At 71.2% G+C, this 112,976-nt stretch carries 104 protein-coding genes and 1 pseudogene (2 of these 105 running past the window's edge); 64 read left to right on the top strand and 41 right to left on the bottom strand.

What is annotated here, in order from left to right; translation table 11 throughout:
• Positions 1-314: the 3' portion of a DUF6986 family protein gene (locus IF04_RS0104565; RefSeq protein WP_030251242.1), read on the top strand. Its footprint begins 970 nt before the window's first position; the window shows 314 of its 1,284 coding nt (coding positions 971-1,284); the start codon falls outside the window, past its left edge; its stop codon occupies positions 312-314.
• A 26-nt stretch (positions 315-340) separates the two neighbouring features.
• Here the strand turns inward: IF04_RS0104565 and IF04_RS0104560 are convergent, their stop codons facing one another.
• The 4 genes from IF04_RS0104560 to IF04_RS0104545 all read right to left on the bottom strand — a co-directional run bounded on the left by IF04_RS0104560 (position 341) and on the right by IF04_RS0104545 (position 4,290).
• Positions 341-907, bottom strand: a complete 567-nt coding sequence (locus IF04_RS0104560) for a rhodanese-like domain-containing protein (RefSeq protein WP_030251238.1) — start codon at positions 905-907, stop codon at positions 341-343.
• Between the two features lie 63 nt (positions 908-970).
• Positions 971-1,726: a sulfite exporter TauE/SafE family protein gene (locus IF04_RS0104555; protein ID WP_030251235.1), complete on the bottom strand. Its 756-nt coding sequence runs from the start codon at positions 1,724-1,726 to the stop codon at positions 971-973.
• Complete coding sequence (locus tag IF04_RS0104550; protein WP_030251232.1) at positions 1,723-3,117, bottom strand: MBL fold metallo-hydrolase; 1,395 nt, start codon at positions 3,115-3,117, stop codon at positions 1,723-1,725. Before IF04_RS0104550 ends, IF04_RS0104555 begins: the two co-directional genes overlap by 4 nt.
• Positions 3,118-3,258: 141 nt before the next feature.
• Positions 3,259-4,290 carry a LacI family DNA-binding transcriptional regulator gene (locus IF04_RS0104545; protein WP_030251229.1) on the bottom strand — a complete coding sequence of 344 codons (1,032 nt, stop codon included), beginning with the start codon at positions 4,288-4,290 and terminating at the stop codon, positions 3,259-3,261.
• Positions 4,291-4,512: 222 nt separating this feature from the next.
• Here IF04_RS0104545 and IF04_RS0104540 point away from each other — a divergent pair, with 222 nt between their 5' ends.
• The 3 genes from IF04_RS0104540 to IF04_RS0104530 all read left to right on the top strand — a co-directional run bounded on the left by IF04_RS0104540 (position 4,513) and on the right by IF04_RS0104530 (position 7,116).
• Positions 4,513-5,469: an ROK family protein gene (locus tag IF04_RS0104540; RefSeq protein WP_030251226.1), complete on the top strand. Its 957-nt coding sequence runs from the start codon at positions 4,513-4,515 to the stop codon at positions 5,467-5,469.
• A gap of 169 nt (positions 5,470-5,638) precedes the next feature.
• Positions 5,639-5,932, top strand: coding sequence for a hypothetical protein (locus tag IF04_RS0104535; protein WP_157847607.1), 294 nt, complete (start codon positions 5,639-5,641; stop codon positions 5,930-5,932).
• Positions 5,933-6,069: 137 nt separating this feature from the next.
• Positions 6,070-7,116, top strand: a complete 1,047-nt coding sequence (locus IF04_RS0104530) for an NUDIX hydrolase (protein ID WP_030251222.1) — start codon at positions 6,070-6,072, stop codon at positions 7,114-7,116.
• A gap of 45 nt (positions 7,117-7,161) precedes the next feature.
• Here the strand turns inward: IF04_RS0104530 and IF04_RS0104525 are convergent, their stop codons facing one another.
• Positions 7,162-8,529, bottom strand: coding sequence for a dipeptidase (locus tag IF04_RS0104525; protein ID WP_030251218.1), 1,368 nt, complete (start codon positions 8,527-8,529; stop codon positions 7,162-7,164).
• Positions 8,530-8,808: 279 nt separating this feature from the next.
• Between IF04_RS0104525 and IF04_RS0104520 the strand changes: the two genes are divergently transcribed.
• The 3 genes from IF04_RS0104520 (at position 8,809) to IF04_RS0104510 (ending at position 12,137) form a co-directional block, all read left to right on the top strand.
• Positions 8,809-10,011 (top strand): geranylgeranyl reductase family protein, encoded by a 1,203-nt coding sequence (locus IF04_RS0104520; RefSeq protein ID WP_030251216.1) that lies wholly within the window; start codon positions 8,809-8,811, stop codon positions 10,009-10,011.
• 128 nt (positions 10,012-10,139) lie between these two features.
• Positions 10,140-11,456: a sensor histidine kinase gene (locus IF04_RS0104515; RefSeq protein WP_078599841.1), complete on the top strand. Its 1,317-nt coding sequence runs from the start codon at positions 10,140-10,142 to the stop codon at positions 11,454-11,456.
• 15 nt (positions 11,457-11,471) lie between these two features.
• Complete coding sequence (locus tag IF04_RS0104510) at positions 11,472-12,137, top strand: response regulator transcription factor (RefSeq protein WP_030251209.1); 666 nt, start codon at positions 11,472-11,474, stop codon at positions 12,135-12,137.
• Here the strand turns inward: IF04_RS0104510 and IF04_RS38590 are convergent.
• The gene (locus IF04_RS38590) at positions 12,098-12,364 is read right to left on the bottom strand and encodes a DUF6332 family protein (RefSeq protein WP_030251206.1); all 267 of its coding nucleotides are present in this window, start codon (positions 12,362-12,364) and stop codon (positions 12,098-12,100) included. The genes IF04_RS0104510 and IF04_RS38590 overlap by 40 nt on opposite strands.
• Positions 12,365-12,542: 178 nt before the next feature.
• On the opposite strand from IF04_RS38590, the gene IF04_RS0104500 reads away from it, so the two are divergent.
• On the top strand, positions 12,543-13,421 hold the full coding sequence (locus IF04_RS0104500) for an SMP-30/gluconolactonase/LRE family protein (protein WP_030251203.1): 879 nt from the start codon (positions 12,543-12,545) through the stop codon (positions 13,419-13,421).
• Between the two features lie 65 nt (positions 13,422-13,486).
• Here the strand turns inward: IF04_RS0104500 and IF04_RS0104495 are convergent, their stop codons facing one another.
• A complete protein-coding gene (locus tag IF04_RS0104495) occupies positions 13,487-14,296 on the bottom strand; it encodes a maleylpyruvate isomerase family mycothiol-dependent enzyme (protein WP_030251201.1) in 810 nt (269 codons plus the stop codon).
• Positions 14,283-14,714 carry an SCO4225 family membrane protein gene (locus IF04_RS0104490; protein ID WP_051830690.1) on the bottom strand — a complete coding sequence of 144 codons (432 nt, stop codon included), beginning with the start codon at positions 14,712-14,714 and terminating at the stop codon, positions 14,283-14,285. The genes IF04_RS0104495 and IF04_RS0104490 overlap by 14 nt, the downstream gene beginning before the upstream one ends.
• Before the next feature lie 324 nt (positions 14,715-15,038).
• Here IF04_RS0104490 and IF04_RS0104485 point away from each other — a divergent pair, with 324 nt between their 5' ends.
• Positions 15,039-16,271, top strand: a complete 1,233-nt coding sequence (locus IF04_RS0104485) for an ROK family protein (RefSeq protein ID WP_030251195.1) — start codon at positions 15,039-15,041, stop codon at positions 16,269-16,271.
• A gap of 23 nt (positions 16,272-16,294) precedes the next feature.
• Here IF04_RS0104485 and IF04_RS0104480 read toward each other — a convergent pair whose 3' ends face one another.
• Positions 16,295-17,248 carry a phosphotriesterase family protein gene (locus tag IF04_RS0104480; RefSeq protein ID WP_051830688.1) on the bottom strand — a complete coding sequence of 318 codons (954 nt, stop codon included), beginning with the start codon at positions 17,246-17,248 and terminating at the stop codon, positions 16,295-16,297.
• 170 nt (positions 17,249-17,418) lie between these two features.
• Between IF04_RS0104480 and IF04_RS0104475 the strand changes: the two genes are divergently transcribed.
• Positions 17,419-17,724: an SHOCT domain-containing protein gene (locus tag IF04_RS0104475; protein ID WP_030251190.1), complete on the top strand. Its 306-nt coding sequence runs from the start codon at positions 17,419-17,421 to the stop codon at positions 17,722-17,724.
• Positions 17,725-17,953: 229 nt separating this feature from the next.
• Here the strand turns inward: IF04_RS0104475 and IF04_RS0104470 are convergent, their stop codons facing one another.
• Positions 17,954-18,463: an ATP-binding protein gene (locus IF04_RS0104470; RefSeq protein WP_078599839.1), complete on the bottom strand. Its 510-nt coding sequence runs from the start codon at positions 18,461-18,463 to the stop codon at positions 17,954-17,956.
• A gap of 308 nt (positions 18,464-18,771) precedes the next feature.
• Positions 18,772-19,056 (bottom strand): hypothetical protein, encoded by a 285-nt coding sequence (locus IF04_RS0104465; protein WP_030251186.1) that lies wholly within the window; start codon positions 19,054-19,056, stop codon positions 18,772-18,774.
• A 242-nt stretch (positions 19,057-19,298) separates the two neighbouring features.
• Between IF04_RS0104465 and IF04_RS0104460 the strand changes: the two genes are divergently transcribed.
• Positions 19,299-20,492 carry a PLP-dependent cysteine synthase family protein gene (locus IF04_RS0104460; RefSeq protein ID WP_425428363.1) on the top strand — a complete coding sequence of 398 codons (1,194 nt, stop codon included), beginning with the start codon at positions 19,299-19,301 and terminating at the stop codon, positions 20,490-20,492.
• Between the two features lie 87 nt (positions 20,493-20,579).
• Here IF04_RS0104460 and IF04_RS0104455 read toward each other — a convergent pair whose 3' ends face one another.
• Together IF04_RS0104455 and IF04_RS0104450 are read right to left on the bottom strand one after the other, a co-directional pair.
• Positions 20,580-21,053 carry an SRPBCC family protein gene (locus tag IF04_RS0104455; protein ID WP_030251181.1) on the bottom strand — a complete coding sequence of 158 codons (474 nt, stop codon included), beginning with the start codon at positions 21,051-21,053 and terminating at the stop codon, positions 20,580-20,582.
• Positions 21,054-21,137: 84 nt separating this feature from the next.
• Entirely contained in the window at positions 21,138-21,980 is an 843-nt protein-coding gene (locus tag IF04_RS0104450; RefSeq protein WP_030251177.1) for a DeoR/GlpR family DNA-binding transcription regulator, read from the bottom strand.
• A 114-nt stretch (positions 21,981-22,094) separates the two neighbouring features.
• Between IF04_RS0104450 and IF04_RS0104445 the strand changes: the two genes are divergently transcribed.
• A complete protein-coding gene (locus IF04_RS0104445) occupies positions 22,095-24,617 on the top strand; it encodes a hypothetical protein (RefSeq protein WP_425428362.1) in 2,523 nt (840 codons plus the stop codon).
• On the opposite strand, the gene IF04_RS0104440 is transcribed toward IF04_RS0104445, so the two are convergent.
• The 6 genes from IF04_RS0104440 to IF04_RS0104415 form a co-directional block, all read right to left on the bottom strand.
• Positions 24,587-27,028 (bottom strand): right-handed parallel beta-helix repeat-containing protein, encoded by a 2,442-nt coding sequence (locus IF04_RS0104440; RefSeq protein ID WP_030251171.1) that lies wholly within the window; start codon positions 27,026-27,028, stop codon positions 24,587-24,589. The two genes, IF04_RS0104445 and IF04_RS0104440, sit on opposite strands and share 31 nt — an antisense overlap.
• Positions 27,029-27,227: 199 nt before the next feature.
• A complete protein-coding gene (locus tag IF04_RS0104435; protein WP_078599837.1) occupies positions 27,228-27,821 on the bottom strand; it encodes an Rv1733c family protein in 594 nt (197 codons plus the stop codon).
• A 260-nt stretch (positions 27,822-28,081) separates the two neighbouring features.
• Positions 28,082-28,522 (bottom strand): ATP-binding protein, encoded by a 441-nt coding sequence (locus IF04_RS0104430; RefSeq protein ID WP_030251166.1) that lies wholly within the window; start codon positions 28,520-28,522, stop codon positions 28,082-28,084.
• Entirely contained in the window at positions 28,516-29,412 is an 897-nt protein-coding gene (locus IF04_RS0104425) for an MEDS domain-containing protein (protein ID WP_245654269.1), read from the bottom strand. The genes IF04_RS0104430 and IF04_RS0104425 overlap by 7 nt, the downstream gene beginning before the upstream one ends.
• Positions 29,413-29,578: 166 nt before the next feature.
• Positions 29,579-30,403, bottom strand: coding sequence for an MOSC domain-containing protein (locus IF04_RS0104420; protein ID WP_030251161.1), 825 nt, complete (start codon positions 30,401-30,403; stop codon positions 29,579-29,581).
• 66 nt (positions 30,404-30,469) lie between these two features.
• Positions 30,470-30,904 carry a DUF6643 family protein gene (locus IF04_RS0104415; RefSeq protein ID WP_030251157.1) on the bottom strand — a complete coding sequence of 145 codons (435 nt, stop codon included), beginning with the start codon at positions 30,902-30,904 and terminating at the stop codon, positions 30,470-30,472.
• A gap of 260 nt (positions 30,905-31,164) precedes the next feature.
• Here IF04_RS0104415 and IF04_RS0104410 point away from each other — a divergent pair, with 260 nt between their 5' ends.
• Entirely contained in the window at positions 31,165-32,505 is a 1,341-nt protein-coding gene (locus IF04_RS0104410; RefSeq protein WP_030251152.1) for a TerD family protein, read from the top strand.
• Between the two features lie 15 nt (positions 32,506-32,520).
• Here IF04_RS0104410 and IF04_RS0104405 read toward each other — a convergent pair whose 3' ends face one another.
• Positions 32,521-33,768 (bottom strand): glycosyltransferase, encoded by a 1,248-nt coding sequence (locus tag IF04_RS0104405; RefSeq protein WP_037958266.1) that lies wholly within the window; start codon positions 33,766-33,768, stop codon positions 32,521-32,523.
• 95 nt (positions 33,769-33,863) lie between these two features.
• Between IF04_RS0104405 and IF04_RS0104400 the strand changes: the two genes are divergently transcribed.
• From IF04_RS0104400 to IF04_RS0104390, 3 genes are all read left to right on the top strand, one after another.
• Positions 33,864-34,679, top strand: coding sequence for a glutamate racemase (locus IF04_RS0104400; RefSeq protein WP_030251147.1), 816 nt, complete (start codon positions 33,864-33,866; stop codon positions 34,677-34,679).
• A gap of 164 nt (positions 34,680-34,843) precedes the next feature.
• Positions 34,844-35,503 carry a hypothetical protein gene (locus tag IF04_RS35505; protein WP_030251144.1) on the top strand — a complete coding sequence of 220 codons (660 nt, stop codon included), beginning with the start codon at positions 34,844-34,846 and terminating at the stop codon, positions 35,501-35,503.
• Between the two features lie 223 nt (positions 35,504-35,726).
• Positions 35,727-36,206, top strand: coding sequence for an NUDIX hydrolase (locus IF04_RS0104390; RefSeq protein WP_030251141.1), 480 nt, complete (start codon positions 35,727-35,729; stop codon positions 36,204-36,206).
• 56 nt (positions 36,207-36,262) lie between these two features.
• Here IF04_RS0104390 and IF04_RS39495 read toward each other — a convergent pair whose 3' ends face one another.
• Positions 36,263-36,772 carry a tyrosine-type recombinase/integrase gene (locus IF04_RS39495; protein WP_245654300.1) on the bottom strand — a complete coding sequence of 170 codons (510 nt, stop codon included), beginning with the start codon at positions 36,770-36,772 and terminating at the stop codon, positions 36,263-36,265.
• On the opposite strand from IF04_RS39495, the gene IF04_RS40215 reads away from it, so the two are divergent.
• Together IF04_RS40215 and IF04_RS0104380 are read left to right on the top strand one after the other, a co-directional pair.
• On the top strand, positions 36,654-37,103 hold the full coding sequence (locus tag IF04_RS40215) for a helix-turn-helix domain-containing protein (protein ID WP_342668114.1): 450 nt from the start codon (positions 36,654-36,656) through the stop codon (positions 37,101-37,103). The two genes, IF04_RS39495 and IF04_RS40215, sit on opposite strands and share 119 nt — an antisense overlap.
• A 265-nt stretch (positions 37,104-37,368) precedes the next feature.
• Complete coding sequence (locus tag IF04_RS0104380) at positions 37,369-37,926, top strand: transposase (protein WP_106975536.1); 558 nt, start codon at positions 37,369-37,371, stop codon at positions 37,924-37,926.
• A gap of 302 nt (positions 37,927-38,228) precedes the next feature.
• Here IF04_RS0104380 and IF04_RS0104375 read toward each other — a convergent pair whose 3' ends face one another.
• A complete protein-coding gene (locus IF04_RS0104375; protein ID WP_157847605.1) occupies positions 38,229-39,362 on the bottom strand; it encodes a helix-turn-helix transcriptional regulator in 1,134 nt (377 codons plus the stop codon).
• 250 nt (positions 39,363-39,612) lie between these two features.
• On the opposite strand from IF04_RS0104375, the gene IF04_RS37100 reads away from it, so the two are divergent.
• The 12 genes and pseudogenes from IF04_RS37100 to IF04_RS0104325 form a co-directional block, all read left to right on the top strand.
• Positions 39,613-40,383 carry an alpha/beta fold hydrolase gene (locus IF04_RS37100; protein WP_078599831.1) on the top strand — a complete coding sequence of 257 codons (771 nt, stop codon included), beginning with the start codon at positions 39,613-39,615 and terminating at the stop codon, positions 40,381-40,383.
• 70 nt (positions 40,384-40,453) lie between these two features.
• On the top strand, positions 40,454-41,164 hold the full coding sequence (locus IF04_RS0104360; RefSeq protein WP_030251125.1) for a thioesterase II family protein: 711 nt from the start codon (positions 40,454-40,456) through the stop codon (positions 41,162-41,164).
• Positions 41,165-41,169: 5 nt separating this feature from the next.
• On the top strand, positions 41,170-41,994 hold the full coding sequence (locus tag IF04_RS0104355; protein ID WP_030251123.1) for a mycofactocin-coupled SDR family oxidoreductase: 825 nt from the start codon (positions 41,170-41,172) through the stop codon (positions 41,992-41,994).
• A gap of 178 nt (positions 41,995-42,172) precedes the next feature.
• Entirely contained in the window at positions 42,173-45,049 is a 2,877-nt protein-coding gene (locus tag IF04_RS0104350; protein WP_425428361.1) for an amino acid adenylation domain-containing protein, read from the top strand.
• Positions 45,046-48,813: a non-ribosomal peptide synthetase gene (locus IF04_RS0104345; protein ID WP_051830679.1), complete on the top strand. Its 3,768-nt coding sequence runs from the start codon at positions 45,046-45,048 to the stop codon at positions 48,811-48,813. Before IF04_RS0104350 ends, IF04_RS0104345 begins: the two co-directional genes overlap by 4 nt.
• 20 nt (positions 48,814-48,833) lie before the next feature.
• Positions 48,834-54,134, top strand: coding sequence for a non-ribosomal peptide synthetase (locus IF04_RS36460; protein ID WP_051830678.1), 5,301 nt, complete (start codon positions 48,834-48,836; stop codon positions 54,132-54,134).
• A gap of 106 nt (positions 54,135-54,240) precedes the next feature.
• Positions 54,241-55,056 carry an AzlC family ABC transporter permease gene (locus tag IF04_RS0104335; protein WP_078599829.1) on the top strand — a complete coding sequence of 272 codons (816 nt, stop codon included), beginning with the start codon at positions 54,241-54,243 and terminating at the stop codon, positions 55,054-55,056.
• Positions 55,057-55,058: 2 nt separating this feature from the next.
• Complete coding sequence (locus IF04_RS0104330; RefSeq protein ID WP_245654299.1) at positions 55,059-55,373, top strand: AzlD domain-containing protein; 315 nt, start codon at positions 55,059-55,061, stop codon at positions 55,371-55,373.
• Between the two features lie 44 nt (positions 55,374-55,417).
• Positions 55,418-56,296, top strand: a complete 879-nt coding sequence (locus IF04_RS37095; protein ID WP_157847604.1) for a carbon-nitrogen hydrolase family protein — start codon at positions 55,418-55,420, stop codon at positions 56,294-56,296.
• Between the two features lie 50 nt (positions 56,297-56,346).
• Complete coding sequence (locus IF04_RS37090) at positions 56,347-57,096, top strand: 4'-phosphopantetheinyl transferase family protein (protein WP_157847603.1); 750 nt, start codon at positions 56,347-56,349, stop codon at positions 57,094-57,096.
• A 195-nt stretch (positions 57,097-57,291) separates the two neighbouring features.
• Positions 57,292-58,026: a winged helix-turn-helix domain-containing protein gene (locus tag IF04_RS40315; RefSeq protein ID WP_106975535.1), complete on the top strand. Its 735-nt coding sequence runs from the start codon at positions 57,292-57,294 to the stop codon at positions 58,024-58,026.
• A 459-nt stretch (positions 58,027-58,485) separates the two neighbouring features.
• Positions 58,486-58,689, top strand: a pseudogene (locus tag IF04_RS0104325) (NUDIX hydrolase); the annotation flags it as partial.
• 36 nt (positions 58,690-58,725) lie between these two features.
• Here IF04_RS0104325 and IF04_RS0104320 read toward each other — a convergent pair.
• Together IF04_RS0104320 and IF04_RS0104315 are read right to left on the bottom strand one after the other, a co-directional pair.
• The gene (locus IF04_RS0104320; RefSeq protein WP_030251102.1) at positions 58,726-59,949 is read right to left on the bottom strand and encodes a DUF418 domain-containing protein; all 1,224 of its coding nucleotides are present in this window, start codon (positions 59,947-59,949) and stop codon (positions 58,726-58,728) included.
• Positions 59,950-60,026: 77 nt separating this feature from the next.
• Entirely contained in the window at positions 60,027-61,373 is a 1,347-nt protein-coding gene (locus IF04_RS0104315) for an MFS transporter (protein ID WP_030251099.1), read from the bottom strand.
• Between the two features lie 136 nt (positions 61,374-61,509).
• Here IF04_RS0104315 and IF04_RS0104310 point away from each other — a divergent pair, with 136 nt between their 5' ends.
• Positions 61,510-61,869 carry an ArsR/SmtB family transcription factor gene (locus IF04_RS0104310; RefSeq protein ID WP_030251097.1) on the top strand — a complete coding sequence of 120 codons (360 nt, stop codon included), beginning with the start codon at positions 61,510-61,512 and terminating at the stop codon, positions 61,867-61,869.
• A 43-nt stretch (positions 61,870-61,912) separates the two neighbouring features.
• Here the strand turns inward: IF04_RS0104310 and IF04_RS0104305 are convergent, their stop codons facing one another.
• Positions 61,913-62,497 (bottom strand): carbonic anhydrase, encoded by a 585-nt coding sequence (locus IF04_RS0104305; RefSeq protein WP_030251094.1) that lies wholly within the window; start codon positions 62,495-62,497, stop codon positions 61,913-61,915.
• Positions 62,498-62,996: 499 nt separating this feature from the next.
• On the opposite strand from IF04_RS0104305, the gene IF04_RS0104300 reads away from it, so the two are divergent.
• Positions 62,997-63,386: a BlaI/MecI/CopY family transcriptional regulator gene (locus tag IF04_RS0104300; RefSeq protein WP_030251091.1), complete on the top strand. Its 390-nt coding sequence runs from the start codon at positions 62,997-62,999 to the stop codon at positions 63,384-63,386.
• Positions 63,387-63,395: 9 nt separating this feature from the next.
• Positions 63,396-64,361 carry a M56 family metallopeptidase gene (locus IF04_RS0104295; protein ID WP_157847602.1) on the top strand — a complete coding sequence of 322 codons (966 nt, stop codon included), beginning with the start codon at positions 63,396-63,398 and terminating at the stop codon, positions 64,359-64,361.
• Positions 64,362-64,389: 28 nt separating this feature from the next.
• Here IF04_RS0104295 and IF04_RS35490 read toward each other — a convergent pair whose 3' ends face one another.
• The 7 genes from IF04_RS35490 to IF04_RS0104260 all read right to left on the bottom strand — a co-directional run bounded on the left by IF04_RS35490 (position 64,390) and on the right by IF04_RS0104260 (position 71,455).
• A complete protein-coding gene (locus IF04_RS35490; protein ID WP_051830674.1) occupies positions 64,390-64,995 on the bottom strand; it encodes a dienelactone hydrolase family protein in 606 nt (201 codons plus the stop codon).
• Positions 64,996-65,029: 34 nt separating this feature from the next.
• Entirely contained in the window at positions 65,030-66,319 is a 1,290-nt protein-coding gene (locus IF04_RS0104285) for an MFS transporter (RefSeq protein ID WP_037958261.1), read from the bottom strand.
• Between the two features lie 68 nt (positions 66,320-66,387).
• Positions 66,388-67,164: an SDR family oxidoreductase gene (locus IF04_RS0104280; RefSeq protein ID WP_030251080.1), complete on the bottom strand. Its 777-nt coding sequence runs from the start codon at positions 67,162-67,164 to the stop codon at positions 66,388-66,390.
• A 59-nt stretch (positions 67,165-67,223) separates the two neighbouring features.
• Positions 67,224-68,012 carry a glucose 1-dehydrogenase gene (locus IF04_RS0104275; RefSeq protein ID WP_030251078.1) on the bottom strand — a complete coding sequence of 263 codons (789 nt, stop codon included), beginning with the start codon at positions 68,010-68,012 and terminating at the stop codon, positions 67,224-67,226.
• 49 nt (positions 68,013-68,061) lie between these two features.
• A complete protein-coding gene (locus IF04_RS0104270) occupies positions 68,062-69,579 on the bottom strand; it encodes an FGGY family carbohydrate kinase (RefSeq protein ID WP_051830672.1) in 1,518 nt (505 codons plus the stop codon).
• Positions 69,576-70,562, bottom strand: a complete 987-nt coding sequence (locus IF04_RS0104265; RefSeq protein WP_030251072.1) for a transketolase family protein — start codon at positions 70,560-70,562, stop codon at positions 69,576-69,578. Before IF04_RS0104265 ends, IF04_RS0104270 begins: the two co-directional genes overlap by 4 nt.
• A complete protein-coding gene (locus IF04_RS0104260; protein WP_030251069.1) occupies positions 70,559-71,455 on the bottom strand; it encodes a transketolase in 897 nt (298 codons plus the stop codon). The genes IF04_RS0104265 and IF04_RS0104260 overlap by 4 nt, the downstream gene beginning before the upstream one ends.
• Positions 71,456-71,608: 153 nt before the next feature.
• On the opposite strand from IF04_RS0104260, the gene IF04_RS0104255 reads away from it, so the two are divergent.
• On the top strand, positions 71,609-72,583 hold the full coding sequence (locus IF04_RS0104255; RefSeq protein WP_030251066.1) for a sugar-binding transcriptional regulator: 975 nt from the start codon (positions 71,609-71,611) through the stop codon (positions 72,581-72,583).
• Positions 72,584-72,605: 22 nt separating this feature from the next.
• Here the strand turns inward: IF04_RS0104255 and IF04_RS0104250 are convergent, their stop codons facing one another.
• Together IF04_RS0104250 and IF04_RS0104245 are read right to left on the bottom strand one after the other, a co-directional pair.
• Positions 72,606-72,995 carry a VOC family protein gene (locus IF04_RS0104250; RefSeq protein WP_030251064.1) on the bottom strand — a complete coding sequence of 130 codons (390 nt, stop codon included), beginning with the start codon at positions 72,993-72,995 and terminating at the stop codon, positions 72,606-72,608.
• A gap of 61 nt (positions 72,996-73,056) precedes the next feature.
• Positions 73,057-73,641: a helix-turn-helix domain-containing protein gene (locus IF04_RS0104245; protein WP_030251062.1), complete on the bottom strand. Its 585-nt coding sequence runs from the start codon at positions 73,639-73,641 to the stop codon at positions 73,057-73,059.
• 133 nt (positions 73,642-73,774) lie between these two features.
• Between IF04_RS0104245 and IF04_RS0104240 the strand changes: the two genes are divergently transcribed.
• From IF04_RS0104240 to crcB (IF04_RS0104190), 11 genes are all read left to right on the top strand, one after another.
• Complete coding sequence (locus IF04_RS0104240) at positions 73,775-74,611, top strand: DMT family transporter (RefSeq protein ID WP_030251059.1); 837 nt, start codon at positions 73,775-73,777, stop codon at positions 74,609-74,611.
• 86 nt (positions 74,612-74,697) lie between these two features.
• On the top strand, positions 74,698-75,345 hold the full coding sequence (locus tag IF04_RS0104235; protein ID WP_030251056.1) for an FMN-binding negative transcriptional regulator: 648 nt from the start codon (positions 74,698-74,700) through the stop codon (positions 75,343-75,345).
• 42 nt (positions 75,346-75,387) lie between these two features.
• Entirely contained in the window at positions 75,388-76,095 is a 708-nt protein-coding gene (locus IF04_RS0104230; RefSeq protein ID WP_030251053.1) for a B3/B4 domain-containing protein, read from the top strand.
• Between the two features lie 119 nt (positions 76,096-76,214).
• Complete coding sequence (locus tag IF04_RS0104225; protein ID WP_245654266.1) at positions 76,215-79,697, top strand: phosphodiester glycosidase family protein; 3,483 nt, start codon at positions 76,215-76,217, stop codon at positions 79,695-79,697.
• A gap of 106 nt (positions 79,698-79,803) precedes the next feature.
• Positions 79,804-80,973, top strand: a complete 1,170-nt coding sequence (locus tag IF04_RS0104220) for a YihY/virulence factor BrkB family protein (protein WP_078599823.1) — start codon at positions 79,804-79,806, stop codon at positions 80,971-80,973.
• A gap of 61 nt (positions 80,974-81,034) precedes the next feature.
• Entirely contained in the window at positions 81,035-81,517 is a 483-nt protein-coding gene (locus tag IF04_RS0104215) for a phage holin family protein (RefSeq protein WP_425428359.1), read from the top strand.
• On the top strand, positions 81,514-81,927 hold the full coding sequence (locus tag IF04_RS36455; RefSeq protein ID WP_051830669.1) for a DUF3618 domain-containing protein: 414 nt from the start codon (positions 81,514-81,516) through the stop codon (positions 81,925-81,927). The genes IF04_RS0104215 and IF04_RS36455 overlap by 4 nt, the downstream gene beginning before the upstream one ends.
• On the top strand, positions 81,924-82,190 hold the full coding sequence (locus IF04_RS0104205; RefSeq protein ID WP_030251036.1) for a DUF4235 domain-containing protein: 267 nt from the start codon (positions 81,924-81,926) through the stop codon (positions 82,188-82,190). The genes IF04_RS36455 and IF04_RS0104205 overlap by 4 nt, the downstream gene beginning before the upstream one ends.
• A 129-nt stretch (positions 82,191-82,319) precedes the next feature.
• Complete coding sequence (locus IF04_RS0104200; protein ID WP_030251033.1) at positions 82,320-82,511, top strand: DUF6381 family protein; 192 nt, start codon at positions 82,320-82,322, stop codon at positions 82,509-82,511.
• 101 nt (positions 82,512-82,612) lie between these two features.
• A complete protein-coding gene (gene crcB / locus IF04_RS0104195; RefSeq protein WP_030251030.1) occupies positions 82,613-83,098 on the top strand; it encodes a fluoride efflux transporter CrcB in 486 nt (161 codons plus the stop codon).
• On the top strand, positions 83,095-83,469 hold the full coding sequence (crcB, locus tag IF04_RS0104190) for a fluoride efflux transporter CrcB (protein WP_030251027.1): 375 nt from the start codon (positions 83,095-83,097) through the stop codon (positions 83,467-83,469). The genes crcB (IF04_RS0104195) and crcB (IF04_RS0104190) overlap by 4 nt, the downstream gene beginning before the upstream one ends.
• 27 nt (positions 83,470-83,496) lie before the next feature.
• On the opposite strand, the gene IF04_RS0104185 is transcribed toward crcB (IF04_RS0104190), so the two are convergent.
• Entirely contained in the window at positions 83,497-85,554 is a 2,058-nt protein-coding gene (locus IF04_RS0104185; protein WP_030251024.1) for a phosphocholine-specific phospholipase C, read from the bottom strand.
• A 256-nt stretch (positions 85,555-85,810) separates the two neighbouring features.
• Between IF04_RS0104185 and ctaD the strand changes: the two genes are divergently transcribed.
• Positions 85,811-87,520 (top strand): aa3-type cytochrome oxidase subunit I, encoded by a 1,710-nt coding sequence (gene ctaD, locus IF04_RS0104180; protein ID WP_030251021.1) that lies wholly within the window; start codon positions 85,811-85,813, stop codon positions 87,518-87,520.
• Positions 87,517-87,900: an aa3-type cytochrome oxidase subunit IV gene (gene ctaF / locus IF04_RS0104175; RefSeq protein ID WP_030251017.1), complete on the top strand. Its 384-nt coding sequence runs from the start codon at positions 87,517-87,519 to the stop codon at positions 87,898-87,900. The genes ctaD and ctaF overlap by 4 nt, the downstream gene beginning before the upstream one ends.
• A gap of 7 nt (positions 87,901-87,907) precedes the next feature.
• Here ctaF and qcrB read toward each other — a convergent pair whose 3' ends face one another.
• A complete protein-coding gene (gene qcrB, locus IF04_RS0104170) occupies positions 87,908-89,557 on the bottom strand; it encodes a cytochrome bc1 complex cytochrome b subunit (protein ID WP_245654265.1) in 1,650 nt (549 codons plus the stop codon).
• A gap of 275 nt (positions 89,558-89,832) precedes the next feature.
• Positions 89,833-90,174 (bottom strand): DUF6479 family protein, encoded by a 342-nt coding sequence (locus IF04_RS0104165; RefSeq protein WP_030251011.1) that lies wholly within the window; start codon positions 90,172-90,174, stop codon positions 89,833-89,835.
• Positions 90,175-90,537: 363 nt separating this feature from the next.
• On the opposite strand from IF04_RS0104165, the gene IF04_RS0104160 reads away from it, so the two are divergent.
• The 4 genes from IF04_RS0104160 to IF04_RS0104145 all read left to right on the top strand — a co-directional run bounded on the left by IF04_RS0104160 (position 90,538) and on the right by IF04_RS0104145 (position 93,320).
• Positions 90,538-91,326, top strand: a complete 789-nt coding sequence (locus tag IF04_RS0104160) for a SigB/SigF/SigG family RNA polymerase sigma factor (protein ID WP_051830668.1) — start codon at positions 90,538-90,540, stop codon at positions 91,324-91,326.
• A 68-nt stretch (positions 91,327-91,394) separates the two neighbouring features.
• Complete coding sequence (locus IF04_RS0104155; RefSeq protein WP_030251006.1) at positions 91,395-92,408, top strand: iron-containing redox enzyme family protein; 1,014 nt, start codon at positions 91,395-91,397, stop codon at positions 92,406-92,408.
• Positions 92,409-92,467: 59 nt separating this feature from the next.
• Positions 92,468-93,121: a HemK2/MTQ2 family protein methyltransferase gene (locus IF04_RS0104150; RefSeq protein ID WP_030251002.1), complete on the top strand. Its 654-nt coding sequence runs from the start codon at positions 92,468-92,470 to the stop codon at positions 93,119-93,121.
• A complete protein-coding gene (locus tag IF04_RS0104145; RefSeq protein WP_030250999.1) occupies positions 93,102-93,320 on the top strand; it encodes a CDGSH iron-sulfur domain-containing protein in 219 nt (72 codons plus the stop codon). Before IF04_RS0104150 ends, IF04_RS0104145 begins: the two co-directional genes overlap by 20 nt.
• 83 nt (positions 93,321-93,403) lie before the next feature.
• On the opposite strand, the gene IF04_RS0104140 is transcribed toward IF04_RS0104145, so the two are convergent.
• Positions 93,404-95,500 (bottom strand): catalase, encoded by a 2,097-nt coding sequence (locus IF04_RS0104140; protein WP_078599903.1) that lies wholly within the window; start codon positions 95,498-95,500, stop codon positions 93,404-93,406.
• 393 nt (positions 95,501-95,893) lie between these two features.
• On the opposite strand from IF04_RS0104140, the gene IF04_RS0104130 reads away from it, so the two are divergent.
• The 4 genes from IF04_RS0104130 (at position 95,894) to IF04_RS0104115 (ending at position 100,060) form a co-directional block, all read left to right on the top strand.
• Entirely contained in the window at positions 95,894-97,030 is a 1,137-nt protein-coding gene (locus IF04_RS0104130; protein ID WP_030250989.1) for a baeRF2 domain-containing protein, read from the top strand.
• A gap of 487 nt (positions 97,031-97,517) precedes the next feature.
• Positions 97,518-98,522, top strand: a complete 1,005-nt coding sequence (locus tag IF04_RS0104125) for an SDR family oxidoreductase (RefSeq protein WP_030250986.1) — start codon at positions 97,518-97,520, stop codon at positions 98,520-98,522.
• A 12-nt stretch (positions 98,523-98,534) separates the two neighbouring features.
• On the top strand, positions 98,535-99,491 hold the full coding sequence (locus IF04_RS0104120) for a TIGR03557 family F420-dependent LLM class oxidoreductase (RefSeq protein ID WP_030250983.1): 957 nt from the start codon (positions 98,535-98,537) through the stop codon (positions 99,489-99,491).
• Positions 99,492-99,715: 224 nt separating this feature from the next.
• Positions 99,716-100,060 (top strand): STAS domain-containing protein, encoded by a 345-nt coding sequence (locus IF04_RS0104115; protein WP_157847601.1) that lies wholly within the window; start codon positions 99,716-99,718, stop codon positions 100,058-100,060.
• Positions 100,061-100,129: 69 nt separating this feature from the next.
• On the opposite strand, the gene IF04_RS0104110 is transcribed toward IF04_RS0104115, so the two are convergent.
• A complete protein-coding gene (locus IF04_RS0104110; RefSeq protein ID WP_037958254.1) occupies positions 100,130-101,002 on the bottom strand; it encodes a polysaccharide deacetylase family protein in 873 nt (290 codons plus the stop codon).
• Positions 101,003-101,369: 367 nt separating this feature from the next.
• Here IF04_RS0104110 and IF04_RS0104105 point away from each other — a divergent pair, with 367 nt between their 5' ends.
• From IF04_RS0104105 to IF04_RS0104090, 4 genes are all read left to right on the top strand, one after another.
• Positions 101,370-102,905 carry a putative glycoside hydrolase gene (locus IF04_RS0104105; RefSeq protein WP_030250973.1) on the top strand — a complete coding sequence of 512 codons (1,536 nt, stop codon included), beginning with the start codon at positions 101,370-101,372 and terminating at the stop codon, positions 102,903-102,905.
• Positions 102,906-103,263: 358 nt separating this feature from the next.
• Entirely contained in the window at positions 103,264-104,349 is a 1,086-nt protein-coding gene (locus tag IF04_RS0104100) for a FecCD family ABC transporter permease (protein ID WP_030250970.1), read from the top strand.
• Positions 104,349-105,134, top strand: a complete 786-nt coding sequence (locus IF04_RS0104095) for an ABC transporter ATP-binding protein (protein WP_030250968.1) — start codon at positions 104,349-104,351, stop codon at positions 105,132-105,134. Before IF04_RS0104100 ends, IF04_RS0104095 begins: the two co-directional genes overlap by 1 nt.
• A 2-nt stretch (positions 105,135-105,136) precedes the next feature.
• Positions 105,137-106,135, top strand: a complete 999-nt coding sequence (locus IF04_RS0104090) for an ABC transporter substrate-binding protein (RefSeq protein WP_030250965.1) — start codon at positions 105,137-105,139, stop codon at positions 106,133-106,135.
• Between the two features lie 60 nt (positions 106,136-106,195).
• Here IF04_RS0104090 and uriT read toward each other — a convergent pair whose 3' ends face one another.
• A complete protein-coding gene (uriT, locus tag IF04_RS0104085) occupies positions 106,196-107,638 on the bottom strand; it encodes a uridine transporter UriT (RefSeq protein ID WP_030250962.1) in 1,443 nt (480 codons plus the stop codon).
• Positions 107,635-108,621 (bottom strand): uridine-preferring nucleoside hydrolase UriH, encoded by a 987-nt coding sequence (uriH, locus tag IF04_RS0104080; protein WP_037958250.1) that lies wholly within the window; start codon positions 108,619-108,621, stop codon positions 107,635-107,637. The genes uriT and uriH overlap by 4 nt, the downstream gene beginning before the upstream one ends.
• A gap of 225 nt (positions 108,622-108,846) precedes the next feature.
• Here uriH and IF04_RS0104075 point away from each other — a divergent pair, with 225 nt between their 5' ends.
• From IF04_RS0104075 to IF04_RS0104055, 5 genes are all read left to right on the top strand, one after another.
• The gene (locus IF04_RS0104075) at positions 108,847-109,845 is read left to right on the top strand and encodes a LacI family DNA-binding transcriptional regulator (RefSeq protein ID WP_030250956.1); all 999 of its coding nucleotides are present in this window, start codon (positions 108,847-108,849) and stop codon (positions 109,843-109,845) included.
• A gap of 117 nt (positions 109,846-109,962) precedes the next feature.
• Entirely contained in the window at positions 109,963-110,349 is a 387-nt protein-coding gene (locus IF04_RS0104070; RefSeq protein WP_157847600.1) for a DUF6907 domain-containing protein, read from the top strand.
• 460 nt (positions 110,350-110,809) lie between these two features.
• Entirely contained in the window at positions 110,810-111,037 is a 228-nt protein-coding gene (locus tag IF04_RS0104065) for a hypothetical protein (RefSeq protein WP_030250951.1), read from the top strand.
• Between the two features lie 321 nt (positions 111,038-111,358).
• Positions 111,359-112,165: an HlyD family efflux transporter periplasmic adaptor subunit gene (locus IF04_RS0104060; protein ID WP_030250947.1), complete on the top strand. Its 807-nt coding sequence runs from the start codon at positions 111,359-111,361 to the stop codon at positions 112,163-112,165.
• Between the two features lie 158 nt (positions 112,166-112,323).
• Positions 112,324-112,976 carry the beginning of an NHLP family bacteriocin export ABC transporter peptidase/permease/ATPase subunit gene (locus tag IF04_RS0104055; RefSeq protein WP_051830747.1) on the top strand. Its footprint extends 1,465 nt past the window's final position, so only the first 653 of its 2,118 coding nucleotides appear in the window; it begins with the start codon at positions 112,324-112,326; its stop codon lies beyond the right edge, outside the window.

Genomic DNA, 112,976 nt, shown 5'->3' with positions numbered 1-112,976 from the left:
TCGTACGCCGCTCCCTGGCCCGCGCGTACTACCAGGGCTGGGACATGCACCCGGCGCATCTGCCGACCCGGTACGCGGCCGTGTACGCCTTCTACCGCGAGGGCCTCGAAAAGGCCGCGGCACGCCTCGCCGCGTACGTCGCCAAGGCCGGCGGCGCCGTGATGGACGAGCCCGCCACGGCCAAGGCCCTCAGCGGCTACCTGCTGCGCGGCCTGGACTGCGGCGCCGTCGACATCGCCGAGGTCGCCCGGCTCACCGGCCTCACCCGCGCGGACCTGGACGGCCTGGCGGGCCGGCCGACGCAGGCGGGCTGACCCGGCCGGGCCTCGGGCGCAGGCTCTCAGCCCTTCAGGGCGGCCAGCGTGGCGGAGAGGTCCGTGGCACCGGCCCGGTTGTACGGCAGCTTCGCCAGCACCCGGGCCATGCCGCAGGTGTCGGTGAGCGCCGAGTAGACCAGCCCGCCGGCGATACCGGCCGACAGCAGCCGGGCGGCGGGCCACCGCCGCCCGGCGAGCAGTCCGGTCAGCACCAGCGACCCGGCGGCCAGCCGCACCTGACGCTCCATGGCCCAGACCGGACGCGCACCTTCGGTACCTTCCGGACGGCGCACCTCGAGGCCGTGCTGCACCCAGCCGTTGGTGCCGCCGGTCAGGGTGGCGGCGGCTATGCCCTGCTCGGCGAGGGCGGCGCAGGCCTGCGCCGAGCGGTTGCCGGAGGCGCAGACCATGAGCAGGCCGGCCCGCGCCGCCGCGTCCCGCAGTGCGGGCACGGCCTCGCCGAGGCGGTCCAGGGGGATGTTGTGCGCGCCGGGCAGATGCCCGGTGGCGTACTCCCCGGGCGTCCGTACGTCGATCACGGTCAGCTCGTCGAGCCGCGCGGCGGCCTCATCGGTGGTGAGGGCGGTCATGAGTTCCCTGCCTTTCATTTGCTCTGTGGCTTTTGGTCATGGGGTTATTGGGTGGTCGCCCGGTCACGTCACCGCGTCGACGACCATGAACGCCGCGACCGCCAGCAGCACGCCCGCGAACGCGCGTTGCAGCAGCGGCCCCGACGCCTTCGCGGCCAGGCGTTTGCCGTCCCACGCGCCCAGGACCGCCGTGGCGGTGAACGGGGCGATGACCGCCCAGTCCAGCCCGCCCATGGTCGTACCGCGCGTGGCCAGGGAGGCCAGTGAGTTGGCCGAGATGACCAGCAGGCTGGTGCCGACGGCAGCCGACATGTCGAAGGCCAGCACGGTGACCAGCGCGGGCACGGCGAGGAAGCCCCCGCCGACGCCCAGCAGCCCCGTCAGCGCGCCCAGTCCGGCGCCGCTGCCCGCCGCCCTGGCCGGCCGTACCGACGGGGTTTCCCGTTCGGCGGCGTCCGGCCGCGTGCCGCGCAGCATACGCAGGGCCGCCAACGCGGCGACGGCGGCGAAGGCGACCGTCAGCAGCCACTGCGGCAGATGGGCCGCCGCCGCGCCGGCCAGCGCCGCCGGTACCAGTCCGGCGGCCGCGAACAGCGCCCCCGCCTTCCATCGCACATGGCCCGCGCGGGCATGGGCGTACAGGGCGGTGAGCGAGGTGACGGTGACGATCAGGAGGCTCGCGGTCGTCGCCGCTGCCGGGGTGAAGCCGAGGAGGTAGATCAGCGCGGGCACGGCGAGCACGCTGCCCCCGCCGCCGAGTGCGCCGAGCGCCAGGCCGACCACCGCGCCGGCGGCCAGGGCCAGAATCATTCCCGTCATCGAGCCGTATCGGTCCCCGGCTCGGGGAGCACGAGCCGGAGCCCGGCCGGCGCGGCCGCGTCGAACCGGTCGTCGACGGCGACGACGTCCCGCCCGGCCGCGTCCAGCAGGGACGCGGCGATCGCCGCCCGCATCCCGCCCGCGCAGTGCACCCACACCGCGCCCGCCGGCAACTCGCCGACGCGGCCGTGCAGCTCGTGGATCGGGATGTGCAGCGAGCCCTCGACGTACCCGCCCGCGCGCTCGGAGTCGCGCCTCACGTCCAGTACGACCAGGTCCTGACCGGCCGCGGCGCGGGCGAGGTCGGCGAAGGTGGCCCGCGGGAAGGAGCGCAGCTTCTCGCCCTCGCGCAGCCAGCTCTCCGGCGCGCCCGTGGCGGCGGCCGCCGGCCGGTCGATGCCCACCCGCGCCAGCTCCCGCTGCGCGTCGGCTATCTGCCCCGGCGTCTCGGCCAGCAGCGTGACCGGCTTGCCCCACGGGATCAGCCAGGCCAGGTACGTGGCGAGCTTGCCCTCGCCCTCGAAGTTGAAGGAACCGGCGAGGTGGCCTTCGGCGTACGCGACCCGGTTGCGCAGGTCCACCACCCACTCACCGGCCGCCAGCCGCCGCGCGAGCTGCTCGGCGTCGGCGGGCTCCGGTGGGGTGAGGTCGACGGGCGCGGGCCCTGCCGCGTTGGCCGGGCCCATGTGCGCGTAGTACGCCGGTACGTCCTCCAGACCGGCCAGCAGCTCCGCGACGAAGGTGTCCACGTCCTGGGTGAACGCGGCGTTGTTCCGCCGCTCCGCGCCGATCGTCGTGGTGTCCCCCTCGGCCTGCGCCGACGAACAGAAGCTGCCGAAGCCGTGCGTCGGCAGCACCGGCACCTCGTCGGCCAGCTCGTCGGCGAGGCGGTGCGCGGAGGCGTACTGGGCGCGGGCCAGCCGCTCGGTCAGCCGCGGCTCTACGAGGTCGGGTCGCCCGACCGTGCCGATCAACAGCGAGCCGCCGGTGAACGCGGCCACGCCGCTGCCCGCGTCCTCCAGTACGTAGGAGGTGTGGTGCGGGGTGTGCCCGGGGGTCGCCACCGCCCGCAGGACCAGGGCGTCGTCTCCCTCGTCCACCGTGACGGTGTCGCCGTCGGCGATCGGCGTGCGTGCGAAGGAGACCGCCGCTCCGGCCGGGACCAGGTAGCGGGCGCCGGATATTCGGGCCAGTTCCAGCCCGCCGGTGACGTAGTCGTTGTGCACGTGGGTCTCCGCGACATAGGCGATCCGGACCCCGCGCCGGGTGGCGGCCGCGAGGACCTGGTCGATGTCGCGTGGCGGGTCGATCACCACCGCGGCCGAGCGTCCGCCGGCCAGGTAGCTGCGGTTGCCCAGTCCCTCGAATTCCAGGGTGTCGACGAAAAACACGGCAGCGCCCCTTCCTTCCGTATCGAGAATGTATACCCCTGTGCATTTACCCCCGGGGGTATCGGTACCACCATAACAGGAGGTACCCCCGGGGGTATTTCGAACGGTGTGAAGGGCGAGGGTGGTGGTGACGGGAATCGGCTAGGCGGGCGGCAGTTCGCCCGAGCCGCGGGGGATCAGACGGGTGGGGAGGACGCGCTGCTGCGGCGGCTCGTCGGCGCCGTCCAGGCGGCGGAAGAGGAGGGCCGCCGCGGTGCGGCCGAGGCGGGCGGCGTCCTGCGCGACGACGGTGATGCCGGGGTTGATCAGATCGGCCAGTTCGAAGTCGTCGAACCCGACCAGGGCGACCGGGCGCGAGCGGTCCGCCAGGACGCGTACGACGGTGACGGTGACGCGATTGTTGCCCGAGAACAGCGCGGTGACCGGCGCCGGCCCGGCGAGCATCGCCTCGGCCGCCGACCGCACCCGCTCCGGCGCCGTCGACCCCAGCGCCACCCACGACTCGTCGACCGGCAGCCCCGCCTCGTCCATCGCCGCCCGGTAGCCGCGCAGCCGCTCTATGGCCGTGTGGATGCGTGGCTGGTCGCCGATGAAGCCGATGCGGCGGTGGCCGTGCGCGATGAGGTGTGCCACCGCGTCCCGCGCGCCGCCGAAGCTGTCGGAGAGTACGACGTCCGCGTCGATCTCCCCGGCCGGCCGGTCCACGAAGACCGTGGCGACGCCGGCCGCTATCTCCGGCTCCAGGTAACGGTGGTCGGTGCCGGCCGGGATGATCACCAGGCCGTCCACCCGGCGGGCGCACAGCGCGAGCACCAGTTCCTGCTCGCGGGCGGGGTCCTCGGCGCTGGAGCCGTTGATCAGCAGGGCCCCGTGGTCGCGCGCGACCTCCTCGACGGCGCGGCTCAGCGGCCCGTAGAAGGGGTCCGCGAGATCTTCCAGTACCAGCCCGATGCTGGCCGTGCGGCCCTTGCGCAGCACGCGCGCCGAGTCGTTGCGGCGGAAGCCGAGCGCGGTGATCGCCTCCTGTACCCGCCGCTCGGTGTCGGGCGTCACGCCCGGCTCGCCGTTGACCACGCGGGAGACCGTCTTGAGGCCGACGCCGGCGCGCGCCGCGACGTCCTTCATCGTGGGCCGGGTGCCGTAGCGGGTGGTGCTGCGGGCGGTGTCGGTCACGGTGCGGCGGTCCTGTTCCCTGGGGTGGCGGCTGCCCGTTCCGATGCGGAGCCGGGCAGGTCTGGGCGTGGCGTCGAGGTCGGTGGGGTGTCGGTATCCGGACTGTCTGGGCGTGGCGTCGAGCATAACGTCTGGACAACGTTGTCAATTCTGGCGAGACTGGCGTTCTGCACGCCGGGGCGTCCGCCCCGGGCCGCCCGCCGACCAGGAGATTCCACGCCGATGCAGACCGACCTCAACGCAGCCCTGGACATCGGCGGTACGAAGATCGCCGGGGCGCTGGTCGACGACCGGGGCCGGATGCTCGTACGGGCCACCCGCCCCACCCCCGCCCAGGAGGACGGCGCCGCCGTGATGCGCGCGGTCCACGCGGTGCTCGACGAGCTGACCGCGGCGCCCGAGTGGTCCCGCACGTCCGTCGTCGGCATCGGCAGCGCCGGGCCGGTCGACGCGCAGACCGGCACCGTGAGCCCGGTCAACATCCCCGGCTGGCGTGACTTCCCGCTGGTCGCGGGCGTCCGCGAGCGGACCGGCGAGCTCCCCGTCGTACTGGTCGGCGACGGCGTGGCCATGACCGCGGCCGAACACTGGCAGGGCGCCGCGCGCGGCCACGACAACGCGCTGTGCATGGTGGTCTCCACCGGCGTCGGCGGGGGCCTCATCCTCAACGGCCGCCCGCATCCTGGCCCCACTGGCAACGCGGGCCACATCGGCCACATCAGCGTCGACCTCGACGGCGACCCCTGCCCCTGCGGCGGGCGCGGCTGCGTCGAGCGCATCGCCAGCGGCCCGAACATCGCCCGCCGCGCCCTCGCGGAGGGCTGGCAGCCGGGCCCGGACGGCGACACGACCGCCGTCGGGGTGGCCGCGGCCGCCCGCGCCGGGGACGCCGTGGCGATCCGCTCGTTCGACCGCGCGGCCCAGGCCCTGGCAGCCGGCATCGCGGCCACCGCCACCCTGGTCGAGATCGAGATCGTGGTGATCGGCGGGGGAGTGTCCGGCGCCGGCGAGGTCCTCTTCGCACCGCTCCGCCGCGCCCTGAAGGAGTACGCCACCCTCTCCTTCGTCCGCGGCATCAAGGTCGTACCGGCCCAGATGGGTACGGACGCGGGCGTGGTCGGCGCGGCGGCGGCCGCTCAGCAGTACCGGGCGGGCGCTTTGGCGGCTACGTCGGGCTGAGGGGCCGGTGCGGGGCGAGTCCGGCCGGGGCTGCGCCTGACGCCCGCCGTTACCGGAATGCCGCCGTCGTTACGGGACCGAGGCCGCAGGCCCCCTTGCCGCACCCCTCGCCCGCCACGACGCTCCCCTCCAGCGAGCACATCCTGAATCGTGCGAGAGGCGGCGTCCCGTGACGAACGCGCAGATGTGGGCCCTGATCATCGGATTCGTCTCCCCCCTCCTGATATCGGTCGTCAACCGGCCCCAGTGGAGCAGCGCCGCCCGTTCGTCCGTGCAAATGGCCGTCTCGGTCCTCGTCGGCCTCGGCAGCGCCTATTTCGCCGGCGACTTCGCGGGCAAGGACGTCATCAGCAGCATCCTCATCGCTTCCGTATCCGCCATCAGCGCCTACAAGGGCATCTTCAAGCCCACCGGCGCCTCTCCCACCCTCGAACGCCTCACCTCACCGACTCCCCGTCCCTGAGCGCGCCGGGCGGTGACCTCCGGCGCGAGGGGTTGACAGCGGCGCGGGCCGGCCGTGCGGGAGCGGCCGTTCCGTGGCGCGTTTCCGTGGCAGGGTGTTGCGGGCAACTCACAGGGGTCTAGGGATGAGGGGGAACCGTGATCGTCTGGCTGAACGGCGCATTCGGTGCGGGCAAGTCCACAGCGGCACAGGAACTCTTGGACCTGCTCCCCGGAAGCACGCTCTACGATCCCGAACTGGTCGGCCGTGGGCTGAAGGAGATGCTTCCGGCCAAGCGGCTGGACGATGTCGACGACTACCAGGACCTGCCGTCCTGGCGCAGACTCGTCGTCGACGCGGCCGCCGCGCTGCTCACGGAGGTACCGGGTCCGCTGATCACGCCGATGACGCTGCTGCGGCAGGAGTACCGGGACGAGATCTTCGGCGCGCTGGCCGCGCGCCGTATCCCCGTGCGGCACATGCTGCTGCATGCGGAGGAAACGATCCTCCGGGAGCGGATCGCGCTCCGGGACGAGCCCGTACGGGAGGAGTCCTCACAGGAAGGGCCCGAAGAGCCGATACGTGAGCGGAGTCTGGCGCAGTTGGAGCCCTACCAGCAGGCGCTGGACTGGCTCCGCGGCGACGCGCACGTCATCGACATCTCGGACCTGGGGCCGCGGCAGACGGCCGAGCGCATCGCCGAGGCCGTACGGACCGGCGGCGGCGCCTGCGACATCGTCCAGACGCCGGAACCGACCGCCGAGACCCTGGCCGCCGGCGTACTGCTCTTCGATGAGGAGGACCGGGTACTGCTGGTGGACCCGACCTACAAACCCGGCTGGGAATTTCCCGGTGGGGTCGTGGAACCGGGCGAGCCGCCGGCCCGGGCCGGGGTACGGGAAGTGGCCGAGGAACTGGACATCCGGCTCCCCACGATGCCGCGCCTCCTGGTGCTCGACTGGGAGGCACCGGTGCCGCCCGGATTCGGCGGGCTGCGGCTGCTGTTCGACGGCGGGCGGCTGCCCGACGAGCAGATACGGGACCTGCTGCTGCCGGGCTCGGAGCTGCGCGACTGGCGGTTCGTCACCGAGGACGAGGCCGAGTCGATGCTGCCGCCCGTGCGCTGGAACCGCCTGCGGTGGGCCCTGCGCGCCCGCGCACAGGGACGCCCGCTCTATCTGGAGGCGGGCGTTCCTGTGGGGTGACCCCCAAGGGGGGGCCGGTGCCGGCCCACCCCCACCCGTACGCTCCTACGCCCCCGCCTTGCTCCCCGCGTACCGCTGCAGGAACAGCGCCTCCGCCAGCGACAGCCGCTCCAGCTCCTCCGGGGACACGCTCTCGTTCACCGCGTGGATCTGCGCCTCCGGCTCGCTCAGCCCGATGAGCAGGATCTCCGCCTCCGGGTACAGCGCGCCGAGCGTGTTGCACAGCGGGATGGAGCCGCCCATGCCGGCGGACTGCATCTCGGTACCGTCGTACGCCTCGCGCAGCGCCGCCGCCATCGACTCGTACGCCGGGCTGCTGAGGTCGGCGCTGAACGGCTGGCCCTGGCCGACCTGCTCGACCGTGACGCGGGCGCCCCAGGGCGCGGCCGACTCCAGGTGCGCGGTGAGCAGCTTGGTGGCCTCGGCGGCGTCCTGGCCCGGCGGCACCCGCAGGCTCATCTGCGCCCGCGCGCTCGCCTGTACCGACGGGGTGGCGCCGACGACCGGCGGGCAGTCGATGCCGATGACGGTGACGGCCGGGCGGGCCCAGATGCGGTCGGCAATGCTGCCGGAGCCGATCAGTTCCACGCCGTCCAGCACCTTGGCGTCCTTGCGGAACTCCGCCTCGTCGTACTGGAGGCCCTGCCACGTACCGTCCGCCGCCAGCCCCTCGACCGTTGTGGCACCGTCCTCGGCACGCAGTGAGTCCAGGATGCGGATCAGCGCGGCGAGCGCGTCGGGCGCGGCGCCGCCGAACTGCCCCGAGTGCAGATTGCCCGCCAGCGTGTCCACCTGTACGCGCAGCATCGTCATGCCGCGCAGCGAGGCGGTGACCGTGGGCAGGCCGGCGCGGAAGTTCCCGGTGTCGCCGATGACGATGGCGTCGGCGGTGAGCAGGTCGGGGTGGGCCTCCGCGTACCGCTCCAGGCCGCCCGTGCCCTGCTCCTCCGAGCCCTCGACGATCACCTTGACGTTGACCGGCACACCACCGTGCTCCTTGAGCGCGCGCAGCGCCGTCAGGTGCATGATCAGGCCGCCCTTGCAGTCGGCGGTGCCGCGGCCGTACCAGCGGCCGTCGCGCTCGGTCAGCTCGAAGGGCGGGCTCAGCCAGGCGCTGTCGTCCAGCGGCGGCTGCACGTCGTAGTGCGCGTACAGCAGGACGGTGGGGGCGCCGGCCGGGCCGGGCAGGAAGCCGTAGACGGACTCGGTGCCGTCCGGGGTCTCCAGGATCTCCACGTTCTCGAAGCCCTCGGCCCGCAGCGCACCCGTTATCCACCGGGCCGCGGCCTCGCACTCGCTCTTCGGGAACTGCGCGGGGTCGGCGACCGACTTGAAGGCCACCAGCTCGGTCAGTTCGGCCCGGGCGCGGGACTGCAGCGCGGCGACGGTGGTGGCGAGCGGGCTGTCAGGCATGGGAACGCTCCTTGTGGGCGCGACGTTGTCCTGTCGGGACGGTGTCCGCGGGGGCCCGGGGCGGCGCGGATTCCGTCCGGTGAGCATGCGTACGTGACGCGTCCTGCGTAGGGGATGGTGCCTCCGATCTTCCCACAGGCACCTCCGCGATCAGCGAGCCGTAGGATGCGGGCGGTACGCGCACGGCACGGGCGGTACGCGCAATGGTGCGGGCGGTACGGCAGCCAGGGATCCATGCCAGGGATTCGTACCAGGGATCGATCGGGAGTAGCAGCACAGGTGAGCAGCGAGAGCGCAGCCCAGGACGGCCGTTTCGTGTGGGACGTGGTGGTGGTCGGCGCGGGGCCTGCGGGCGCCTCGGCGGCCTATGCCGCGGCCTGTACGGGACGCCGCGTACTCATCCTGGAGAAGGCCGAACTTCCCCGGTACAAGACCTGCGGCGGTGGCATCATCGGCCCCTCGCGCGACGCGCTGCCGCCCGGCTTCGAGCTGCCGCTGCAGGACCGCGTGCATGCCGTGACGTTTTCCCTGAACGGCAAGCTGACGCGAACGCGCCGCTCCCGGCAGATGCTCTTCGGACTCATCAACCGCCCCGAGTTCGACGCCCAGCTCGTCGAGTCCGCGCAGAAGGCGGGCGCCGAGCTGCGTACGGGCGTCACGGTCAGCCGCGTCGAGCAGCACGGCAGCGCCGTTCCCGACCGCCGTACCGTCGCGGTCGTGCTGAGCGGCGGCGAGACGGTGCTCGCGCGGGCTGTGGTCGGCGCGGACGGCAGCGCGAGCCGGATAGGCGCGCACGTCGGGGTCAAGCTCGACCAGGTGGACCTCGGTCTGGAGGCGGAGATCCCGGTGCCGCCGACGGTCGCCGAGGACTGGGCGGGGCGGGTGCTCATCGACTGGGGGCCGATCCCGGGCAGTTACGGGTGGGTCTTCCCCAAGGGCGACACGCTGACCGTCGGTGTGATCTCCGCGCGCGGCGAAGGTGCGGCCACCAAGCGGTACCTGGAGGACTTCATCGCGCGGCTGGGGCTCGCGGGCTTCGAGCCGTCGATCTCGTCCGGGCATCTGACGCGCTGCCGCGCCGAGGACTCGCCGCTGTCGCGGGGCCGGGTGATGGTCTGCGGCGACGCGGCCGGGCTGCTGGAGCCGTGGACGCGCGAGGGCATCTCCTTCGCCCTGCGGTCGGGCCGGCTCGCGGGGGAGTGGGCGGTACGGGTGGCCGAGGCGCACGACGCGGTGGACGCGCGCCGCCAGGCGCTCAACTACGCCTTTGCGATCAAGGCTGGGCTGGGCGTCGAGATGGGCGTGGGCCGCCGGATGCTCGCGGTCTTCTCCCGCCGTCCGGGCCTCCTGCACGCCACGATCACGGGCTTCCGCCCGGCATGGAACGCCTTCACGAAGATCACCCGCGGCACGACCACCCTGGCAGAGCTCGTCCGCACCCATCCGCTGGCCCACCGGGCGCTGTCGGCGTTGGATCGGTGAGTTCGGATCGGTGAGGGGGCGGGGCTGTTCCCCCGCTCCTCTGCCCCTCTCCGTACTCCCCACGGAGTACCGGCCGGCACCGCGCCAGGGGGACGCCCCGGGCGCATGGGGCGGGCTAGCGTGGCGGCATGGACAGCGGCGTGGACAAGGGGCGGCCGTCGTGGGTGCGGGACCGCCTAGGACGGCTCGGGCCCGCGCGCGGGCGCCGGTCCGTGACTCCGGGCGGTGAGCGGTCGCCGGACTCGTGGCCCGACGACGGCACCGCGCGGCGCCTGCCCTGGCGTTCGACCCTGCTGATCGCCGTGTTCGTACAGGTCGGTACGCGCTTCGCCGCGCACGGGCAGCCGGACCGGGCGCCCCTGGACGGTCTTGCGGAGTTTCTGCTGCTCGCGGGCTCCCTCCTGCTGCTCGTACGGCATCGTTTTCCGCGCGTCGTCGCGTTCGGCACCGCGGCCGCCGCGCTGCTCTACCTCGGTGGCGGGTATCCGTACGGTCCGGCCTTCCTGTTCGTGGCGGTCGGGTGCGTCGCCGCTGTCGTGGCGGGGCGGCGCGTCGCGGCCTGGAGCGCGGTGGGGCTGCTGTGGGCCGGGCATCTGCTCGTCGGGCACTGGCTGTACCGATGGCTGCCGCCGGCCGCCGACGGTGCCGCGCCGTGGGGGCAGGAGCTGATCGTCGCCGCCTGGGTGGTGGCGATCGTCGCCGCGTCCGAGCTGGGCCGCGTACGCCGCGAACAGCTCGCGCACGCCCGGGCCGAACGCGCGGCGGCGGAGCGGCGCCGGGCCGACGAGGAACGTCTGCGGATCGCGCGGGAGCTGCACGACGTCCTCGCACACAGCCTCTCCGTCATCAACGTCCAGGCCGGCGTCGGGCTCGCCCTGCTCGACGACGACCCCGAACAGGCGCGTACGGCCCTGACGACGATCAAGGGAGCCAGCAAGGAGGCGCTCGGCGAGGTCCGGCAGGTGCTCGACACGCTGCGCGCGCAGGGGCGGGCGCCCAGGTCACCGGCGCCCGGACTGGCCCGGCTGCCCGAACTGACCGAGCAGGCGAAGAGCGCGGGGCTCGACGTGGCCGTGTCGGTCGAGGGCCGGGTGTCCGGGCTGCCGCCGGGCGCGGACCTCGCGGCCTTCCGTATCGTCCAGGAGGCGCTGACGAACATCGTCCGGCACTCCGGGGCCCGCAGCGCACGTGTGCACCTGGCACGGGCGGCGGACGCCCTGCGTCTTCGCGTCGACGACGACGGGCCGGCCACGGGCGAGGGACCGCCCGGTGGCGGAAACGGCCTGGTCGGCATGCGCGAACGCGCCGCCGCGCTCGGCGGCGAGGTCCAGGCGGGCCCGCGCCCGGACGGCGGCTTCACCGTGCGCGCCACGCTCCCGCTGCGGGGGGAGCAGTGGTACTGGTGCGGAGGACGGCGAGACGGCGGCCCGCGCGGCGGGCGATGATGACGAGGAGAGCGCGTGATCCGGGTACTGCTCGCTGACGATCAGGTGCTGGTACGCGCCGGCTTCCGGGCGTTGCTGGACGCGCAGCCGGACATCGAGGTGGTCGGTGAGGCGGCCGATGGCGAGGAGGCGCTGACGGCCGTACGGGAGCGGCGGCCCGATGTCGTCCTCATGGACATCCGGATGCCGGTCGTGGACGGGCTGGCCGCCACCCGGCGGATCACCGGGGACGAGCGGCTGGCCGGAGTGAAGGTGGTCATGCTGACCACCTTCGAGCTGGATGAGTACGTGTTCGAGGCGATCCGCTCGGGCGCCTCCGGGTTCCTCGTGAAGGACACCGAGCCGGACGAACTGCTGCGTGCCGTACGCGCCGTGGTCGCCGGTGATGCGCTGCTGTCCCCGGGGGTGACCCGGCGGCTGATCGCAGAGTTCGCCGCCCGTTCGAAGGAGCCTGCCGCGGCGGCAGGGCTGGACCGACTGACCGAGCGGGAGCGGGAGGTGATGGCGCTGGTCGGCATCGGGCTGTCCAACGAGGAGATCGCGCGGCGGCTCGTCGTCAGCCCGCTCACGGCCAAGACGCACGTCAGCCGCACGATGGTGAAGCTCGGGGCCCGGGACCGGGCCCAACTGGTCGTGCTGGCCTACGAGTCGGGGCTCGTGCGCCCCGGCTGGCTGGGCTGACGCCACCGCCACAGGACCCGCACCACCCGGTGGACGAAGGCCACGCCGCCGACCAGCGCCGCGCCCACGAGCCAGGAGCCGCGCCAGGAGGCGGGCAGCACGTCCCAGAGGGCGGGCGCCGCGCAGATCAGGAAGGCGAGGGCGCCGACGAGCGCACCGGTCACCACGGCGAAGACGATCTCGACGGTGACGGCGTCTCGTTGGGCCTGCGAGAGGGTCGGAGACACGGCACGAGTCTGTCATGCGCACGGGATTGCCGCTGCCCTCCGGCCGCTCATAGGCTGAGCGCTTCCGGCCGGTCACCGGCCGGAACCAGCGCATGCACGGCAGTGGCGCACGCCTCGTGCCGCAGCTACTCGCGCCGGGAGAGCCGGAAGAACTGGTGCCGGGAGAAGGCGAGCGGTCATGAGGCAGTGGGACGTTGCGGTGCGGTCGGGCGCGCGGCTCGGTGAGGGGCCGACGTGGGACGCCGCGCACGCGCGGCTGATCTGGGTGGACATCCTCACCTGTCGGGTGCACACGTACGACCCCGCCACCGGGCGCCGCACCGTCATGGTCACCGAACAGCACGTGGGCGCCGCGAAGCCGCGCGCAGCAGGCGGTCTGGTCGTCAACCTCCGGGACGGAGTGGGCCTCTACGACGCGGCCGGGAAGTTCTCCTGGCTCTCCTACGAAGCGGTGCCGGGGCGGCGTGGCAATGACGCGGCCGTGGCGCCCGACGGCGCGCTGTGGGCCGGGACCATGTCGTACGACGAGACGCCGGGCGGCGGCACGCTGTCCCGCGTCGCGCCGGACGGCTGCACCGTGCGGGTGCTCTCGGACGTCACGGTCAGCAACGGCATCGGCTGGAGCCCGGACGGCCGGCTGATGTACTACATCGACACCCCGACCCGGCGGATCGACGTCTTCGACGTGGCTGCCGGAGACGCGGGCGCCGAAGACGGGGGCGCCGCGGGGCAGTTCGCGCACGGCCGGCGTCCCTACGTGGAGATCGAGCAGGGCGCCGGCTTCCCGGACGGGCTGTGCGTGGACGCGGAGGGCTGCGTCTGGGTGGCGCTGTGGGACGGCGGGCAGGTGCGCCGCTACACACCCGACGGCGCCCTCGACCGTACGGTCGAACTGCCCGTCCGGCGCCCGACCGCCTGCGCCTTCGGCGGCCGTGACCTCACCGACCTCTACATCACCACGGCTCAGGAGGACACGCCGCGGCATCCGCTGGAGGGCTCGGTGCTCGTCGTCCCGGGCGCGGGCAAGGGGCTCGACCAGCCGGCCTTCGCGGGCTGAGGACCGCGGCCGTCCGTGCCCCGCACGGGGCCCGCGGGCCGGTCGCCGGCGGGCCACGGCCGCGATCAGATCGCGAACAGCTCCTGCCAGAGCCGGGGGAAGGAGCCGTCGCCGGCGAGCGTCACCGTCACCGCCTCCGAGCTCTGCCACGGCAGGCGGTTCCACAACATCGCGTAGAGGTCCGCCGCGGGGCCTTCGAGCACACAGTCCGGCGCGGAGCCGGTCGCCGGGCCCGCCGCGCCGTCCTCGTCGCCGGTCGCCGTCTCCCGCTCCGTACGAGGCGGCGTGTCCGAAAGGCGCACCCGCCAGGCGGCGTTGCCCGTGCCGGCGGCGCCGGGCGCGTCCGTGGTGCGTATATACAACTCCTTGTCGGGCGCCGTGCGCGCGCGGGCGCGGTCACTGGCGAGGAAGCCCGTCAGCAGCTCGTCGATGCCGTCCGCGGCGAACGCGGGATCGACGGCGGAGAAGCCGGCACCGAGCGCCGCCTCGGCGTCGATGCGGTGTATCGCCGTCTCATGAGCCTGCCGGCGGGCCCAGAACGCCAGCGGCGAAGAAGCGGGCAGGAAGGTCCAGCAAGCCAGGTCGGCCGGGGCCGCCGCCAGCGCCGCGACCAGCGCGGCATGGCCCTCGCGCACCCACTCCACCAGCGCCGTGCCGTCCAGGTCGGGCGCCTCGGGCGGCCGCACGCGCCCGTCCGTCGCGCCCGTGACATATCCCGTCGCCCAGCGGTGGACGCGGCCGATGTGCACGAGCAGGTCGCGGACCTGCCAGTCGGGACAGGACGGGACCGAGGCGTCGGGGCCGGCCTTGTCCGCGGCGTCCGCCAGCAACTGGCCGTCCCGGCGGAGCATTTCGACAAATTCAGTGATCTCCATACCACCGAGTGTCCCAGCCGCCACTGACAACGGCCTTGGGCGCGGCCGGCCGGCTGCGCAGAGCGCGGTGGACCAGACCCAGCAGCAGCGCGTTGACCAGCGCCGCGAGGCCGATGGTGGCCATCGAGTACCAGGCGGGAGCGCCCGCGTCGCTCCACATCGCATCCCCCGCGAACCACAGCGGGAAAAGTGTCGGGGAGGTGAGCAGCGCGGCCCAGACGCCGGACATCGAGGCGTCCGGATGGTCGACGAAGAGCGAGTCGACGACGGCGAAGACCACCGCCGCGGCGACCAGGGTCAGGTAGATGCAGGAGACGGGATTGCCGAACGTCAGCCGCGCCGCGTCGCGCAGGCGGGGAGCAGGGTGCGCCCGCTGCCGGGGCGTCTCGGGGTCGCGGTGCCGGAGTATCGCCTTCATGTGTCCCCCCAGGGGCGGTCCATGTGCAGTTGCAGAGGTACGTGTCCAGTCGTACGTGCTCCGGGCGGGACGGACATCCGTGTTCGTACTCACATGCGGGCGTCCGTACTCAAGTATCGAGCCGGAACCGTGGGCTGTCAGTGCGTGATTCCGGCCGCATGGGCGCCGGGCCGGCCGCGGCCCCCCTCGGGGCGAGCGGACGGGTGGCCGTACACGGTGCGGGCGCGGGGGTAGCGTCTCGGTGTGCGGCGCGCGACCGGCGGATTTCCGGGAGGCGGCGGGCCGTGTTTTGTTCATACCGGATACAAAGTCAGAATGGACGGCGTGACCCACACACGGACGACCAGGCTGGAGCGGGGCCGTGGCGCGCTCGGGCCCGCGCTGGAGCTCGTACACACCGGGCGCGCGCCGACGCGTGCCGTACTGACCTCCGAACTCGGCGTGACGCGCGCGACGGCCGGTGCGGTGGCCGCCGAGCTGGAAGCGCTCGGCCTCATCACCGTCGACGCGCACCCGACCGCCGCCGCCGGCACCCAGGGGCGCCCCTCGCACCGGCTGTTCATCGCCGACCAGGGGCCCGTAGTGCTGGCCGTGCAGATCCACGCCGACGGCTACCGGGTCGCCCTGGTGGGTCTCGGTGGCCGGATTGTGGCCACCACGTCCGGCTGCGGCACCATCCCCGCCGACCCGGCGCACATCCTGGCCGAGGCCGTACGCGCCGGTTCCGGGCTGCTGCGCGACTCCGGGCGGCAGTGCCTGGGCGCCGGGCTCGCCGTGCCCTCCGCGGTCGCCGAGCCCGACGGGGAGGCGCTCAACCCGCTGCACCTCGCCTGGCCCGCCGGCGCCCCCGTACGGGCGCTGTTCCTCCAGGCGCTGGCCGACGCCAAGGTGCCGGGCGTCACCGAGCACGTCGGCTTCAGCGGCAACGACGTCAACCTCACGGCCCTCGCCGAACACCGCCACGGCGCCGGGCGCGGCGCCCGCGACCTGCTGTGCGTGGCCTCCGGCCACCGCGGCGTCGGCGGCGCGCTGGTACTGGACGGCCGCCTGCACAGCGGAAGTTCCGGCCTGGCCCTGGAGGTCGGGCACCTCACCGTCAACCCGGAGGGCGCCCCCTGCCACTGCGGCAGCCGCGGCTGTCTCGACGTCGAGGCGGACCCGCTCGCCTTCCTCGGCGCCGCGGGCCGCACCCCGGGCCCCGAGGGCTCGCTGCTCAAGCAGGCGACGGATCTGCTGCGCGAGGAGTACGCGGACGCCTCCGTACGGGCCGCCGGCGAGCTGCTGATCGACCGGCTCGGCCTCGGCATCGCGGGACTGGTCAACATCCTGAACCCCGACCGCATCATCCTCGGGGGGCTGCACCGCGCGCTTCTGGAGGCCGACCCGGAGCGGCTGCGGGCAGTAGTGGCGGACCGCAGCCTCTGGGGGCGCAGCGGCGGCGTACCGATACTGCCCTGCACCCTGGACCACAACGCCCTGGTGGGCGCGGCCGAGCTGGCCTGGCAGCCGGTGCTGGACGACCCGCTGGTCGTCCTCGAGAGCGAGCGCGCCGGCTGACGCATCCGGGTGTGCGTCGCGGCTCAGGCCCGCCACTCCGTGGCGAAGGCGCGCGCCGGATTGGCCGTCAGCATGAGCTCCACGGCGTCCTTCTCCAGGGTGAGTTCGAGGCGGCGGCGCAGCCCGAGTACGACGTACGGCATTCCCGGCCCGCCGTCGACCGAACGGGCCCCGGCCGTGGTCGTGTCGCCGCCCAGCAGGACGTGGTCGCCGAACCCCGCGTCGACCAGCGCGGCCAGCGCCTCCGGGAGCCGCCAGTCCGTCGCGTGGTGCGCCCGCGAGGGGCCGTCGAAGGCCAGATAGGCGCCGGCCTCGGCGGCCGCGCGGTGGACGGCCGCGTCGGGGGAGCGGTTGAGGTGGCCGAGTATCACGTGCTGCGGCGGTACTCCCGCCCTGTTGCACAGCAGGTCGAGCACCTCGAGTGCGCCGGTGCCCAGCTCCAGGTGGACGCCGATGGCCGCCCCCGTGGCGTGGTGCGCCTCGGCCGCGGCGGACAGCGCGTGCCGGGCGTGCGCGTCCAAGCCGTGGAAGCCGCCCGCCACCTTGATGAGGCCGGCCCGTGGGCTGCCGGGCCCGCCGATGCCCTCCGTCAGCTCAGCCACGAACAGCCCTGCCAGGTCCTTACGGACCTGTTCGAGCGTCTCCGGTGCGTAGTGCGCCGCCTGATGCAGCCCGGTGGCCGCCACGATCCGTACGCCCGACTCCCGGGAAAGGCGCTCCAGTTCGGATGCGTGGCGCCCCATCCCGTACGGCGTCCACTGCGCCACTGTGCCGCCGCCCGCCTCCCGGAAGGCGCGCAGCTCGGCGGCCGCGGCCCCGGTGTCCGCCAGTTCCTGGCCGGGCAGCTGGGGCGTGGCGAGAAAGAGGTGGTCGTGCGCGTCGAACAGACCGCGCAGCGCCTTCGGGGGCAGGTCGCCCAGCACAGTACGGAGGGCAGGGGCGGTGACGGCCCCGATGGGGCGCTGACGTGTGGCCATGAAGGCACTTTACATACCAGTAGTTACAGTCCGGCGCCGCCGCCCTCGTTGCCGGGCGTACTCCCCAAGAGGTAGGCCCGGTGCCGCTGTCCGTACGACGACGGGAGGCGTCCGGCGGATCAGGCTCGAAGAGACGCGGAAGCAGCGTGACCTTCGAGGAGCTGATCATCATGGATGTCCTGGCAACACCCTGGTCCGGCGGCGGTCCCGGCCCCTGGATCCTGTTCTTCCCGCTGCTGTGGGCGCTCGCCGTCATCGGCGTGGTCACCCTGCTGCGGCGCACCGTATGGCGCGGGCGGGGCCCCTGGCAGCGGTCCGCCGCGGCCGGTCACACGGATGCCGGCCCCTCGCCCCTCTCCGTACTCGGCCACCGGTTCGCCTCCGGTGAGATCGACGAGGACGAGTACTGGCGGCGGCTCTCCGTACTGGACGAACAGTTCGGGACGCACGGCAAGGGCCAGGAAGGCGCGAGGTGAGCGTCGCACGCCGGCGTTCGGCGACCGGCGTACGTTCACCGTGCGCGCCGTCTACGGCGAGAACGGGCTCGCGGGCGACTGCGTGGTCAGCCGCGCGGCCTGGGAGCCGCATCGCGTCCAGGACGCCGGCACGGTCGTGGCCGTCACCCTGAAGGACGGGGCATCCCCCGATGCGCGGCTCGTGTCCGTACGGATGGCTGAGCGCCCTGCCCCTCGGGGGACCGGGCGCTCAGCCCACTCGTGCGCCGCGTGCGGGTGTGCGTACTCCGCCGCTCGCTTCGGCGTGCTCCGTCTCGGGCGGTTCCGGCAGACACTTGAGCGCGTGGCCCGGCTCCTCGCGGCCACGGGTGAGCGCCGGGAGCGTGAACCACACGACCTTGCCGGTGTCCTCCGGGCGGGCGCCCCAGCTCTCGCTCAGCTCCGCGATCAGGGTCAGCCCGCGGCCCCCGGTGTCCAGCGGCCCGGCCACCGCGGGCTGTGGCAGCCGGGGATCGAGATCGCGTACCGACACCGTCAACTGGTCCAGCAGGACAGACAGTTCCACCGTGCACTGCTTGCTGGGCAGGGCGTGCTGGTGGACGTTGGCCAGCAGCTCCGTCACCCCGAGCGTCGCGGGATCGATCAAGGCGTCGAGACGCCAGTAACGTAGCTGTGCCGATACGATTCTGCGCATCTGGCCGATGCGTGCCGGCAGGGCTTGGAGCTCCACCGCGCAGTGCCTGCTGGGCTGCCTGATCACGACCGCGACTCCCCTGATGAGGCCGGGCGCGCCCGCCGCTACGGAAACGCGAGGACCGGGTCCGGCGATGTCCCGTTCACCTGGAGTCACCGATGGCGAACTCCTGGTGATGCGAGTCAGTCCAGGGTCGGCCCGCTCCCGTACTCCCGCAACCGCAGAGGGGCCGCAACCGCAGCGCGTCCCACCGGTCTTCACCCGAATGCAGTCGCCGTGCCGCCGGTCGTGAACCCGTACGCTCCCCGCGCCCGCTTCCGCGGTCCGTAGGCGCGGTCCTCCGGGTGTCTCCGTCCGGCGCTCCGGTACGAGCGTCAGGTGCGGGCGCCGGCGGCCCGTACGGCGTCCAGGAAGCGCTCGGGGGCGCCCATGGTCAGGGAGTAGCGATGGCCGTTGATCGTGGCGAACGCGCGGTCCCGGGCCAGCAGCCGCGGCCGGTGGGCCTGGACCGACGTCAGCGGTGCGCTGTCGATCTCCGTGCCGTAGCTCGTCAGCAGTGCCAGCCTGCCGTCCCTGATGATGACCTGACCCGCTCGGGTCAGCGACCGCAGCCAGCGCTCGATGCGCACACCGGTCGCGTTGAACTCCGGCTCCCTCATGGAGCACCGCCTCCTCACGCACATGGCGACGGGAAAAGGCCCGCGCCCTTCATGAAGTCTGCCCGGATCGCGGCCCGGGCACCAGTTCCCCTGGTCGTGAGCCTGCGAACACCAGTACCCCGAGGGCTCCTTGGGGCTCCTCAAAGGGGTGTTTATGCAGGTGAGCAGCGTGTGGAGGATGGTTATGATCGAGCTGGGCCCGGTGGTCACGGCGGGCCGGGACGACCGCGAGGAGCACGTCGATGAGTACCGCACAGCACACGGACGGGCGGGACGACGGCCTCGCGGGTGCCCGCGACGGGTCCTGCGACCTCCCGGCGGCACCCGAAGGCGCGCCCCTGCCGACCCTGGACGTCGACCGCACCGACTCCGATTACCGCGGCTGGCTCAAGGAAGCCGTGCGCAAGGTCCAGGCGGACGCCAACCGCAGCGCCGACACCCACCTGCTGCGTTTCCCGCTGCCCGAGCAGTGGGGCATCGACCTGTACCTGAAGGACGAGTCGACGCACCCCACCGGCAGCCTGAAGCACCGCCTCGCCCGCTCCCTCTTCCTCTACGGGCTGTGCAACGGCTGGATCCGCCCCGGCAAGCCGGTCATCGAGGCGTCCAGCGGCTCCACGGCCGTCTCCGAGGCGTACTTCGCGAAGCTCATCGGGGTGCCGTTCATCGCGGTGATGCCCGCGACGACCAGCCGCGAGAAGACCCGTCTGATCGAGTTCCACGGCGGCACCTGCCACCTGGTCGCCGACCCGCGGACCGTGTACGACGTCTCCGCCCGGCTCGCGGCCGAGACCGGCGGGCACTACATGGACCAGTTCACCTACGCCGAGCGGGCCACGGACTGGCGCGGCAACAACAACATCGCCGAATCGATCTTCCAGCAGCTGCGCCTGGAGCGGTACCCGGACCCGACGTGGATCGTGGCCACCGCGGGCACCGGTGGTACCTCGGCGACCATCGCCCGCTACGTGCACTACATGCAGCGCGACACCCGTGTGTGCGTCGCCGACCCGGAGAACAGCTGTTTCTTCGACGGCTGGCTGAACGGCGACGCCGAGACGGACTGCCGCACCGCCTCCCGCATCGAGGGCATCGGGCGGCCGCGGATGGAGCCCAGCTTCGTGCCCGGCGCGATCGACCGGATGATGAAGGTGCCGGACGCGGCGAGCGTGGCGGCCGTACGGGCGCTGGAGACCGCCATCGGGCGCAAGGCGGGCGGCTCGACGGGCACGGGGCTGTGGAGCGCGCTGAAGATCGTCTCCGAGATGGTCGCCGCGGGCCGTACGGGCTCGGTGGTCACCCTTCTGTGCGACCCCGGTGACCGCTACCTCGACAAGTACTACTCCGACGCCTGGCTGGCCGAGCAGGGGCTGGACATCGCGCCGTACGCCCGGACCCTGCAGACCTTCCTCGCCGAGGGCACCTGGCCGGCGTGAGGGGTCCGCTGCGGGGCTCGTCGGAGGCCGGGCCGCCCGCGCCCCGACGCATCGCTCACACGCGCTCAGGCGCCGCCGAGGCGCCCTTCACACGCCGACGAGGCGCCGGTCCAGCTGCCGCATCGAGTCGCGGAACGCGCGGCCCAGCATCGGACGGCTCAGCTGCATCATCGAGCGGAACGGCGCGGGGCCGTCGGCGGCGAACGTCCACCGCACGAGCGTGCCGCCGGGCGCCGGGGTGAGCCGCCAGTCCTCCAGCAGGGCGCGCAGGCCCGGCACGTTGGTCTCGTCGACGCGGTAGGCGTAGTGCTCGGGGCGCTCGGTGGCCAGGATGCTCTCGAGGAAGCGGGTGCCGCCCGTCAGCCGGACCGAGCGGCCCTTGCCGCCGTCGGTCGGGGTGATCCGCGAGACCCCGGTGAACCACGCGCACCAGGAGCCGACATCGTCCGCGAGCGCGGTGTACACCGCTTCGGGGGGCGCGGAGAGCTCGGCTGCGAAGACCATCCGCAGCGGCGCGGACTCGGCGAAGTCGAGCCCGACAGGGCTCAGTCGGTGCGTCATGGGACGAGCACCCCCTACACACGGTGATGAGGTCAGGACCGAACGTCGAACAATCCGGCGTCGCACACCATAGCTGGGGCCTCGTCAGATGTCTGCGTCGTCTTCCGGCTCACCGGCCACCACCAGCCGCGGGGGCAACTCCGCGAACTCCGCCCGGGCGTGCGCCGGCAGACCGGGATCGGTGACCAGCACGTCCACCTGGTCCAGCGAGGCGAACGAACTCAGGCCCACCGTGCCCCACTTCGTGTGGTCAGCGACCACCACGACCCGGCGCGCCGATCGCACGAAGTGGCGGTTGGTCTCCGCCTCGGCGAGATTCGGCGTCGACAGCCCGGCCTCGACGGATATGCCGTGCACCCCGAGGAAGAGCGCGTCGAAGTGCAGCGAGCGGATCGCGGCATCGGCCACCGGGCCGACCAGCGTGTCCGACGGCGTCCGCACGCCCCCGGTCAGCACGACCGTGGCCGCTCCGGGACGCGGGCCACCGGCGCCCGCCGCCGCCCGCTGCGCGGCGTAGAACACATCGGCCACCCGGACCGAATTCGTCACCACCGTCAGGTCCGGCACGTCCAGCAGCTGATGGGCCAGTGCGAACGCCGTCGTGCCGCCCGCCAGCGCGATCGCGCTGCCCGGCGCCGCCATCTGGGCCGCCGCCTCGGCGATGGCCTCCTTCGCCGACAGCTCCAGAGAGGACTTCGCCTCGAACCCCGGTTCGTGCGCGCTCGGCTCGCTCACGGGGACGGCGCCGCCGTGCACCTTCTCCACGACGCCCTGGCGGGCCAGCGCGTCCAGGTCCCGACGGACCGTCATGTCCGAGACGCTCAGCTTGCGGGTCAGCTCATTGACGCGGACGCCGCCGCGCCGCCGCACCTCATCGAGGATCAGGGCACGCCGCTGCTCGGCGAGGAGGTTCTGGTTGTCACTCACCCGGCCTGTCCCTTCGTCCCGGCTCACGGCGCGCCCCAGGTCACAAGAGCGCTGCTGTTCGGGGACATCCTCGCACGAGGCACTGACAGTGACTCCCCGGACCGGATGGGGTGAATGCAGCGCTCCGGCGGGCAAGAAAGAATCCGGGACGCACATCGACGTACGGACAACGGGGGAAGCACAGTGGACATCACGTACCGGTCCGCGCCCGCAGCCACTACGGACCCGGGCGGAGACGAGGGCGCCGCCGCCGGGCACAGACCACGCCGGATCGCCCTTGAACTGCTGGTTCACGGTGTCGGCGGCACCACGCCGGCGGAGATGCTCGACGACCCCCGGGTCGTGCGCGTCACCGGTGACGACACCGCCGCCATCTATCGCTGCGCCACCGATGCGGGCGCCGAGGAGCGCCCTGTCGACGAGCGCGAGAGCGACCCCGAGGAGCCGGTCCGCGAGGCGTACTGCTGGTCCAACCTCACCTCGGGCAACGGCAGCCGCGCCCTGTGGCTGATCCTGCTGCCCTTCATGGTCGCGAACCTCGCGCACTGGATGCGCCCCGCGGCCCCGCGCGGCCACCCTGCCCAGCGCCTCTACGACGTCCTCGTACGCATCCTCGCGCTCACCCTCACGGTGCTGCTCGCCGCCGGGGCCTGCGAGGTGGCCCTGGACCTGCTCGCCTGGCAGTGCGCGGGCAGCCTCTCGTGCTCGGCGGACCGCTCCTGGCTCGGTTTCCTCAGCACCGCGCACGACGGCTGGTGGAGCCTGCCGGGCCGCCGCCTCGTGGTCGCGAGCGCCTTCCCGCTGCTCCTCGTGGGCCTGCTGTGGTGGCTCTCGCACCGCACCTGGAGCGCGTACGAGTCGGCGTCCCCGCCGCCGCGCCGCCCCGGCACGTCCCGCGACACACCGCCCTCGGAGCGCCCCACGCTGTGCCTGGACGGCTTCTGGTACGGCCGCCGGGTCGTCGCCCGGCTGCGCTCGGCGCACGCCGCGGCGGGGCTGCTCACCATCGCCACCGCGCTGCTCCTGACCGCGCACGACGCCGACGGCCGGCCCGGCGCCGACGTATGGCTGCGCTGGACCGGGTACGTGCTGGCCGCGCTGGTCGCCGCCCTCGCGGTGCTCAGCGTGGTCATCGTCTGCCGCACCGCGCGCAGCGAGGCGGAGCCCGACGTGGAGACCGACCGGCCGATCGTCAGGTGGCTCCCGTACGCCGCGCTCGGCGCGCTGGCCCTGACCGCCGTGCACACCGCCTGGGCGCGTCCCGGCTGGACCTCCGCCGGGCACCTCCCGGGCGACGGCACCTTCGCGGTACTCGCCGTCCTTCAGGGCGCGTTGGTCGTCGGGCTGCTGCTGACCGCCGGGGTGCTCCAGCGGGCCGCGCGGGGCACGGAGCGCACCGCGCTCGCGGGCCTGGCCGGCGCCTCCGTGGCGCTGCTCGCCTGCGCACTGGGCGGCGTGCTCACCGGGGGAGTGGCACAGCGCACCGCCGACTGGCTGGACCGCGGCGCCACCCCGGGCGACGCGCACGCCCCGATGGCGGGCCCGCCCGTACTGCTCTCCTGGCAGGCATCGGTCATCCCGGTGCTGCTGATCGTCGTCCTGTTGCTGGTCGTCGCGGCCGGCTTCCAGGTGCTCGCCGTCCGCCGTGAGGTCGTCCCCGACATCCCCGGGCTGTACGAGGACGAGGAGAAGCCCGACGCGCAGCGCACCAAGGGGATCGCGGGCACGATTGCCCGCGCGGGGCTCACCGACCGGGCGCCGGTGCTGATCGGCGTGATCACGGCCGTCACCTTCGTGCTCGGTACGGGTGCGGTGCTCGGTGCCCGCCTCACGGGCCTGCCGCCCGGCCGGGCGCTGGACGGCGCGCCCGCCTTCGTGGACGCCGTCGCCGAGACGGCACAGGCGCTCGGCTCCTGGCTGATGGGCGCCGGCGTCGTCCTCCTGCTGGCCATGGGACGCCGCGCCTACAAGGACGCCTCGGCCCGCCGCACCATCGGCATCCTCTGGGACGTCGGCACCTTCTGGCCGCGCGCCGCGCATCCCTTCGCGCCCCCGTGCTACGCCGAGCGGGCCGTCCCGGACCTGACCTGGCGGATGGCCACCTGGACCGAGACCCACGACGGGCGCCTGGTCCTCTCCGGGCACTCCCAGGGCAGCGTCCTCGCGGCCGCCGCCGTCTGGCAGCTGGACCCGGTGACGCGCAGCCGGGTCGCGCTGCTCACGTACGGGTCGCCGCTGGAGCGGCTCTACGGACGCTGGTTCCCGGCGTTCTTCGGGCCCGCCGCGCTCACCGGGCTGCACCGCGAGATGGACGCCTGGCGCAACCTGTGGCGGTTCACCGACCCCATCGGCGGCCCGGTCCGCCTCACCTGTGAGGACGGTGCGGCGATCGACCGGGGGCCGCTGCGCGACCCGCTGGTCTTCGGGCGCACCCTCCAGCACCCGCTGCCCGCCCAGACCCTCGGGCACGGCGACTACCAGGCCGACCCGGAGTTCGTGACGGCCCGCGCAGAACTCCTCGCCCATCTGGCGCCAGGGATACCGCAGCAGCCCGGCGAGCCGGAGGCCGAGCGGGACCCCGGCCCCGGGGAGCGGCCCGCCGCCTCTCAGGGCAGCGCCGGCAGGTCCTCGGAGTAGAGGTGCGTGAGGTCGTCGGTGCTCGGGTCGGGGAGCTGCGCCACCCGGCCCGCGTGCCGTTCGACCATCGCCTCGAACGTCTGCCGGGCGGTGCGCCCGTTGCCGAACGACGGCCCCTTCGGGAGCGCGGTGAAGTACTTCAGCAGCGCCTCGGAGGTGCCGTCGGCGAGGTGGTACTCCTGCTCCTCGGCCTGCTGCCCGACGATCCGCAGCAGCTCCTCGGGGTCGTAGTCGCCGAACCTGATGGTCCGCGAGAAGCGGGAGGCGACACCGGGGTTGACCGCGAGGAAGCGCTCCATCTCGGCGGTGTAGCCCGCCACGATGACCACGACCGCCTCCCGGTGGTCCTCCATCAGCTTCACCAGGGTGTCGATCGCCTCGCGCCCGAAGTCGCGCCCGGAGTCCTCCGGGGACAGCGCGTACGCCTCGTCGATGAAGAGCACCCCGCCGCGCGCCCGGTCGAACGCCTCCTGGGTACGGATGGCCGTCGACCCGATGTGCTCGCCGACCAGGTCCACCCGGGAGACCTCCACGAGGTGGCCGCGCTCCAGTACGCCCAGCGACGCCAGGATCTCGCCGTACAGCCGCGCGACGGTGGTCTTGCCCGTGCCGGGGGAGCCGGTGAAGACCAGGTGGCGGCGGACCGAGGCGGCCTTCAGGCCCGCCTGCTGCCGGCGCCGCCCCACCTCGATCATGTTGATCAGGCTGCGCACCTCGCGCTTGACGCTGTCCAGGCCGACGAGCGTGTCCAGTTCGCCGAGGACCTCGTCCGAGGGCCGGGTGTCCGGGGCCGGCTCGGCGGGCGTCTGCGGCGCCGTGGGCGCCGCGGGGGCACCGCCCAGCAGGCCGGCCGTGCCCGCGGGCTGCGCGGCCGTCACAGGCGCCACAGCGGCCGCCGGTGAGGGCATGCCGGACGGCACCGCCGCGGCCGCCGGCTGGGTCATCCGGCTCTCGTCGCTGGTGCAGTCCACCGCCGTCGGCCCGTCCTCGGCGAACTCGTACCCGCCGCGCGCGCACCGCTCCGTACGGCACCGCGTCAGCGTCGTACGGCAGCCGTCGATCACATGGAAGCCGTAGCCGGCACTGCCCGTGACCCGGCAGTTGTGGAAGGTGCCGCGGCCCTCAGCGGACACGTAGAAGCCCGCTTCGGCCGGTGTGCTGACCGTGCACCGCTCGACGTTCGGGTCGGCGCCCTTGGTGACGATCACGCCCGTCTGGGTGTCCTCGATCGTGCAGCCCGAGAGCGTGCCGCCGCTGCCGTGGTCGCGGAACCACGCGCCGGTCGCGGCCTCCCGGATGCGGCAGTCGTCGAGCTGTACGGTCGCGCCGTCGCTGACCGAAACGGCGGTGTTCCGTACCTGCGCGAGATCGGAATCGACCACATCGGCCCGCGAACCGCGGTCCAGCACGAAGAGCGCGTCCGGCACGTCGTGCACCCGGGTCGAGTCCAGGACGGCCGTAGCGCCGTCGCTCACCCACACCGCCGGGTAGTCGCCCGTACTGTCGTGGATCTCGCACTGGTTGGCGTCCACCCGGGTGCCCGGGTCCCACACGGACAGGCCGTTGCGCCCGAAGTGCCGTACCCGGCTCCGGGTCAGCGTCAGCACCGAACGCGACCTCAGGTCCAGTGCGTTCTCCGGTATGTCGTGGATGTCGCAGTCGGCGACCGTGAGCACCGCGTCCGTGTCCAGGGTGACGCCGTCCGCCGAAGTGCGGTGCACCGTGCAGTCGGTGAGGTGTCCGGTGGCGCGCGAGGCGACCTGCACGCCCGCGCCCTTGATCTCGTACAGCTCGCAGCCGACCGCCTCGACCGCGCTGCCCTCGCCGTTCACCGCCAGGCCGGCACCGCTCGTGTGGTGCACCCGGCAGCGCTCCAGCCGCGGATGCGCCCCGCCGCGCACCGCCACGCCCGTCTGCCCGGCAGCCAGCACCTCGCACTCCTCGAAGACGCCGCCCGCCCCGTCCAGCACGCTGATGCCCACGCCGCCCGGATTGTCGACCGTGCAGCGCCGCACCGTGGGCCGGGCGCCGCCGCGCACCTCGATACCGGTCGCGGACCGCGTCACCACGCGCAGCCCGGTGAGCTCCGGTGCGCCGTCCTCCACCAGAAGGGCGGGCGCCGCCGAGTCCTGCGCCTCCACGTGCAGGTCCTGCAGGACCGCCGAGGCCCGTACGGTCAGCGCCACGCCGTCGGCGGGCGCGATCCGCACCGATCCGCGCGCCCCGTCGGGCCCGCGCAGCGTCACCGCCCGGGCCAGCACGAGGTTCTCCCGGTACGTGCCCGCCGCGACGGTCAGCACATCGCCGTCCCCGGCTGCTTCGAGGGCGGCGGCCAGGGAGCTGTACTCCCCTGTGCGACGTCGCCAGCGCGACGTCCCGGAGTGCGTGACCTGGACCGAGCCCTGTGCCATGGCGATGTCGTGCCCCCACCTCGTGCGGCTGTTTCCGGCCCGCGGTGGTACGCACGGATATGTCCGCGTACGGGCTGCGCAGGCCCCAGCCGAGCGGCTGGCTGCACCACCGTAGCGCGCTCGGCGTACGGCAGTTGACGTGGTCGGCACCTCGTCCTACGGGCGGTGACGCACTCCGTGCCCTGCGGGCGGCGCGTGCTCAGCTGCCGGCGCCGGCCCGTCCCCAGTCCTGGCCCGCGCGCTCCCACTCCTCGTCCCAGCGGCGGTACCGGTGGTGCATCAGCCGCCACAGCACCAGCCTGCGGCAGCCCTCGACCGCGGCGCCGGCCAGCGCCGCGGCGCCCAGGCCGGCGAGCACCGCATGGGAGTTCGCGGTCGTCACGTCCATCGGGCGGGGCATGACCCGGCCGCGGCCGTCGGTCCAGATCCGGAAGCGGTCGCCGGGCACCACCGGATGCGGCGCAGCGACGGCCCCGATGTGCCGGCTGCCGTCCACGCCGCGCCAGTTGGCCAGTACCTTGCGGTGCGCGTCGCGCTGGGTGGCCGTTTCGGGGTCGGGATCCACGGGGGGATGCGGCAGCAGCCGGTCCACCTGGACCCGCACCAGGTGCCGTTGGGCGTGCTGGGTCCGTACGGTGTCCAGGAGCGTGTCGCCGGCGGTCCGGGCGGTCGCCCAGCCGGCCGCGGAGGCCCCGAACACGATCAGGAGGGCGGCGCCCAGCGCCAGCCACGCCTCGGCGAGATCGGTCCTGCGCCGCAGCGGATTACGCCGCCAACGCCACAGTCCACTCATCGCTCGCACGGTCCGGCACCCCCTTCCGTGTCCGTAACTACCTCATTCCGGGCCCTTCATGCGCGGTGTTCATGAAGAGCCTGCAAAACCACGGACTCGTACGGACCGTCACTCTATCGCCGCCGCGGGCGAGGCCGTGGGTGGCGTGCGTGCGGCGGAGAGGCCGGGAGAGGGCCGCAGGTGCGCGTGGGGTGGCCCTGGGGCGCAAAAGGTCGCTCAAGAGCGTTCAGCGGCCGTCCAGGGGCCTTCCCGGAGGTGTTTCAGTGCACCCGTACCGCCAGTGTGACCACCGCGCCGGCGGCCGCGCCCGCGGCGATCGTCAGCCGGTCGGCGACCAGCCGCGCCATCCACAGCCCGCGCCCCGTGGGCGCACCGTCCAGGCCCGGCAGCAGCTCGGGGATGACGGCCTCCGTGAAGCCCGGGCCCGAATCGATGACCAGGCACTCCAGTTCGTCGCCGATCCGGCGCAGGACCAGCCGGCCGCTGCCGCCCGCGTGCTCGACGGCGTTACCGGCCACCTCGTCCACCGCGAGCACGAACTCCCCGCGCCGCGGTTCGGCCAGGCCCTCACGGGCCGCGCACTCCTCGACGAGCAGCCGCACCTGCGGGAGCAGCCGGGCGGTGAAGCGCCGCTGCAGCAGGTACCTGACGCTCGGTTCGTCGCCGGCGCCCTGGGAACGAGCGGACTCGGGGATCAGCACGGTCGCGTCACCTCCGACAGCGTCAGCCGCGAAATCGATGCCGCTCCCAGCCGCTGGAGCGTGCGGAGCTGTACCGGGTCGCCCCGGACCTCGACCCGGGAGAGGCCGCTCGCCTTCTGGACGAGCGTGAGGAGGCCGGTGGCGCAGCCGACCGACAGGAAGTGCAGCCGGCTCAGGTCCAGGGCGAGCCGGCCCGCAACCGAGCCCTGCGCCACGGCGAGCTCCAGGGCGGTGAGGAAGGACTGCTTCGTCGCGGCGTCGGCCTCGCCGACGAAGCGCAGCGCGCCGTCCGATGCCCGCTCCGTATGCAGCGCGCCGAGCTGTTCGAGGAGGTTACGCGGGTGCGCCTCAGCCATGGCCGTCAGCACCTCCGGCGCGAACCAGCGTCGGTCGTACGCGCAGATCTCGCTGTACGGGCGGCCCTTGAAGAGCTCGTCGGCGTTCGACTCGCGGTGCATCATCGTGTGCACGTCCGCGCCGAGGTCCGGCACCCAGTGCATGTCGATGAACGCCCGCAGGCCCGTGTACCCCTCCGCGACGGCCTGCGCGGTCTCCTCGCGGAGCCGGCTCCACTGCCGGTCGGCCGTGAAGGCGGGATCGGGACTGATGAGGCGGCGCATGCTGCTGAGCACCAACTGGCCCCTGATGCGGGCGGTCGCCGTCGTGCGGTTGGGGAAGTCCAGCCGCGCCAGGACCTCTTCCTCGGGCAGGCCGGGGCGCGGGAAGACGATCACACGCTCGCCGCGGGCCAGGCCGAGCCGGGTGAAGGCCGTGAGAACGTCCCAGCGGATCTCGTCGTCGTCGTAACTGACGAAAGCGTGATCGCCGGGGCGCATCTGATGCACCGGGATGACGCGATCGCGCGCCGGGTCCCCGGCAGGAATGGGCACCTGAATCTCCCTGTCGCCACCGCAATGCGGTCACCTTATGCAGGCCGGACAGGGCCCCGCAACGCGCTCGTCGGGGGCGGCTGCGCCGGGTCGGCGGGAGCGGGGCGCGGCGGTGCGCGGAAACCGCGGAGACGGGGTGGCGGCTGGGTAAGGACACGGGCTGACGTCAGCTCAGGACCTCGAAGGGGTCGCCGGCACGGAGCGTGCCGCGCGACTCGGGTATGAGGTTCTGCCCGAACACCAGGTCGTCACCGAAGCGGCGGTGGCGGGCGAGCGTGCGCAGCGGCTCCTTGCCGCGCTCGGCGGTGCGCTGGTCGGTGGTGGTCACCACGCAGCGGCCGGAGGGCTTGGCGACCCGGAAGGTGATCTCGCCGATCCGCACCCGCTTCCAGCCGTCCTCGGCCCAGGGGGCCGTGCCCTCGATGACGACGTTCGGCCGGAAGCGGTCCATGGGCAGCGGGCCCTCGTCGGCGTGGTCTCCCTGGGCGATCAGGGAGTTGAGCGCGTCCAGCGAGGACGACGTGGTGAGCAGCAGCGGGAAGGCGTCGGCGAAGCTCACCGTGTCACCGGGGCGCGCGTAGTCCTGGTGCACGGACCGGCGCACGGCAGGGGCGTCCATGTGAACGAGCGTGACCTCGGTGCCCAGGTACGTACTGAACCACTCGGCGGCCTCCGCGGACGCGGGCACGGCGTCCACCTTGTCCTGCCAGACCTGCACCGGCACGGTCGCGCCGGGGGCAGGAACCTCCACGGACAGGTTCTGCATCCCCGGCGCGCTGAGCCCGATTCCCCCGTCGGGCCGCGCCTCCGCGACGGCCAGGGCCAGCCGCGGCCGGGACCGCTGCGTGACATGCCGCCGCTCCTCGTCGACCAGCAGCCAGCGCCGGTCCCCGGCCAGGCCCCATGGCTCCACGGCGGCCGAGTCGGGGGAGGTCCCCGCAAGAGACTTCACCGGATACAGCTGGAGGGCACGGAGGCGCGAGTTCGGCATGTGCCCATCCTGCCAGCCGGGTCGGACATTTGACCGGGCGGCCGGACAGTTGGCCGAGCGGGCGCGTCAGTAACCCCGCGGATGCTGCGGACGGCCGTACGGATCCTCGTACGGAGCGGGGCGCGGCGCGACCGGGGCCGCCGGGCGCATCGCTTCGTACCCCGTGCTCATCGGGCGCCGCGGCTGCTGCTGGGCCGGGTACCCCTGGGGGCCGGCGGCCTGCTGCGGGATGTAGGGCGCGGGTGCGGGCTGCATCGGGGCCTGGCCCGGGTAGCCGTGCTGGGCGGGGGCCGCGGAGGGGCCGGAAGGGAGCGCGGGCAGCGCCGGCAGGGCCGGCGACGAGTAGGACGAGGACGAGCCGGCGTCGTACGGAGGCTGGACCCTGATCGGCGCGATCTGGGGTGTGCCGCGCTCGGCGACGAGGCTGTCGTAGATCGGGGTGTCCGGGAAGGAAGGCGAAGCGTAGTAGCCGCCGCCGTAGGTAGAGCGGGGGGAGGTCATGCCTCTTAAGTTAAGCCCACGATGTGCTGGTTGGGGAGCCTGAAAAGAGGGTTGTTTTACGTGTCGGTAGTGGTTGCGGTTCACTAATGTGAGCGAACTTGGGAAAATCGGTCGCCAACGCCCGTTTGAATCGTGTAAAGGCCGGCTCGCTGGGAGGTGAAATCTTGCCTTCTCCGAGGCGTCCAAGGGCCGTCGGAGAACCCCTAGGTTGGGAGGGCGGCGCGCCGCGAAGCGGGAGCGCGAATCCGAAGGAGGCGGCCATGTCGATGCCCAAGGGGGGCAACGCTCCGGTGGATGCCGGAGCGGTACGGATCGAGCTGAGCTGGCGTACCGGAAGCGGCGTCCCGGACGTGGACGCCTCGGCGCTGCTGCTGAGCGGCGGGAAGGTGCGCGACGACGGCGACTTCGTGTTCTACAACCAGCCGGTGCATGCTTCGGGCGCCGTGCGCCACGAGGGCAAGCGGGCGGCGGCGGGCACGGCGACCGACACCCTCGCCGTCGACCTCACCGCCGTGGAGCCGGCCGTCGAGCGGGTGGTGCTCGCGGCCTCCGCGGACGCCGGAACGTTCGGTCAGGTGCCCGGGCTGAGCGTGCGAATCCTTGACGCGACGGGCGCGGGCCCCGGTAGCACTGTGCCCGCGGCCTCCGATGGCGCCGAGCTCGTGCGGTTCGACAGCCAGGACGCCACCGTGGAGACCGCCTTCGTACTCGGCGAGCTCTACCGGCGGCAGGGCGGCTGGAAGTTCCGGGCGATCGGCCAGGGGTACGACAGCGGACTCGCCGGGCTCGCCACGGACTACGGGATCAGTGTGGACGACCCAGGGACGGCGCCCGCAGGGCCGGCCGCGCCGGCAGCGCCCGCGCCGGCGCACGATGTGCCTCAAGGTCAACCCGCTGCGTCAACTCCCGCGCCCCCGGCGCATGGCGCAGGCGCGCCCGCCCCCACCCCTGTACGCCTGTCAAAAGTCACCCTGACGAAGGACGCCCCCGCCGTTTCGCTGACGAAGCAAGGGGGCACTTCGGGCGCGATGCGAGTGAACCTCAACTGGCAGACCCGCCCTGCACCCTCGGGATCGGGGTCGGGATGGGGCCGCAAGCTCAGCCGGGCGCTCGCCGGCCCCGCGGCTCTCGATCTCGACCTGTGCGCGCTGTACGAGCTGACCGACGGCAGCAAGGGCGTCGTACAGGCCCTGGGCAACGCCTTCGGGGCCCTGGACACCCCGCCGTTCATCCACCTCGACGGCGACGACCGCACCGGCGCCGTGGCCGTCGGCGAGAACCTCACGGTCAACCTCGACCAGCAGCGCCTCATCAAGCGGATCCTGTTCTTCGTCACCATCTACGAAGGCGCGCGCAGCTTCGCCGACCTGAACGCCACGGTCACCCTCACACCGCAGCGCGGCGCCCCCATCGACTTCTCCCTCGACGAGTGCACCGTCCCGTCCAACGTGTGCGCCCTGGCGCTGCTCATCAACACCGGCACCGAACTGGTCGTCCAGCGCGAGGCCCGCTATCTCGTCCCCGAACGGGGCGTCAGCCCGCAGCGCACGGTGGACCAGGCGTACGGGTGGGGGATGCGGTGGGCACCGGGGCGGAAGTGAGACAGCCGCCCGTGGCTAAGCGCCCTCCGACGCCTCCCCTGTAGGCGGCGCCCCGTACGTCCGCCCCTTCCAGGCAGCGCCGCGCCCCCGGTAGTGCTGCACGGCCGAGTCGACCGTCATGAGGAGGTAGAGCAGTGCGGTGAACGGCAGCAGAGGGGCGGTCCAGGGCGGCTGCCTGTAGTAGCGCAGCATCGGCAGGTACGTGCCTGTCATCACGGCCCATGCGGCGCCCCCGAGGAGCACGGCCGGCGCGCTGCCGCCCACCGCGCCCGCGATCAGCGCGACGGGCGGCACCAGGTAGACCAGTGCGAGGCCCAGCACCGTGCCGGCCAAGAGCAACGGGCTGTGCAGGAGTTGCGCGTACGCGCTGCGCGCCACCATCCGCCAGAGGTCGGCCAGGCGCGGGTACGGGCGCACGCTGTCCACGTGGTCGGCGAGTCCCAGCCAGATCCGCCCCGTGCCCGCCCCGTCCCGGCCCCCGGAGCGCTTCACGGCGCGGGCCAGCGTCACGTCGTCGATCACCGCGTGCCGGATGCTCGCCGGGATCCCGGCCCGCTCGGCGGCGTCCCGGCGCAGCACTACGCAGCCGCCGGCCGCCGCCGCGGTACGTGCGCGCGGCCGGTTGACCCAGCGGAACGGGTACAGCTGCCCGAAGAAGTACACGAACGCCGGGACGAGCAGCCGCTCCCAGAAGTCCGCGACCCGCAGCCGCGCCATCTGCGACACCAGGTCCAGATCGGCCGCGCGGGCGGCGGAGACGAGCGCGCGCAGGCTGTCCGGCCCGTGCGCGATGTCGGCGTCGGTCAGCAGCAGGTACTCCGCGTCCGTACGCTCTCGGGCGAGCGCCATGCCGTGCCGGACGGCCCACAGCTTGCCGGTCCAGCCCGGGGCCGGCTCCCCGGGCGAGGTCACGGTCAGCGGCAGCCCGCCGCGCTCGGCGGCCAGCGCCCGGGCCAGCTCGCCGGTCCCGTCCGTACTGCCGTCGTCGACGAGGAAGACCTCGGCCCGTCCCGGATACGCCTGCGCCAGTACGGACGGCAGGCTCGCCGGCAGTACCCCGGCCTCGTCCCGCGCGGGGACGACGACCGCCACGGAGGGCCAGCGTCCGGCCCCGGGCCCGTCCGTCGCCGCAGCCTCTGTAGGCGCGGCGCGCTCCCTACGGGCCGTGCCCGGTGGCAGGCGTACATCCGTCCGCCAGAAGAAGCCCTGGCCCACCAGGAGCCAGAGCCACGCCACCAGAGACGCCGCAGCGATCCACGCCATCACAGCCACTCCGGCAGTCTGCCCCATGGCGCGGCGGGCCCCGGGGACCCGGCCCGGTGCGGCCCGTACCGGGGCCCGCTGAGTAAGGTGTCCGGGTGAAGATCGCACTCATGGACTCCGGCGCGGGCCTGCTCGCGGCCGCCGCGGCCGTGCGCCGGCTGCGCCCCGACGCCGGCCTCGTCCTCTCCTGCGACCCCGACGGCATGCCCTGGGGCCCGCGTACCCCCGCCGACCTCACCGAGCGCGCGCTCGCCGTCGCCAGAAACGCCGCGGCGCACAAGCCGGACGCCCTGATCGTCGCCTGCAACACCGCCTCCGTCCACGCGCTGCCCACCCTGCGCGCCGAGCTGGAGCCGGGCCTGCCGGTCATCGGGACCGTCCCCGCGATCAAGCCGGCGGCGGCCGGTGGCGGCCCGGTGGCGATCTGGGCCACGCCCGCCACGACCGGCAGCCCGTACCAGCGCGGCCTCATCCGGGCCTTCGCGGCGGACATCGACGTCACCGAGGTGCCCTGCCCCGGCCTCGCCGACGCGGTCGAGGCGGCCGACGACGCGGCCATCGCCGCCGCGGTCGCCGCCGCCGCCGCGCTCACCCCACCGGACGTACGGACCGTCGTCCTCGGCTGCACGCACTACGAGCTGGTCGCCGACCGCATCAGGGACGCGGTGCAGCGCCCGGAGGGGCCCGTGCTCACGCTGCACGGTTCCGCCGAGGCCGTCGCCGCCCAGGCGCTCCGCCGCATCGGTGCCGAGCCGGCGCCCGCGGCGACGCCCAGCGGGGAGCTGACCGTGATCCTCAGTGGGCGCATCGCCGCGCTTCCGGAGGCGGCCCGCGCCTATGAAGAGGGCAGGCTGCTCTCCGGTATCCGCGCGCACGGCGAACCGGCGGCCGCGGGACCGGCCTGCCAGTAGGCGACCCCGGGGCCCGCGCCGCAACGGAGTCGGCCCGTTACGGAACGCGTCATTCGGCGATTGGCTCCGTCCCTGAACGGGCAGTCGGCGGTTCCTGCCTCACGCGTCACAGAGAGTCGCGCTGCCGGCTGCCGGGCGGAGCCAGTACGCGTACGCTGCCAAGCATGAGGGACCACCCCCAGGAGGGGGCAGCAGCCCCCGACAGCAGTGACGCCCGCCCGGCCCGGCACGCCGAGCACGGTGACGGCGGCGCGCTCGCCCCTGACCGGTCGTCCGCAGCGCGCGACGACTCGCCGTGTGCCTCCGTGCCCGACGTCTGGCACGGGCGCGCGACCAATCGCTTCCAGTGGCTGCTGGCCGCCGCCGGTGCGGCCTGTATGGCGCTCGGCATCGAGCTGGCAGTCGACAATGCCTGGTCGTCGGGTATTACTCCCCTGGTGATGGCCGTCGTCGGCTGTGTCGCCGCCGGGTTGCTCGTCCTCTTTGGGACGCTCGCCTTCGTGCACGTGGCCGTGCGGGTCGACAAGGACTGCCTGGAAGTGCGCTGCGGGCACATGGGCCTGCCACGCCGCCGCATCCCGCTCTCGCACGTGGTCGACGTCGACTTCGCGCCCCGCGTCACGCCCTGCCACTGGGGCGGCTGGGGCTACCGCTGGCGCCCGGAACAGGGCACGGGGGTGATCGTGCGCCGCGGTGAGGCGGTGATCCTGCGGCTCGGCGACGGCCGTACCTTCACCGTCACGGTCGACGACGCGGAGGCCGCGGTGCGCTGCATCCGCGCCCGCCTCGGCCTCCAGCCGAAGCCGGCCCGCGGAGCGGTGTAGCCCGAGGGCGCGGCGCAGCCCCCGAGGGGCGCCGCGCAGCCCCGGGGGGGCGCTGTCACGCAGGCCCCGAAGGCGCCGCGCAGGCCCCCGAGGTACCGCCGCACCGCGCACCCGAAGTGCCGCGCCGCCCCCGAAGGCCCCGTGCCCCCACCCAAGGCAGAACCGGCCGCAATGCTCCGGAAGCGTTTCGTCCCCTGCCGGGGGGCTCGCTAGGGTGCGGGGCATGGCTACACCCGACTTCATCCGCGAAATCCGCGCGACCGCCGGCCATCAGCTGCTCTGGATGCCCGGCGTCAGCGCCATCGTCTTCGACGACGAGGGCCGGGTGCTGCTGGGACGCCGCGTCGACAACGGCCGCTGGTCGATCATCGGCGGCATCCCCGAGCCGGGCGAGCAGCCCGCCGCCACCGCCGTACGCGAAGTCCACGAGGAAACCGCCGTCCACTGCGTCCCCGAACGCCTCCTCCTGGTCGAGGCGCTGGAGCCGGTCACGTACCCCAACGGCGACCGCTGCCAGTTCATGGACATGTGCTTTCTGTGCCGTGCGGAGAGTGGCGAAGCCCGTGTCAACGATGACGAATCACTCGAAGTCGGCTGGTTCGAACTCGATGCCCTTCCTCCGCTGGACGAGTTCGCTCTTCATCGAATCAAGCTGGCCACGGAGGATGCGCCGACGTGGTTCGAGGGCGTGGGAGAGGCGTAAGGACCGCCCGGCTGAACTGGATGAGGGCCTTGTCGCATCAGTCACTCTCCATGACGCTAGAGAGCTCTGACGGCAAGAGTCAGCACCAAGTCAGCCCGGCACTCCTCCTCGGTCGCCGCCACGAGGTCGGCACGGGGCCGGTACGTGGACTCCAGGATCTGCCGACAGCGCTCCCGCCCGTCCAGGGTGAGATGGCCGTAGCTGGCCGCTGTCGTGTTGATCGTGCGGTGTCCAATCCAGCGGGAGACCTCATGCAAGGCGGCGCCGTTGGACAGCGTGACCGTGGCCCATTGGTGCCGTAGATCATGAGGCGTGTACCCGGCAAGACCGAGTCGCTCGATTGCCCTGTCCGATGACTTACGGGCCAATCCACGATGCGGGATTCCGCTTCGTTCATTCAGGATCGGTAGCCGGTATTTGAGATGCTCCAAGAAGTCCGGAACTGGGATGTCGCGCCATTCTCCTTCTTGGCGATGCTTCAATGGCGCGCAACTCGCGACGTACTTACCCGATGCGTTCTTTACGCGACCCGCTTGTCGTCGAGCTCGCAAAGCGCCACTCGACATGTCTTCGGGGAAGACTCCCAGATATTCGCCGATTCGAAGCCCTGCGATCTCTTCAGGGCTGGGAAGCGATCGCTCGTCCACCGGGAGTATCGGGTTATCGAGCTTTTTCGCTTGCTTCACCGGGTTGCTCGGTATCCGCTTGTGCCGGACGGCATGCGAGAACATGTTGCGGAGGGAAGCCGCCGAGCGATTTGCCCGTGGCGAGGAGACGGCCGCGATCGCCCGATCTCTGCGGATCACCATCCGCTCGGTGCGGCGCCGGCGGAAGGCCTGGAACCAGGATGGTCCGCGGCCCTTGGCCTCCAGGGGCCGGCCTCGCTGCCACTGCTGAGCGATGAGCTGTCCGCGGTGCTGGAGATCGAGCTGGAGAAGGGCCCGGTTGCGCACGGCTGGCCGGACCGGTCCTGGACGCTGTCCCGGAGCAAGACGCTGATCGGGCGCCGGCTCCATGAGAGTTACACCATCCAGGGGTTGCGGTGCTGCTCAAGCGCCACGGCTGGACCCGCCAGGTCCCCGCCCGCCGCGCGACCGAAGGGGGACGAGCAGGCGGGGGCCGGCTGGGTGAAAGGAATCTGGCCGCGGGTGGAAGGACCCGGGTGGCATGCGACGCCTGGCTCGTCTTCGAGGACGAGGCCGGCTTCACGATAACGCCGCCCACCACCCGTACCTGGAGCCGCCGTGGCCACCCTCCGATCGTCCGGGTACATCGCCGCTCCCGGCGCCGCCTGTCGGTCGCCGCCCTGCTCTGCTACAAGCCCGGACATCCCACCCGGCTGACCTACCGGCCCCACGTCGACCGGCGTCCTGACGGGCGCAAGTCCTTTGCCCGGACTGACTACCGCGATCTCCTGCAAAGCGCTCCCCGGCAGCTCGGCGGGAACCTGGTGCTGGTCCGGGACAACGTCAACACCCACCTCGCGGCCGGCATGCGCAACCACATCGCCGACCGCGACCGGCTCGTCGCCTACCAGTTACCTCCCTATGCACCCGATCTCCACCCCGTCGAAGGCGTCTGGTCCATCCTGCGACACACCGCCCTGGCACACCGGGCTTTCGCCGAACCCCACGAGCTGATCACCGCTGTCCGCCGGGGACCGCGCCTACTGCAACGCCGGAACGACGTGCTCGACGGCGCCTCAGTGGCACCGGACTGACCCGACCTCACAACGACGTCACGCATTGAAGGTCAGTAGTTCAGAGAAGACGTTCTGATCGCGGGAGCGCTTGTACTCCACGATGACCGGCATCGAGGCACCCAACCTCGGCGCAGGGCGCCGAGGCCCCGGTGACCAGGAGGGGCGGGTAGGGCGCTGGACTCCGCCGCTACTCTGGGCTCCCTGACGACAGATGGCGGTCCGAGACGGCCGTGCAGGCGTACCCGAAGCATGGCCCGCCAGTCGCGCAGACGATGCCGTGCGAGGACCGTCGCGTATTGCCACGCTGTGCCCGACCACACTTACCCACCGTCCAACGCCCCCACCGGGCTTGGCGGGTTGGCAAAGGGCCGATGAATTTTACTCACCGGATATGGCCGTAGCGTCTCGCCACCGTGAGTCGTGGGCTGGGCCCTATCGATGGCCAGCTCCTCCAAGAGACCGCGCTCGTGGATCAGATAGCCGGCGTGCAATCGATTGCGGGCGCCGAGGCGCTTCATGATCTCGGAAATGTGGCGTTGGCAGCTCCGCAGCGACATTCCGAGCCGTGCAGCGATCTTCTTGTCTTCCTCACCGTCCACCAACAGTCGCATGATGCTGAGTCTGGTGTCTTCTGAGGTCTTGGCTACGAGGTGACGGCTATGACGAAGCGGGAACGGGGACGCTGCCGACCAGGCGTGCTCGAACCCCGCGACTGCGAAGTCGACAACGCTGGGGTCCCGTACCAGTACCGCGCCTTGAGGGCGGTTGCGCAGTGGCATCAGAGCCTTCTGCTTGTCGAACACGATGAGTTGTGCGAATCCGACGGCCGATGTGCGTACCTGCGCACCCGCCGCAGTTAAGCATTCAACGTGTGCCGTGGTGGCTCTGTCGAAACGTGCACTGTGCTGGTACAGGGTCCGCATCCGGACGCCGCGCGCCAAGAGCTGACTCGTCCTGGCCAGCGACTCGTACAGCACTTCCGGGGGCCGTGCTCCACCGGGCTGCGAAGCCAGCACCTCCGACACGCACTCCGCAGCGAGGCCAGTGATCGCTTCACGCACGTCAGCGAGGTCGTGTATCTCCTCACGTGCTCCCCCCGTGCTCTGCAGGCGTTCCCTGGAGGCGGATTCGTATACGTCCGCGAGGCTGTCGAAGGTGATGCGAAGCGCATCCACCTGGTCTTCGCGGCGACGAAGTTCCTGAAGTGCTGGTGTGATCAGTTGCGTTTTCGCGCTTTCAGGTGGCACCACACTGAAGGGGCCTTCGCTGCCTTCACCCCGCAGGAGGCGCAGGGCGAGCAAGCGGTCGACCGCCGCCCGCACTTCTGTGCGGGGCAGGCCGGATCGAGCTTCGAGATTGCTTACGCAAACATTCCCGTCGCCGCATGCCTGGATGTAGATGTCGACTTCACGAGGTGTAAGCCCAGGTATGCCGTTAGGTTCACGGATGGTCACGAACCTGAATCTTAGTCCATGTTTGTTCCCTGTCGTGTTTCGGATGGCGGAAACATGACAGCCTTTGAATCTTGGCCTTTCGTCTCCGGATGCTTACGTTGGTGCCGCCCCACAAGGGCCGCACACTCGCATCACGTTTGGACGATCCATGATCACTTCTCGTCTCCCTGGGCGTGCCCAGCCCGCCGTTCGCCCGCGGATGGCCGCGGAAGCGGCAACGGTCCGCGATCTGGGCTGGGGGTAGCGCCCGGTGTCCGATAGTTTCTGGATCGCGCCGTTACGGCCGCGGCCGCATCAGCCTGCTGGTCGCGTCGTCGTGTTCCCCCATTCCGGTGCGGGCCCCAATGCGTTGGCCCCCGTGGTGGAGCAGCTCCCCGGAGCGTATGAAGTTCTCGGCGTGACTCTCCCGGGGCGAGAGCGGCGCTTCGCAGAATCGGTCGAGGTTGATCCGTCCAATCTGGTTGGCGCGGTCCGGCAGGAACTTTCCGGCCTCAAGCCATGCCCTACGGTCTTCTTCGGGCACAGCTTGGGTGGCTCCGTCGCAGTCGCCTTGGCCCTTGCTGATCCGGCCCTCTGCTCAGGGCTGGTGATCAGTGCGCAACTTCCTGGCGGGTCCCGGATCGAGCGGCCGGACGAATGGGCCGACGCTGACCTTCTGCGGATCGTCGAGCTGGGCGAAGGGACCCCTCGCGAACTGCTGGCGGACCCCACCTGGCGTGCATACGTACTCGGACTGCTCCGCTCGGATCTGCAGTTGGGTGCGCGCTTGGGTCAACAGAACCTGAAGGGCAAGCTCGCCGTCCCGGTGCGGATCCTCGGTGGTATGCAAGACCGCTTGGTGTCCGTCGACCAGCTGGCCTCATGGCATGCCCACGTGAATTCCGGTGTACAGGTCAAAACCTTCCCCGGAGGGCACTTCTACCTGCTCGACGAGGCGAACGCTGCCGCTGTCGCAAGCGAGATCTCCGCAGCCTTGGAGCTCGTCGCAGCGCCATCCGGTGCCTCTGACTCCGGTCTCTGAGTAGACCGCACTCCCTCACGCACGGCAGGCGTTCCTGCCGCACCCTGACGACTGAACGAGAGGTTCGTCCGTGGAACCGACATATCTCATTTGCCTGCCTTTTGCCGGTGCCGGCGCATCCTTCTTCAAGGAGTGGCAACAGCATGTGCCCGAGGGATTGAGCATCCTGCCGGTGCAGCTGCCCGGCCGTGAGGAGCGCTTCATCGATGCCCCTCACACGGATGCCGCACGTGCCGCGGAAGAGGCAAGCTCGTGGGTGATGGAACAGATTGACGGCTCCGCCCGAGTGGCCCTCTTTGGACACAGCCTTGGAGCGGTGCTGGCATACGAGCTGGCGCACCAGCTCAGTGGCATGGAGGGTGTGCGGCTGGCTCACCTGTTCGTGAGCGGCTCCCCAGGGCCGTGGAACGGGAGGGAGAGCCGGGCCACTGGTCTGGACGACGAAGGTTTCCTGGCGCAGGTGCGCCGCTTCGCCGGCTACTCACACCCTGCTCTGGAGAATCCGGAAATGCGGGAACTCCTGCTGCCCATGCTGCGGGCGGACGTCGAGATGCATGAGAGTTACAGGCCTGCCTCTGACAAGCCGTTGTCTGCGTCGATCACCTCGCTGCGAGGCCGCGAGGACGAGCTGGTGGATGCGGCGCAGATCGCACAGTGGGAGCAGGCCACGACCGGTACGTTCACCACCGCGGAGCTCGACGGTGGTCATATGTACCTGGCCGACGGTTCTGCTGATCTGCTGCAGCTGATAGGTGCCAAGCTCTCGGCGACGGAGAGCTGATGACAATGCGTTTGTCCGGCAAGACCGCAGTCATCACCGGTGCGGCCCGCGGGCTGGGGCGTGCAAGTGCTCTCGCGTTCGCACGGGAAGGGGCGGACCTGGTTCTGCTCGACATCGCACAGGACCTGTCCGGGGTGCCCTACCCGCTGGGCTCGGCCAGTCAGCTCGAGTACACCGCCCAACTCTGCCGTGAGCTCGGCGTTTCTGTGTTGGCCCGTCAGACGGACGTACGGGAGATGCCCGAGGTCGAGACGGCGGTGGCCACGGCGGTGGAGCGATTCGGCCGCATCGATGTTCTCGTCAACAACGCGGGCATCGCCGCGCCCTCGGGCAAGGCGGCGCACGAGATCGACGAGGACGAGTGGCAGCTGATGATCGATGTCGATCTCTCCGGCGCATGGCGCACGATCCGAGCCGTGGGTGGTCTCATGGCCGAGCAGCGCTCCGGCAGCATCGTCAACGTCGCCTCCACGGCCGGTCTCGTCGGCTATCGGCACTTCGCCGGCTACGTCGCTGCCAAGCACGGTCTTGTGGGCCTGACGAAAGCGGCCGCCCTCGACTACGCCCCCCGCAAGGTACGGGTCAACGCGCTGTGCCCCGGCTCGGTCAGGGACGACTCACAGGTCGAGGGGAGAATGCTGTCGGAGATCGCCCGCTCGCTCGATGTGCCCGTGTCCGAGCACGAGGAGACCTTCGTGCAGGCGCAGCCGATGAACGCACTCATCGAGCCCGACGACATCGCTTCGGCAGCGGTATGGCTGGCTTCCGACGAGTCTCGACAGGTCACCGGCAGCGTCCTCACGGTTGACGGAGGCTTCACCGCACGCTGACGCCCGTCCGCCGACGTTCGCCCGCGCCGACCGCCGCCCACCGAGCCGGTCTGCCGCTTGACGGACCTTGAACCACTTCTGCACTGGAGATCGTGCCGTGTCCCGTTCCGCCGCCTCTACTCTTCTCATTCCGGCCGACTGCCCACCCTCAGCGCACTGCCACGCCTGGAGTGTGCGGTTGCCCGACGGTGCTGACGCCGCCCAGCTGGCCCGAGCCTTCGACGACGCGGCTCGAACTTGGGGGGAGGCCGATGCCGGCCGGCTTCCCCGGCTGTGGACCGAGCATGTACCGGTCGCCTCCGGCTCTCCGACGGCGCAGCGCCGCCTGCGGTCGGAGCTGTACCGCCCGGTGCATGCGGAGGGGGGCGGGCTGCGCGCGGTCCTGCTCCAGTACGCTGACGGGCCCTGCGACCTGGTGCTGGTCGCCCACCGTTCGCGCTTCGATGCCCGGTCGCTGCGGTCCATGGCCGATGTGGTCACCGGCGATGCCTCCCGGGACCGGTTCGATCTCAAGGAAGCGAGCGCGGTCGCCCCGGACAGCGAGGCGCTCAAGGGGTGGCGGGAAGCGGACTACTGCGGCCGGGTGGAGTGGGCGGTCGGGGACGGCGCCGCGGGCTACCGGACGGGGATCGTCGCCGTGCCGCTCCACGGGACGCAGGCCGACGTGCTCGCCACGGTCGCAGTGGCGGTCGGGCTGGTCCTGAGCCGCTACGAGAATCAGGACACGCCGGTTCTCGGCGCGCTGGCCGGATTCCCGGAACGGCCCGTAGGAGCACTGGGCGCCTTCGATGCCGGTGCGCTGCTCGCATTGGACATGTCCGGGGCGCGCAGCGCCGTCGAACTGGTGGCCGAGGCAGGCCGGATCCTGGGCGGGGACGGAGGATGGTGCGACCGAACGCGCTATGCCGAACTCGTCGCGGAGGCCGGAGGCCGAGTGCTCGCGGGTGTCCTCGGCGATGCGCTGGAGGCACAGGGCGGCTCGTATCTCCCCTGCCAGACGGCTCTGTTCCCCCTGACCGCCGTCCCGACCCGCACGGGTGACGGAGCTCTCCAGCTGACGGTCCACTACCAGATCAAGGATGTGGACGAAGACTCGGCGACGCGCTTCGCGCGCCATGTGGCCCGTGTCTACGAGCAGCTCAGCGCCGCGGACGAAGAGCTGGCCCCCGCCGATGTCGAGCTGCTGGACGAAGCCGAGCGGCAGCAGATGGTCGCTCTCGGTCGGCCCGTGAAGTCCCTCGACTGGCGCCCTGACCGCATCGATGAGGTGTTCGCCGCCCAGGCCGCAGCTCACCCGACCGCTCTCGCGCTGACGTGCGAGGAGCAGTCGCTGACCTACGCGGAGATGAACGAGCGGGCCGATCGCTTCGCTGCCGCGCTGCGTGCCAACGGCGTGGAGGCAGGCGAGCGGGTCGGCGTCTGCCTCGAGCGTTCGCTCGACCTTGTGGTCACCATGCTGGCGGTGCTCAAGGCCGACGCGGTCTACGTCCCCATGGACCCCGCCTACCCGGCCGACCGGCTGGCATACACCGCTGAGGACGCGGCGCTGCGTGTCGTCGTCACAGAGCTGGCGGACTTCCCCGGAGGCGAGCGGCTGCGGAGGATCCGGCCCGACGAGCTCGAGGCGTACGACGGTGGGGCCATCGACGGTGCGGGGGTGCGACGGAGCCCGGAGGAGGCCGCGTACATCATCTACACCTCGGGCTCCACGGGCCGCCCGAAGGGCGTAGTGGTGCCGCACCGTAACGTCGTCGCTCTGCTGGCTGCCACGCGCGAGGACTTCCGTCTCGGTGCCGACGATACCTGGACGCTCTTCCACTCCAGCGCATTCGACTTCTCCGTCTGGGAAATCTGGGGACCGCTGCTCACAGGCGCCCGGTTGGTCGTCGTGCCGTACTGGGTATCCCGGTCACCGGAGGAGTTCCACGAGCTGCTCGTGCGTGAGCGAGTCACCGTGCTCAACCAGACCCCCTCGGCGTTTTCCCAGCTGATGGAGGCGGACCGGCACCGGGCGGACCGGCTTGTGGTCCGGTTGGTGGTCTTCGGCGGCGAGCCGCTGGACACCCGTGCCCTGCGCACCTGGTTCGATCAGTACCCCGAGACGCGGTGCCGTCTGGTCAACATGTTCGGCATCACCGAGACCACGGTGCACGTGACGGCTCAGACCGTGACCCGCCGAGAGGCGATGGAGGGGTCCCGTTCGGTGGGCCCGGCCATGCCCGGCTGGTACCTCTACGTCCTCGACGAGCGCGGGCGTCCCGTGCCCTGTGGTGTTCCCGGCGAGATCTACGTCGGTGGCGAGGGCGTCGCACTGGAGTATCTGGGGCGTCCGGAACTGACTGCCCAGCGCTTTGTGGAGGACCCGTTCACCGGCGGTCGCATGTACCGCAGCGGCGACCGGGGCCGGCTGCGCCCCGATGGCCGGCTCGAACACCTGGGGCGGCTGGACACACAGGTCAAGGTCCGCGGTTTCCGTATCGAGCTGGACGAGATCCGCAACGTTCTGCTGGACGACCCGTCGGTAACGGCGGCCGCCGTGGTGCTGGGCGGTGACCCGGTGAAGGATGCCGCAGGGGTGCGCATCGACGCGTACGTGGTGCTGGAAGCCGGGGACACGGAGGCGGTACGGCGACGGGCGGCCAAGGTGCTCCCCGAGTACATGCTGCCCACGACGGTGACGGCGCTGACCGCGCTGCCGCTCACCGCCAACGGCAAGCTGGACGCCCGCAAGCTCCCGGAGCCTGCCGCACCGGTGGCGCTACCCGGATCGGCCGCGCCGGCCGACCGGGCGGTGCCGACCGCCGAGACCGGGACGAACGGGCCCGCCGAGGGCGATCTCGAAGTTGCGCTGGCCGCGGTCTGGGAGACGGTCCTGGGGGTGCCCGTCACTCCTGACGACAACTTCTTCGAACTCGGCGGCAACTCGCTGTACGCGGTTCGTGTGGCAGCCGCCATGCGTGACCGAGGGCTTCCCGCGCTGCCCATGCGTGAGCTGTACCTCAACCCAACGGTGAGCGGCCTCGCACGGGTGCTGAACGGAGGCGGCCAGGCATGAGCGAGCGGGACACCGAAGCAGAGCCGCTGCTGGACTGGCTGCCCGGGCCGGCCGACCCGGCGCCGGCCGGAGCGTACGGCCCGGTGGGGGAGTCGGCCACGGCCTCGGAGCCCTTCCTCGTCGAGTGCCCGTCCGGCGTGGGAGCGCCGGAGGTACTGACGGCCTGGGCGGCACTGCTGCATCACCACACCGGCCGGCGGGCCCTCTCGCTCCGTGTCGTGCGCGGTGGAGAGGACCTTCTGGTCCGGCTCACGGTCGACGCCGGGTGCCGGTTCGCCGACCTGGTGCGTTCGGCGAGCCGGGCGCTCGACGCCGCGGAGCCGTACAGAGCCGGCGCGCAGGTGCTCCCTGTCCTGGTGCACAGCCGGGACGAGGCGTCTGCGGGCTCCGTTGCCTCCGGCCCGCTGGTCCTCGAGTTCGTGGAGGGCAACCGACGTCCTCTGCTCCGCCTACGGCACGACCCTGAGGCGAGCCGCGCGGATGCGGTCGCCCGCCACGCCGTCCATCTGGCCTCGGCTCTCGCCGTCACCGCCGAGGCCCCTCAGAGCCCCGTCGAGGAACTGGACCCGCTGTCCGCGGCCGAGCGCACCAGGCTCTTGGCGCACTTCAACGACACGGCCTGCGCGTACCCGCAGGACAGCCGGGTCGAGTCCCTCTTCGCCGAGTGGGCCGAGGCATCGCCCGACCACCCCGCCGTGGTGCACGGGACCACCACCCTGACCTATGCCGATCTGCACCGCCGCAGCACGCTGCTGGCACAGTCGCTGCGCCGGGGCGGACTGCGCTCCGGTGAGCCCGTGGCCCTGCTGCTGTCCCGCACTCCCGACCTGGTCGTCGGGGCGCTCGCGGTGCTCAAGGCCGGGGGGATCTACCTGCCGGTGGATCCCGACTACCCGGCGGACAGGGTCTCGTATCTCCTCAAGGACAGCGGCGCGCACCATGTGCTGGCCACGACCGAGCTGATCGGCCGGTTCAGCGGGGCCGTGGGCGCCGTGGGCGCCCATGGGCACGTTATCGCGATGGACAGCCAGGACTGGTCGGCCGAGCCGGTGGCTGAGGAAGGGGTCTGCGAGGACGCAGCCGCCGCCGCGTATCTGATGTACACCTCCGGAACCACTGGGCATCCAAAGGGTGTCATGGTCCCGCACCGGGGCATCGTCCGCCTGGTCCGCGGAGTCGACTACGTACGCCTCGACCCCTCCGTCAGGATGGCCCAGATCGGGGCGACCGGGTTCGACGCATCGGTCTGGGAGATGTGGGGCGCACTGCTCTGCGGTGGCACGCTGCACATACTCGACCGCGAGACCTTCCTCGACGTCGAGGAGCTGAAGCTGGCTCTGGACAGTCAGGGGATCACTACTGCGTTCTTCACCTCGGCACTGTTCAACCAGCTCGCGAACGAGGATCCGACCGTGTTCCGCGCGCTGCGTGAGCTGCTCGTCGGCGGTGATGTCCTCTCCACGAAGCACGTCCGTTCCGTGCTGCGGGCCAACCCGGGGCTCAAGCTCAGCAACGGCTACGGCCCGACGGAGAACGTGGTCTTCTCCACCTGCCACCCCGTGACCGAACCGATCGGCGCCCGTGTGCCCATCGGCCGGCCCCTTCCCAACAGCACCGCCTACGTCCTGAACCAGCACCGCAGGCCGCTCCCGACGGGGGTGCCGGGGGAGCTGTACGTGGGCAGCGAGGGAATGGGGCTCGGCTACCATGGCCGGCCCGAACTCACCGAGCGTGCCTTTGTCCCACACCCCTTCGAGCCCGGCCGGGTGCTCTATCGGACAGGTGACAGGGTGCGTCAACTCGCGGACGGGAGCATCGACTTCCTCGGCCGGACCGACCACCAGGTCAAGGTGCGCGGCTTCCGCGTGGAGCCGGGCGAGATCGAGAACGCCCTGCTCACCCACCCCGATGTACGTGCGGCGGTGGTCCTTGCGCGACGCAGGCCCGAGTCGTCGGACAGCTACCTGTGCGCGTATGTGTCCGGAGACGAATCCCTCGCGCCGGAACGTCTGCGCGCGGAGATCGAACCGGTGCTGCCTCCGCACATGGTGCCGGCGCACATCGTCGTGATGCCTGTGCTGCCGCTGACCGCCAACGGCAAGGTGGACAGGGCGGCGTTGCCCGAACCCGAGCCCGTCGGTATCGAGCGGAGCCCGGACGACGGGAAGGCCGCGCGCGACGAGATCGAGCGTGCCCTGGTCGCCATCTGGGAGGACGTCCTGGGCGTCCGCGGAATCGGCGCCGAGGACACCCTCGACCAGCTGGGCGGCAGCTCGCTGAGCGCGACCCGGCTCTCCGCCCGTGTCCGTCGCCGGTTCGGCGTGGCGTGCTCGGTGTCCGCGGTGCTCGCCGCCCGTACGATCGCCGCACTCGCCGACCTCGTCCGCGGTGCGGACGGAGCGGACGCGGACGTCGAGGGTCCGGGGCCGGGCCTCGCCAGTGAGCGCACCCCGCTGTCGCCTCAGCAAAGAGGCATCTACATCGAGCAGGTCAAGGATCAGTCCGGAACGGAGTACAACCTTCCGATTCTCGTCGACCTTCCTGGGCCGGCGGATGCCGGGCAGTTGCGTGCCACCTTGGCGCAGCTGGCCGCCCGGCACGAAGTGCTGCGCACCGACATCGCCGTGGACGAGGACGGGCAGCCGTACCAGCGCGTGCACGACGCGATCCCGGTGGCGCTGGACGAGGTCGTCCTGACCGCGCAGGAGGATCCTGAGACCTGGACCGAGCACTGGATCCGGGCATTCGATCCGCACCGTGCCCCGCTGTGGCGAGCGGTGCTGCTTCGCCACCGCACCGGGACCCGGCTGATTCTCGATGTGCACCACCTGCTCACCGACGGCTTCTCGCTGGCTCTTCTCATGGAGGAGTGGGCGGCCCTGATGAGCGGCGAAACGCTGCCCGAAGCGGGAGTGACCTACCGGGACTTCGCGCAGTGGACGGCGGGCCCGGAGAGCCGGCGACTCTCAGAGGCCCAACGGGCCTTCTGGGCCGAGACCTTCGGGGAACCGGTCAGGCCCCTCGGACTGCCGACGGATCTGCCACGGCCTCCGGTCCGCCGGACCGAGGGCGACTGTCTCCATTTCACCTTCGGTGCAAAGCGCAGCGAGTCGGCCCGTGAACTGGCCCGTGCTGAGGGAGTGACCACTTTCCACGTGCTCCTTGCCGCGTACACCGCGTTCCTCGGCCGGGTGACCGGCAGCACCGACGTCACTGTGGGCACGCCCGTCTCCGGTCGTCATCTGCCGGGTGTGGACCGGGCACAGGGAATGTTCGTCAATACGCTCTGTCTGCGTCTGCGGCCGGACCCCGAACTGTCCTTCCGGGCACATCTCCGAGCCGTGGCCGAGCACGCTCTGGCAGCGGCGGACCATCAGGACCACCCGTTCGACGACGTCATATCGCTGGCCGGCGGGCGGGACTTCAGTCGCCACCCGCTCTTCGACACCCTCTTCGCTCTGCAGGACACCGGACTTCACCAGGTGGACTTCCTCGGTGGCCGGCCTCACTGGAGCCTCGAAGCCACCCGGCGCACGATCTTCGACCTCAACCTGCAGATCGAGGACGCTCCGGAAGGCTTTACGGCCCGCTGGGCCTACGCCACGAGTCTCTTCCTGCGTCCCACGGTCGAGATGTTCCGCGACGAACTCCTCACGGTCCTCGACGCCGCACTGGCCAACCCTGATGAGTGCTTGGCCGACCTGGGCCGCAGTCCCGCGGTCGAGCAGTCCGCCCCCGAGCTCACGCTCGACTTCGATTTCTGACTACTTTCCTGGAAGGCACGATGCAATCCATCGAGACCCGAGGCCAGCTCAAGGTCGCTGCGGCGCAGCGACCGCGGGAGGGCGCGTTCTGGCGAACCGAACTGGCGGCCCTGCCCGAGCGCACCGGATTCCCGTCCGACCTGAACGCGACTTCGGGCGGCCGAAGTGCCCGCGGGGTTGCCTCGATCGTTCTGGGCCCTGCCCTGGCAGAGCGCCTCGAGAAACTGACGCGAGGCCAGGACGCCGCTCTGCACTCCGTGCTGCTCGCCGTCGTCGGCGCTCTTCTCCAGCGCTATACCAGCGGGGAGGAGTCTGTCCTCGCCACCCCCTCGATCCGTAAGCCGGGCGCGGCCGAGCCGCTCGCGGACACGTTGGTGCTGAGGCTGCCGTTCACGCGCGACACCGCGCTTCGGGGGCTCCTCGGTGAGGTCAAGTCGCGGCTGCTCGCCGCGCTGGAGCACCAGGACTTCCCCCTTGAGATCCTTGCGGAAGAGCTGGGCGCCTTCGCACCGGAGGGGGAGCACCCCTTCGCCAAGGTCCTGGTCGACTCCGTGCGCGCCGACGCGCCGGCCGAAGAACGACAGGCCTTCGCGCTGGCCTTCGCGTTCGTGCGGCAGCAGGACGGTCTGGCACTTGAACTGCGGTACCGGGCGGACGAGCAGAGTGCCGAAACCGCAGAGCGGCTCCTCGCCCACTGTGCCGTTCTGCTGGGACACGCGGTCCATGAGCCCGACGTGCCCCTGGCCGCACTCGATCTGCACTCGGATGCCGATCGCAAGCTGATCGCCGACGCCAACGCCACCGAGGCGGCCTTCGAGGACTCCGTGCGGCTGGACGAACTGTTCAGCCGGCAGGTGGCCGCTCGCCCGGATGCCCTCGCCGTAGTGGGTGACGATTTCCGCCTCACCTACGCCGAGCTGGACAGCCGGGCAAATCGCCTCGCGCACACGCTCCGGGCGCACGGCGTCGGACGTGACGACCTGGTGGCGGTGCTCGCGGACCGCTCCCCCGAGATGCTCGTCGCCATCTATGGCGTACTGAAGGCGGGCGGCGCGTATCTGCCGGTGGACCCGTCGAACCCGCGCGACCGCATCGCGTACATCCTGGAAGACAGCGCGGCCCGCCTCGTTCTCACCCAGCCACGCCACGCCGGGCTCGTGACCGGCGACATGGCGGTCGTGGATCTGTCCGACGAGGCGAGCTACGCGGCCGATACGAGGACTCCGGTTGTCGAGGGCACCGCTCGGGACCTGGCCTACGTCATCTACACCTCGGGGTCGACCGGTAACCCCAAGGGCGTACAGATCGAGCACCGTTCGGCCGTCAACCGCATCACATGGATGCAGAAGGCGTACCCGATCACCTCTGCCGACGTCCTCATGCAGAAGACACCCACCTCCTTCGACGTCTCCGTGTGGGAACTGTTCTGGTGGATGCTCGAAGGTGCGTCCGTGTGCCTGCCCGCGCCGGGGGCGGAGCGGAACCCGGAGGCCCTGGCCGCCGCGATCGAGCGGCACGGTGTCACCACGATGCACTTCGTGCCGTCCATGCTCGGCGCGTTCCTGGACTATGTGTCCGGAGCGGGAGAGCAAGGGCGACTCTCCTCCCTGCGGCAGGTGTTCGCCAGCGGCGAGGCACTGACTCCGCTCCACACTCGGCGCTTCACCGAGGTTGTGGCAGATGCCCGGCTGGTGAATCTGTACGGTCCCACCGAGGCGGCCGTGGACATCACGCACTATGCCTGTGGCGGCGACGAGACCCGGGTGCCGATCGGGCGACCGATCGACAACACGCGCATCATGATGCTTGACGCGGACCTGCGCCCGCAGCCGGTCGGCGTTCCCGGCGAGCTGTGCATCGCCGGTGTGCAACTGGCCCGCGGCTATCTGCACCGCCCCGAACTCACCGCGGAGCGGTTCGTTGCCGCTCCGCACGCGGGTGAAGAGCGTGTCTATCGCACAGGTGACCTCGCCCGATGGCTGCCCGACGGCACAATCGAGTACCTGGGCCGCATCGACCACCAGGTCAAGGTGCGCGGCTATCGCATCGAACTGGGGGAGATCGAGGAGCGGCTGCGCCAGCACCCCGGCGTGAAGGACGCCGTTGTCGTCGCCCGCAAGGCGGGCGACGGACAGACCTCCCTGTGTGGCTACGTCCTGTCCTCGGAGGAGATCGCCGAGGCGGACCTCAAGAGCCACCTGGGCCGCGTGCTCCCCGAATACATGGTCCCGGCCCGGCTGGTCACCCTGTCGGCCTTTCCGCTCACGCCGAACGGCAAGCTGGACCGGCGGGCACTGCCCGAGCCCGAGCAGCCGGCGCGCGATGACGTCGCGTACGTCGCCCCCCGGACACCGCAGGAAGCGGACCTGGCCCGGATCTGGGGCGAGGTGCTCGGCTATGACCGGATCGGCGTACACGAGAACTTCTTCGCCCTGGGCGGCAACTCGATCCACTTCGTCACGGTGCTGGCCAAGGCGCGGAAGGCCAACCTCGACTTCACCTTCCAGCAGTTCTTCCAGAACCCCACGGTCGCCGAGCTGGCCGCAAGCCTGGCCGAGGAGGCGCACGCGGGCGGCGCGGCGGTACGCAAGCTGGAGCCTTTCGAGCTTCTCGCTCCCGAGGACCGGGCCAAGATCCCCGCTGGCATCGAAGACGCATATCCGATGACCCAGCTCCAGGCGGGTCTGGTCTTCCAGAGCGAGTTGTCACATGGCACGGCTGAGTACCACGACATCATCAGCTACATGATCCACAGCTCTCTCGACACTGAGACCTTCGAGCGGGCGGCCCGGATCGTGGTCGAGCGAAACCCCATCTTTCGAACGAGCTACCACCTCACCGGCTACAGCGAGTACCTGCAGTTCGTTCATGAGGACGCGCCGCTGCCGCTGGCCATCGCCGATCTGCGCGGCATGTCGGCCGATGAGCAGGACGCCTGGTACCGCAACTGGGCCGAGGAGGAGAAGGCGGACCAGTTCGTCTGGACCCAGCCCGGTCTCGTCCGGCTGCATGTCCACATCCTGAGCGACGAACTGTTCCGGTACTCGCTCAGCCAGCACAACTCGGCTCTCGACGGCTGGAGCATCACGCTGGTGCACACCACGCTGTTCGACACCTACTACCGGCTTCTGGAGGGGCGGGCGCTGCCGGACGCTCTTGTGGACAATCACGGGCGCAACTACGTCGAGCTGGAGCGGCAGTCCCTGGAGAACGAGGAGCACCACGCCTACTGGGCCGAGATGCTCGACGGCAGTACGTTCACCGAGCTGCCCCGGACGAAGGAGTCGGAGGACCCGGAGGTCTTCCCCGTACTCTTCCACGAGGTGGAGTTCCCCCGCGGGCTCTCCGACCGCATCGTGGAGCTGGCCAACAAGCTGTCCGTTCCGGTAAAGAACGTCGCGATGGCCGCGCACACCAAGGTCCTTTCCCTGATCGCGGGTGACCGCGACGTCATGACGGGCTATGAGCACAGCGGTCGTCCCGAAGCGGAGGACGCCACGCGCGCGATCGGCCTCTTCCTGAACACGGTGCCGTTCCGGGCACGGATGGACGAGGGCTCCTGGGCCGACCTCGTGCGCCAGGTCTACCGGTCCGAGATCGATCTGCTTCCCGCGCGGCGTTATCCGATGGCGCAGATGAAGCACGATCTGGGCACCCAGGAACCGCTGTTCGAGACGGCGTTCAACTTCACGCACTTCTATCTGCTGAAGCAGCTCGAAGCGATCGACGGCTTCTCGATCCTCGACGTACGGGCCAACTCCGAGACGGAGTTCGTGCTCCGCGCCGAATACTCCCGGCACTTCGTCACCGACGAGGTGCGGCTGTGCCTGCACTACCACGCTCACCTCTTCGAGCCGTGGCAGATGGAACGGATCGGCGCCTACTACATCGCCGCGTTCGACCAGATGACCGCCGACCCCACCGCCGAGCACCATCTCGCTGTGCTGCTGCCCGAGGAAGAGCTCACAGCACTCGCCGAGGCGGAGCGGACGGAGGCCCTGCCCGCCCGGCTCCAGGAGCTCGTGCCGGACCCGGCACGGCGTTTCGGGGCACGGGTCGTCGACGAACACGGCCTGCGAGCGCCTTTCGCCACACTCGGCGAGATCGTTCTCGTGGCCGAGGACGCACGGTCGGAGACGGTGAAGACCGGCCTGTACGGTCGTCGCACGCTCCATGGCATCGAGGTACTCGGCCGACTGGAGGAGCGCAAGCGCGTGGTGTTCGGCCACGCCGCGGAGCAGGAGTCCGGCGAGGCGGCCAGCAAGGCCACGGACCGTCGCCCCACCACTGACGTGGAGGTGCGCATTGCCGAGGCATGGTCCAAGGTGCTCGGTGTACCGCTGGAGGAGGTCAGCCTCGACGACAACTTCTTCGTGCTCGGCGGCAGTTCCCTGATGGCCATGCGCGTGATCATGGAGCTGGACGGCCTTGTGTCGCTGACCGACCTGATGCGCAATTCGACGCTCGAACCGCTCTGCGCCGTGGCCCAGGCCCGCCAGGATGAGGACGCCGCGGAGAAGAAGGCGGAGCAGAGACTGCTGCACGCTCTTTCGGCCGACCCGGGCAGCGCCGGGTGCGTCCTGGTGTGCTTCTCGTACGCGGGCGGCAATGCCATCAACTTCGAACCGTTGGCTCAGGCACTCGACGGGCTGGGCAGCGGCATCGCCGTCTACGGTGTGGAACTTCCGGGACATGACGCCGGCCGGCCGAATGAGCCCTTCCTGTCGGTGGAGGACGCGGCACGCCGCGTGGTCGACGAGATCCGGCACGACCTCGACGGGCGGCCGGTGATGCTCTGGGGGCACTGCGTCGGTTCGGCTCTTGCCCTGGAGACCGCACGCCTCTTGGAGGCGGAAGACGCACCTGCGGTGCACCTCTTCACTGGTGGCAAGCTACTGCACAGCGCCGAGGTCACCCAGCGCGGGCTGGACCAGGTGGCAGCGATGACGGACGAGGACATCGTGCGGTGGCTGGTCGACGAGACCGGGTTCTCCGGGCTCGATGTGCTCCGCCCCGAGCAGGTGGCGTTCATCGCCGGAGTCTTCCGGCACGACTCCAGCTCCGCCAACGGCTATCTGCTCGCGGCGGCCAAGGACGGTGTCAAGGAGAAGCTCAGCACCCCGCTGACCGCCACCTACACGACGGACGACCCCCTGACTCCGGAGCACGCCGAGCGGTACGGGCAGTGGTCGCTCTTCACCGAAGGACCACGGCTCGCGGAAGTCGGTACGGGCGGGCACTACTTCTGCCGCACCGCTCCGGAAGCCGTCGCCGAGCTGGTGCTCGGCCGGTGGCGCGAGGCCGCTGACGGTCCGAGGTAGGGCCGGGGCGGTCGTGGCCGGGCGGCATGCCGCCCGGCCACGACCGCCTCCGGGAAGGGCGGGGCCGGCCTCGCGCAATGAACACCGACGAACGAAGTGCACTGAGATGAGTACCGCAGACATACCGCAATCCACGGAGCCTTCGACTCCGCGCCAACAGCTGCTCGCCGGGGCGAAGAGCATGGCGCCCTTCCTCGCATCGGCCGTCCCCATGGGGATCGCCGGTGGCGTCCTGGGCCTGTCCAGCGGGCTCTCCGCCTGGTCGACCCTGGGCCTGGCCATGGCCGTGAACTCGGGGACCGCCCAGTTCGTCGGCTTCGCGCTGATCGCGAACGGCGCGGGCTGGCTCACGATCATCCTGACCACGCTCATTCTGGGCCTCAGGATGCTGATCTACTCGACCATCCTCACCCCGCACGTCAAGGATGTGCCGCAGCGTTGGCGGATGCTGCTCGGCTTCGGACTGATCGACGCGGTCTTCTTCGTGGCCATCGAGCGGCTGAAGAAGGGGGAACTCACCCGCGGCAAGCACCTGTATTTCCTCGGAGCTTCTGGCGTGATGTACATCACCTGGATGCTGTCCACCGTGGTGGGCATGGTTCTCGGCTCGGCCGTGCCGGACCTGGAGAAGCTCGGTCTGGACTTCCCCATGACAGCCATGTTCGTCGCGATGCTCGCGACGGGGCTCGCGAACTGGCGCGTGGCGGCCGCTATCTGCTCGGCGGGCCTGACTGTGATGCTGACACACAGCCTGCCCTACAACCTCGGAATCGTGGTCGCCACTGTGGTTGGCGCCGGCGTGGGCACTGCGTGCGAATATGCGATGAAGAGCGGCACAGTCGATACAGCGGCCACCGACGATGTATCGGACTCGGGCCATGTGGAGAGCGATCACGTCGAGAACAAGGAGAACTCGCGGTGACCATGACGCTGTTGATTCTTGGCATGGGGCTCTGCAGTTTTCTGCCGCGTTACGTGCCCCTTGCCATCTTCGCCAATCGCGAGATGCACCCAGTGGTGAAGACGCTGCTCAATTACACGCCGCCCGCAGTTCTCGCCGCGCTGGTCTTCCCTGCTATTCTTGCTCCTTCAGGTGAAGGGCTTGAGATTACGGTATCGAACCCCTACCTGATCGGTGGCGTGGCCACCTTCGTCGCAGGCCTGGTTTCGAAGAAATTCCTGCTGGTCACGGCGATCGGCATCGTCGTTTTCTTCCTGAGTCGTTGGCTTCTCGGCTGACCTGATACGCCGGCTACCGCTCCGCGGCAATGAAAGGTCCAAGCATGAAAACTGATCCGCTCCAGCACCGAGCACCTTTGAGGGTGGCCGTCGCGCAGACGCAGGCCATGCCTGGCGAAGTCACCCACAATGTCGCCGAAGCTGCGCGTGTCGTGAGAGAAGCGGGCGAGCGTGGGGTGCGGGTGTTGCTCTTTCCAGAGCTTTCGCTCACCGGGTATGAGCCGGGGTGGCTTCGAGCGTCTCTGCCGGAAAAGGCGGTCGATCCGTACGGGACTGAGCTGGATGCCATCCGTGATGCTTCTCGGGACTCCGGCGTGACAGCGATCGTGGGGGCGCCCACTGCCCACGGGAAGCGCTCGGCCATATCTGCCCTGGTCATCGACAGCCAGGGCGAGACCGCCGCGGTCGGTCACAAGCAGCACCTCGAGGTCCACGAGCGGGAAATCTTTTCTCCCGGCGCAGGAACCTGCACGGTAACCGTGGATGGATGGCGTCTGGCAGTAGGGATCTGCTACGACGCAAGCTTCCCGGAGCACGTTCGTGCGGCTGCGCTTGCGGGGGCGGATGCCTACTTGTGCGGTGGCGCTTTCGTTCAGGGGGAGTCCGACCACCGTCGGTCGGTCTATTTCCCGGCACGCGCCCTCGAGAACACTATGTACGTTCTCTTCGCGAATTTTGTAGGACAGCAGGGGCCATGGAATTTCTGCGGCCGAAGCGCTGTCTACGGTCCGGACGGACGTCCGCTGGTAGAGGCAGGTAACCGAGTGCCCGAGATCGCTATCGCTGATCTCGATGTTGTCGCCCTGGCCGAAGTTCGTGAGCAGCTGACGATGCTGCAGGACATTGGCGAAAAGGTGTCGCCCGAGCCTGCAATATCGAACAAAAGCGTGCGGTATGCTCATTCCGCGACATGTGCGGTATGAGGGGAGACCGGCCGGATTCCTCGCTTGCTGGTTCGGACAGCCTTTCCGGAATGAACCTTGCCGTTCGTGACGGGATGGTCCTGCCGGATCTGCTGGGGTTGTGGATATTGCCGGTCTCGGCTGGCGCGGGCGCAGCAGCAGAAGCTCATTACGCAATGCTGGACCACGAGGAGCGCCAAAAGGCTCAGTCTTTCAAAAGGGCGCAGGACCGTTCCAGTTACCTGGTTGCGCATATCGGGCTGAGGTATCTGCTGGGGGAGTTTCTGGATGCAAGTCCTGCGGAACTCACCTTCAAGAGAGAGCCGTGTCCTCTGTGTGGTGGTGCTCATGGCCGCCCGATGGTGATGTCTTCTCCGTCGATCCATTTCTCGTTGTCGCACGCGGGAGACGTCGTCCTGATTTCGCTTGCGTGTCAGCCAGTCGGTGTGGATGTTGAAGATGCCCGGCTCATTCATTGGGATGAACTCCTCCCTCAGTTCCATCCCGTAGAGCGTTCAGTGGTGGAGCATCTTCCTCGTGGGGAAAGAAATCTGGCGGTCTTGAACGGATGGGTGCGTAAGGAGGCCTACCTCAAGGGGCTGGGGGTCGGCCTGGCTGTCGAGCTGGACAACGTCCAGGCAGGGTTGGGGCTTCCGTATGCTTCACCCGGGCTGACACCGGGATGGTCTCTCGCCCCGGTGAAAGCCCCTGAAGGATACGCAGCCGCTGTCGCGCTGCTCAGCGACGGTGGGAATCTGCCGGCTGCGACGATTGAACCGAACGTCCTCGATATTTCTGGGCGCTGGGCAGGAACATTTTGATCTCATCCGGGCTGCCAATACCTTCGCGCGTGCGGTTTCACCGGGGCATGCGGTATCCACAAGGGGCGGGTTGACCGTTGAACGGCAGTAGTTCCGCGATGAGTTATGGCTCAAGGCGGCTGAGCGGTTCGCGGGCTCTGCGGTCGCAGCGCCGGCGAAGACCAGTGATGGACTCTGAGCCGTCTGAGGACGGTGATGAGTCGGCGCGTCCACCTGACCTATGTGATTCAGGACGTGCGCAAGCTGCTGGTGCGCAGCGGCTGGTCCTGCCAGGCCCTGGCCCGAAGCGTCATGGAGCGGGACGACGAGGCGGTGGCCGAGTGGGGCGAGGAGGTGCAGCCTCGTGCGAAAGGCTCGCGGCGGCCCGTAGGCCTGGCTCGTCCCCGACATTCTCTTGTGCCGCCGTCATGCCTGTCGATCAGTCCGTTGACCTGGGCCGCGGGGAAATTGACGCCTAGCTGCGGGAAACGGAGTCCTCGCCTGGTGGCACAGGCGCTGACCAGGGGGGCTACCGTCGGTGCCCCTCATCCGCGTCCGCACCAGCGCCGGCCACGCAGGCACCCGGCCTCGACCCTGCCCTCACGGCCGGGCCGGCCGCCACGGCAGGCCACGCGCGTCGCGGAGCACGCCCGTCAGAGTCTCACCTGGGACGAAGGCTCCGAGATGGCCCGCCACCACGAACTCGCGCCCTGCTTCGCCGACGGCATCTTCTGCGCCCGCCCGGGCAGTCCCTGGCAGCGGGGCACGAACGAGCACACCGACGGCCTTGTCGCCGCCAGGACCTACCCAAGCGCACGAAGTTTTTACACCGCTGACGAGCTCCGTGCCATCGAGCACCGACTGAACAACCGACCCCGCAAAACACTGAGTCGGCAGATCTGGCCCAGGCATTCGCCGCTACTCTGGCACCATAAGCTTGCAACGTTCTGACGATCACGCGAATCCACCTGGTAACCCAAGCGTCGGAAGCGGGTCACGATTCAGGCGTCGCCGACACTCGTGCTCAGCGCCTCATTACGCTTCCCGGCAGTGGCTATGCATCCAGTCACGTACCTCGGCTGGGGAGAAGCGGAGCTGCTGGCCGATTCGCGGCTCGTGCATGGTCTCTTGCTTTCGTGTGGTGATGGCGTGCGAGCTGCAATGCAGGGAAAAATCACGGCTGTACCAAACGGCATGGGCGGACCGTGGCGGCGTTCGCTGAGCTGAGTCGTCGTGCTCCGAGTCGGGGAGGACAGCGGGCGTCGTGCCGGGCAACGGTGCAGCAATCGACTCGGTGACCGACGTGTGCGGAAGTCAGCACGAAGTCAGCACGGTCCGGCTTGGGGTTGCTCGGGGAGAGCGAGCCCAAGCCGTTGACCTGAACGTTTGTTGAATCAGTCAGCGTCTGCTGATGGTAGCGTCGCGCAGTTCATGGACATCTGCTTCCTCTGCCGCGCCACCGGCGGCGAGGCGCGCGTGAACGACGACGAGTCGCTGGAGGTCGGCTGGTTCGAGCTGGACGCGCTGCCCCCGATGGAGGACTTCGCCGTCAGCCGGATCAAGCAGGCCACGGAGGAAGCACCGACCTGGTTCGAGGGCATCGGCCAGGCGTAAGTACCGCCCGACCGGGCTGCTGCCGGTGAACGCCGCTCACCGGACGATGCGTGCCGGTTTGGTCGCGATGTGCAGCAGGTATTCCAGCGGCCCGCGGCGGAACAGTCGGGTCCATACGACTGCCAGCAGCATCGTGACCGCGAAGAACAGGAAGAGCTCTGTCCAGGAGCCCGGCAGGTCCTCCTTCCACACGGCCCGGATGACCACGATGTGCAGGACGTACGCGGACAGGGACACCATGCCGACCGCGGTGACCGGTGTGGCCAGGCGGCGGAACCGCGGCAGTCGGTCGACGGCGACGAGGCAGCCGGCCAGTACGGCCAGGGCAACGCCGGTGGCCCCCACGATCGACGGCGTGGTCTGGCTGTGCGGCGCGGCGACCAGCAGCCACTCGCGGAAGTTGTCGGTGGGTTCGCCGACTGTCTCGGACCACCAGGCCGACGACGGGGAATCGCCGTCCGTGTTCGCGGCGACGGCCGCGTAGGCGCCCGGGACCAGGTGCAGGGCCAGCCAGGAGCCTCCGTAACCGAGGACCGCGAGGCCGACGCCGGTCAGGGCCAGTCGGGTGCGTACCGCGGCGCGGGAGAGGTCGAGCTTGGCCACCGCCATTCCCGCCAGCAGGAACGGTATCCAGGTCAGGACCGGGTAGGGGCCGGTGAACATCAGGTCGAGGACGCCGTCCGAGTCGGTCAGCCTGGCCAGCGGATCGGCGGCGATCACGGTGTCGGACCAACTGCCGCCATCGATGGCGAGCTTGATGAGGTACAGGACCTGGGGCAACACCAGGGCGGTGGCGGCGGCCGCAACTGCCAAGGACGCGGCACGCCACCGGTACAGGGGCAGAACGAAGACGAAGAGCAGCGCGTAGTAGGCGAGGATCACATCGACCTGCGAGTCGAGTGCGACCAGGGCCATGCCGAAGACGAAGAGTACGGCGGCGCGGATCAGGACCCTTGCCGCCGCCTGTCGTCCTGGTCGTCCCGTCCGGGGTGTCGGGCGGCCGGTCATGAGGACCAGTGTGAAGCCGGCGAGCAGGGCGAAGAGCGCGGACGAACGGCCGTACGTGGCCTCCACCAGCGGAGCCAGAGGCCCGGTGGCCGATGGTTCAGGGCCGGCATGGACGGTGAACATGCCCAGCACCGCGAGTCCGCGGGCCAGGTCGACACCGACCAGCCTGCGGGTGGTCGGAGCAGTGGCTTGCGGGGACGGTTGAGCCGGCGCGGTGGCGATGCCACCGGCCGGCGAGGTCTTGTAGGCCATTGCTCCAACGTGACCGTTTCAGTTGAAACAAGAAATGATCCGCCGGGTTTCGACTGGATGCGGCATGCCTCGGCACTCTATTTGTGTCGAGGGGGACCGGTGACTTCTGTTGAGATCCCCCTGAGCACGGGTGTTTCGGCCCGGCGTGCCGGTGGGGAACGGAATGGGCCAGTGTGCAGGTGAGGGATCCGGTCCGGATCGTGCGACGGCCACAGCCGCAGTGCCAGGAGCCCGGCCGCGAGTGCTGTCGTACCGAGCGCGAGGACGGCCGCCTGAAGGCCGGCCGCGGCGCCGAGCCATCCGGCGAGCGGATAGGTCAGCAGCCAGCAGGCGTGGGAGAGCGAGAATTGGGCCGCGAATGCGGAGGTGCGTCCCGTGGCCGGTGCGGAGCGGCGGATCAGCCGTCCGGTGGGCGTGAGCACCATCGAGCAGGCGGCGCCGAACGCGGCCCAGGCCGCGAGGAGGGCGGGCCACCGCCAGTCGCCGGCGTCGGCCGCGGTGATGCCGCCGAGGCCGGTGAAGACGACGGTGAGCAGCAGGGCGCCGCTCAGCATCACCGCGCGGTCGGATATGCGGTCGAGTACTCGGGGGAGGAGCAGTGCGACGGCCATGGAGCCGGCGCCGTATGCGCCGAGGGCGAGTGGCACATCGTCGGCGGACCGGCCGAGGTGGTCACGGACGTACACGACGCTGTTGACGGTGACGACCGCGCTCGCGGCGGCGACGGCCAGGTTGAGGGCGAGCAGCGCACGCAGCCGCGGGGTGGCGAAGAAGAGCCGGGCACCCGCGGTGGCCTTGCCGCGGGCGCCCGCCGTTGCTTTGCCGCGGGCGCTGTCGGTGTCCGTCGCGGTGGCCGGTTTGGGCAGTACGGCCGAGACCACCAGGGCGGCCGACGCGAGGAAGCCGACGGTGGTGCCGGCGAACAGCCAGTTGTAGGTGATCAGCGAGAGCAGCGCGGCCGCGAGCGCCGGGCTGAACAGGCTCTCCAGGTCGTAGGCGAGCCGGGAGAGGGAGAGCGCCCGGGTGTAGTCGCGTTCGGCGGGGAGGACGTCGGGGATGACGGCCTGGAAGGTGGGGGTGAAGGCGGCGGAGGCGGCCTGCAGTACGAAGACCAGGGCGTAGACCTGCCAGACCTGGTCGACGAAGGGCAGGGTGAGCGCGACGGCGACGCGTATCAGGTCGCTGCCGGCCAGGAGGGCGCGGCGCGGGAGCCGGTCGGCGATCGCGCCGATGGCCGGGGCGATCGCCACGTACGCGACCATCTTGATCGCCAGAGCGGTACCGAGCACCGAACCGGCTGCCGCGCCCGCGATGTCGTAGGCGAGCAGGCTCAGCGCCACGGTGGCCAGCCCGGTGCCGACCAGAGCGATGACCTGTGCCGTGAAGAGGTGCCGGTACGTGCGGTCGCGCAGTACGGAGAGCATGCGGCTGTCCCTTGGCCGGAACGGTCGAGCTGGCGCTCTCCACTGTACGAATAAGTGCGCACCTGCGCACCTATTATTCGCGACATTCCTGACGGCCGGAGGATCGCACGTCCGGTGCCGCGCTTACGCTGTCTGCATGTCCGAACGCGATGCAGTGCCATCTGCACCACATGCGCATCTGCAGGCCCCCGACAGTGCCCGGCTGGCCGAGGCGACAGGGGTGTTCGCACTGCTCGCGGACGCGACACGGCTGCATCTGCTGTGGTTGCTGGCGCAGGAGGAGTCCGACGTCGGCTCGCTCACCGAGCGCACCGAGGCATCGCGGACCGCGGTCAGTCAGCACCTGGCGAAACTGCGCCTCGCCGGGCTGGTGGAGACACGGCGTGCGGGCCGGCACATCTACTACCGGCTGAGCGACGGGCATTTGCGCCGTCTCGTCCTGGAGGCTCTGAGCCACGCGGACCACCGGGTCAGCGGCGAGGCGACGCACGGCTGAACGGGCGGGTGGCTCCGGCCCGTTCGGTCTCAGCGAGGGCCGGTCACAGCGGCCGGAACATACGCTCCCGGGCCTCGTAGGTGAAGACCTCGCCCGAGGTGATCTCGTAGAACCAGCCGTGCAGGCGCAGTCGGCGCTCGCGGAGGCGACGCGCGACGCACGGGTAGGAGCGCAGATGCTTGAGCTGTGTCTCCAAGTGGCGTTGGGTCGCGGCGCCCTTGCGTGGGGCGGCGGACTGGGAGTGGTACTCCGCGCGCTGCAGCCAGCGGTTGAACAGTGCCATTCCCGGGATCTGCTTGTCGGTCACCATGCCCTGCACCGCGTCGCAGCACGAGTGTCCGCAGACGACGATGTTGGGCACCTGCAACGCGATGACCGCGAATTCCAGGGTGGCGCCGATGCCGCAGTCGGCTTCGGACCTGTGGCGCGGGACGATGTTGCCGGCCGTGCGTAGTTCCAGGATCTCGCCCGGACGGGCGCCGGTGATCAGTGACGGTACGACGCGTGAGTCCGAGCAGGCGATGAAGAGGGCCTGGGGGCGCTGGCCGTCGGCGAGTGCGGCGAGGTCGTCGCGGCGCTCCGCGATGCTCGACGGGAAGGCGCGGGCGTTTTCGATGAGTGACTGCATGGTGGCCTGCCTTCTGCTGCGGGCAATCGATGGCAGGGGGGCCGTGAGCGGCTGCTGGGCCGCGCGGGGTGTCATGGCCTGCTCCCGTCACGGGGATGGGAAGGGCGGGGCGGTCGGACTCGCCCCGCCGATGAGGAGTTGCCGCGACGTACGAGGTGTACGCCGCAGGCGTGCGGCATTGCTCCTCTGCCGTGCTTACCTGCGAGCCGACCGCGTTGTGCGGCCGGGGTGGTGACGTCGACGATGAGGGCGACAGGGGGGTGGGAACGGTGCGTCGAATTCGCGAACGGCGGCCCTTGCGGCCTGACCGGCAGTGGGTACAGGTCGCGGTTGTCAGCGGTGGGCGGCGCTGAATTCGAAGCCGCCGAGGCAGGTAGGTCGACGTCCACCCCTCTAAGCTACTACGCGGCGTAGAAGTTCACGCTGCCGCAGCGCTGCGCCCGGCGCCGTCACCGCAGGCGGCTCGCGCGGCGATGAGAGAGAAGGGCAGGTCGGAGCGGTGAGACCATTCGGTGAACTGGAATCGGACATCATGCGTGTGCTGTGGGCGAGCGAGGAACCCCTCAGCATCCAGCGTCTCACCGATGTCCTCAACGAGGCGCGTCCGCTGGCCTACACCACGGTGATGACGGTCACCGAACGCCTGCGCGCCAAGGGCTGGTTGGAGCGGAACAAGCACGGCAGGTCCTACCGCTACAGTGCGCTGCGCTCGGCGGACGACTACACGGCCGAACTCATGGAACAGGCCCTGGCCTCCTCCACCGACCGAGCGAACGCGCTGCTGCACTTCGCCGGCCGTCTCGACGCCGACGAGGCGGTTGCCCTGCGCAAGGCACTGGACGCCATGCGCGCCGAACCCGACACCGACCCCTATACCGCCGACCACTGAGGGCCCACTGTGTTAGTCATCGCAGCCTTGTTCGCGTACGCGGTACTTCTCGGCGGGCCGGTCGCTCGTCTGCTGACCCGTGCGCGCTGGGTCACCCGTTTCCCGCAAGCCGCCCTGCGCAGCTGGCACGCCTGCGCGTTGAGCCTGCTCGCCTCGGTCGTGGGCTTCCTCCTCCTGGTCGCGCACGACCTGTGGGAACACGCCATGGTGTGGCTCTTCCGCGCCGACGAGCCGCTGGTGCACGAGGCTTACGGCGGTTCCTGGCTGGTGGCGGACATTCCCCGAGCCGCGCTGGCCGTGCTGTTTCTCGGTGCCATGACACTCATCGGTCTGACCTTGCGCAGCCTGCTGCGGCTTCGCCGGGAGCGGAACCGGCACCTGCTCACCGCCGACGCCTTGGGAGAGCACGACCGGATCCACGATCCAGATGTGCGCGTGCTGCGGCACACGGCCCCGGCGGTGTTCTGCATCCCCGGAACACGGAACAACTCACGCATCGTCGTGACCACGACGGCCCTGGACATGCTGTCCGACAGCGAACTCGCCGCCGCCCTCGAACACGAGCGGGCCCACCTGAAGTACCGCCATCACCGTGCGTTCCTCGCCGCTGACGTCCTGACCTCGGCCTTCGGCTGGAGTGGGCTCTCGCGTGGATACGCACAACAGGTGCGCCGCCTGGCGGAGATGGCCGCGGACGACCGGGCGGCGCAGCAGCACGGCCGGCGCGCGGTGGCCTCGGCGTTGCTGGAGATGTGTGCCGCAGGTCCCACTGTCACGGTGTCCGGGCTGCCCGCGATGACAGGTACCGACCCGGCCGAACGCATCCGCCGGCTCATCAGGGCAACACCGTCGCAGGCGAAGGCACTGGCCCCGGCCCTGAGCCTGGCCGTCACGGCCCTCGTACTCGCGCTCCCCGTCATCCTTGCCTTGACCCCCGCAGCCCTCCTCGCCGGCACCGCGGATTCCGGGTGCTGAACGCGCACCGGCCGGAGAGCTCCCGTTGTCACCGGGACAGTCCGAGGAACCGGGTAGCCGAGTGCCACGCCTGGTGACCGTGCTCGGCGGAGTAGTGGGGACTGCCGGGGTCGCAGAAGCCGTGGCTGCACGGGTAGACCTCTGTCACCACATTCCTTCGGCCTGCCAGGCGTTCGGCAACCGCGGGGGCCGAGAAGCCGGTCTCCTGCTCGGCGAAGACCACGAGGCACGGGGCGGCCGGCTGGGCATCCAGGTGGTCACGGATACGAGACCCGTAGAAACACACTGCTCCGTCCACCGCGCCTGTACTGGAAGCGAGCCAGGCGCTGGTGGCTCCGACGCTGAAGCCGATGCAGAGCACTCTGCGATAACGCCCACGCAGGCCCTCGGTGAACTGCACGAGCGTGTCGCTCATGTTCAGCACGCCAGGGGCCCGCATGAACTCCCGGTAGGCCCGGGGCTCGTCGTCCCGGGAATACACAACGCCCGACGGCAGAAAACTGGGGGTGAAGACATCGCATCGGTATCGGTGAAGCAACTTGGCAACGCCGGCGATGTGGTCATTGACCCCGTAGATCTCGTGGGCGACCACCACGGCCGTGTCGTGGTGGTCGCCCAGTGGCTGGCTCGTCATGAAGGGACGGTAACCAAGCCCGCGAAGCGGGGGATCAGCCGGCTATGGGCTGTCGGTTTTCCGTCGTGGGGGTGGCCGTCCTGTCCTCGCGGTACTGGGGGTCGGACGGGCTCTTCAGGAAGTGGGACATCAGCGCGGCGGCCAGGTAGAGGAGGGTGAAGACCCAGACCAGGCCGTGTACACCGACCAGTGGGCGGAAGACGGCGACCAGCGCGGGGCCGACGAAGGCGGCGAGGCCGGCGCCGAGGCTGTAGACCGCGAAGGCGCTGCCGCGGTCCTCGGGGCGGCCCATGGACAGCAGCAGGGCGGGGATCGGGGTGAAGCCGGAGAGGATGAAGCCCCAGAACATGGCGCACACCGTGGCGACCCAGAAGTTGTCCTTGAACGCCATCGGCCCGTAGTAGATCGCGAGGGTGGCGATCGCGCAGCCGACGCAGCCGAACCACGTCACCGTACGCCGCCAGCCGATCCGGTCGCCCAGCGCGCCGAAGATCAGGCCCGCGGGCAGATTGGCCGCGAACATCAGCGTGACCATGAGCAGGTACTGCTGCAGCGTCAGCCCGATGGTCTTGGTGAAGAAGATCGGGAGGAAGACGAAGAAGCCGTACTGCGGTGCGGTGTTGATGATGCGGACGATGCCCGCGAGCGCGACCTTGGGGCTGCGCCACAGGATGTCGATGCCGCCGATCATCTGGCCCTTGAAGGTGGCGTTCTCGACCATGGGCCGGCTGCCGGTGGGTTCCTTCAGGCCGAGACAGGCGACCAGGGAGCCGGCGACGACGATGACCAGTGCCACCCACAGAGTGCCGTACTCGCCGACCAGCGGGATCGAACCGCTGGCGACGAGCGAGCCGAAGGTGGGCAGGCCGCCGGTGAAGCCGAACCAGAACCAGCCGATGGCCGTACCGACGCGCTTGACCGGCGCGACGGCGATGACCCAGATGAGGAAGCTGAAGGCGAAGAGCGGGTAACCGAGGCCGCGGATCGCGTAACTCAGCATGACAACGGTGTAGTTGTCGGTGGGCAACGCGGCGGCGAGAAAGACGATCTGGAAGACGGTCCAGATGCCGGCACCCAGCCACATGACGCGCTTGGGGCCCCAGAGGGCCGAGAGAGTGCCGGAGAACCACGCGGCGATGGCGGCCGCGACGCCGTACGCGGTGATGACCGAGGCCGCCTGGCCGTCGGTGAATCCGCGGTCGGTGAGGAAGGGCGAGAGGTAGTTGGATTCCACCCCGTCGCCGATCATGAAGAGCAGGAGGCCGGCGTAGCCCAGCAGGAGGGGACGGGGTATGCCGAGGCGGGTGGTCCAGTGGTGGGACATGCGCGCTCCTTGCGGACAGAGCGGTGAAGGGGGAGGGGGAGAGGGAAGGCGCGTGGGGGGCCGGGCGGTCACCAGCAGACGTAGCCGCCGTCGACGATCAGGTCGACGCCGGTGCAGTACGCCGCCGCGTCCGAGGCGAGGAAGACGGCCGGTCCGACCAGGTCGGTGACCTCGGCATTGCGCCCGAGCGGGGTGTCGCCCGCGTACTGCTCCATCCGCTCGATGATCTCGGGGCGGGTGTTCATCGGGGTGTAGGTGTTGCCGGGGCTGATCGCGTTGACGCGGACGCCGCGGCGGGCCCACTCGGTGGCCAGGCTCTTGGTCAGATGCACCACGCCGGCCTTGGAGGAGTTGTAGTGCGCCTGGGTGAGGCCGCGGTTGGCGATGGTCCCGGACATCGAGGCGATGTTGACGATGGAGCCGCCGCCGTGCGCGAGCATCACCCGGGCCTCGGCCTGGGCGCTGAGGAAGACGCCGGTCAGGTTGACGTCGATGACCTTGCGGAAGTCGGCCGCGGCCATGTCCTCGGCGGGGGTGGCACCGGCGATGCCCGCGGAGTTGACGGCCGCGCGGATCGGCCCGAGGGCCTCGACGGCCTGCCCGACCGCGGCGGCCAGCGCCTCGGCGTCGGTGGTGTCGGCGCTGACGGCGAGTGCGCGGCCGCCCTTGGCGGCGATCTCGTCGGCGGTGGCCTGCGCGGCCTCGAGGTTGAGGTCGAGGCAGGCGACATCGGCGCCACAGGCGGCGAAGCCGAGCGCGATACCCCGGCCGATGCCGCTGCCGGCGCCGGTCACGAGGGTGGGCTTGCCTTCGAGGGAGAACGCGTCGGGGGTGAAGGTGCTCATGGGGAGATCGCTTTCGTACGGGGGAGAAGAGGTACAACAGGCGCGCCGCAAGGGGCGCCTCAGCTCATGAACATGCCGCCGTCGATGTTGATCGTCTGGCCGGTGACGTACTCGGCCGCGTCGCTCGCGAGGAAGAGCAGCACGTTGGCGATGTCGTCGGGGGTACCGGCGCGGCCGGCCGGGATGCCCGCGACCCACTCCTTCATCAGCTCGCCGGGCCCGTAGTCGCCCAGCAGTTCGCCCCAGGCGCGGTCGTTGTAGTCCCACATGTCGCTGCCGACGATGCCGGGCGCGTACGCGTTGACGGTGATGCCCTCGGGTGCCAGTTCCTTGGCCAGGCTCTGGGTGATGCCCATGACGCCGAACTTGGACGCCGCGTAGTGCGGGGTGTAGACGAAGCCCTGCCGGGACTGACCGGAGGCCGCGTTGAGGATCCGGCCACGGACTCCGTGACGGCGCATGGCCGCGGCGGCGGCCTGGGCGCAGAGGAAGACGCCCTTGGTGTTGACCGCCATCACCCGGTCCCAGTCCCGCTCGGTGAGATCGGCGAGCCGGTGGATGCTGATGACACCGGCGTTCTGTACGGAGACATGGACGCCGCCGAAGGTCGACTCGGCCGTCTCGTACAACGCGTTGACCCGGTCCGGGTCGGTGACGTCGGTGGGAACGGCGAGCGCGCTGCCGCCGCCCGAGGTGATGTGGTCGGCCGCTTCGTGGACCGCGGGGTCCAGGTCGGCGAGGACGACATGGGCGCCTTCGCCTGCGAAGCGCTCGGCGATACCGCGTCCGATGCCGCGGGCGGCGCCGGTGACGACCACCGTCTTTCCCGCGTAGCGCTGTTCGGTCATGAGTGAGTCCTCCAACTTCCTTGTTGTGAGGGGGTGTTGATGGAAAAAATCAGTGAACGGGGCCGCGCGAGCGGGCCACCGCGTCCCGCCAGCCGCGCAGCCGTGCTTCCCGCCAGGGCGCGTCTTGGGTGGGGGAGAAGAGGGCGGGCCCGGCCCCGAGGGACGCGAGATCCGCTTCGTCCCACATCCCGAGGGCGAGCCCCGCGAGGTGGGCGGCGCCCAGCGCGGAGATCTCGGGACGCCCGGCACGACGTACGGGACAGCCGATCAGCTCGGCCTGGAAGGACATCAGCAGGTCGTTGGCGGTGGGCCCGCCGTCCGTCCGCAGCTCGGCCACCGAGCCGCCGAGCGCGGTCCCGAAGCGCGAGAAGGTGTCCGCCACTTGGTACGCGATCGATTCCACGGCGGCGCGGGCGATCTCGGCGGGGCCCGTGTTGGCGCCGATTCCGATGAGCAGCGCCCGTGCCGAGCGGTCCCAGTAGGGGGCGCCGAGACCGTGGAAGGCCGGTACGAGGTAGAGGTCCTCGTCGCGTCCCCCGGCGGCCAGTTCGGCGATCCCGGCCGGGTCGGTGCCGAGCAGTCGGGCCGCCCAGCGGACCGCCGTACCGGCCGAGGCGATATTGGCCTCCAGCGCCTGCTCCGGGGCCCGCCCGGCCCGCTGCCAGGCGAGGGTACGGCTGACACCGTCCGGCGTCGGCGTACCGGGCGGGCAGAGCGCCATCAGCGAGGAGCCGCTGCCGTACGTCGCCTTCACCACACCGGGGCGCCCCTGGCTCTGCGCGAAGAGCGCGGCATGCGAGTCGCCGAGCACCGCGCCGACCGGTACGCCGTCGGGCAGTATCGGCAGGCCACGGGTGTGACCGAGCGGCCCGGTGGAGGGCACCACGCGCGGCAGTGCCTGCACCGGTACGCCGAACAGCTCCAGCAGGTCGGGGTCCCAGTCCCCGGTGTCCAGGCTGAGCAACTGCGTCCGGGAGGCACAGCCCACCTCGGTCATATCGCCGTCGCCGTCAGGCCCGGCCGTGCCCTGCGTGAGGCAGCGCAGCAGCCAGGCGTCCAGCGTCCCGATGCGCAACTGCCCGGCACGGGCCCTGGTCCGGTCCGGATCCAGGTCGTCCAGCAGCCACGCGGCCTTCGTCGCGGAGAACATCGGATCGACGGGCAGCCCGCTGCGCTCGGTGATCAGCGCGGCGAAGGGGCCCTCGGCCAGCGTCCGGCAGCGGTCCGCGGTACGCCGGTCCTGCCAGCTGATCAGCCGGCTCAGCGGCTTGCCGGTGGCCGGGTCCCAGGCCATGACGGCCTCCCGCTGCACGCTCAGCGCGAGGCCCGCGACCCGGGCCCCGGGGCGCGCCTCGGCCAGCTCGCCGAGCACGCCCAGTACGCCGCTCCAGATGGCGGCCGGGTCCTGCTCGACGTGCCCGGGCTGCGGACGGTGCTCGTCCAGCGCACGGTACGCGGTGGCGATCACCTGCCCGGCGGCGTCGACGAGCAGCGCCTTGGTACCGCTCGTCCCCTGATCGAGGGCGATGAGGCAGTCGGCGGAGGCGGGCTTGGGCGCGCTGTTCACGAGGTCGCAGCTCCTGGGGTACCGGCCGAAGCGGGCGTGGCCGCGTCGAGCAGCTCGTCCGCGGCGTGCAGTACGCCCTCCGCGGTGATGCCGAAGTGCTCGGCGAGGAACGCGGCGCTGCCGGTGGGCGTGAACTCGTCCGCGACACCGAGCAGCCGCATCGGTACGGGGTGGTGGGCGACGACCGTCTCGGCGACGGCGCTGCCGAGGCCGCCGTGCACATTGTGTTCCTCGACGGTGATGATGCGGCCGGTCTCCCGGGCCGCCGCGAGCACGGCGTCCTCGTCGAGGGGCTTGATGGTCGAGAGGTTCAGGACGCGGGCGCTGACACCCGCCGCGGCCAGCTTGTCCGCGGCCTCCAGCGCGGCCGGAACGGTGGTGCCCGCGGCGATCACGGTCAGATCGGTGCCCTCGCGGAGGGTGGCGGCCTTGCCGACCCGGAAGGGCACATGCGGCGTGACGTCCGGGACGCCCGTACGGCCGATGCGGAGGAAGACCGGCCCGTCGTACTCGTGCGCCCACAGCAGCGCCTCCCGGGTCTCCGCCGGGTCGGCGGGCACCAGCACGGTCAGCTCGGGGAGGGTACGCAGCCAGGCGAGGTCCTCGACGCTGTGGTGCGTCGGGCCGAGCTGCCCGTACGCGAAGCCGGGGCTCATCGCGCACAGCTTCACATTCGTACGCGAGTAGGCGACATCCGCCTTGATCTGCTCCAGCGCGCGGCCGGTGAGGAAGGGCGAGGCGGCGCACACGTAGGGGACGCGGCCGCCGTTGGCCAGGCCCGCACCGGCACCGACCATCGTCTGCTCGGCGATGCCGACGTTGATCAGCCGGTCGGGGAAGCGCCCGGCGAACTCCTTGAGGTTGCTGGAGCCGACGGAGTCGTTGCAGACGGCGACGGTGCGCGGGTCCTGCTCGGCCAGTTCGATGAGGGTCTGCGCGAAGACCTTGCGGCAGTCGTGCAGGGCGGGGGCGGCGGTGGTCATCGTGCGAGCTCCTGGAGGGCGGCGGCGGTCTGGTCGGCGGTGGGGACCTTGTGGTGCCACTCCGCGCGGTTCTCGATGAAGGACACTCCCTTGCCCTTGACGGTGTCGGCGATCAGACACACCGGGCGGTCCGCGTCCGGACCGTCCGGATGGGCGGACAGTGCCTGGTAGAGGGCCTCGTGGTCGTGCCCGTCCACGTGCTGGACGGCGAAGCCGAAGGCGGCCCACTTGTCGGCCAGCGGCTCCAGGCCGGAGGTCTCCTCGGTGCCGGCGCCCTGCTGGAAGCGGTTGCGGTCGACGATCACGGTGAGGCCCGCGAGCTTGTGGTGCGCGGCCGACATGGCGGCCTCCCAGTTGCTGCCCTCCTGCAGCTCGCCGTCGCCGGTGAGGACGACCGTACGGCGGGCCGAGCCGTCGAGCTTGGCGGCGAGCGCGGTGCCGACCGCGACGGGCACGCCGTGGCCGAGCGGGCCCGTGTTGGTCTCCACGCCGGGGATCTTGCGCCGGTTGGGGTGGCCGTTGAGCGCGGACAACGGCTCCATGTACGTGTCCAGCTCGGCGTCGGCGAAGAAGCCGGCGTACGCGAGCGTGGCGTACAGAGCGCCGGAGGCGTGGCCCTTGCTCTGGATGTAGCGGTCGCGCTCGGGTGCCTCGGGGTTCTCAGGGTCGAGGTCGAGCACGGCCGTGTACAGCACGGCGAGGACGTCGGTCGCGGAGAAGTCACCGCCGATGTGGCCCTGCCCGGCCCGGCTGATCATCGCCAGGTTCCGGCGGCGGATCGCCGTGGCGGCGTCGCGCAGCGAACGAGCCCTGTCCTCGGCGGTGGCGGCGCGGAGCGCCTGCCGGGTGGCCCGGAGCCGGGAGGTCGCTCCGGGCACTGCAACGAGTGGCATGTGAATACCTATTCAGGATAGAGTTTCTATTCAGCAGCAGTAAAACCCTGCGCCCTCGGGCCGTCAACCCCCTGATGGGTGGCGGGGTGACTCCCGTACCGTTGCCGTAGTCGATCAGCGCCCGGTGGGCGGCGCTGTGGGAAAGGAAGGCCGATGAGTTCTCGCGAAGAGCTGCGGGTGATGACCCGTGTAGCGCGCATGTACTACACGGAGGGCGTCCGGCAGCCCGAGATCGCGGCCCGGCTCGACCTGTCCCAGGCGAAGGTCTCGCGCCTGCTCAAGAAGGCCCAGCAGCAGGGCATCGTGCGCATCACCGTCGCGCCCGCGCCCGGCACCAACCCCGACCTGGAAGACGCACTGCAGCAGCAGTACGGCGTGAAGCTCGCACTCGTCGTGGACACCGATCCCGAGGACGAGAAGAGCCTGATGGCCGACCTCGGCTCGGCCGCCGCGTACTACCTGGAAACCACCCTGCGCTCGGGTGACGTGGTCGGTCTGTCTTCCTGGAGCGCCACGCTCCTGGCCACGGTCGACGCCATGCAGCCGGTGCCGGGCCTGCGTGACATCCGCATCGTCCAGGCGGTCGGCGGGGTCGGCGACCCTGCCGCCTCCGGCCATGCCTCACGTCTCACGGGACGCCTCGCCGACCTCGTACGCGGCGAAGCGGTGTACCTCACCGCGCCGGGGCTCGCAGGCTCCGCCGAGAGCGCCCGAGCCCTGCGCGAAGACCCCTTCACCGCCTCGACGTTGGAGCTTCTGGACCATCTCACCCTCGCCCTCGTGGGCATCGGCGAGGTGGAGCCCTCCAGTACGCTCGCGCAGAGTGGCAACGCCTACTCGCCCGACGAGCTCAAGACCCTGGAGCGGCAGGGCGCGGTGGGTGACGTGTGTCTGCACTTCTACGACGCTCACGGCACGCCGATGAACTCCCGGCTGGACGACCGGGTCGTGGGCATCACCACGGACCAACTCCGCGCCGTACCACGGACGGTGGGCATCGCCGGCGGCCGCCGGAAGCGTGACGCGATCCGCGGCGCCCTCCGCGGCGGCCTCATCGACGTCCTCATCACGGACCACGCGACGGCGCGTTCGCTGCTCGAGAGTCAGGTCCGGGCCCCGGCCGAGTAGCCCGGGGCCCGGACCGGGTGTCCTAGTTCGTGTGCACGATCTGGATCAGGTTGCCGCAGGTGTCGTCCAGGACCGCGGTGGTGACCGTGCCCATGTCCAGCGGCTCCTGGGTGAACCGCACCCCGAGCTCGCGCAGCCGGTCGAACTCCGCCTGTACGTCGTCCACGGCGAAGGAGGTGGCCGGGATGCCGTCCTGGACGAGCGCCGTCTTGTACGGCTGCACCGCGGGGTGGCCGGAGGGCTCGAGCAGCAGCTCGGTCCCCTCGGGATCTTCCGGCGAGACCACGGTCAGCCACCGGGCCTCCTCGCCCAGCGGAATGTCGTGCTTCTTCACGAAGCCCAGCATGTCGGTATAGAAGCGCAGCGCCTTTTCCTGGTCATCGACGAAGACGCTGGTGATGTAGATCTTCACGGGGGCTCTCCGGTGCCTCGGGCCTAGGGGGTCGGTGGTCCAACCTAAGCAAGCAGTCGGATCAGGTCGGGGAGCCCGGGCCGGGCGGGAGGTGGACGGTCATGATCAGGTGGCAGGTCCGGTCGCCCGCGCCGCGGTAGGTGTGGGCCGCGTCGCCGTCGAAGGTGGCGGTCTGGCCGGCTTCGACCGGGTGCTCGGCGCCGTCGACGACCAGCGTCATCCGGCCGGCGGTGACACTGACCGTTTCCACGACGCCGGCCTGGTGGGGGTGGCTGGGGTACTCCTCGCCCGGCTCCAGCTTCCAGCGCCAGACCTCGACCGGGGCCGGTCCCGAGGTGGTCAGCATGAGCCGGGCCTCGCCGCCCTCGGGGCCGGTCCACAGCGGGGTCAGGTCGTCGGCGGAGGCGACGCGTACGCGTCCTTCCGTCCGGCCCTCCATCAGCGCGGAAACCGAGACGCCGAGGGTGTCGGCCAGCCGCACCAGCGTGGCGAAGTTCGGGTTTCCCTGGGCCTTCTCCAGCGCTACCAGGGCGCCCTTGCTGACCTGGGCGCGCCGGCCCAGTTCGTCCAGCGACAGGCCCGCGCGGGTGCGGGCCGCCCGGACGTTGTGTGCGAGCGTCCGCAGGGCTGCCTCGGTCTCTGCCATCCGATCACCATCTTCGCCAGTGGATGAGTGGGCCAGTGAACCACTGGAATGTACCGCGCGGTCGTTTGGTTGACATCCTGCGGTCGGTCCGTTGTACGGTTCAGTCGTTCCATTGATAGTAAGGGATGCAACTGTGATCGCTCTACTGCTGGCCCTGGGCAGCTCCCTCGCCTATGGCTGCGCCGACTTCCTCGGCGGCCTCGGCGCCCGCAAGGCGCATGTGCTGCGTACCGTGATGGTCGCAGCGCCGGCCTCGCTCGCGGTCGAACTGCTGCTGTGGCCGGTCCTCGGCGCCTCGTTCAGCGCCGCCACCCTCGGCTGGGGTGCCGCCTCCGGTGTCGCCTCGGCCACCGCGTTCGCCCTGCTGTACAAGACGCTGGCGATCGGCCCGATGAACGTGCTGTCGCCCGTGACCGCGCTGGTGTCCGCCGCGCTGCCCGTCGCCGTGGGACTGCTGCAGGGCGAGCACCTGGCCCTCGCCGGACTGATCGGCCTGCCGCTCGCGCTCGTCGCGGTCGTCCTGGTCAGCGCGGGGCACGGCGCCGGGTCGGCGCGACCCTCCCGTACGGCGCTGCTGCTGGCCTTCGGCGCGGGCGCCGCCATCGCCCTGCAGCTGGTCTTTCTGCACCAGGCGCCGTCCGACAGCGGGGTCGGCCCGCTGATCGTCGGCCGGGCGGTCTCCTCGGCCGTCACCCTGGCCGCGGCGGGGGTGATGTACCGCAGGCTGGGCTCCGAGCGGCCCGCGTACGCGATCTCGGCCACTGCCGGTGTACTGGACTCGGTCGCGAACCTGCTGTTCCTGCTCGCCGCCCGCAGTGGTGACCTCACCGTCGTCGCCGTGATCACCGCCCTGTACCCGGCCGGCACCGTACTGCTCGCGCGCGGCGTGCTCGCGGAACGTATCCATCGCAGCCAGCTCGTCGGCCTGGGCACCGCCGCGGTTGCGGTCAGCCTCCTCGCCCTGACCTGAACCGCCGCCGTCAGCCTCGTCGCCGTCACCTGTACTGCTGTACCGCGCCACTGCCGTACCGCAGCACCGCCGCCAAGGAGAAGCACATGTTCATCCAGCCCTGGGACGCAAGCCTGGACGATGCCGAATGGCAGAGCTGGATCGCCGACGGTCATGACTTCGGGCAGCTCAGCGTCAATGGCCTGCCCGGCCACCCGCCCGCCGTCGTTCCCACCCACTTCACCACCGACGGCAGCCACCTGCTGATCCACCTCGCCCGGCCCAACCCGGTCTGGAAGGCGATCGAGCACGACCCCCACGTCACCTTCACCGTCATCGGCGATTACGCCTTCATCCCCGGCCCCTGGCGCGCCAAGCCCGATGTTCCGCCCACCGACGGCGTGCCCACCAGCTACTACGCGGCCGTTCAGTTCGCCTGCCGCGCCCACATCATCGACGACCCGGAGGCCAAGGCGGAACTGCTGCGCCGCCAGCTCGCCCACTTCCAGCCCGACGGTGACCACGCCCCCATGGACGTCGACCAGCCGCCGTACGGCCGGATGCTGCCCGGCATCCGCGGGCTGCGCCTCGAAGTCACCGAGGTGCGGGCCAAGTTCAAGTACGACGACCACAAGCCCGTCGAGCACCGCACCGCCGTCGCGGACCGCCTGAGCGAGCGCGGCCAGGGCCTGGACGCACCCACCGCACGCCAGCAACTCCGCCGCCTGGACCGCATCGGCCCCTGGAAGCCCTGACTACCCCGCACCCGCACCCGCACAGGAAACGGAATCCCGCCCATGCCCGCCTTCCGCATCGCCCCCGCCGTCGCCGACGCCTTCCCCGACACCCTCATCGCCCTGGTCACCGCCGCCGGCCTGCGCGGCCGCGAGCCCTGGCCCGACACCACCGCCGCCCTGGAGGACCTGGAACAGCAGCTCGCCGACGGCACCTGGCAACCCGCCGACGAGACCGACCCCCGCATCGAGGCGTGGCACACCGCCTACCGCTCCTTCGGCACCAACCCCCGCCGCATCCGCCCCAGCGTCGACGCACTCGGCCGCCGGATGGCCAAGAAGGGCACCCTGCCGCGCATCAACCCGGCCGTCGACTCGTACAACGCCGTCTCCGTCCGCCATGGGCTGCCTGCCGGCGCCTTCGACCTCGACCAGGTCACCGGTGACGTCGAGATCCGTTACGCGGAGGGGAGCGAGGAGTTCACCCCGCTCGGCGAACCCGACACCGTCGAGAATCCCAAGCCCGGCGAGATCATCTACGCCGACACCACCGGCGTCCTGACCCGCCACTGGAACCACCGCGACGCCCACCGCACCCGCGTCACCGAGGACTCGACCCATGTCGCCTTCGTCCTCGAAACCCTGCACGCCGACCGCGACGGCCACCTCCTGAAGTCCGCGGCGGACGAACTCCAGAGCCTGCTCGCCCCGCACGCCGAGCAGACCGCGGTGCACTACCTCAGCCCCGCTCAGCCCCACGTCGGAGCCTGAGGGCGGCTTCGGGTGTGCAGGAGCTCTGGTGGGCCGTCATGTGCACCGGGATGCTGGGCCGTTGAGCGCGTGCAGAGCGCACGTGCTGTCCGCTCCCAGGAGTTGCCGTGCTCCCCGTTGTGTCCGCCAGACCCGTGGCGGTGCTCGCAGCAGTCTCCGCGCTGCTGCTGGGCGCCGCCGCTCCGGCCGCCGCCGCGCCGCCCGAACCCCTGCCCCGTACCTCCGCCGAGATGCTCCGGCCCGTCGCACCACCGGCCGCGACCGGAGCCCCCTCGCCCCTGTCCGTCGCCGACGGCGACGGGCTGGAGACCGCCCGCACCACCCGGCCCGTCGCCCCCGGCATCCGGCTCTCGTCGTACGACCGGCTGGAATCCGACAAATGGCTCCGCGTCGACTCGCTCTCCGTCGACCTGACCGCAGGAGCCAGGGCCGACTACCTCTATCCAGGGAAGGTCGCGGAGCGAGCGCCCATCTCCCGACTCGCCGCCGCGCACGACGCCGGGCCCGGCCGCCGTACCGTCGCCGCCATCAACGGCGACTTCTTCGACATCAACCAGACCGGCGCCCCGCTCGGCCCCGGTATCGCCGACGGCCGCCCGACGCACTCGCCCGCCGCCGGCAACCACCGCGCCGTCGGCATCGGCCCGGCGGACGCCGGCCGCGTCCTCCAGCTCTACTTCGACGGCACCCTGACGCTCCCCGACGGCACCCACCCGCTCGGCGCCCTCAACGCCGCCAATGTGCCGGCCGACGGCATCGGCGCCTACACCGACCGGTGGGGCGAGACGGACCGCGCCCTCACCGTGGACGGTGCGCGGCGCACCGCCGAGGTGACCGTGGCGGACGGCCGGGTCACCGCCGTCCGCGCCGAGCCCGGCAAGGGCCCGGTCCCGGCCGGCAGCACTGTCCTGATCGGCCGTGACCAGGGCGCGGTCCGGCTCGCCGGACTCGAGGTCGGCGACCCGGTCACCATGGAGTACCGGCCGCGCACGGACAGCGGACCGGTGCCGCGCACCGCCGTCGGCGGCCGCGAACTCCTCGTCGTCGACGGGCAGGCGGTCGGCCATGAGGGCGAGGGCAACAACACCGCCGCCCCGCGCACCGCCGTCGGCTTCTCCAAGGACGGCCGCACGATGCAGATCATGACCGTCGACGGCCGGCAGGCCGACAGCGGCGGCGTCACCCTCACCGAACTCGGCCTCATGATGCAGCGGGCCGGCTCCTACAGCGCGCTGAACCTCGACGGTGGCGGCTCCTCCTCGCTGGTCGCCCGCGAGCCGGGCAACGACGCCGTACAGGTGGAGAACAGCCCGTCCGACGGCAGCGAGCGCACGGTGCCCAACGGCCTGGCCCTCACCGCGCCCGAGGGCAGCGGCGAGCTGACCGGCTTCTGGGTGGAGACCGCCATGGACGCCGGCGGCGCGCCGGGCGTGGACCCTGTACGGGGCGGCCACCCCGAGCGGGTGTTCCCCGGCCTGACGCGCCGTCTGACAGCCGCCGGACACGACGAGACGTACGGCCCTGCGAAGGGCACGCCGCGATGGCGGTCGTCCGGCTCCCACGTCGGCGACGTGAGCGCGGACGGCGTCTTCACCGCCGGGCGCAGTGGCAGTACCGAGGTCACCGCCCAGCGTGGTGACGCGCGGGGCGGCATCCGGCTGACCGTCCTGGACGACCTCGACCAACTCGTGCCGACCACCCGGACGGTCGGGCTCGCCGACGAGCGCGCCACCGGGCACTTCGGCCTGGTGGGACTGGACGCGCACGGCAGCAGCGCGCCCGTCGAGCCGGCCGATGTCACGCTCGACTACGACCGGTCCCTCTTCGCCATCACCCCGGACCCCGCGACCGGGACGTTCACCGTGAAGGCACGTGGCGCGCGGGCCGCCGGGCAGGTCAAGGCCACCGTCGCGGGCCGCAGCACCGTACTCGCGGTCACCGTCGGCCTGGCCGAGAAGCCGCTGGCGTCCTTCGACGACGCCGCCGACTGGACGTTCAGCCAGGCCCGCGCCGGGGGATCGCTCGCCGCCACCCCGGACGGGCACACCGGCACCGGCCTGGAGATGACGTACGACTTCACCAAGTCGACCGCCACCCGCGCCGCGTACGCCACTCCGCCGCGGCGGATCCCTGTCGACGGGCAGGCACAGTCCTTCGGGCTGTGGGTCAAGGGCGACGGGCACGGGGCCTGGCCGACCCTCCACCTCAAGGACGCGGCGGGCTCGGACGTCCTGCTGCGCGGCCCGTACGTCACCTGGACAGGATGGCGACATATCGACTTCGCCGTACCGGCAGGCGTCGCCCACCCCCTGCAAGTGCACCGCTTCTACCTCGCGGAGACCGGCGCCGACCGCCAGTACACCGGCAAGATCGCCCTCGACGACCTGACCGCGCAGGTCCCGCCGTCCGTGGACCTGCCACCGGAGCCGGTCCGGCCGGACCCGCTCATCGACCCGGCCGCCGGGACCGAGGGCCGGGACTGGCGGTTCGCGGTGATGTCCGACGCGCAATTCGTGGCCCGCGCCCCGGACAGCCCGATCGTCGCCCAGGCGCGACGCACCCTGCGGGAGATCAAGGCCGCCCGCCCCGACTTCCTGGTCATCAACGGCGACCTGGTCGACGAGGGCTCGCCCGAGGACCTGCGGTTCGCCCGCAAGATCCTGGAGGAGGAGCTGGGCGACGCGCTGCCCTGGTACTACGTACCGGGCAACCACGAGGTCATGGGCGGCCGGATCGACAATTTCACCGCCGAATTCGGCGCGGCGCAGCGGACCTTCGACCACCGCGGGACCCGCTTCCTCACCCTGGACACCTCCAGCCTCCGGCTGCGCGGCGGCGGGTTCGCGCAGATCAAGAACCTGCGCGAGCAACTGGACCGGGCGGCGCGCGATCCCCGTATCGGCTCGGTCATGATCATCGAACACGTACCGCCGCGCGACCCCACCCCGCAGCAGGGCAGTCAGCTCGGCGACCGCAAGGAGGCGGCGCTGCTGGAGACCTGGCTCGCCGACTTCCGGCGCACGACCGGCAAGGGCGCGGCGCTCATCGGCTCCCACGTGGGGGTCTTCCACGCCTCGCACGTGGACGGCGTGCCGTATCTGATCAACGGCAACTCGGGGAAGGCCCCCGCGGCGCCAGCCGGCGAGGGTGGGTTCACGGGCTGGTCGATGGTCGGCGTGGACCGGGTGCCGGCGGAGGACCGGGAACGGAACCGGGCCCGGCCGTGGGAGGGCGGCCCGGACTGGGTGTCCGTCCAGACGCGCGCCCACGTGGACGGCCTCACGCTCACCGCACCGGCCGAACTGCCCGCGGGGAATTCCGACGCGGTGCGGGCGACCGTGCTGCAGGGCGAGGGACCGGGCGCGCGCCGCGTGCCGGTCGGCTTCCCGCTCAGCGCGGACTGGACGGGCTCGCCGAACCTGTACATCGGTGATCCGGCCGACGCCAAGCGGCGCCATGTGGCGGCCTACGATCCGGTGACGGGGCGACTCACCGCCCTGCGCGCGGGCACGGCCACGCTGGCCGTCACGGTGAACGGGGCCACGGCGAGAGCCGCGTTCACGGTACCGGCCGCGGCAGGGTCCGCCGCCAGGGCAGGCTGAGCAGTGCTTTCCCGCCCGCCCCAGACCGTTTGCGGGTGAAATACCCGGCGCGCAGACCGCGGTACGGAATCCGTTTCGGTTCGGGGCGGGCGGTAACCCACGACGTATGGCACGGACAACGCGACCGGGGGGCCGGGAGGGCCCCGCTCGCCGCGCCGGTGAGGGCCCCGGGGAACCGGCGGCCCGGATACCCGCAGCGCGGCAGGAATCAGGTGCGGAACCGGCCTCGCGCCAGGAGCCGCCCTCACGCCAGGAACCGTCCTCGCGCTCGGAACCCACCGACCGGCCGGGACCCGACCCGCTCGTCAAGCGCCAGGCGCCCGACGAGCCCACCGGCCTGCCGAAGAAATCCTGGTGGGCCGTGCTGCGCGGCACGGTCAAGGAATTCAAGGACGACGAGCTGGCCGACCGGGCGGCGGCCCTGACGTACTACGGCGTGCTCTCGCTGTTCCCCGCACTGCTCGTACTGGTCTCCCTGCTGGGCATCGCGGGCGAGTCGACGGGGCGGCGGGTGATGGACACGCTGCAGCAGCTGGCGCCCGGTTCGGTACGGCAGGTGCTCAGCAACGCCATGACGCAGCTGCAGGGCAACGCGGGCGTCGGCTCGCTGGTGGCGGTCGTCGGTCTGCTGGTCGCCCTGTGGACGGCCTCGGGCTACGTGGCGGCGTTCATCCGCAGCTCCAACGTCGTCTACGACATCGCCGAGGGCCGCCCGATCTGGAAGGTGCTGCCGCTGCGGCTCGCCCTGACGGTGGTGCTCATGTTGCTTGCCGTCGTCAGCGCACTCATCGTGGTGTTCACGGGCGAGTTCGCGCAGCAGGTGGGCGCGGCGCTGGGCTTCGGTGACACCGCGCTGACGGTCTGGTCGATCGCCAAGTGGCCGGTCCTCGTGGTCCTGGTCACGACCATGATCGCGTTCCTTTACTGGGGCGCGCCCAACGCCAGGGGCCGCGGCATGCGGTGGGTGACCCCGGGCAGCTTCCTGGCCCTGGTCATCTGGATGCTCGCCTCCGCCGGCTTCGCGGTGTACGTGGGGAACTTCTCCTCCTACAACAAGACGTACGGGACCCTCGCCGGCGTGATCATCTTTCTCGTCTGGCTGTGGATCACCAATCTGGCCATCCTGCTCGGCCTGGAATTCGACGCCGAACTGGCGCGGGAACGGGCGGTCGCCGGTGGCCATCCCGACGAGGAGGAGCCGTACGTGGAGCCGCGCGACACCACGAAGTGGAGCGAGGAGGAACGCCGGCGGGCCGAGACCCCCGGCGAAGCGTGATCCGCACCGGACGCGGCCACGGAAAGGCAGATGATCGGTGATGAGTACTGCTGAGAAAACGGTGACGAGCACTTCCGGAACGACGCGGCCTGCCGAGGAGCGGACGGCGGTACGCGGTACGCCGCCCCCGTATCCGGCCACGCAGCCGCGGCCGCAGCACACCGAGGACTCGGTGGGCGAGCTGGTCTCCCGCGCCTCGCAGCAGCTCTCGCAGCTGGTACGCGAGGAACTGCAGCTCGCGCAGGCGGAGATGGCACGGAAGGGCAAGCGGTTCGGCCTCGGCGGCGGACTGTTCGGCGGCGCCGGCATGCTCGGCTTCCTCGGGCTGGAAGCCCTGGTGGTCGCCGTGATCGCCGCCCTCGCGCTGGTACTGCCGGTCTGGGCGTCGGCCCTGATCATCACCGGCGCACTTCTCGCGCTCGCCGGAATCCTGGCGCTGGTCGGCAAGAAGCAGATCGCCCGGGCGACCCCGCCGGCGCCAGAAGAGGCGATCGCCGGCGTCAAGGCCGATGTCGCCGAGTTGAAGGAGAAGGCCCACCGATGACCGGTAAATCCCAGAACAAGCAGTCCCCCACCCCGGAGCAGCTCCGGGAGCGGGTGGAGCACACCCGCGAGGAGCTGGGCCGGACCGTCGAGGAGCTGGCCTCCAAGGCGGACGTGAAGGCGCGCGCGAAGGAGAAGGCCGGCGACGCCAAGGCCAAGGCGCAGGACAAGGCGGAGGACGCCAAGGCCAAGGTCCAGGACGCCGTGGGCCACTCGCGGGCCCGGATCCAGGACAGCACCGCCCACGCGGCGCAGCGGGGCCCCCTCCCGGCGCTGGTCGTGGCCGCCGCCGCGGTCCTCGTCTGGCTGCAGGTACGCCGGCGTCAGCAGCAGGGCGGCAAGGCTGCGCAGAGCGCTCGTCGTCTCCAGGGGGCCGCCCGCTGCAGCACCCGTGCCAGGAGGAGCCGATGAACGCAGCGAAGATCGCGTACACGCCCGTCGGAGTGGCGCTGGGCGCCCTCAGCGGCATGATCGCCGGGGCGCTGTTCAAACAGACGTGGAAGCGGATCGGGCACGAGGAGGACACCCCGAGCGCCAGAGACGAGGACCGCACCTGGAAGGAAGTGCTGCTGGCAGCGGCGCTGCAGGGCGCCATCTTCGCCGTCGTCAAGGCCGCCATGGACCGCAGCGGCGCCACCGCCACCCGGCGCATGACCGGGACCTGGCCGGGCTGACGCCTCCGGGACGGTGGCCCGGGTCCTCCGGGATGCGGCCGGCCGGGAGAGCTGGTTCGCTGGGAGGGCCCGCCCGTTTCCTCGGACGGGTGTCTCTGACGTGGTGTCTCGGACGCGCAAGGAGTGATCATGGGCATGGACGGTGAGGTCGGCGGCCGGATCCGGCAGATGCGGGAGAAGGCCAAGGAGCTGTCCCAGGCCGCGGAACGGACCAGCGACCCGCAGGACCGCAAGCGGCTCCAGGAAAAGGCCCGCAAGCTGGAAAGCCAGGCGGAGCAGGAGTCGAGCATGGGCAGCGGGGACATCTTCCCGATGCAGTAGGGCCGATGCAGCAGGGCTGATGCAGTCGGGCGGCTCCCCCTCCTCTACAGTCACGTCCGTCCGCCACACCCGTGGCGGACGGACGTTTTGAGAGTGCACACGTGTCAGAGGCCCACCCCTCCAAGCTGAACGAACCGGTCGACTCCGATGTCGATCTGCACGTCCCGCCGCGGCCCGCCGGACGGCCGGAACGGCAGGGACCCGTCGTGGCCGTCGTCGCCCTCGGCGGCGCCATCGGGGCAGTGGCGCGCTACGGCGCCTCGCTCCTGTGGCCGACGCCGCCCGGCGCCTTCCCGTGGACGACGCTCGCCGTCAATGTGCTCGGCTGCGCCCTCATCGGCGTCCTCATGGCCGTGGTCGGCGGGGCCCGGTCCCTGCACCCACTGGTCCGGCCCTTCCTCGGTACCGGCGTGCTCGGCGGCTTCACGACCTTCTCCACCTACGCCGTGGACATCCAGCACCTGCTCCAGTCCGGGGAGGCCGCCACCGGCCTGGCGTATCTGGCGCTGACCCTGCTCATGGCGCTGGCCGCGGTGTGGGCCGCCGCGACCGGCACCCGTCGCATCCTCGGAGGCCGTACGCGGTGAACTGGCTGCTCGTGATCGTCGGGGCGATGGCCGGGGCCCCGCTGCGCTACCTCACCGACCGCGCCGTCCAGGCCCGCCACGACACGGTGTTCCCCTGGGGCACCTTCACCGTCAACGTCGTCGGCTGCCTGGTGCTGGGGCTGCTGACCGGAGCGGTCGCCGCGGGCGCCGCCTCCTCCCAGGTACAGCTGCTGTTCGGCACCGGCCTGTGCGGCGCGCTGACCACGTACTCGACGTTCTCGTACGAGACGCTGCGGCTGGCCGAGGGCGGCGCGCGCTTCTTCGCCGTGGCCAACGCGGCGGCGAGCGTGGTGGCCGGGCTGGGGGCCGCGTTCGTGGGCGCGGCGGTGGCGCAGGCCCTCTGGGGCTAGCACCACCGCCGCGGCCGGACGGGACGGTCAGTCCGTGCGGATCGCCGGGTCGCTCACGCCCGCCTCGCCGGTCTCGACATGGCCGGCGAAGCGGCGCAGGAACGCCGTGTCGGCTTCGGAGGTCACCGTCAGGTCGTACCAGCGCTTACTGGGGCGCAGGTCGACGGTGTGGGTGACGGTGGCGCCGGCCCGGACCTTGAAGGTCTCGTCGGGGCCGCCGTAGGCGTTGGCCAGCGTGAGGTCCACGTCGGAGCGGCCGGCGTTGGTGAACGTCAGCTTGACGTTGCCCGTGGTGCCGTCGTGGCGGGCCATCACCTCCGGGCCCGCGGTCTTGCCCGGTCCCTTGAAGACGCGCAGGAACCCGTTCGGGCCGAAGACCGAGAGGTCGTAGACGCCCTTGGAATAGGCGGTGTTCCAGGTGTCGGTGACCGGCTTGCCCGCCGCGGCGGTGTACGTCCAGGGGCCGTCGCCGCGGTTCCCCGCGGTCACGTAGAAGGCCGCGCCCGTCTTGTCGCCGCCGCTGAGGGTGAGCGTGTACTTCCCGGCCGCGGCGTCGGCCGAGCCGTCGGCGTGCGGGGCGTAGGGCAGGGCGCGGGCCGGGCGGGAGCCCTTCTCCTGGCGGGGGAGGGCGGGGTTGGCCGGCGGCTTGGGGACGTAGTCGTCGTGCCGGTCGCCGTCCGGCGGGCGGTAGCCCTCGGTGTCCGGGAGGGTGACCGGCTGGGTGTCGGGGTGCGCGAAGTCGAAGGCCGAGGTCAGGTCGCCGCAGATGGCACGGCGCCAGGGCGAGATGTTGGGCTCGTGGACGCCGAAGCGGCGCTCCATGAAGCGGATGACGGAGGTGTGGTCGAAGGTCTCGGAGCAGACGTAACCGCCCTTGCTCCAGGGCGAGAGGACCAGCATCGGCACCCGCTGGCCCAGGCCGTACGGGCCCGCCGCGTACCCCTTGCCGCCCTTGTAGAGGTCCGGGCCGACGTCCACGGTGGAGCGGCCCTGGGAGTCGGAGGACGGCGGGTACGGCGGCACGACATGGTCGAAGAAGCCGTCGTTCTCGTCGTAGGTGAGGAACAGCGCCGTCTTGCTCCACACCTCCGGGTCGGAGGTGAGTGCGTCCAGGACCTGCGAGACGTACCAAGCACCGTAGTTCGCGGGCCAGTTGGGGTGCTCGGTGAACGCCTCGGGGGCCACGATCCAGGAGATCTTGGGCAGCTTCCCGCCCTTGACGTCGGCCTTCAGCCGGTCGAAGAGGCCGTCGCCCTGCTTGACGTTCGTGCCGGTGCGCGCCTTGTCGTACAGCGGGTCGCCGGGCTTCGCGTTGCGGTACTGGTCGAAGTAGAGCAGCGAGTTGTCGCCGTACGTGCCCCGGTACGCGTCGTCGATCCAGCCCCACTTGCCGTCCGCGTCGAGCCCGTCGCCGATGTCCTGGTAGATCTTCCAGGAGACGCCGGCCTTCTCCAGCCGCTCGGGGTAGGTGGTCCAGCTGTACCCGGCCTCCTCGTTGCCGAGGACCGGGCCGCCGCCGGTGCCGTCGTTGCCGGTGTACCCGGTCCACATGTAGTAGCGGTTGGGGTCGGTGGAGCCGATCAGTGAGCAGTGGTACGCGTCGCAGATGGTGAAGGTGTCGGCGAGCGCGTAGTGGAAAGGAATGTCCTCGCGCGTCAGATACGCCATGGTCGTCGCCGACTTGGCGGGTATCCACTGGTCGTACTTGCCGTCGTTCCACGCCTTGTGGCTGCCGGCCCAGTCGTGGTTGAGGTCCTGGATGAACTGCAGCCCGAGGTTGTCGGCCGCCGGCCGGAACGGCAGCACCTCCTTCGTGCCGTCCGGCTGGTGCCACACCGGCTTGCCGCTGGGCAGCGTCACGGGGCGCGGGTCACCGAAGCCGCGTACGCCGCGGAGCGAGCCGAAGTAGTGGTCGAAGGACCGGTTCTCCTGCATCAGTACGACGATGTGCTCGACGTCGTCGATGGTGCCGGAGCGGTGCTGTGCCGGGATCGCGGCGGCGCGGGCGATGCTGCCCGACAGCGCGGCGAAGGCCGCGGTGCCTCCGGTGAGTTGCAGAAAGCGGCGGCGGTCCAGATGCGGCATGGGCGGATGACCTCTTCTTGAGTGGGGGGCAAGAGTGGCACATGGTGCGCGAGTCAATTCTCGCGGCGTCTGCGCACGCAGCGAAACCCCATCCCGCGGTCATTACGTGACCAAGAGGTGCCGATGACCCGGCCATGAGCCGAACCGCGGGTGCTCCTTACGGGTGGCGGCCGGCCGCAGGGCGCTGCGGACCGCGGCAAACGCCCCCGGTGATGACAGGCTGGCGGGTGTCGGACCGGTCGGACGGAGGCTATCGGTGGTCCACGTTGAGCGGCAGGCGCGTGCGGCAGCCGCCGCGAGGCGCCGGATCGAGACCGGCAGCCGGATCCGCGGCTGGCTGACCACCACCGACCACAAGGTGATCGGCAATCTCTACCTCGTGACCGCCTTCGCGTTCTTCCTGTTCGCGGGTTTGCTGGCCATGCTGATGCGGACCGAACTGGCCCGCCCCGGACTGCAGCTCGTCACGGCCGAGCAGTACAACCAGCTCTTCACCATCCACGGCACGATCATGATGCTGCTCTTCGCGACGCCGATGTTCGCCGGCTTCGCCAATGCCGTCATGCCGCTGCAGATCGGCGCGCCGGACGTCGCCTTCCCCCGGCTGAACGCGCTGACCTACTGGCTGTTCCTCTTCGGCGGCCTGATGGTCGTCGCCGGCTTCCTCACCCCGCAGGGCGCGGCGTCCTTCGGCTGGTTCGCGTACGCGCCGCTCAACGGCGCCGTCCGCACGCCGGGGGAGGGCGGCGATCTGTGGGCGATGGGGCTGATCCTGTCCGGGCTCAGCACGACGCTGGGCTCGGTGAACTTCGTTGCGACCATCATGACGCTGCGCGCGCCCGGCATGACGATGTTCCGGATGCCGATCTTCACGTGGAACGTGCTCTTCACCTCGATCCTCGCCCTGCTGGCCTTCCCGGTCCTCACCGCCGCGCTCTTCGCGCTGCTCGCGGACCGGAAGTTCGGCGCGCACATCTTCGACGCGGCCAACGGCGGGGCCGTCCTGTGGCAGCACCTGTTCTGGTTCTTCGGGCACCCCGAGGTCTACATCGTGGCGCTGCCGTTCTTCGGCGTGATCACCGAGATCGTGCCGGTCTTCAGCCGCAAGCCGATCTTCGGTTACGTCGGCATGGTCGGCGCGACCATCGCCATCACGATGCTCTCGGCGACCGTCTGGGCGCACCACATGTTCGCCACCGGCGCGGTGCTGCTGCCGTTCTTCTCCCTGATGTCGTTCCTGATCGCCGCGCCCACGGGCGTGAAGTTCTTCAACTGGATCGGCACGATGTGGCGCGGCAGCCTGTCCTTCGAGACGCCGATGCTGTGGGCCGGCGGCTTCCTGGTGACCTTTCTGCTCGGCGGGCTGAGCGGGGTCCTGATCGCCTCCCCGCCGCTGGACTTCCACGTCACCGACACCTACTTCATCGTCGCCCATCTGCACTACGTCCTGTTCGGGACCGTGGTCTTCGCGATGTTCGGCGGCTTCTACTTCTGGTGGCCCAAGCTGACCGGCCGGATGCTCGACGAACGGCTGGGGAAAATCCACTTCTGGACGCTCTTCACCGGCTTCCAGGTCACCTTCCTCGTCCAGCACTGGCTGGGGTCGAACGGCATGCCCCGGCGGTACGCCGACTACCTCGCGGCCGACGGCTTCACGGTCCTCAACACCGTCTCCTCCATCGGCTCCTTCCTGCTCGGGCTGTCCACGCTGCCGTTCCTGTACAACGTCTGGCGGACCACCAAGTACGCGGCGAAGGTCGGCGTGGACGATCCCTGGGGCTGGGGCCGGTCGCTGGAATGGGCCACCTCCTGCCCGCCGCCCCGGCACAACTTCCACGCGCTGCCCCGCGTCCGCTCCGACTCGCCCGCCTTCGACCTGCACCACCCCGAGGCGTACCGGCTGGCGGCCGGCGAGCGCGGGACGGTGGAACCGACCCCCGACACCCATGGAGAGCAGCGCCGATGAAGGCCGAGGCATACCTGTTCGGCGGGGTCGCGGCGTTCTTCCTCGTCGTGGACGTCGTCTACGCGCTGGCCTCCCTGGAGCCCGCGGGCGTGGCGGCGCTGACCGTGTCCTGCCTGATGGCCGCGGTGGTGTCCTTCTTCTGCGCGATGAACCACCGGCGCAAGGGGGCCCGGCCGGAGGACGACCGGCAGGGGGAGATCGCGCACCGGGCCGGCCCGCTGGACTTCTTCCCGCCCAGGAGCGGCTACCCGTCGCTGACCGCGCTGGGCGCCGCCGTCGCCGGACTGGGCATCGTCTTCGGGCTGTGGCTGTTCCTCATCGGCTTCGGCGTGCTGATGGCGGGCGCCTTCGGGATGGTCTTCGAGTTCAACGACCGCTGACGGGCTCTTACCGAGCGGCGTCCGGCGTCTTTGCCGACTCCCGGTCCGGGCTCGCGGTGCGCTCGGTGATCTCGCGCCGCTGCTCGGGGTCGGCCGGCAGCGGGACGTGATCGCGGTAGTACCAGCCGTTCAGCGCGATCCGCAGCCGCTGTCCGCGCGAGGTGAGCCCGGCCGCCGGGCGGGGCAGCGGCTCGGGTACGTCGCGGACGAGGATGACGTACTTCCGCTCGGCGGAAATGCCGGTGTGCCCTTCGCCCAGCGCGCCGTAGACGCTCTGGGTCACCTCCCCGGTCTCCTCGCCCTCGGCCAGCAGCTCGCGGTCCGCCGCCTGCAGGGCGAGGCAGAGCCGCTTGGTGAGCCAGAAGGCGGCGACCGGCCCGAGGACGAGGGCGATCCGCAGCACCCACGTGAGCGCGTCGACGGAGATCCGGAAGGAGTAGGCGATGACGTCGTTGCCGCCCGCCAGCAGCAGTACGGCGTAGAAGACGAGCGCGCCCACGCCGAGCGCCGTACGGGTGGGGCGGTTCCGCGGCCGGTCGCACAGATGGTGCTCACCGCGGTCCCCGGTCACCCAGCGCTCGAAGAAGGGATAGAGGTACAGCGCGAAGAACAGCAGGCCCGGGAGCACGAGCGTGGGAATGAAGACATTCCACATGACCGTGTGGCCGAACAGGTTCGTCTCGAAAGGCGGCATGAGCCGCAGGCCGCCCTCCAGGAATCCCACGTACCAGTCGGGCTGGACGCCGGTGGACACCTGATCCGGGCGGTACGGGCCGTAATCCCAGACCGGATTGATCTGGGCGAGCGCGCCGAGGCAGGAAAGTACGCCGAAAATCATCAGCAGGAGACCGGTGGTCTTCGCGGTGAAGTGCGGGACCATCGGCTGTCCGACGACGTTCCTGTTGGTGTGGCCGGGCTTGTTCCAGTGTGTGTGTTTCAGGGTCACCACGAGCAGCAGGTGCAGACTGAGCAGCGCGATGATGATTCCCGGGATCAGCAGGATGTGCAGCACGTAAAGGCGCGGAATGATGCCCGTCCCGGGATACGCGCCCTGCCAGAGGAAGAAATTGAGATAGCTGCCGACGAGAGGAATCGAGGTCACGATGGCATTGGCGGTGCGCAGCCCCGTGCCGGAGAGCGAATCGTCCGGGAGGGAGTAACCGGCGAAGCCCTCCAGCATCGCCAGCATGAAAAGCGTGACGCCGACCATCCAGTTCAGCTCGCGCGGCCGCCGGAAGGCCCCGGTGAAAAAGACCCGGAACAGATGGGTGCCGATCGCGGCCAGGAAGACCAGGGACGCCCAGTGATGAATCTGCCGGATGAGCAGCCCGCCGCGCACCTCGAAACTGATGTCGAGGGTGGAGGCGTAGGCGTGCGACATCCGCGTGCCGTCCAGCGGAAGGTGCCGGCCGTGATAGACGGTCTCCGCCATGCTCGGGTCGAAGAACAGCGTCAGATAGGTGCCGGTGATCACCAGCACGACAAAACTGTAGAGCGCGATTTCCCCGAGCAGGAAGGACCAGTGGTCGGGGAATGCCTTGCGGAGCAGCGCCTTGGCCCCCTCGGCGAGGGGAAGCCGCCGGTCGAGGGCGGTGAACGCAGCGCCGGCCGCCCCCTCGGCCCGTTCCTCCAGCCGGGCCCCGCGCCGTCGGAACACCTGCACCGAACTCCCTCCCGGGCCCCCGGCCCGGCCGCCGCTCATGACTTCCTTGCATGGCTAACCGGTACGGGTCGGAGACAATCCGGAAAGGGGCCGCGCGGCCGACCCGCGGCCGGTTGTTCAGCCGTTCGGCGGAGCGGCGCCGAGCATTACGGAAAGGGGCCGGAGAAGGTCAGGGCCGGAGAAAGGCATGACCGAGTGCGGCCGGTCGCGTTCTCCGCGCCCGGTCGCTTTACGGGCGGACGCCGGACCGGCGCCGCCCGCCCGGGACCTCAGCCGTTACCGAAGGAGCCGCTGTGGCCCTCCTGCCATTTCCCCGGCTTTTTTCCTTCCTCGTCCGGGCGGGTGCCGCGGGTGCCGTCGAACTCGTACGGAGTGCGGCGGTGACCGTCCTGGGTGACCTCATCACCCGTGCGCATTCCCGTTTCGTATCCGCGCGGGTCCTTGGGCACCTTCGGCTGTTCTTCGGGGGAGGCCGGCCGAGACCGCTTGCGCCGCAGGCCGAGGGCCACGGCGCCGATGAGCAGGAGCACGACGACGATGCCCACGACGGCCGGACCGATGCCGACGAGCAGATCGCGGTTGGGAGCCGCCAGGGACTCATAGCTGGTCATGTCGGCCGGGTACCCGCGAATACCGGAAACGACACGTGTCACACATTCGGCCGAGCGGGGATTTCCGGGCCGTACCGGCGGATGCGCGCGCTGCTGCCAGGGCGCTTCCGCCGCACCACCCCTGTGAACGTCAGCGAAAAGCGGCGCCCACGGTGCGCCGGGCGGCGAAGTGAGAAAATGTGGACAGTGAGCCGAGGATTCGCCGCCGGGCGGTGCTCGTATGTCCGGGTACCCGGCCGGTGGGTTCGGAAACAAGTGTTTCAGCCGGAAAGCAACAACTGGCCGGCAGCCGGTAATGGTCGGCAAAAGCCGCTGTTCCCGGCGGATCTGCCGGTGCCGGAATCCCGACGGAAGGGAAGGGCCATGGCCGCCACCACCGCGCTCCGCCGCCATCAGGATGCCCCGGACACCGACGCCGCCTTCGCCCAGCTGGCCGAGCTGGCGGACGGGCCGGTGAGGAAGCGGCTCCGCGAGGAGATCGTCTGCGGCTGGCTGCCGATGGCCAACCGCCTCGCCCGCCGCTACAGCGGGCGCGGCGAGACCGAGGAGGACCTGCGGCAGGTCGCCGCGGTCGGCCTGCTCAAGGCCGTCGACCGCTTCGACCCGACCTCGGGCACGCCCTTCCCCGCGTACGCCATCCCGACGATCCTCGGTGAGCTGCGGCGGCACTTCCGGGACGACCTGTGGGCCGTCCACGTGCCGCGCCGCACGCAGGAGCTGCGGGCCACCGTCCACCAGGCACGCGAAGCGCTGGAATTCCGCAATGGCTCCGGCTCCCTCACCATCGGCGACCTGGCCGAGCACACCGGCCTGTCCGAGGAGGACGTGGTGCTGGGCCTGGAGGCGCAGGGGGCGTACACCGCGCTGTCGCTGGAGTGCCCCATGAGCACGGACGCCGGCCACTCCTTCCACCTCGCCGACTTCCTGGGCGACGAGGACCCGGAGCTGGAGCTGGTCGAGGAGCGGCTGTGCGCCGCGCCGATCCTGCGGGCCCTGCCGCCGCGTGACCGCGCCATCCTCTATCTGCGGTTCTTCCGCGACATGACGCAGAGCCAGATCGCCGAGGAGGTCGGCATCTCGCAGATGCACGTCTCCCGCATCCTGCAGCGCTGCTGCCGCCTGGTGCGCGTCGAGGTGACACCGCAGGCGTGACGGGCACCCGGTGGCCGTGATGAGTGGCCGTGCGAGCCACCGACGACGTCCAGGGGTGGAGAACAACGATGAGTGACGAGCCGACCGGTCCCGAGCTGCCGCGGGACCGGGGACCGGTCTCGGCGACCGTGATCAACGCGCTGCGCGGCGGCGGCCCGCCGGCCGCCGGCGACGCGGCCGCCACCGCCGACCCGTACGGCGACGACCTGCAGCTGGCGTTGTACGTGGCGTACGAACTGCACTACCGCGGCTTCGCCGGCGTGGACCCCGGGCTGGAGTGGGACCCCGACCTGCTGCGCCTCCGCGGCGTACTGGAGCGGCGCTTCCTCGACGCGCTGCGGGCCGACGCCACCCGGCACGAGAGCGCGGCGGAAGCGCTGGACGAGCTGCTGGTCGAGCCGGTCGGCGGGGACGGCGTTCCCCATGTGCTGGAACGCTCCGGCACCCGGGAGCAGCTGCGCGAGTACGCCGCCCAGCGCAGCCTGTACCACCTCAAGGAGGCCGATCCGCACGCCTGGGTGCTGCCGCGGCTGTGGGGGCGGGCCAAGGCGGGGATGGCGGCGGTGGAGTTCGACGAGTTCGGCGGCGGGCGCCCCGAGCGGGTGCACGCGCAGCTCTTCGCCGACCTGATGACGGACCTCGGCCTGGACACCGCGTACGGGCGCTACCTCGACGCGGGCAGCGCGGAGATGCTGGCCCTGGTCAACCTGATGTCCCTCTTCGGGCTGCACCGGGCGCTGCGCGGGGCGCTCGTCGGGCACTTCGCCGCGGTCGAGGTGACCTCCTCGCCCGCGTCCCGCCGGCTGGCCGCGGCGATGCGGCGCGCGGGCGCGGGCCCGGCCGCCGAGTTCTTCTACACCGAGCACGTCGAGGCCGACGCGGTGCACGAGCAGGTCGTACGGCACGAGGTCGTCGACGGGCTGCTGACGGCCGAGCCGCACCTGGAGCGGGACGTCGCCTTCGGTATCGACGCCACCGGCTTCCTGGAGGACCGCTTCGGCGAACGGCTGCTGGCGGCCTGGCGGGCGGGGGAGTCGTCACTGCGCGTGGCGCTCGGGCCGGACCTCGCGCACGTACCGTGACCTCCTGTCCCTCCCGTACCTCAGTCGTTGAAAGAGATTTATCCGGGTACTTCTGCTTTGTGCCTCTGATAACGCTTCCCGGGGTCTACGCCCCACAGGACGACACGGCGCTGCTGGCCGAGGTGCTGCAGCACGAGCCGCTGGTGCCGGGCGCGCGGGTGCTGGACATCGGTACCGGCACCGGCGCGCTGGCGCTCGCGGCCGCCCGGCGCGGCGCCGAGGTCACCGCCGTCGACATCTCCTGGCGCGCGGTCCTCGCGGCCCGGCTCAACGCCCGGCTGGCGCGGCTGCCCGTACGGGTGCTGCGCGGCAGCCTCTTCGGGCCCGTGGCCGGCCGGCGCTTCGATCTGATCCTGACGAACCCGCCGTACGTCCCGGCGCCCGAGGCGGTGCTGCCCCGCCGGGGCAGCGCGCGGGCCTGGGACGCCGGGCACGACGGGCGGCTGGTGCTGGACCGCATCTGCCGGGAGGCGCCGCGGCTGCTGGCGCCCGGCGGCGTCCTGCTGCTCGTGCACTCGGCGCTCAGCGGTACCGCGCCCACGCTGCGGCTGCTGCGGGAGGCGGGGCTGGACGCCGTCGCGGTCGAGCACCGCTATGTGCCCTTCGGGCCGGTCCTGCGGTCGCGGCAGGGCTGGCTGCACGGCCAGGGCCTGGTGGCACCCGACGAGGAGAAGGAAGAGCTGGTGGTGATCCGTGCCGAGCGAAGCCGCTGAACCGGCGGACCCCCGCGCCGTACGCCGCCTCACCCTCGAGAAGGACGGCCCGTTGCTGGTGGAGGGCCCGGTCGAGGTGCGGCTGGAGGACGGCACCGTCGTCTCCTCCGACCGCTTCTGCGTGGCCCTGTGCCGGTGCCGGCGCAGCAAGAGCTACCCCTGGTGCGACACCAGCCACCGGCGCCGCGCACGGCGCTGAAGCCACCGGCGCCGCACGCGACACTGAGGCGCGTGCGGCGCCGGTGGCGGGCCTGCGGGCCCTGAGGCCCTGCGGTCAAGCGGTCAGAGTCGCAGCGGCGGCCGGTTCCAGTGCCGGTGTGCGCCGACCGCCTCGATGAACGCCTGCGCGAACTGCTCGCTCGCCGGGCCCACCGGGTGGTGCGTGACCACGCCCTCGTCGGAGACCGTGTGCTCGTGCTCGTCGGCGGTCCGCAGCCGGGTCGGCTCCAGCATTTTCAGCACGTCGATGCCGGTGCCCAGCGCGGCGATCGCCTTGCCGTGCCGGTAGGAGTCCCGTACGAACTTCAGCACCGCCGGGTCCTGGGCCGTACGGGGCACGGACGAGGGGTCACCGGGCAGCACGACCGCGTCGTACAGGACCGAGGCGACGGTGGGCAGCGCCCGGTCCACGGGGTGGGTGACGCCGTCGGAGCCGGTGAACTCGCCGTCGTGCGGCGCGAGGACCTCGACGTTCGCGCCCTTCGCCGAGAGCGCGGAGCGGATCGTGTCGACCTGGTCGGCGTCCACGCCGTCCGAGACCAGGACGGCGATCTGACGGGTGGCGATCGAGCCGTCGCCGCGGTTGTTCTCGAAGCTCAGCGCGGGGGAGGGCGTCACGTCCGGGGTCTCCTGGCGCTCCGGCGGGGCCACGCCGACGCCCTCGGCGACCGAGACGGCCAGGGTGTGGTCGACCCGGGCGAGCTGCTCGACGACCCGCGCGCGGACCTCCTTCGCGTTCACCTTGCCCAGCTCGAAGCGGTACGCCTCGACGATGTGCTGCTGCTCCCACTCGGCCATGCTGTGCCAGAACATCGCGGCCTGGCTGTAGTGGTTCTGGAAGCTGTCGCTGCGCTTGCGGATCTTGTGTCCGGAGACCGCCTCGGTCAGATGCCGGAAGGCGCTCTCATCGGCACCGGCCACCGCCGGGCAGCCGCCGGCCAGCGAGTTCTTGGTGTAGCTGGTGGTGCCGCGGTGGATCTTGCTCTGGTGGAAGCCGTCGCGCTGGTTGGTGCGCACCGGCGCCACCGGCAGGTTGACCGGGATCTGCGCGAAGTTCGGGCCGCCCAGCCGGAGCAGCTGGGTGTCCAGGTAGGAGAAGTTACGGGCCTGGAGCAGCGGGTCGTTGGTGAAGTCGATACCGGGGACGACATTGGCCGTGTGGAAGGCGACCTGCTCGGTCTCGGCGAAGAAATTGTCGGGGTTGCGGTTGAGCACCATCCGCCCGATCGGCCGGACCGGCACCTGCTCCTCGGGGATGATCTTCGTGGCGTCGAGCAGGTCGAAGTCGAAGCTGTGCTCGTCCTCCTCCGGTACGAGCTGCACGCCCAGCTCGTACTCCGGGTAGTCACCGGCCTCGATGCACTCCCACAGGTCGCGGCGGTTGAAGTCCGGGTCGCGGCCCTGCGCCTCCTGCGCCTCGTCCCACATCAGCGAATGCACGCCGAGCTTGGGCTTCCAGTGGAACTTCACGAACGTGCCCTTGCCCTGCGCGTTCACGAAGCGGAAGGTGTGCACGCCGAAGCCCTGCATCATGCGGTAGCTGCGCGGGATCGCGCGGTCCGACATCAGCCACATGATCGTGTGCAGCGTCTCGGGCTGCAGCGAGACGAAGTCCCACAGCGTGTCGTGCGCCGACGCGCCGGTGGGCATCTCGTTGTGCGGCTCCATCTTCACCGCGTGCACGAAGTCGGGGAACTTGATGCCGTCCTGGATGAAGAAGACCGGGAAGTTGTTGCCGACCAGGTCGTAGTTGCCCTCGGAGGTGTAGAACTTCGTCGCGAACCCGCGTACGTCCCGCACCGTGTCGGCCGAGCCGCGCGGCCCCTGGACGGTGGAGAAGCGGACGAACACCGGCGTCTTGACGTCCGGGTCCTGGAGGAACGCGGCCCGGGTGAACTCCGCGCAGGACCGGTAGGGCTGGAAGTACCCGTACGCGCCCGAGCCGCGCGCGTGCACCACACGCTCCGGGATGCGCTCGTGGTCGAAGCGCGTGATCTTCTCGCGGAAGTGGAAGTCCTCCATCAGCGTGGGCCCGCGCTCGCCCGCCTGCAGGGAGTCATCGGTGTGGTCGACCGGCACACCCTGGTCGGTGGTCAGTGGCCCCTCACTCGCGTCGTCCGCGTAGAACCGCTCCCGTTGCTCCTGCTTCTTGTCCGCCATCTCCGACATCTCCGGAGGCTCCTTCCCGCTCCGCGCCGTGCTGGAGTCGCCGACGAGGGCGCCTGGGGGCATGTGTCTCGGCTCGCCAGGTAACCGTTATCCGAGGCGGAGAAACCTCGGCTGGCCCAGAAGGGCGAGCCGCGAAATCCCTGTGATTCCGGGGCCGTGGCGGCCCTGGAGAGGGCCGTCGGACCGTCGGGGCGCAGCGAAGACGAACTGCATGAACAGTGGCAAAGAGGGCACCCCGAAGAGTGATGGCACCACCGCATCGGCCACCGCTTCAGCCACCGCGGCGACGACGCCCCTGAAGAGCGGAATCACGGCCTGCGAAGCCCCCTTCGAGGCCCCGTAGGTCCTGTATCTGGTGATCGCCCATTCCGAGGAGGAAGCGCCATGCGACTCTCGCTCCTGCAACCGCTCATCGAACGACCGGGACCCTGGGCGTCCGTCTACGCCGATGTCTCGCACGGCACGGAGGACGCGGCCAAGCAGCAGGAGCTGTCGGCGCAGCACGCGGCCGATCAGCTGTCCGGCCAGGGCGCCGACGCCGCCACCTGCCGCGCCGTGCACGACGCCCTGACCGACCTCCGCAGGCCGGGTGAATCGCTGGCCCACGCGGGCCGCGCCGTCTTCGCCACCGGCGGCGAGGTCGTCCTGGACACCCCGCTCGCCGGGCCGCCCACGATGCGCGGCGCCACCTGGTCACCCGTGCCCCGGCTGGCCCCGCTGCTGGACGCGCTGGGCGAGAACCCCGTCTGCCTCGTGGTGTACGTGGACCGGACCGGCGCCGACTTCGAGCTGCGCAGCGACACCGCGCACGAGAGCGCGGGCCAGGTCAGCGGCGCCGACTACCCGGTGCACCGGACGACCTCCAGCGACTGGTCCGAGCGGCACTTCCAGCTCAAGGTCGAGAACACCTGGGAGCAGAACGCCGGGGAGATCGCCGAGGCAGTGGGCGAGGCGTTCGAGCACGCCGGCGCCGACCTCGTGCTGCTGGTCGGTGACGCCCGGGAGCGCCGCGCGGTGCGCGACCGGCTCCCCGACCGGCTGCGCCGCGTCGCCTACGAGAGCGAGCACGGCGGCCGGGCCTCCGGCGCCGACAGCACCCGGCTGGACCGGGACATCGCGCAGGTGCGCGCCGGGCTCGAACAGGACCACGTCATGGACGCCGTGCAGCGCTTCCAGACCGGTGAGGGCCGCAGCGACGGCGAGTCCGCGGTGACCTCCGGCGTGCCCTCCCTGATCGAGGCGGCCCGCGAACACCGCATCGACACGCTGCTGATCAGCCCCGACGGCGGCGACGCGGGCCGCGAGGTCTGGGTCGGCCCCGATCCCGACCAGCTGGCCGTGCGCGGCACGGAGATGCAGTACCTGGGCGAGGTGCACCCCGCGCCGGCCCGCGCCGACGACGCCCTGCTGCGGTCCGCCGTGGCCACCGGCGCGCAGGCCGTACTGCTGCACCACAGCGACCCGGTGCCCCCGGGCGGCCTCGGCGCGGTGCTGCGCTGGTCCACGCCCGTGACGCACTGAGCGTCCGCATCCGCCCGGACGGACCGTCGCCCGGGCGTTATGCGCAGGCTCCGGCGGGCACCCGGGGAGTGCCGGCGGGTCGGCGGGCAGGCGCGCTGCCCCCGCCCCCGCCCAGGCGCCGGCCGCCCGCATCACGCACCCCTCCCTGGAGGACCCGTGACCACGCCGCAGCCGCCGGGACGCCCCGGCACCCCGCACCCCGACCCGGTGCCGCCGACGCCGGGACCGGGTCCGGGATCGCCCGGTCCCGAACCGGGGCCGGGGCCCGGCCCGGTGCCCGCGCCCGGACCCGATCCGGTGCCCCCGGCGCCGGACCCGCGGCCCGAGCCCGATCCGGTACCGCCCAACCCGGCACCCCCGACGCCGGGCCCGGCGCCCGGCCCCGCACCCGACCCCGTAGCGCCGCCGCACACGCCCGAGGAGACCGGCCCGGCCGGCTGACCGGCCGGGGCGGACTGCTCGGGGGACCCGTCCGAGGAGACCGCCGATGAGCCAGACCGTCGTCGTCACCGGAGCGAGCGCGGGCGTCGGCCGCGCCGTCGTCCGGGAATTCGCCCGCCGGGGCGCCAGCATCGGGCTGCTGGCCCGCGGTCAGGCCGGTCTCGACGCGGCCGCCGGCGAGGTGGCCGCGGCCGGCGGCCGGGCCCTGGCACTGCCCGTCGACGTCGCCGACCCGGACCAGGTCGAGGCCGCGGCCGACGCGGTCGAGGCGGAATTCGGGCCCATCGACGTCTGGGTCAACTGCGCCTTCGCCGGGGTCTTCGCGCCCTTCACCGAGGTGCGCCCGGCGGAGTTCAAACGGGTGACGGAGGTGACGTACCTCGGCTTCGTGCACGGTACGCAGGCGGCGCTGGCCCGGATGGTGCCGCGCGACGCGGGCACCATCGTGCAGGCCGGCTCCGCGCTGGGCGAGCGGTCCATCCCGCTGCAGTCCGCGTACTGCGGTGCCAAGCACGCGATCCTGGGCTTCACCTCCTCGGTGCGCACGGAACTGATGCACGACAAGAGCAACGTACGGATCACCGTCGTCCAGCTGCCGGCCCTCAACACCCCGCAGTTCTCCTGGGTGCTCTCCCGGCTGCCGCGGCGGCCGCAGCCGGTGCCGCCCATCTACCAGCCGGAGGTCGCCGCGCGCGGCATCGTGCACGCCGCCGACCACCCCCGGCGCAAGCAGTACTGCGTGGGCGGCTCCACCACGGCGACGGTGCTCGCCAACCGGCTTTTCCCCGGCCTGCTGGACCGCTATCTGGCGCGCACGGGCTTCGACTCGCAGCAGACCGACCAGGAGGCCCGGCCCCCGGCCCCGGACAACCTCTGGAAGCCGGTCGACGGCATGGACGGCCGGGACCACGGGGCCCACGGCTCCTTCGACGACGCGTCGCACGGGCGCTCCTGCCAGCTGTGGGCCACCGAGCACGCCCGCCCACTGGCCGCGCTCGCGGCCGCCGGGGCGCTGGCCGCCGCCGGCCTCGCGCGGCGGACCAGGACCTGATGAGGAGCTTCGATGACGGAATACGGCTATTTCCTCTCCTGCGAGGAGCACGACCCGCGCGCACTGGTGGAACAGGCACGCATGGCGGAACAGGCCGGATTCACTTCCCTGTGGATCTCCGACCATTTCCATCCGTGGAATGACGAACAAGGGCAGTCGCCCTTCGTCTGGTCGGTGATCGGCGCGCTCGCCGAGGCCACCTCGCTGCCTGTCGAGACCGCCGTGACCTGCCCGACCAAGCGGCTGCACCCGGTGATCACGGCACAGGCGGCGGCCACCAGCGCGGTACTTCTGAACGGCCGTTTCCGGCTCGGCGTGGGCAGCGGCGAAGCGCTCAACGAGCAAGTCGTGGGCGGCGAATGGCCGCAGACCTCGGTCCGGCTGGAAATGCTGGAAGAGGCGATACAGGTGATGCGGTCGCTCTTCGAGGGAAAGGAAGTCAGTCACCACGGAAAGCACTACACGGTGCAGAACGCGCGGCTGTACACCGTTCCCGAGGAGCCGGTGCGGATCGATGTCTCCGGCTTCGGGCCGACCGCCACGGAACTTGCCGCGCGGATCGGCGACGGATTCATCACCGTCGCGCCCGACGCGGACGCGATCGAGCGGTTCCGGCGGGGCGGCGGCGGAGGCAAGCCGGTGCACGGCGGCCTGAAGGTCTGTTACGGCACCGACCGCGAGGAAGCCGTGCGCACCGCGCACCGGCTGTGGGCGAACGAACAACTGCCGGGCGAACTGGGACAGGTACTGCCGACCCCGCGCCATTTCGAGCAGGCTTCGACCCTCGTCACGCGCGAACAGGTGGCGTCCGCCGTGACCTGCGGCGACGACGTGGAGGCACATGTCGCGGCGGTGCAGGAGTACGCGCATGCCGGATTCGACACCGTCTACGTGAACCAGATCGGCCAGGACCAGCGCGGTTTCTTCGACTTCTATCGGACAAAGGTATTGCCTCAGCTGAAGGACTGAACACACCGGCCGCCGGGAAGAAAACCCGCGGGGCGAATACGCAGCGAATGCCGTGTGGCGGCGGGCCCTGCGGTGGCGGGGCATCGGCCCGCCGCCCTACCGTGGAATTTCCCCGAGCCCGAGTGACCGGATATCCGAACGGCACGTCAATGCTGCGGACCACGTGACGGGCACACGAATTCCCCGCCGGTGCGGCGCGCCGGCCCGGCCGTTCAGGAGAAGCGATGTCCAGTCCTCCCCGGAGCCCCTCGTGCACTCAGTCGGGCGGCGGAGCCGTGGTGCTCCGCCCGCCGGAGTTCGACTGCGCCCGCGTCACCCAGGCCCGTGAGGAGATGCTCATCCTCCTCAACCGGGGCGCCGCGAGCCTGCTGGTGGACCTCGGAGCCTGCTCCACGGTGTGTGCGTGCTGCGGCGTGCCCGCGCTGGTCCGGGTCTTCCGGCGGGCCCGGGCCCTGGGCACGGCCTTCCATGTCATCGCGCCGCGGAGCGCCCAGGCCCGCAGGCCGCTGGAGGACGCGCAGCGGGTGAGCCGGGAGCCGTTCCCACTGGTGACCGCGAGCGAGGCGTAAGGACGTGAGTCGGGGCGCGCACGAGTCTGTGCGCGCCCCGATGTGCTGCGGTGCTCCCGAAGACGTGGATCAGTACGGCTTCGCCCGCTCCCGGAACTCCTTCGCCGGCCGGGCCGACCCCGACTCCGGATAGGAGACGCGGTCCGGATCGCCGTCCGAGGTGTACCGCGGGACCGCCCCGTCACGCAGCTCGTCCAGCCAGTGCGCGGAGCCGAATTGGGCGTCCTTCACATGCGCGCCCGCCGAGCGGATGCGAGGTATGCCGACCGGATCGAAGGCGGTGGCGTACGGCGAGGGAGCCGGGCCCGCGCCGACGAGATAGGCACCGTCGTACGCGTACCGCTCCCCGTCCGCCGCGCCCTTGATGTCCAGCCCTGCCGGGTTGGGCTGGACACCGAACGGCAGGGCCAGCGAGGTCACCTTCGCGCCCGGCACGCTCTCCTCGATGAACCGCTGGCCTGCGGCTATCTGGTGCTGGGCCTCGCCGGCGGTGATATCCCGCAGATTGGCGTGGTCCCGCGTGTGATTGCCGACCTCGAAGCCGTGCCCGTGCAGCCAGCGCAGCGCCTTCTTCGCCCCCGTCGCCGCGAAAGCGTCGCCGTTCACGAAGAAGGTGGCAGCGGGCTTGAACCCCGGGTGCCGCCGGGCCACGTCGCGCAGGATGCCGACCGCGGAGTCCGCGACCGGCCGGCCGTCGTCCCCGAGCGCGAACTGGCTGTCGGTGGAGTCGTCGAAGGTGAGCACGACCGGGTGGCGCCCGGCCGGTATGTCGATCTTCCCCGTGCTGTACGCGCCCGCGGTCACCGGCACATAGCCCTCCTTCGCCAGCCGCTCCAGCTCGGCGCGGAAGTCGGCGGGCGTGCGGTCGTAGTCGCTGCGCGGCTTGTCGACGATCTGGTGGTACATCAGCACCGGCACGGCACCGAGCTCGTTGGCGTCCACCGAGGCAGGGGACTTGGGACGTGACGGGTGTCCGGGCCGGGCCGAGGGGGAATCCTGCGGACCACTGGCGGTTTTCGGAGCCGAGGGTTCCGGCGGTGGCGCACCACCGCGGGACTCGGCGCAGGAGACGGCCGACGCGGCCAGCGTCAGCAGGGACAGGACGATGAGGCCGGGCCGGCGGAGAGGGACCGGACGCGAGCGACGGAGATGCACGAGACCTCCCGGAAAGGGCGTGCCTATGCGGCTCAACTGGAAGACACTTTCCCTGAATCCTTCGGATTCCACTGATTCCACTGATTCCACTGATTCCTCGGGTACTCGTTCCCCGCGCAGAGCGCTCGTCATTCTTCTGGCCGGTGTCCTGGCCATGGCCCTCGTCGTCGGAGGCGTGCTCCTCGTACGGCAGTACCGCGCGCCCGCCTTCCGGCTGGCCGGGCTCCCCGCGGGCGGCGTGGTGAACGCCGCCGCGCTGCAGAAGGGCGGGGTGGCGGTGACCGTGCCGGAGGGGGAGCGGCTGCGGGACGCCGAGGTCACGGTGGACGGCGAGCGGGTGCCGGTGCGGGGCGCCGGGCGGCAGCTGACGGTGGGTCTGGACGGCCTCCGGGACGGCACGCACGAGCTGAAGGTCGCCACCGAGGGCTCGATGCTCGGCGGCGGCTCCGAGCTCACCCGCGAGCTGACCGTCGACACGAAGCCGCCGAAGCTCGCGGTGGCCGACCCCGAGGGCCGCAGCCTGCGCGGGCCGGTGACGGTCAAGGGCCGCGCGCAGGACGCCACCGCCGTGACCGTCGCGGGGCGGAAGGCGGACGTGGGCAAGGACGGCCGCTTCGCCGTCCGGCTCCCGCGGCCGCCCGCGAAGGCCACCGCCGTCGCCACCGACGCGGCCGGGAACACCGCACGGGAGGACGCGGTGGTGACGGTACGGCGGCCGTTGCTGCGCGCGGTGCACGTCAGCGGCCAGGCATGGGCCTCGGACCAGCTGCGCGAGCCGGTGCTGAAGCTGCTCAAGGAGGGCAAGCTGAACGCCGTCCAGCTCGACATCAAGGACGAGCTGGGCGAGGTCTCGTACGACTCGAAGGTGCCCCTCGCGCAGAAGACCGGCGCGGCCAAGGGCTACTACGACGCGAAGAAGGCCATCAAGGAGATCCACGCGGCCGGCGGCGCGGTCGTCGGCCGCATCGTCGCCTTCCGCGACCCGATCCTGGCCTCCGCCTCCTGGAAGGACGGCCACCGCGACCGCGTCGTCCGCACCCCCGACGGCGGCCCGTACGGCGCGGGCTCCAAGTACGGCTCCCTCTCCTTCACCAACTTCGCGAACGAGGACGTCCGCCAGTACCACCTCGACCTCGCCGCCGAGGCCGCGAAGCTCGGCTTCGACGACATCCTCTACGACTACATCCGCCGCCCGGACGGCAAGCTGAGCGGCATGTCCTTCCCCGGCCTCGGCAAGACCTCGCCGGAGGACTCGATAACCGACCTGGTCGCACAGACCCGCACGGTCGCCCGCGAACACGGCGCCTTCCTCGGCGTCTCCGTCTTCGGCATAGCGGTCACCCGCCCGAAGGAGATAGCCCAGGACATCGGCGCGCTCGCGAAGCAGTGCGACTACATCGCACCGATGATCTACCCCTCGCACTGGGCCCCCGGCGAGTACGGCGTCTCCGACCCGAACTCCCAGCCGTACCCCATCACCAAGAAGTCCCTCGCCGACTTCGTGAAGAAGACCCGCCACACCGACGCCCAGATAGTCCCCTGGATCCAGGACTTCTCCCTCGGCGTCTCCTACGGCGACGCCGAAGTAGCCGCCCAGATCCGCGCAGCAGCGGACAACGACATCCCCTCCTTCCTCCTGTGGAACCCGGGCGTGCGGTACCACGGCGGGGCGCTTAAGCCGATGCGGTGACGCCGGTGCGGGACCGACCGGCTCGGCCGGGCCGCCGCGCACTGGCGCGGGGCCCGGCCGAGCCCGTGTTCTGTCGGTTTGGGGCGCTGTTAGGCTGCCGGTGTGTCCCGTGGGGGAAGTCCGGTGAGAGTCCGGCGCTGACCCGCAACGGTGTGCGTGGGTGTGTCGGGCGGGCCTGTCGTAGGGGTCCGGGCGGGGTGCTTGCGTGAGTCCGATGACCCGCGGGGTGGCATATCTCCCGACTGCTCGCCGCGGACTGCGAGAGGGATGACGCACGGACGCCCGCCTTGCGCGGGGTGCGCCGCCCCCTGTGTGTACGGACGCGGCCCGAGGCGAAGGACGCCCGCCCGTGCCCGCCATGACCACCGCCCCGGCACCCGCCGCGGCCGGACCGCCCGCGCTCACCCGGTCGCGGGTGGTTCCCGCATCCGCTGCTGTGCTCTCCCTCCTCCTGCTCGGTTCCCTGGTGTGCGGGGTCGGGCTGGGGGCGTCCGGGGTGACGTGGGGGGAGACGCTGCACTTCCTGGGGGCCGGGCTGAGCGGCGGCACGATACGGAGTGACGAGGTCGCCGCGTACACCATCGTCTGGGAGATACGGCTGCCGCGTGCCGTGCTCGCTGCCGTGGTCGGCGCGGGGCTCGCCTCGGTCGGCGTGGCCGTGCAGGCCATGGTGCGCAACGCGCTCGCCGACCCCTTCGTACTGGGCGTCTCCTCCGGCGCCGCGGTCGGTGCCAATGCCGTACTGCTGTGGGGCGCGTTCGCCGCGCTGGGGGTGTGGGCGCTGTCGGTGTCCGCTTTCGTCTCGGCGCTCGCGGCGATGGCGCTCGTCTACATGGCGGCGCGCACCGCTTACGGGCTGACGCCGCTGCGGCTCGTCCTGGCCGGTACCGCGCTGTCGTACGGGTTCTCCGCCCTCACCACGCTGATGGTCTTCCGGGCCGAGCGCGGCGAGGCGGCCAGGGCCGCGATGATGTGGCTGCTCGGCAGCCTGGGCGGGGCGACCTGGGGGTCGGTGCCGCTCGCCGCGGTCACCGTGCTGGTCGGCATTCTGTACCTCGGTGCCCGGGCCGGGCATCTCAACGCGCTCGCGATGGGCGACGAGACCGCCGCGGCGCTCGGCGTGCGCGCGGGCCGGCTGCGGACCGAGCTGTTCGTGGTGACCGCCGCCGTCACCGCCGCGGTCGTCGCCGTGTCCGGCGCGATCGGGTTCGTCGGGCTGATGGTGCCGCACGTCGTACGGATGCTCGTCGGTGCCGACCACCGGCGGGTGCTGGTCCTCGCGCCGCTCGCCGGTGCCGTGCTGCTGGTCTGGGCGGACCTCGTCTCGCGGCTGCTGCTCGCACCCGCCGAGATACCGGTCGGCGTGATCACCGCCGTGCTCGGCGTGCCGTGCTTCCTGCTGCTGATGCGGCGCGGCGGCTACGCGTTCGGGGGCGGCCGCTGATGCGCGTCGACGTGGCAGGGGTGACGGTCGAGCTGGCCGGGGCCCGGATCGTCGAGGACATCGCGCTGCGGGCCGACAGCGGGCAGGTCGTGGGGGTGGTCGGGCCCAACGGCAGCGGCAAGTCCACGCTGCTGCGGTGCACCTACCGGGCGCTGCGGCCCACGGCAGGCACGGTACGGCTGGACGGCGACGACCTGCACGCGATGGACGCGCGGGCGGGCGCACGCCTGCTGGCCGCGCTGCCCCAGGAGTCCGCCGCCGAATTCGACTTCACCGCCGCCGAGGTGGTGGCGATGGGCCGGCTGCCGCACCAGCGCGGTGGAGCCCCCTTCACCGGCCGCCCCTCCGCCACCGACGCCGCGCTCTGCGCCGAGGCGCTGGACCGGGTCGGCGCGGCCCACCTCGCCGGGCGCGGCTTCCGCTCGCTCTCCGGCGGCGAGAAGCAGCGCGTCCTGATCGCCCGCGCCCTCGCCCAGCAGCCCCGGGTCCTCGTCCTCGACGAGCCGACCAACCACCTGGACATCGCCCACCAGTTGGAGGTGCTGTCCCTGGTGCGCCGCAGCGGCCTCACCGTGCTCGCCGCGCTGCACGACCTGAACCTCGCCGCGAGCCACTGCGACCTGCTGTACGTGCTCGACGGCGGCCGCGTGGTCGCCTCCGGCCCGCCGCACGACGTACTGCGACCCCGGCTGCTGGCCGAGGTGTTCGGCGTACGGGCGCATCGCGTCACGCACCCGGTGACCGGCGCCGTCCAGCTGCTCTTCGACCGCATCGACCAGGAGTGACCATGCCCGTACGACGCCCGGCGGCCGCGCTCGCCGCCCTCCTCGCACTGACCCTGACCGGGTGCGGCGCGCAGGTGGAAAAGGCCGCACCGGATGATCGCGGGACCGCGGTCACCATCGAGAACTGCGGCAGGAAGGTGACCTTCGACAAGGTGCCCGAGCGGGTGGTCACCAACGACGTCGGCATCACCGAGATCATGTTCGCGCTGGGTCTGGAGGACCGGATGGCCGGTTTCGTCATGCCCGACGACAAGGGGAAGCTGAGCGGCGTGCCCTGGAAGGACGGGTACGAGAAGGCGAAGTGGCTGTCGAAGGACGAAATCACCAAGGAGCTGGCCGTCGACGCGCGCGCCGACATGGTCTTCGCGGGCTGGAACTACGGCTTCCGCGAGGGCGGTCTCACCCCGGCGAGCCTGCGCAAGCTGGGCATCGACTCGTACGTCCTCACCGAGTCCTGCCACAACGGGCGCGGCTCGGCACGCGGCATCATGCCGCCGCTGGAGGCGCTGTACACCGACCTCACCCAGCTGGGGAAGCTCTTCGGGGCGGAGGACCGGGCACGGAAGCTGATCACGGACTTCAAGGCGCGGGTCGCGGAGGTGCGGAGGAAGGCGCCGAAGGGCGCGGACCGGCCGAGCGTGTTCCTGTACGACAGCGGCCAGGACAAGCCGTTCACGGCTGGGCGGTACGCGGCACCCGACGAGATCATCGCCAAGGCGGGCGGCCGCAGCATCACCCACGACCTCGCCGACTCCTGGACCACGGTCGGCTGGGAGACCGTCGTCGAGCGGAACCCGGAGACCATCGTGATCTGCGATTACGGGGACACGACGGCCGAGCAGAAGAAGCAGTTCCTGCTGCACTACAAGCCGCTGGCGAACGTCTCCGCGATCAAGAACAAGCGCATCGTCACGCTGGACTACGCGGACCTCGTGGAGAGTCCGCGCAATGCGTCGGCGGTCGAGCGGCTCGCCGCGCACCTGCGGGCCGTCCGGCGGTGACACCGCCATCGTGGCTGGTCGCGCAGTTCCCCGCGCCCCTGAAGGGGCGCGGGGGGTCGGTCAGCCGTCCGCTTCAGCGGACACCGGCTTGGGGATCAGGAAAGACGTCCCGATAGCCGCCGCGATGATGACCATGCCCGCGATCATGCCCGCGGTGTAATCCGACGGCGACGACGGATCCGCCGGCACCGCCGCCGTCTTCACGGCGTACAAGACCGCAAAGCTCAGCCCCGCGCCCAGGTTGAACGCGCCCGCGTTCAGGCCGGGCAGGAAGCCGGGGTTCTCGCGCGGGGACAGCACGATGCCGAGCCCGTTGAGCACGATGTTCGCCACGCCCGCGTAGGTGATGCCGACCAGCAGCGACATCGCCAGGAGCAGCGGCCGGGAGTTGCTGCCGAGGGTGAGGATCATCAGGAGGACGGTCACCACGGAGCCGATCAGGCCGAACCGCAGGACGCGGCCGTACCCGAACGTCGCGGCGAGCCGGCCCGCCACCGGACCCATCGCCAGACCCGCAAGGGCATACGGCGTCAGCGTCCACCACGCCGACGCCTCGGCCGACATGCCCAGACCCGCCTGCGCGTCCTGCGCGAACGCCGGGATCAGCCCGTTCATGACGGCGAAGACGCCGGTCATGGTGAGGACCGTGGTCAGCAGCAGGGCCCAGGTCGAGCGCTGCTTGAGGTGGTGGGTGGCGACCAGCGGGTGGCCGCTGCGGCTCTCCGTACGCCAGAACAGCGCGAAGGCAATCGCGGCGATCACGACGAGCACGGCGATCAGCGGCCAGTTCGCGGCGGCCAGCTTGCCCGCCTCGTTGAACGCGGTCAGCAGGGTGCCGACCGAGATGACGAGGAGGAGCACGCCGGGCCAGTCCATCCGGCTCTTCACGGGCGCGGTGGACTCCCGGGTCATCGTGGCGACCAGCACCGCGGCGACCGCCGCGACGACGGCCATCGCCCAGAAGACCGCGCCGAAGCCGTAGTGGTCGGCGAGGTAGCCGCCCGCGAGCGAGTCCACGCCCGCGATGCCGCCGTTGACCGCGGTGATCACGCCGAGCAGGGTGCCGTACCTCTTCGGCTCGGTGACCTCGACCCGCAGCATGATCAGGCACAGCGGTACGGTCGGGCCGCTCACGCCCTGGAGGACGCGGCCGGCGAAGAGCATCGGCACGCTCGTCGCCAGCGCGGCGATGATGCAGCCGATGACCATCAGGGCCATCATCCCGGCCAGCACCTTGCGGCGGCCGATCACGTCGCCGAGCCGCGGCAGGAAGAGCGAGAAGAGCGCAGCGGCGGTGAAGAACGCGGTCTGGGTGAGGCCGATCTCCGCCGAGGTGGCATGGAGGCTGTCCTCGATGCTCTTCAGCGCGGGGCTCAGCATGCTCGCGTTGAGCTGGAAGGCGAAGCACGCCGCCAGCAGCGCGGTGAGCAGGACACCGACCCGGACGCCGGGTCTCTCCGTCAGGCCGCCCGGGGGCTGCCCCGTCGTAGTGGATGCGTTCATGCCAGTACGTCTCCGGGCTTCTGCGGGTTCTCGCCGATCAGCTCGGGGTCGCCGATCCGCTCCAGGGCGTCCACGACCAGGTCCCAGAAGCGGCCGTGGTCCAGCTTCACCGCGACCTGGGTGCGGCAGTCGGCCGGCGCCGGCGCGCGGAAGTCCGTGACGGTCATGCCCTTGGTCAGGGTGCCGGTCAGCTCGATGTCCACCGGGGCCCGGCGCACGGTCATCACGTCCGGGTCGATCACATACGCGACGGCGCACGGGTCGTGCACCGGCGGCGACTCGAAGCCCTGGTGGTCGCGGTAGGTGGTGCCGAAGAACTCCAGCAGCTCCTCGACGAACTTGGCGGGCTTGGTGCCCAGCGCGGCGATCCGCTCGGCCACCTCGGGCGTCGCGAGCGCCTGGTGGGTGAGGTCCAGGCCGACCATGGTGACCGGCCAGCCCGCGTTGAAGACGATGTGCGCGGCCTCGGGGTCGATGACGATGTTGAACTCGGCGACCGCGCTCCAGTTGCCCTCGTGGTAACCGCCGCCCATCAGGACGACCTCGCGGACCCGCTCGACGATGCGCGGCTCCTTGCGGGCGGCCAGCGCGATGTTGGTCAGGCCCGCGGTCGGGACGATGGTGATCTCGCCCGGCTCGTGGGACATCACGGTGTCGATGATCAGATCGACGGCGTGCCGCTCGTCCAGGACGCACGTCGGGTCCGGCAGCACGGGGCCGTCCAGACCGGTCTCGCCGTGGATGTCACCGGCGGTCTCGATGTTCCGTACGAGGGGACGCGGGCAGCCGGCGGCGAAGGGCACGTCGGTGATGCCCGCGATCCGCGCGACGGAGAGCGCGTTGCGGGTGACCTTCTCCAGCGTCTGGTTGCCGACCACGGTCGTCACGGCGACGAGCTCGATGTCGGGGTTGCCGTGGGCCAGGAGCATGGCGATCGCGTCGTCGTGCCCCGGGTCGCAGTCGAGGATGATCTTTCTGGCCAACGGTCGAGCCCCTTTGCCCTGTTGAACGGTGGTGCGGTGATCCCTGCGGCAGAGCGTGGGAAATCGTTCTCCGAAGGGCCGCGAAGAGTTCACCCGGATACCGGGGTGCTTGTCAATGATTCATCCCACAGTGCCCGGCGGCTGCCCGGTGATAACGTTTGCCCGCCGTTGCCGCAGCGCACGCCGCTTGCAGGCGCGCAGCCGAGCCGAGCGAAGGGCGCGACCGTGGCCGAAGTCACCTTGAAGGACGTCGCCCGCGCGTCCGGCTGTTCCGTCGCCACCGTCTCCCGCGTGCTCGCCGGCACCCGTCCGGTCGGCGCCGAGACCGCCCGTACGGTACGGGAGGCCGCCACCCGGCTGGGATACCGCCCCAACCACGTCGCCCGCGCGCTGCGCCGCCGGGCCACCGGCACCGTCGGCCTGGTCCTGCCGCAGATCACCAACCCCTTCTTCCCCGCGCTCGTGCGGGAGCTGGAGCACGCGCTGCACGCCGCCGGGCGGGCCCTGTTGCTCGCCGACTGCGACGACGACCCGACGACCGAGGCGGCCCGGATCGCGGAGTTCCTGGACCGGCAGGTGGACGCGCTGGTGCTGATACCGGTCGACGAGCGGCTCAGCCGGGAGGCGGTCGCGGACGCCGCGCGGCGGGTGCCGGTGGTGCTGCTGGACCGCGGCTGCGGCCCGGGCGTCGCCGACTCGGTCGCGGTGGACAACGCGGCCGGCATGGCCCTCGTACTGGATCACCTGGCGGCGGCGGGCCGCCGCCGGCCGTGGTTCGTGGGCGCGGCCGGCACGACCTCGACGGCGGCCGAGCGGCGCGCCGCGTACGAGGCGGGCGCGGCGGCCCTGGACCCGCAGGCCCCCGGCCGGGTCGAGCTGGGCGACTTCTCCGTGGCATGGGGGCGGGAGGCGGTCGACCGCATCTGGCCCTCGCGCCCGGACGCGATCATCTGCGCCAACGATCTGATCGCCGTCGGCGCCCTGCAGCGGCTGCGCCAGCTGGGTGCGGAGGTGCCCACCGAGGTCGCGGTCGTCGGCTTCGACGACGTGCCCTTCGCGGGCCTGGCCGACCCGGCGCTGACCACGGTCCGCCAGCCGGTCGGCGAACTGGCGGCGGAGGCGGCCAGGTTGCTGGGTGAGCGGTCGGGGGACCGGGCACCGGCCGTGGGGCCGAGCCGCACGGTCCGGCTCACGCCGGAACTGCTGGTACGGGCCTCCGGCTGATCTAGCGCTGACCGCACGCGCTGACCGCAGTGCTGACCGCACGCGCGCGGGTTGCGGGCGCGCCCTCCCGCGCGTCGTTCAAGAGCGGGTCGGGCATACCGGCCGGATAATGTGCATATGACGGATGAAATGCTGGATCCCGTGACATTGGCCGTACGGCCCGTGGTGTGCCCGGTGTGGTGCCGGCGTGTGCACACGGCCGCCGAGGCCGGTGGCCACGACGGGATCATGCATCTGGCGGAACCGGTCGGCTGGAACCTCTCGGCGCAGCCGGAGCGGGGGTTCCCGCAGTTCCACTTCCGGATCATGTGTGAAGAAGGTGCGTCCGGCCGGACGTCGCCGGTGGTCGAGGTGGGCGTGATCGAGGCCGAGGGCCGGCTGCCGTACTCCTGCGACGCGCGCACCGCCGGCGAGCTGGACCGGATCGTCGGCGAGCTGGAGCGGGTGCTGGAGACGCTGCGCGGCTGGCGCGCGGCGCTGCCCGGCGGGGTCTCGGTGCCCTGAACCGGTCCCAGCGGACGCCATCGCGGCCCTGAGGTTGAGTCGCGCAGGCGGCTTTCAAGGAATCTGCACATCGCCCGCGCATCGGCGGCACAGCGTGTGCCGTCCGGTGCGCGGCGGCGCGCCGCCGTCCGGGGCTTGGCGCGGGTATGTCCGGATGGGCCCGGCGTGTGCGCGCCGCCGTCGGCGCACGGGTAAACGTTCTTGTGAAGGAGTCGTCACCAAGGCGTGCACAAAACTGCACGCGATCGTCCGACGCCGGTGGAATGTGCCGACCGGCTGCCGCAAGCGGGTTGGCCCGGCCAGCAGTTGGCGTGCTTGGATCATTTCGACGCGGGAGTTGTGCGAATGCCTCCCCGGTTTCCATTCGGTGAATGACCGTTATGGCCGCCGGGTTATGTTCTGCCGCTGACTTCCGTGTTATTCGAGTATGACCCACAGTAATTGAAGGGAAACGCAAGTCATGGACTTCACCCCCCAGGTCGAGACCGCTGAGATCGCCGACGCCGAGCTGGACGCCATCGCCGGTGGCCTCGGCGTCTCGGGCACCGTCAACCAGGTTGTCGGCACCGTCGACGGTCTGACCGGTGGCGCCGTCGGCAGCACCCTCGGCCAGGTCAACGGCACCGTGCAGCAGACCACCGGCATCAACGCCGTGGGCACCGTCGAGGGCCTGACCCAGGGCCTCTGAGTCTCGCCACTGTCGTCGGTCGTACCGCCGCAGGCATGACTCGACCTATGGGTACATATCCGTACCCGTAGGTTTGCCGTGAGCCCCGGAGTATTTGCTCCGGGGCTCACGGATGCCATCGGTCGCCGTCTTCGCCCGTCAAGTGCGGGCTTTTCCGCCTGTGTTACGGTCATGCCTTGGTATGCCCGAACAGCGGGTATTTTCATGGATCATTGGTGCGCCATGTCGCGCGTGTCCTATTGGGTCGCCTTTTCGTCCGCGCTGCCCTTTGGTGTATGCGTCGGCGCCGAATGAGACAAAAGCAGTCGAGGGAAAAGTTCCGTGCAGTTCCGGCAAAAGGCGCTGGCCAAGCTCCAGTCGCCTGAAGAGCTCGACCTGCCCGTGCGCTACGCCCGGCCGCAGGGCGGCCTCGTCCTCGCCGTCACCGTCGTCGTGATGGCCGTCGCCGCCTTCTGGGCGGTCACCGGGTCCGTGTCCTCCAAGCTGACCTCGCCCGGCATCCTCACCCACCCCCAGGGCAGCTACGTCCTGCAGAGCCCGGTCGCCGGCCAGGTCACCCAGGTCTTCGCCAAGGAGGGCCAGCAGCTCCGGGCCGGAGCGCCGGTCCTGAAGGTACGCACCGCACAGGGCGACCGCGCCGTCCGCGCGGTGGCGCCGGGCCGCGTCACCAGTCTGGTCGGCAAGATCGGCTCGGTGGTCACCATGGGCGCCGACGTCGCGAGCGTCGAGCGTGTCCAGAGCGCACACGAACCGCTGGTGGCGATGGTGTACGTACCGAGCCGCAGCGCCGCCACCGTCCCCGTCGGCGCCACCGTCGACCTCACCGTCCAGTCCGTGCCCACGCAGCAGTACGGCGTGCTCCGCGGCAAGGTCAAGGCCGTCGGCCGGGCGCCGCAGAGCAGCCGTCAGATCGCCGGCTTCCTCGGCGACCGCGAGCTCGGCGAGCAGTTCACGGCGGACGGCCAGCCGATCGCGGTCCTCGTCGAGCTGGAGCGCGCCAAGGACACCAAGTCCGGCTACAAGTGGTCCACCGCCGACGGCCCGCCGAACGCGATCGGCTCCATGACGCCCGTCACCGGTGCGATCCACCTGACCGCGCAGCGCCCGATCGATTGGCTCCTCCCGTGACCGCGCAGCCCGAAGCCCCGGCACCGCCCCCGCTGCCGCCCGGCGGCCGCGGCCGGCACCGCCCGAACACCAAGCCCGACCGGCGCCGCTCCGGCCGCAGCGGGACCGGACCCGCCAAGGGCGCGGGGAAGACGGTCCGTACGCCCACCATCCTCCAGATGGAGGCCGTGGAGTGCGGCGCCGCCTCGCTCGCCATGGTCCTCGGCCACTACGGACGGCACGTCCCGCTGGAGGAGCTGCGCATCGCGTGCGGCGTCTCCCGCGACGGCTCCCGTGCCTCCAACCTCCTCAAGGCGGCCCGCGCCTACGGCCTGAAGGCCAAGGGCATGCAGATGGAGCCGGCCGCGCTCGCCGAGGTCCGGTCCCCGGCCATCCTCTTCTGGGAGTTCAACCACTACGTCGTCTTCGACGGCATGGGCCGCCGCTTCGGCCGCAAGGGCGCGTTCATCAACGACCCCGACCGGGGCCGCCGCTTCGTGCCCGCCGAGGACTTCGACACCAGCTTCACCGGCGTCGTGCTGACCTTCGAGCCCGGCGAGGACTTCCGCAAGGGCGGCCGCAAGCCCGGCGTCCTCGGCGCCCTGCCGCCCCGGCTGCGCGGCACCTCCGGCACCATGCTCGCCGCGGTCCTCGCCAGCTTCCTGCTGGTCGTGGTCGGCGCGACGGTGCCCGCGCTGAGCCGTACGTACATCGACATGTTCCTGATCGGCGACCAGACGTCGCTGCTCGGGGTGCTCTTCGCGTCGATGGGCACGACCCTCGTGCTGACAGCCGCGCTCACCGCGCTGCAACAGGCGAACCTGCTGCGCGG

The organism is Streptomyces violens, assembly GCF_000717745.1.
GTDB lineage: Bacteria > Actinomycetota > Actinomycetes > Streptomycetales > Streptomycetaceae > Streptomyces > Streptomyces violens.
This window is presented reverse-complemented; position numbering and strand designations above follow the sequence as displayed.

What these genes read in the sequence shown, in the direction of transcription:
- IF04_RS0104560 (WP_030251238.1), bottom strand. Translation starts at nt 907, where the DNA reads ATGACCGCCCTCACCACCGATGAGGCCGCCGCGCGGCTCGACGAGCTG.
- IF04_RS0104555 (WP_030251235.1), bottom strand. Translation starts at nt 1,726, where the DNA reads ATGACGGGAATGATTCTGGCCCTGGCCGCCGGCGCGGTGGTCGGCCTG.
- IF04_RS0104540 (WP_030251226.1), top strand. Translation starts at nt 4,513, where the DNA reads ATGCAGACCGACCTCAACGCAGCCCTGGACATCGGCGGTACGAAGATC.
- IF04_RS0104525 (WP_030251218.1), bottom strand. Translation starts at nt 8,529, where the DNA reads ATGCCTGACAGCCCGCTCGCCACCACCGTCGCCGCGCTGCAGTCCCGC.
- IF04_RS0104515 (WP_078599841.1), top strand. Translation starts at nt 10,140, where the DNA reads ATGGACAGCGGCGTGGACAAGGGGCGGCCGTCGTGGGTGCGGGACCGC.
- IF04_RS0104500 (WP_030251203.1), top strand. Translation starts at nt 12,543, where the DNA reads ATGAGGCAGTGGGACGTTGCGGTGCGGTCGGGCGCGCGGCTCGGTGAG.
- IF04_RS0104495 (WP_030251201.1), bottom strand. Translation starts at nt 14,296, where the DNA reads ATGGAGATCACTGAATTTGTCGAAATGCTCCGCCGGGACGGCCAGTTG.
- IF04_RS0104490 (WP_051830690.1), bottom strand. Translation starts at nt 14,714, where the DNA reads ATGAAGGCGATACTCCGGCACCGCGACCCCGAGACGCCCCGGCAGCGG.
- IF04_RS0104480 (WP_051830688.1), bottom strand. Translation starts at nt 17,248, where the DNA reads ATGGCCACACGTCAGCGCCCCATCGGGGCCGTCACCGCCCCTGCCCTC.
- IF04_RS0104475 (WP_030251190.1), top strand. Translation starts at nt 17,419, where the DNA reads ATGGATGTCCTGGCAACACCCTGGTCCGGCGGCGGTCCCGGCCCCTGG.
- IF04_RS0104465 (WP_030251186.1), bottom strand. Translation starts at nt 19,056, where the DNA reads ATGAGGGAGCCGGAGTTCAACGCGACCGGTGTGCGCATCGAGCGCTGG.
- IF04_RS0104460 (WP_425428363.1), top strand. Translation starts at nt 19,299, where the DNA reads ATGAGTACCGCACAGCACACGGACGGGCGGGACGACGGCCTCGCGGGT.
- IF04_RS0104455 (WP_030251181.1), bottom strand. Translation starts at nt 21,053, where the DNA reads ATGACGCACCGACTGAGCCCTGTCGGGCTCGACTTCGCCGAGTCCGCG.
- IF04_RS0104445 (WP_425428362.1), top strand. Translation starts at nt 22,095, where the DNA reads ATGCAGCGCTCCGGCGGGCAAGAAAGAATCCGGGACGCACATCGACGT.
- IF04_RS0104440 (WP_030251171.1), bottom strand. Translation starts at nt 27,028, where the DNA reads ATGGCACAGGGCTCGGTCCAGGTCACGCACTCCGGGACGTCGCGCTGG.
- IF04_RS0104435 (WP_078599837.1), bottom strand. Translation starts at nt 27,821, where the DNA reads ATGAGTGGACTGTGGCGTTGGCGGCGTAATCCGCTGCGGCGCAGGACC.
- IF04_RS0104420 (WP_030251161.1), bottom strand. Translation starts at nt 30,403, where the DNA reads ATGCCGAACTCGCGCCTCCGTGCCCTCCAGCTGTATCCGGTGAAGTCT.
- IF04_RS0104415 (WP_030251157.1), bottom strand. Translation starts at nt 30,904, where the DNA reads ATGACCTCCCCCCGCTCTACCTACGGCGGCGGCTACTACGCTTCGCCT.
- IF04_RS0104410 (WP_030251152.1), top strand. Translation starts at nt 31,165, where the DNA reads ATGTCGATGCCCAAGGGGGGCAACGCTCCGGTGGATGCCGGAGCGGTA.
- IF04_RS0104405 (WP_037958266.1), bottom strand. Translation starts at nt 33,768, where the DNA reads ATGGCGTGGATCGCTGCGGCGTCTCTGGTGGCGTGGCTCTGGCTCCTG.
- IF04_RS35505 (WP_030251144.1), top strand. Translation starts at nt 34,844, where the DNA reads ATGAGGGACCACCCCCAGGAGGGGGCAGCAGCCCCCGACAGCAGTGAC.
- IF04_RS0104390 (WP_030251141.1), top strand. Translation starts at nt 35,727, where the DNA reads ATGGCTACACCCGACTTCATCCGCGAAATCCGCGCGACCGCCGGCCAT.
- IF04_RS40215 (WP_342668114.1), top strand. Translation starts at nt 36,654, where the DNA reads ATGTCGCGCCATTCTCCTTCTTGGCGATGCTTCAATGGCGCGCAACTC.
- IF04_RS39495 (WP_245654300.1), bottom strand. Translation starts at nt 36,772, where the DNA reads ATGTCGAGTGGCGCTTTGCGAGCTCGACGACAAGCGGGTCGCGTAAAG.
- IF04_RS0104355 (WP_030251123.1), top strand. Translation starts at nt 41,170, where the DNA reads ATGCGTTTGTCCGGCAAGACCGCAGTCATCACCGGTGCGGCCCGCGGG.
- IF04_RS0104345 (WP_051830679.1), top strand. Translation starts at nt 45,046, where the DNA reads ATGAGCGAGCGGGACACCGAAGCAGAGCCGCTGCTGGACTGGCTGCCC.
- IF04_RS36460 (WP_051830678.1), top strand. Translation starts at nt 48,834, where the DNA reads ATGCAATCCATCGAGACCCGAGGCCAGCTCAAGGTCGCTGCGGCGCAG.
- IF04_RS0104335 (WP_078599829.1), top strand. Translation starts at nt 54,241, where the DNA reads ATGAGTACCGCAGACATACCGCAATCCACGGAGCCTTCGACTCCGCGC.
- IF04_RS0104330 (WP_245654299.1), top strand. Translation starts at nt 55,059, where the DNA reads ATGACGCTGTTGATTCTTGGCATGGGGCTCTGCAGTTTTCTGCCGCGT.
- IF04_RS37095 (WP_157847604.1), top strand. Translation starts at nt 55,418, where the DNA reads ATGAAAACTGATCCGCTCCAGCACCGAGCACCTTTGAGGGTGGCCGTC.
- IF04_RS37090 (WP_157847603.1), top strand. Translation starts at nt 56,347, where the DNA reads ATGAACCTTGCCGTTCGTGACGGGATGGTCCTGCCGGATCTGCTGGGG.
- IF04_RS40315 (WP_106975535.1), top strand. Translation starts at nt 57,292, where the DNA reads ATGAGTCGGCGCGTCCACCTGACCTATGTGATTCAGGACGTGCGCAAG.
- IF04_RS0104320 (WP_030251102.1), bottom strand. Translation starts at nt 59,949, where the DNA reads ATGGCCTACAAGACCTCGCCGGCCGGTGGCATCGCCACCGCGCCGGCT.
- IF04_RS0104315 (WP_030251099.1), bottom strand. Translation starts at nt 61,373, where the DNA reads ATGCTCTCCGTACTGCGCGACCGCACGTACCGGCACCTCTTCACGGCA.
- IF04_RS0104310 (WP_030251097.1), top strand. Translation starts at nt 61,510, where the DNA reads ATGTCCGAACGCGATGCAGTGCCATCTGCACCACATGCGCATCTGCAG.
- IF04_RS0104305 (WP_030251094.1), bottom strand. Translation starts at nt 62,497, where the DNA reads ATGCAGTCACTCATCGAAAACGCCCGCGCCTTCCCGTCGAGCATCGCG.
- IF04_RS35490 (WP_051830674.1), bottom strand. Translation starts at nt 64,995, where the DNA reads ATGACGAGCCAGCCACTGGGCGACCACCACGACACGGCCGTGGTGGTC.
- IF04_RS0104285 (WP_037958261.1), bottom strand. Translation starts at nt 66,319, where the DNA reads ATGTCCCACCACTGGACCACCCGCCTCGGCATACCCCGTCCCCTCCTG.
- IF04_RS0104280 (WP_030251080.1), bottom strand. Translation starts at nt 67,164, where the DNA reads ATGAGCACCTTCACCCCCGACGCGTTCTCCCTCGAAGGCAAGCCCACC.
- IF04_RS0104275 (WP_030251078.1), bottom strand. Translation starts at nt 68,012, where the DNA reads ATGACCGAACAGCGCTACGCGGGAAAGACGGTGGTCGTCACCGGCGCC.
- IF04_RS0104265 (WP_030251072.1), bottom strand. Translation starts at nt 70,562, where the DNA reads ATGACCACCGCCGCCCCCGCCCTGCACGACTGCCGCAAGGTCTTCGCG.
- IF04_RS0104260 (WP_030251069.1), bottom strand. Translation starts at nt 71,455, where the DNA reads ATGCCACTCGTTGCAGTGCCCGGAGCGACCTCCCGGCTCCGGGCCACC.
- IF04_RS0104255 (WP_030251066.1), top strand. Translation starts at nt 71,609, where the DNA reads ATGAGTTCTCGCGAAGAGCTGCGGGTGATGACCCGTGTAGCGCGCATG.
- IF04_RS0104245 (WP_030251062.1), bottom strand. Translation starts at nt 73,641, where the DNA reads ATGGCAGAGACCGAGGCAGCCCTGCGGACGCTCGCACACAACGTCCGG.
- IF04_RS0104235 (WP_030251056.1), top strand. Translation starts at nt 74,698, where the DNA reads ATGTTCATCCAGCCCTGGGACGCAAGCCTGGACGATGCCGAATGGCAG.
- IF04_RS0104230 (WP_030251053.1), top strand. Translation starts at nt 75,388, where the DNA reads ATGCCCGCCTTCCGCATCGCCCCCGCCGTCGCCGACGCCTTCCCCGAC.
- IF04_RS0104220 (WP_078599823.1), top strand. Translation starts at nt 79,804, where the DNA reads ATGGCACGGACAACGCGACCGGGGGGCCGGGAGGGCCCCGCTCGCCGC.
- IF04_RS36455 (WP_051830669.1), top strand. Translation starts at nt 81,514, where the DNA reads ATGACCGGTAAATCCCAGAACAAGCAGTCCCCCACCCCGGAGCAGCTC.
- IF04_RS0104205 (WP_030251036.1), top strand. Translation starts at nt 81,924, where the DNA reads ATGAACGCAGCGAAGATCGCGTACACGCCCGTCGGAGTGGCGCTGGGC.
- IF04_RS0104200 (WP_030251033.1), top strand. Translation starts at nt 82,320, where the DNA reads ATGGGCATGGACGGTGAGGTCGGCGGCCGGATCCGGCAGATGCGGGAG.
- IF04_RS0104185 (WP_030251024.1), bottom strand. Translation starts at nt 85,554, where the DNA reads ATGCCGCATCTGGACCGCCGCCGCTTTCTGCAACTCACCGGAGGCACC.
- ctaF (WP_030251017.1), top strand. Translation starts at nt 87,517, where the DNA reads ATGAAGGCCGAGGCATACCTGTTCGGCGGGGTCGCGGCGTTCTTCCTC.
- IF04_RS0104165 (WP_030251011.1), bottom strand. Translation starts at nt 90,174, where the DNA reads ATGACCAGCTATGAGTCCCTGGCGGCTCCCAACCGCGATCTGCTCGTC.
- IF04_RS0104160 (WP_051830668.1), top strand. Translation starts at nt 90,538, where the DNA reads ATGGCCGCCACCACCGCGCTCCGCCGCCATCAGGATGCCCCGGACACC.
- IF04_RS0104155 (WP_030251006.1), top strand. Translation starts at nt 91,395, where the DNA reads ATGAGTGACGAGCCGACCGGTCCCGAGCTGCCGCGGGACCGGGGACCG.
- IF04_RS0104140 (WP_078599903.1), bottom strand. Translation starts at nt 95,500, where the DNA reads ATGGCGGACAAGAAGCAGGAGCAACGGGAGCGGTTCTACGCGGACGAC.
- IF04_RS0104130 (WP_030250989.1), top strand. Translation starts at nt 95,894, where the DNA reads ATGCGACTCTCGCTCCTGCAACCGCTCATCGAACGACCGGGACCCTGG.
- IF04_RS0104125 (WP_030250986.1), top strand. Translation starts at nt 97,518, where the DNA reads ATGAGCCAGACCGTCGTCGTCACCGGAGCGAGCGCGGGCGTCGGCCGC.
- IF04_RS0104120 (WP_030250983.1), top strand. Translation starts at nt 98,535, where the DNA reads ATGACGGAATACGGCTATTTCCTCTCCTGCGAGGAGCACGACCCGCGC.
- IF04_RS0104115 (WP_157847601.1), top strand. Translation starts at nt 99,716, where the DNA reads ATGTCCAGTCCTCCCCGGAGCCCCTCGTGCACTCAGTCGGGCGGCGGA.
- IF04_RS0104105 (WP_030250973.1), top strand. Translation starts at nt 101,370, where the DNA reads ATGGCCCTCGTCGTCGGAGGCGTGCTCCTCGTACGGCAGTACCGCGCG.
- IF04_RS0104100 (WP_030250970.1), top strand. Translation starts at nt 103,264, where the DNA reads ATGACCACCGCCCCGGCACCCGCCGCGGCCGGACCGCCCGCGCTCACC.
- IF04_RS0104095 (WP_030250968.1), top strand. Translation starts at nt 104,349, where the DNA reads ATGCGCGTCGACGTGGCAGGGGTGACGGTCGAGCTGGCCGGGGCCCGG.
- IF04_RS0104090 (WP_030250965.1), top strand. Translation starts at nt 105,137, where the DNA reads ATGCCCGTACGACGCCCGGCGGCCGCGCTCGCCGCCCTCCTCGCACTG.
- uriT (WP_030250962.1), bottom strand. Translation starts at nt 107,638, where the DNA reads ATGAACGCATCCACTACGACGGGGCAGCCCCCGGGCGGCCTGACGGAG.
- IF04_RS0104070 (WP_157847600.1), top strand. Translation starts at nt 109,963, where the DNA reads ATGACGGATGAAATGCTGGATCCCGTGACATTGGCCGTACGGCCCGTG.
- IF04_RS0104065 (WP_030250951.1), top strand. Translation starts at nt 110,810, where the DNA reads ATGGACTTCACCCCCCAGGTCGAGACCGCTGAGATCGCCGACGCCGAG.